120 protein-coding genes (1 of these 120 only partly in view) are annotated in these 110,403 nt (G+C 65.1%); 64 read left to right on the plus strand and 56 right to left on the minus strand.

Annotated elements, in window-relative coordinates; translation table 11 throughout:
* Positions 1 to 91 precede the first annotated feature (91 nt).
* Entirely contained in the window at positions 92 to 586 is a 495-nt protein-coding gene (locus LDN95_RS14270) for a phospholipase domain-containing protein (RefSeq protein WP_226018262.1), read from the plus strand.
* 300 nt (positions 587 to 886) lie between these two features.
* Here the strand turns inward: LDN95_RS14270 and LDN95_RS14275 are convergent, their stop codons facing one another.
* On the minus strand, positions 887 to 1,126 hold the full coding sequence (locus LDN95_RS14275) for a hypothetical protein (protein ID WP_226018263.1): 240 nt from the start codon (positions 1,124 to 1,126) through the stop codon (positions 887 to 889).
* A 124-nt stretch (positions 1,127 to 1,250) separates the two neighbouring features.
* Positions 1,251 to 1,409: a hypothetical protein gene (locus tag LDN95_RS14280; protein WP_226018264.1), complete on the minus strand. Its 159-nt coding sequence runs from the start codon at positions 1,407 to 1,409 to the stop codon at positions 1,251 to 1,253.
* A 321-nt stretch (positions 1,410 to 1,730) separates the two neighbouring features.
* Here LDN95_RS14280 and rfbA point away from each other — a divergent pair, with 321 nt between their 5' ends.
* From rfbA to rfbB, 4 genes are read left to right on the plus strand one after another with little or no spacing between them, the layout of a single operon-like run.
* Positions 1,731 to 2,627, plus strand: coding sequence for a glucose-1-phosphate thymidylyltransferase RfbA (gene rfbA, locus LDN95_RS14285; protein ID WP_226018265.1), 897 nt, complete (start codon positions 1,731 to 1,733; stop codon positions 2,625 to 2,627).
* Entirely contained in the window at positions 2,624 to 3,205 is a 582-nt protein-coding gene (gene rfbC / locus LDN95_RS14290) for a dTDP-4-dehydrorhamnose 3,5-epimerase (protein WP_226018266.1), read from the plus strand. The genes rfbA and rfbC overlap by 4 nt, the downstream gene beginning before the upstream one ends.
* On the plus strand, positions 3,202 to 4,059 hold the full coding sequence (gene rfbD / locus LDN95_RS14295) for a dTDP-4-dehydrorhamnose reductase (RefSeq protein WP_226018267.1): 858 nt from the start codon (positions 3,202 to 3,204) through the stop codon (positions 4,057 to 4,059). The genes rfbC and rfbD overlap by 4 nt, the downstream gene beginning before the upstream one ends.
* Positions 4,052 to 5,113, plus strand: a complete 1,062-nt coding sequence (rfbB, locus tag LDN95_RS14300; RefSeq protein ID WP_226018268.1) for a dTDP-glucose 4,6-dehydratase — start codon at positions 4,052 to 4,054, stop codon at positions 5,111 to 5,113. The genes rfbD and rfbB overlap by 8 nt, the downstream gene beginning before the upstream one ends.
* Positions 5,114 to 5,174: 61 nt before the next feature.
* Here rfbB and LDN95_RS14305 read toward each other — a convergent pair whose 3' ends face one another.
* Positions 5,175 to 5,786, minus strand: a complete 612-nt coding sequence (locus LDN95_RS14305) for a TlpA disulfide reductase family protein (protein WP_226018269.1) — start codon at positions 5,784 to 5,786, stop codon at positions 5,175 to 5,177.
* 25 nt (positions 5,787 to 5,811) lie between these two features.
* Between LDN95_RS14305 and argH the strand changes: the two genes are divergently transcribed.
* Genes argH through LDN95_RS14325 form a run of 4 tightly spaced genes read left to right on the plus strand, consistent with a single transcriptional unit; the run spans position 5,812 to position 9,597 of the window.
* Complete coding sequence (argH, locus tag LDN95_RS14310; protein ID WP_226018381.1) at positions 5,812 to 7,233, plus strand: argininosuccinate lyase; 1,422 nt, start codon at positions 5,812 to 5,814, stop codon at positions 7,231 to 7,233.
* Entirely contained in the window at positions 7,233 to 7,493 is a 261-nt protein-coding gene (locus LDN95_RS14315) for a hypothetical protein (RefSeq protein WP_226018270.1), read from the plus strand. The genes argH and LDN95_RS14315 overlap by 1 nt, the downstream gene beginning before the upstream one ends.
* 26 nt (positions 7,494 to 7,519) lie before the next feature.
* The gene (gene lysA, locus LDN95_RS14320; RefSeq protein ID WP_226018271.1) at positions 7,520 to 8,779 is read left to right on the plus strand and encodes a diaminopimelate decarboxylase; all 1,260 of its coding nucleotides are present in this window, start codon (positions 7,520 to 7,522) and stop codon (positions 8,777 to 8,779) included.
* A gap of 29 nt (positions 8,780 to 8,808) precedes the next feature.
* On the plus strand, positions 8,809 to 9,597 hold the full coding sequence (locus LDN95_RS14325; protein ID WP_226018272.1) for a bifunctional precorrin-2 dehydrogenase/sirohydrochlorin ferrochelatase: 789 nt from the start codon (positions 8,809 to 8,811) through the stop codon (positions 9,595 to 9,597).
* Here LDN95_RS14325 and LDN95_RS14330 read toward each other — a convergent pair.
* The 9 genes from LDN95_RS14330 to pyrE form a co-directional block, all read right to left on the minus strand.
* The gene (locus LDN95_RS14330) at positions 9,572 to 9,973 is read right to left on the minus strand and encodes a PaaI family thioesterase (protein WP_226018273.1); all 402 of its coding nucleotides are present in this window, start codon (positions 9,971 to 9,973) and stop codon (positions 9,572 to 9,574) included. The genes LDN95_RS14325 and LDN95_RS14330 overlap by 26 nt on opposite strands.
* Positions 9,970 to 10,386, minus strand: coding sequence for a PaaI family thioesterase (locus tag LDN95_RS14335; RefSeq protein WP_226018274.1), 417 nt, complete (start codon positions 10,384 to 10,386; stop codon positions 9,970 to 9,972). The genes LDN95_RS14330 and LDN95_RS14335 overlap by 4 nt, the downstream gene beginning before the upstream one ends.
* 131 nt (positions 10,387 to 10,517) lie before the next feature.
* Positions 10,518 to 10,985, minus strand: a complete 468-nt coding sequence (ruvX, locus tag LDN95_RS14340) for a Holliday junction resolvase RuvX (RefSeq protein ID WP_226018275.1) — start codon at positions 10,983 to 10,985, stop codon at positions 10,518 to 10,520.
* Entirely contained in the window at positions 10,982 to 12,073 is a 1,092-nt protein-coding gene (locus LDN95_RS14345) for a DUF3089 domain-containing protein (RefSeq protein WP_370631693.1), read from the minus strand. The genes ruvX and LDN95_RS14345 overlap by 4 nt, the downstream gene beginning before the upstream one ends.
* A gap of 23 nt (positions 12,074 to 12,096) precedes the next feature.
* Complete coding sequence (locus tag LDN95_RS14350; RefSeq protein ID WP_226018276.1) at positions 12,097 to 13,188, minus strand: AI-2E family transporter; 1,092 nt, start codon at positions 13,186 to 13,188, stop codon at positions 12,097 to 12,099.
* Between the two features lie 36 nt (positions 13,189 to 13,224).
* Positions 13,225 to 14,127: a signal peptidase I gene (lepB, locus tag LDN95_RS14355; RefSeq protein ID WP_226018277.1), complete on the minus strand. Its 903-nt coding sequence runs from the start codon at positions 14,125 to 14,127 to the stop codon at positions 13,225 to 13,227.
* A complete protein-coding gene (acpS, locus tag LDN95_RS14360; protein WP_226018278.1) occupies positions 14,124 to 14,540 on the minus strand; it encodes a holo-ACP synthase in 417 nt (138 codons plus the stop codon). Before acpS ends, lepB begins: the two co-directional genes overlap by 4 nt.
* Positions 14,537 to 15,280: a pyridoxine 5'-phosphate synthase gene (locus tag LDN95_RS14365; RefSeq protein ID WP_226018279.1), complete on the minus strand. Its 744-nt coding sequence runs from the start codon at positions 15,278 to 15,280 to the stop codon at positions 14,537 to 14,539. Before LDN95_RS14365 ends, acpS begins: the two co-directional genes overlap by 4 nt.
* A complete protein-coding gene (pyrE, locus tag LDN95_RS14370) occupies positions 15,277 to 15,861 on the minus strand; it encodes an orotate phosphoribosyltransferase (protein ID WP_226018280.1) in 585 nt (194 codons plus the stop codon). The genes LDN95_RS14365 and pyrE overlap by 4 nt, the downstream gene beginning before the upstream one ends.
* Before the next feature lie 358 nt (positions 15,862 to 16,219).
* On the opposite strand from pyrE, the gene coxB reads away from it, so the two are divergent.
* The 3 genes from coxB to LDN95_RS14385 all read left to right on the plus strand — a co-directional run bounded on the left by coxB (position 16,220) and on the right by LDN95_RS14385 (position 19,955).
* Positions 16,220 to 17,116 carry a cytochrome c oxidase subunit II gene (gene coxB, locus LDN95_RS14375; protein ID WP_226018281.1) on the plus strand — a complete coding sequence of 299 codons (897 nt, stop codon included), beginning with the start codon at positions 16,220 to 16,222 and terminating at the stop codon, positions 17,114 to 17,116.
* Between the two features lie 28 nt (positions 17,117 to 17,144).
* Positions 17,145 to 18,833 carry a cytochrome c oxidase subunit I gene (ctaD, locus tag LDN95_RS14380; protein WP_226018282.1) on the plus strand — a complete coding sequence of 563 codons (1,689 nt, stop codon included), beginning with the start codon at positions 17,145 to 17,147 and terminating at the stop codon, positions 18,831 to 18,833.
* 159 nt (positions 18,834 to 18,992) lie between these two features.
* Positions 18,993 to 19,955: an alpha/beta fold hydrolase gene (locus LDN95_RS14385; protein WP_226018283.1), complete on the plus strand. Its 963-nt coding sequence runs from the start codon at positions 18,993 to 18,995 to the stop codon at positions 19,953 to 19,955.
* A gap of 19 nt (positions 19,956 to 19,974) precedes the next feature.
* Here LDN95_RS14385 and LDN95_RS14390 read toward each other — a convergent pair whose 3' ends face one another.
* Complete coding sequence (locus tag LDN95_RS14390; protein WP_226018284.1) at positions 19,975 to 20,493, minus strand: thioredoxin family protein; 519 nt, start codon at positions 20,491 to 20,493, stop codon at positions 19,975 to 19,977.
* A gap of 150 nt (positions 20,494 to 20,643) precedes the next feature.
* Here LDN95_RS14390 and LDN95_RS14395 point away from each other — a divergent pair, with 150 nt between their 5' ends.
* The 13 genes from LDN95_RS14395 (at position 20,644) to LDN95_RS14455 (ending at position 29,573) form a co-directional block, all read left to right on the plus strand.
* On the plus strand, positions 20,644 to 21,561 hold the full coding sequence (locus LDN95_RS14395; protein ID WP_226018285.1) for a heme o synthase: 918 nt from the start codon (positions 20,644 to 20,646) through the stop codon (positions 21,559 to 21,561).
* Entirely contained in the window at positions 21,558 to 21,767 is a 210-nt protein-coding gene (locus LDN95_RS14400; RefSeq protein WP_226018286.1) for a hypothetical protein, read from the plus strand. The genes LDN95_RS14395 and LDN95_RS14400 overlap by 4 nt, the downstream gene beginning before the upstream one ends.
* Positions 21,768 to 21,771: 4 nt before the next feature.
* Positions 21,772 to 22,362: a cytochrome c oxidase assembly protein gene (locus LDN95_RS14405; protein WP_226018287.1), complete on the plus strand. Its 591-nt coding sequence runs from the start codon at positions 21,772 to 21,774 to the stop codon at positions 22,360 to 22,362.
* A 95-nt stretch (positions 22,363 to 22,457) separates the two neighbouring features.
* The gene (locus LDN95_RS14410; RefSeq protein WP_226018288.1) at positions 22,458 to 23,282 is read left to right on the plus strand and encodes a cytochrome c oxidase subunit 3; all 825 of its coding nucleotides are present in this window, start codon (positions 22,458 to 22,460) and stop codon (positions 23,280 to 23,282) included.
* A gap of 92 nt (positions 23,283 to 23,374) precedes the next feature.
* Entirely contained in the window at positions 23,375 to 23,653 is a 279-nt protein-coding gene (locus LDN95_RS14415; RefSeq protein ID WP_226018289.1) for a DUF983 domain-containing protein, read from the plus strand.
* On the plus strand, positions 23,650 to 24,216 hold the full coding sequence (locus LDN95_RS14420; RefSeq protein ID WP_226018290.1) for an SURF1 family protein: 567 nt from the start codon (positions 23,650 to 23,652) through the stop codon (positions 24,214 to 24,216). The genes LDN95_RS14415 and LDN95_RS14420 overlap by 4 nt, the downstream gene beginning before the upstream one ends.
* 109 nt (positions 24,217 to 24,325) lie before the next feature.
* Positions 24,326 to 25,732 carry a threonine synthase gene (gene thrC, locus LDN95_RS14425; RefSeq protein ID WP_226018291.1) on the plus strand — a complete coding sequence of 469 codons (1,407 nt, stop codon included), beginning with the start codon at positions 24,326 to 24,328 and terminating at the stop codon, positions 25,730 to 25,732.
* 10 nt (positions 25,733 to 25,742) lie between these two features.
* Positions 25,743 to 26,648: a class I SAM-dependent methyltransferase gene (locus LDN95_RS14430; protein WP_226018292.1), complete on the plus strand. Its 906-nt coding sequence runs from the start codon at positions 25,743 to 25,745 to the stop codon at positions 26,646 to 26,648.
* Positions 26,649 to 26,744: 96 nt separating this feature from the next.
* Entirely contained in the window at positions 26,745 to 27,119 is a 375-nt protein-coding gene (locus LDN95_RS14435) for a dihydroneopterin aldolase (RefSeq protein WP_226018293.1), read from the plus strand.
* Complete coding sequence (locus tag LDN95_RS14440; protein ID WP_226018294.1) at positions 27,116 to 27,880, plus strand: SDR family oxidoreductase; 765 nt, start codon at positions 27,116 to 27,118, stop codon at positions 27,878 to 27,880. Before LDN95_RS14435 ends, LDN95_RS14440 begins: the two co-directional genes overlap by 4 nt.
* A complete protein-coding gene (gene moaA, locus LDN95_RS14445) occupies positions 27,877 to 28,881 on the plus strand; it encodes a GTP 3',8-cyclase MoaA (protein ID WP_226018295.1) in 1,005 nt (334 codons plus the stop codon). The genes LDN95_RS14440 and moaA overlap by 4 nt, the downstream gene beginning before the upstream one ends.
* 1 nt (position 28,882) lies before the next feature.
* On the plus strand, positions 28,883 to 29,140 hold the full coding sequence (locus LDN95_RS14450; RefSeq protein ID WP_226018296.1) for a MoaD/ThiS family protein: 258 nt from the start codon (positions 28,883 to 28,885) through the stop codon (positions 29,138 to 29,140).
* Positions 29,133 to 29,573 (plus strand): molybdenum cofactor biosynthesis protein MoaE, encoded by a 441-nt coding sequence (locus tag LDN95_RS14455; RefSeq protein WP_226018297.1) that lies wholly within the window; start codon positions 29,133 to 29,135, stop codon positions 29,571 to 29,573. The genes LDN95_RS14450 and LDN95_RS14455 overlap by 8 nt, the downstream gene beginning before the upstream one ends.
* 41 nt (positions 29,574 to 29,614) lie before the next feature.
* Here the strand turns inward: LDN95_RS14455 and LDN95_RS14460 are convergent, their stop codons facing one another.
* Positions 29,615 to 30,244, minus strand: coding sequence for a hypothetical protein (locus tag LDN95_RS14460; protein ID WP_226018298.1), 630 nt, complete (start codon positions 30,242 to 30,244; stop codon positions 29,615 to 29,617).
* 189 nt (positions 30,245 to 30,433) lie between these two features.
* Between LDN95_RS14460 and rplU the strand changes: the two genes are divergently transcribed.
* The 4 genes from rplU to LDN95_RS14480 all read left to right on the plus strand — a co-directional run bounded on the left by rplU (position 30,434) and on the right by LDN95_RS14480 (position 32,581).
* On the plus strand, positions 30,434 to 30,730 hold the full coding sequence (gene rplU / locus LDN95_RS14465) for a 50S ribosomal protein L21 (protein ID WP_226018299.1): 297 nt from the start codon (positions 30,434 to 30,436) through the stop codon (positions 30,728 to 30,730).
* Between the two features lie 24 nt (positions 30,731 to 30,754).
* Positions 30,755 to 31,024, plus strand: a complete 270-nt coding sequence (gene rpmA / locus LDN95_RS14470) for a 50S ribosomal protein L27 (protein WP_226018300.1) — start codon at positions 30,755 to 30,757, stop codon at positions 31,022 to 31,024.
* A 242-nt stretch (positions 31,025 to 31,266) separates the two neighbouring features.
* Positions 31,267 to 31,857, plus strand: a complete 591-nt coding sequence (locus LDN95_RS14475; protein ID WP_226018301.1) for a GNAT family N-acetyltransferase — start codon at positions 31,267 to 31,269, stop codon at positions 31,855 to 31,857.
* Positions 31,858 to 31,978: 121 nt separating this feature from the next.
* Positions 31,979 to 32,581 carry a TetR/AcrR family transcriptional regulator gene (locus LDN95_RS14480; protein WP_226018302.1) on the plus strand — a complete coding sequence of 201 codons (603 nt, stop codon included), beginning with the start codon at positions 31,979 to 31,981 and terminating at the stop codon, positions 32,579 to 32,581.
* Here the strand turns inward: LDN95_RS14480 and LDN95_RS14485 are convergent.
* Positions 32,556 to 33,296, minus strand: coding sequence for a folate-binding protein YgfZ (locus LDN95_RS14485; protein WP_226018303.1), 741 nt, complete (start codon positions 33,294 to 33,296; stop codon positions 32,556 to 32,558). The two genes, LDN95_RS14480 and LDN95_RS14485, sit on opposite strands and share 26 nt — an antisense overlap.
* Positions 33,297 to 33,334: 38 nt before the next feature.
* Between LDN95_RS14485 and pyrC the strand changes: the two genes are divergently transcribed.
* Positions 33,335 to 34,378: a dihydroorotase gene (pyrC, locus tag LDN95_RS14490; protein WP_226018304.1), complete on the plus strand. Its 1,044-nt coding sequence runs from the start codon at positions 33,335 to 33,337 to the stop codon at positions 34,376 to 34,378.
* Positions 34,379 to 34,381: 3 nt separating this feature from the next.
* Here the strand turns inward: pyrC and rarD are convergent, their stop codons facing one another.
* A complete protein-coding gene (gene rarD, locus LDN95_RS14495) occupies positions 34,382 to 35,338 on the minus strand; it encodes an EamA family transporter RarD (protein WP_226018305.1) in 957 nt (318 codons plus the stop codon).
* Between the two features lie 152 nt (positions 35,339 to 35,490).
* Here rarD and LDN95_RS14500 point away from each other — a divergent pair, with 152 nt between their 5' ends.
* Positions 35,491 to 35,970, plus strand: a complete 480-nt coding sequence (locus LDN95_RS14500; protein ID WP_226018306.1) for a glycine zipper 2TM domain-containing protein — start codon at positions 35,491 to 35,493, stop codon at positions 35,968 to 35,970.
* A 164-nt stretch (positions 35,971 to 36,134) separates the two neighbouring features.
* Positions 36,135 to 36,410: a hypothetical protein gene (locus LDN95_RS14505; protein ID WP_226018307.1), complete on the plus strand. Its 276-nt coding sequence runs from the start codon at positions 36,135 to 36,137 to the stop codon at positions 36,408 to 36,410.
* Positions 36,411 to 36,429: 19 nt separating this feature from the next.
* Here the strand turns inward: LDN95_RS14505 and astD are convergent, their stop codons facing one another.
* Both astD and LDN95_RS14515 read right to left on the minus strand, forming a co-directional pair.
* Positions 36,430 to 37,860, minus strand: a complete 1,431-nt coding sequence (gene astD, locus LDN95_RS14510) for a succinylglutamate-semialdehyde dehydrogenase (RefSeq protein WP_226018308.1) — start codon at positions 37,858 to 37,860, stop codon at positions 36,430 to 36,432.
* 81 nt (positions 37,861 to 37,941) lie between these two features.
* Positions 37,942 to 39,345, minus strand: a complete 1,404-nt coding sequence (locus LDN95_RS14515) for a protein adenylyltransferase SelO family protein (protein ID WP_226018309.1) — start codon at positions 39,343 to 39,345, stop codon at positions 37,942 to 37,944.
* Between the two features lie 140 nt (positions 39,346 to 39,485).
* Here LDN95_RS14515 and LDN95_RS14520 point away from each other — a divergent pair, with 140 nt between their 5' ends.
* From LDN95_RS14520 to LDN95_RS14535, 4 genes are all read left to right on the plus strand, one after another.
* Positions 39,486 to 40,364 (plus strand): alpha/beta fold hydrolase, encoded by an 879-nt coding sequence (locus tag LDN95_RS14520; protein ID WP_226018310.1) that lies wholly within the window; start codon positions 39,486 to 39,488, stop codon positions 40,362 to 40,364.
* A gap of 10 nt (positions 40,365 to 40,374) precedes the next feature.
* Positions 40,375 to 41,514, plus strand: a complete 1,140-nt coding sequence (locus tag LDN95_RS14525; RefSeq protein ID WP_226018383.1) for a glycosyltransferase family 4 protein — start codon at positions 40,375 to 40,377, stop codon at positions 41,512 to 41,514.
* Positions 41,515 to 41,687: 173 nt separating this feature from the next.
* Positions 41,688 to 42,443: a tetratricopeptide repeat protein gene (locus LDN95_RS14530; protein ID WP_226018311.1), complete on the plus strand. Its 756-nt coding sequence runs from the start codon at positions 41,688 to 41,690 to the stop codon at positions 42,441 to 42,443.
* 23 nt (positions 42,444 to 42,466) lie between these two features.
* The gene (locus LDN95_RS14535; RefSeq protein ID WP_226018312.1) at positions 42,467 to 43,828 is read left to right on the plus strand and encodes a PQQ-like beta-propeller repeat protein; all 1,362 of its coding nucleotides are present in this window, start codon (positions 42,467 to 42,469) and stop codon (positions 43,826 to 43,828) included.
* A gap of 93 nt (positions 43,829 to 43,921) precedes the next feature.
* Here LDN95_RS14535 and LDN95_RS14540 read toward each other — a convergent pair whose 3' ends face one another.
* Entirely contained in the window at positions 43,922 to 44,374 is a 453-nt protein-coding gene (locus LDN95_RS14540) for a hypothetical protein (RefSeq protein ID WP_226018313.1), read from the minus strand.
* Between the two features lie 89 nt (positions 44,375 to 44,463).
* Complete coding sequence (locus LDN95_RS14545; protein WP_226018314.1) at positions 44,464 to 44,817, minus strand: c-type cytochrome; 354 nt, start codon at positions 44,815 to 44,817, stop codon at positions 44,464 to 44,466.
* A gap of 232 nt (positions 44,818 to 45,049) precedes the next feature.
* Here LDN95_RS14545 and LDN95_RS14550 point away from each other — a divergent pair, with 232 nt between their 5' ends.
* On the plus strand, positions 45,050 to 46,417 hold the full coding sequence (locus tag LDN95_RS14550; protein WP_226018315.1) for an isoprenylcysteine carboxylmethyltransferase family protein: 1,368 nt from the start codon (positions 45,050 to 45,052) through the stop codon (positions 46,415 to 46,417).
* 8 nt (positions 46,418 to 46,425) lie between these two features.
* Here LDN95_RS14550 and LDN95_RS14555 read toward each other — a convergent pair whose 3' ends face one another.
* The 3 genes from LDN95_RS14555 to LDN95_RS14565 form a co-directional block, all read right to left on the minus strand.
* Positions 46,426 to 46,728 carry a putative quinol monooxygenase gene (locus LDN95_RS14555; RefSeq protein WP_226018316.1) on the minus strand — a complete coding sequence of 101 codons (303 nt, stop codon included), beginning with the start codon at positions 46,726 to 46,728 and terminating at the stop codon, positions 46,426 to 46,428.
* 20 nt (positions 46,729 to 46,748) lie between these two features.
* Complete coding sequence (locus LDN95_RS14560) at positions 46,749 to 48,137, minus strand: glutamate--cysteine ligase (protein WP_226018317.1); 1,389 nt, start codon at positions 48,135 to 48,137, stop codon at positions 46,749 to 46,751.
* 83 nt (positions 48,138 to 48,220) lie between these two features.
* Positions 48,221 to 48,967, minus strand: coding sequence for a 16S rRNA (uracil(1498)-N(3))-methyltransferase (locus LDN95_RS14565; protein ID WP_226018318.1), 747 nt, complete (start codon positions 48,965 to 48,967; stop codon positions 48,221 to 48,223).
* 49 nt (positions 48,968 to 49,016) lie between these two features.
* On the opposite strand from LDN95_RS14565, the gene ubiA reads away from it, so the two are divergent.
* Positions 49,017 to 49,928, plus strand: a complete 912-nt coding sequence (ubiA, locus tag LDN95_RS14570; RefSeq protein WP_226018319.1) for a 4-hydroxybenzoate octaprenyltransferase — start codon at positions 49,017 to 49,019, stop codon at positions 49,926 to 49,928.
* A 6-nt stretch (positions 49,929 to 49,934) separates the two neighbouring features.
* Here the strand turns inward: ubiA and LDN95_RS14575 are convergent, their stop codons facing one another.
* The 4 genes from LDN95_RS14575 to LDN95_RS14590 all read right to left on the minus strand — a co-directional run bounded on the left by LDN95_RS14575 (position 49,935) and on the right by LDN95_RS14590 (position 55,613).
* The gene (locus LDN95_RS14575) at positions 49,935 to 53,375 is read right to left on the minus strand and encodes a chromosome segregation SMC family protein (RefSeq protein ID WP_226018384.1); all 3,441 of its coding nucleotides are present in this window, start codon (positions 53,373 to 53,375) and stop codon (positions 49,935 to 49,937) included.
* Between the two features lie 50 nt (positions 53,376 to 53,425).
* Entirely contained in the window at positions 53,426 to 54,184 is a 759-nt protein-coding gene (locus tag LDN95_RS14580; RefSeq protein WP_226018320.1) for a thioredoxin domain-containing protein, read from the minus strand.
* Between the two features lie 98 nt (positions 54,185 to 54,282).
* Positions 54,283 to 55,014, minus strand: a complete 732-nt coding sequence (locus tag LDN95_RS14585) for a thioredoxin domain-containing protein (RefSeq protein WP_226018321.1) — start codon at positions 55,012 to 55,014, stop codon at positions 54,283 to 54,285.
* Positions 55,015 to 55,022: 8 nt separating this feature from the next.
* Positions 55,023 to 55,613, minus strand: a complete 591-nt coding sequence (locus LDN95_RS14590) for a DUF721 domain-containing protein (RefSeq protein WP_370631694.1) — start codon at positions 55,611 to 55,613, stop codon at positions 55,023 to 55,025.
* Positions 55,614 to 55,627: 14 nt separating this feature from the next.
* Between LDN95_RS14590 and LDN95_RS14595 the strand changes: the two genes are divergently transcribed.
* From LDN95_RS14595 to LDN95_RS14610, 4 genes are read left to right on the plus strand one after another with little or no spacing between them, the layout of a single operon-like run.
* Positions 55,628 to 56,797 carry an A/G-specific adenine glycosylase gene (locus LDN95_RS14595; RefSeq protein WP_226018323.1) on the plus strand — a complete coding sequence of 390 codons (1,170 nt, stop codon included), beginning with the start codon at positions 55,628 to 55,630 and terminating at the stop codon, positions 56,795 to 56,797.
* Positions 56,787 to 58,127, plus strand: coding sequence for a serine hydrolase (locus LDN95_RS14600; protein WP_226018324.1), 1,341 nt, complete (start codon positions 56,787 to 56,789; stop codon positions 58,125 to 58,127). Before LDN95_RS14595 ends, LDN95_RS14600 begins: the two co-directional genes overlap by 11 nt.
* Complete coding sequence (gene nudC / locus LDN95_RS14605) at positions 58,124 to 59,008, plus strand: NAD(+) diphosphatase (RefSeq protein ID WP_226018325.1); 885 nt, start codon at positions 58,124 to 58,126, stop codon at positions 59,006 to 59,008. Before LDN95_RS14600 ends, nudC begins: the two co-directional genes overlap by 4 nt.
* On the plus strand, positions 59,005 to 59,718 hold the full coding sequence (locus LDN95_RS14610; protein ID WP_226018326.1) for a DsbA family oxidoreductase: 714 nt from the start codon (positions 59,005 to 59,007) through the stop codon (positions 59,716 to 59,718). The genes nudC and LDN95_RS14610 overlap by 4 nt, the downstream gene beginning before the upstream one ends.
* A 22-nt stretch (positions 59,719 to 59,740) precedes the next feature.
* Here LDN95_RS14610 and LDN95_RS14615 read toward each other — a convergent pair whose 3' ends face one another.
* Positions 59,741 to 60,133, minus strand: a complete 393-nt coding sequence (locus LDN95_RS14615; RefSeq protein WP_226018327.1) for a DUF1489 domain-containing protein — start codon at positions 60,131 to 60,133, stop codon at positions 59,741 to 59,743.
* 13 nt (positions 60,134 to 60,146) lie between these two features.
* Positions 60,147 to 61,628: a magnesium transporter gene (gene mgtE, locus LDN95_RS14620; RefSeq protein ID WP_226018328.1), complete on the minus strand. Its 1,482-nt coding sequence runs from the start codon at positions 61,626 to 61,628 to the stop codon at positions 60,147 to 60,149.
* A 115-nt stretch (positions 61,629 to 61,743) separates the two neighbouring features.
* Here mgtE and LDN95_RS14625 point away from each other — a divergent pair, with 115 nt between their 5' ends.
* The 3 genes from LDN95_RS14625 (at position 61,744) to LDN95_RS14635 (ending at position 64,415) form a co-directional block, all read left to right on the plus strand.
* Positions 61,744 to 62,199, plus strand: coding sequence for a peptidylprolyl isomerase (locus LDN95_RS14625; protein ID WP_226018329.1), 456 nt, complete (start codon positions 61,744 to 61,746; stop codon positions 62,197 to 62,199).
* 82 nt (positions 62,200 to 62,281) lie between these two features.
* Positions 62,282 to 62,731: a GNAT family N-acetyltransferase gene (locus tag LDN95_RS14630; protein ID WP_226018330.1), complete on the plus strand. Its 450-nt coding sequence runs from the start codon at positions 62,282 to 62,284 to the stop codon at positions 62,729 to 62,731.
* Between the two features lie 157 nt (positions 62,732 to 62,888).
* A complete protein-coding gene (locus tag LDN95_RS14635) occupies positions 62,889 to 64,415 on the plus strand; it encodes an acetyl-CoA hydrolase/transferase family protein (RefSeq protein WP_226018331.1) in 1,527 nt (508 codons plus the stop codon).
* Positions 64,416 to 64,423: 8 nt separating this feature from the next.
* Here LDN95_RS14635 and LDN95_RS14640 read toward each other — a convergent pair whose 3' ends face one another.
* From LDN95_RS14640 to LDN95_RS14705, 14 genes are all read right to left on the minus strand, one after another.
* The gene (locus LDN95_RS14640; RefSeq protein ID WP_226018332.1) at positions 64,424 to 64,849 is read right to left on the minus strand and encodes a hypothetical protein; all 426 of its coding nucleotides are present in this window, start codon (positions 64,847 to 64,849) and stop codon (positions 64,424 to 64,426) included.
* Positions 64,846 to 65,727, minus strand: a complete 882-nt coding sequence (locus LDN95_RS14645; RefSeq protein ID WP_226018333.1) for a LysR substrate-binding domain-containing protein — start codon at positions 65,725 to 65,727, stop codon at positions 64,846 to 64,848. Before LDN95_RS14645 ends, LDN95_RS14640 begins: the two co-directional genes overlap by 4 nt.
* 31 nt (positions 65,728 to 65,758) lie before the next feature.
* On the minus strand, positions 65,759 to 66,700 hold the full coding sequence (locus tag LDN95_RS14650) for a hemolysin family protein (RefSeq protein WP_226018334.1): 942 nt from the start codon (positions 66,698 to 66,700) through the stop codon (positions 65,759 to 65,761).
* A 20-nt stretch (positions 66,701 to 66,720) separates the two neighbouring features.
* Complete coding sequence (ybeY, locus tag LDN95_RS14655; protein ID WP_226018335.1) at positions 66,721 to 67,221, minus strand: rRNA maturation RNase YbeY; 501 nt, start codon at positions 67,219 to 67,221, stop codon at positions 66,721 to 66,723.
* A complete protein-coding gene (locus tag LDN95_RS14660) occupies positions 67,218 to 68,312 on the minus strand; it encodes a PhoH family protein (protein ID WP_226018336.1) in 1,095 nt (364 codons plus the stop codon). Before LDN95_RS14660 ends, ybeY begins: the two co-directional genes overlap by 4 nt.
* A gap of 229 nt (positions 68,313 to 68,541) precedes the next feature.
* Positions 68,542 to 68,811 (minus strand): hypothetical protein, encoded by a 270-nt coding sequence (locus tag LDN95_RS14665; RefSeq protein ID WP_226018337.1) that lies wholly within the window; start codon positions 68,809 to 68,811, stop codon positions 68,542 to 68,544.
* A gap of 40 nt (positions 68,812 to 68,851) precedes the next feature.
* Positions 68,852 to 70,177 (minus strand): tRNA (N6-isopentenyl adenosine(37)-C2)-methylthiotransferase MiaB, encoded by a 1,326-nt coding sequence (gene miaB / locus LDN95_RS14670; RefSeq protein WP_226018338.1) that lies wholly within the window; start codon positions 70,175 to 70,177, stop codon positions 68,852 to 68,854.
* Positions 70,178 to 70,257: 80 nt separating this feature from the next.
* Positions 70,258 to 71,142: a 1-acyl-sn-glycerol-3-phosphate acyltransferase gene (locus LDN95_RS14675; RefSeq protein ID WP_226018339.1), complete on the minus strand. Its 885-nt coding sequence runs from the start codon at positions 71,140 to 71,142 to the stop codon at positions 70,258 to 70,260.
* Positions 71,114 to 71,536 (minus strand): Fur family transcriptional regulator, encoded by a 423-nt coding sequence (locus LDN95_RS14680; RefSeq protein WP_226018385.1) that lies wholly within the window; start codon positions 71,534 to 71,536, stop codon positions 71,114 to 71,116. Before LDN95_RS14680 ends, LDN95_RS14675 begins: the two co-directional genes overlap by 29 nt.
* A 191-nt stretch (positions 71,537 to 71,727) precedes the next feature.
* Positions 71,728 to 72,174 (minus strand): MucR family transcriptional regulator, encoded by a 447-nt coding sequence (locus LDN95_RS14685; RefSeq protein WP_226018340.1) that lies wholly within the window; start codon positions 72,172 to 72,174, stop codon positions 71,728 to 71,730.
* 175 nt (positions 72,175 to 72,349) lie between these two features.
* The gene (locus LDN95_RS14690) at positions 72,350 to 72,820 is read right to left on the minus strand and encodes a GNAT family N-acetyltransferase (RefSeq protein ID WP_226018341.1); all 471 of its coding nucleotides are present in this window, start codon (positions 72,818 to 72,820) and stop codon (positions 72,350 to 72,352) included.
* A gap of 17 nt (positions 72,821 to 72,837) precedes the next feature.
* Complete coding sequence (gene tsaB / locus LDN95_RS14695; RefSeq protein WP_226018342.1) at positions 72,838 to 73,512, minus strand: tRNA (adenosine(37)-N6)-threonylcarbamoyltransferase complex dimerization subunit type 1 TsaB; 675 nt, start codon at positions 73,510 to 73,512, stop codon at positions 72,838 to 72,840.
* A 15-nt stretch (positions 73,513 to 73,527) separates the two neighbouring features.
* Positions 73,528 to 74,121, minus strand: coding sequence for a malonic semialdehyde reductase (locus tag LDN95_RS14700; RefSeq protein ID WP_226018343.1), 594 nt, complete (start codon positions 74,119 to 74,121; stop codon positions 73,528 to 73,530).
* Between the two features lie 70 nt (positions 74,122 to 74,191).
* A complete protein-coding gene (locus LDN95_RS14705) occupies positions 74,192 to 74,767 on the minus strand; it encodes a NifU family protein (protein WP_226018344.1) in 576 nt (191 codons plus the stop codon).
* A gap of 147 nt (positions 74,768 to 74,914) precedes the next feature.
* Here LDN95_RS14705 and LDN95_RS14710 point away from each other — a divergent pair, with 147 nt between their 5' ends.
* The 7 genes from LDN95_RS14710 to LDN95_RS14740 all read left to right on the plus strand — a co-directional run bounded on the left by LDN95_RS14710 (position 74,915) and on the right by LDN95_RS14740 (position 85,812).
* On the plus strand, positions 74,915 to 75,520 hold the full coding sequence (locus LDN95_RS14710; RefSeq protein ID WP_226018345.1) for an FKBP-type peptidyl-prolyl cis-trans isomerase: 606 nt from the start codon (positions 74,915 to 74,917) through the stop codon (positions 75,518 to 75,520).
* A gap of 145 nt (positions 75,521 to 75,665) precedes the next feature.
* Positions 75,666 to 78,470 (plus strand): M16 family metallopeptidase, encoded by a 2,805-nt coding sequence (locus LDN95_RS14715; RefSeq protein ID WP_226018346.1) that lies wholly within the window; start codon positions 75,666 to 75,668, stop codon positions 78,468 to 78,470.
* A gap of 114 nt (positions 78,471 to 78,584) precedes the next feature.
* Positions 78,585 to 79,958, plus strand: a complete 1,374-nt coding sequence (locus tag LDN95_RS14720) for a class II 3-deoxy-7-phosphoheptulonate synthase (RefSeq protein ID WP_226018347.1) — start codon at positions 78,585 to 78,587, stop codon at positions 79,956 to 79,958.
* Positions 79,959 to 80,141: 183 nt separating this feature from the next.
* Complete coding sequence (locus LDN95_RS23330; RefSeq protein ID WP_226018348.1) at positions 80,142 to 82,208, plus strand: prolyl oligopeptidase family serine peptidase; 2,067 nt, start codon at positions 80,142 to 80,144, stop codon at positions 82,206 to 82,208.
* Between the two features lie 64 nt (positions 82,209 to 82,272).
* Positions 82,273 to 83,562, plus strand: coding sequence for an amidohydrolase family protein (locus tag LDN95_RS14730; RefSeq protein WP_226018349.1), 1,290 nt, complete (start codon positions 82,273 to 82,275; stop codon positions 83,560 to 83,562).
* A 79-nt stretch (positions 83,563 to 83,641) separates the two neighbouring features.
* A complete protein-coding gene (locus tag LDN95_RS14735) occupies positions 83,642 to 84,220 on the plus strand; it encodes an HD domain-containing protein (RefSeq protein ID WP_226018350.1) in 579 nt (192 codons plus the stop codon).
* A 62-nt stretch (positions 84,221 to 84,282) separates the two neighbouring features.
* The gene (locus tag LDN95_RS14740; RefSeq protein ID WP_226018351.1) at positions 84,283 to 85,812 is read left to right on the plus strand and encodes an amidase; all 1,530 of its coding nucleotides are present in this window, start codon (positions 84,283 to 84,285) and stop codon (positions 85,810 to 85,812) included.
* Positions 85,813 to 85,816: 4 nt separating this feature from the next.
* Here the strand turns inward: LDN95_RS14740 and LDN95_RS14745 are convergent, their stop codons facing one another.
* The 3 genes from LDN95_RS14745 to ligK are packed head-to-tail and all read right to left on the minus strand — an operon-like array spanning position 85,817 to position 88,456.
* On the minus strand, positions 85,817 to 86,704 hold the full coding sequence (locus LDN95_RS14745; protein ID WP_226018352.1) for an amidohydrolase family protein: 888 nt from the start codon (positions 86,702 to 86,704) through the stop codon (positions 85,817 to 85,819).
* Positions 86,701 to 87,789, minus strand: a complete 1,089-nt coding sequence (locus LDN95_RS14750; protein ID WP_305082586.1) for a 4-oxalomesaconate tautomerase — start codon at positions 87,787 to 87,789, stop codon at positions 86,701 to 86,703. The genes LDN95_RS14745 and LDN95_RS14750 overlap by 4 nt, the downstream gene beginning before the upstream one ends.
* Positions 87,782 to 88,456 carry a 4-carboxy-4-hydroxy-2-oxoadipate aldolase/oxaloacetate decarboxylase gene (gene ligK / locus LDN95_RS14755; RefSeq protein WP_226018353.1) on the minus strand — a complete coding sequence of 225 codons (675 nt, stop codon included), beginning with the start codon at positions 88,454 to 88,456 and terminating at the stop codon, positions 87,782 to 87,784. The genes LDN95_RS14750 and ligK overlap by 8 nt, the downstream gene beginning before the upstream one ends.
* Positions 88,457 to 88,590: 134 nt before the next feature.
* Between ligK and LDN95_RS14760 the strand changes: the two genes are divergently transcribed.
* Positions 88,591 to 89,751, plus strand: coding sequence for a LysR substrate-binding domain-containing protein (locus tag LDN95_RS14760; RefSeq protein ID WP_226018354.1), 1,161 nt, complete (start codon positions 88,591 to 88,593; stop codon positions 89,749 to 89,751).
* 2 nt (positions 89,752 to 89,753) lie between these two features.
* On the opposite strand, the gene LDN95_RS14765 is transcribed toward LDN95_RS14760, so the two are convergent.
* Complete coding sequence (locus tag LDN95_RS14765) at positions 89,754 to 90,593, minus strand: class III extradiol dioxygenase family protein (protein WP_226018355.1); 840 nt, start codon at positions 90,591 to 90,593, stop codon at positions 89,754 to 89,756.
* Positions 90,586 to 90,966 (minus strand): protocatechuate 4,5-dioxygenase subunit alpha, encoded by a 381-nt coding sequence (locus tag LDN95_RS14770; RefSeq protein WP_226018356.1) that lies wholly within the window; start codon positions 90,964 to 90,966, stop codon positions 90,586 to 90,588. The genes LDN95_RS14765 and LDN95_RS14770 overlap by 8 nt, the downstream gene beginning before the upstream one ends.
* Positions 90,967 to 91,152: 186 nt before the next feature.
* Between LDN95_RS14770 and LDN95_RS14775 the strand changes: the two genes are divergently transcribed.
* The 5 genes from LDN95_RS14775 to LDN95_RS14795 all read left to right on the plus strand — a co-directional run bounded on the left by LDN95_RS14775 (position 91,153) and on the right by LDN95_RS14795 (position 95,333).
* Positions 91,153 to 91,980, plus strand: a complete 828-nt coding sequence (locus LDN95_RS14775) for an NAD(P)-dependent oxidoreductase (protein WP_226018357.1) — start codon at positions 91,153 to 91,155, stop codon at positions 91,978 to 91,980.
* On the plus strand, positions 91,977 to 93,002 hold the full coding sequence (locus LDN95_RS14780) for an amidohydrolase family protein (protein ID WP_226018358.1): 1,026 nt from the start codon (positions 91,977 to 91,979) through the stop codon (positions 93,000 to 93,002). The genes LDN95_RS14775 and LDN95_RS14780 overlap by 4 nt, the downstream gene beginning before the upstream one ends.
* A complete protein-coding gene (gene ligA / locus LDN95_RS14785) occupies positions 92,999 to 93,466 on the plus strand; it encodes a protocatechuate 4,5-dioxygenase subunit alpha (protein ID WP_226018359.1) in 468 nt (155 codons plus the stop codon). Before LDN95_RS14780 ends, ligA begins: the two co-directional genes overlap by 4 nt.
* 1 nt (position 93,467) lies before the next feature.
* Positions 93,468 to 94,310, plus strand: coding sequence for a class III extradiol dioxygenase subunit beta (locus LDN95_RS14790; RefSeq protein ID WP_226018360.1), 843 nt, complete (start codon positions 93,468 to 93,470; stop codon positions 94,308 to 94,310).
* A gap of 78 nt (positions 94,311 to 94,388) precedes the next feature.
* The gene (locus LDN95_RS14795) at positions 94,389 to 95,333 is read left to right on the plus strand and encodes a Gfo/Idh/MocA family oxidoreductase (RefSeq protein ID WP_226018361.1); all 945 of its coding nucleotides are present in this window, start codon (positions 94,389 to 94,391) and stop codon (positions 95,331 to 95,333) included.
* Between the two features lie 49 nt (positions 95,334 to 95,382).
* On the opposite strand, the gene LDN95_RS14800 is transcribed toward LDN95_RS14795, so the two are convergent.
* Entirely contained in the window at positions 95,383 to 96,258 is an 876-nt protein-coding gene (locus LDN95_RS14800) for a dienelactone hydrolase family protein (RefSeq protein WP_226018362.1), read from the minus strand.
* 362 nt (positions 96,259 to 96,620) lie between these two features.
* Here LDN95_RS14800 and LDN95_RS14805 point away from each other — a divergent pair, with 362 nt between their 5' ends.
* On the plus strand, positions 96,621 to 98,741 hold the full coding sequence (locus LDN95_RS14805) for a PQQ-dependent dehydrogenase, methanol/ethanol family (protein WP_226018363.1): 2,121 nt from the start codon (positions 96,621 to 96,623) through the stop codon (positions 98,739 to 98,741).
* Positions 98,742 to 98,763: 22 nt separating this feature from the next.
* Here the strand turns inward: LDN95_RS14805 and rsmA are convergent, their stop codons facing one another.
* From rsmA to LDN95_RS14825, 4 genes are all read right to left on the minus strand, one after another.
* Complete coding sequence (gene rsmA, locus LDN95_RS14810) at positions 98,764 to 99,585, minus strand: 16S rRNA (adenine(1518)-N(6)/adenine(1519)-N(6))-dimethyltransferase RsmA (RefSeq protein ID WP_226018387.1); 822 nt, start codon at positions 99,583 to 99,585, stop codon at positions 98,764 to 98,766.
* 11 nt (positions 99,586 to 99,596) lie between these two features.
* Positions 99,597 to 100,652, minus strand: coding sequence for a 4-hydroxythreonine-4-phosphate dehydrogenase PdxA (gene pdxA, locus LDN95_RS14815; RefSeq protein ID WP_226018364.1), 1,056 nt, complete (start codon positions 100,650 to 100,652; stop codon positions 99,597 to 99,599).
* Positions 100,653 to 100,698: 46 nt separating this feature from the next.
* The gene (locus LDN95_RS14820) at positions 100,699 to 102,069 is read right to left on the minus strand and encodes a peptidylprolyl isomerase (RefSeq protein ID WP_370631695.1); all 1,371 of its coding nucleotides are present in this window, start codon (positions 102,067 to 102,069) and stop codon (positions 100,699 to 100,701) included.
* 270 nt (positions 102,070 to 102,339) lie between these two features.
* A complete protein-coding gene (locus LDN95_RS14825; RefSeq protein WP_226018366.1) occupies positions 102,340 to 104,697 on the minus strand; it encodes an LPS-assembly protein LptD in 2,358 nt (785 codons plus the stop codon).
* A 109-nt stretch (positions 104,698 to 104,806) separates the two neighbouring features.
* On the opposite strand from LDN95_RS14825, the gene LDN95_RS14830 reads away from it, so the two are divergent.
* From LDN95_RS14830 to LDN95_RS14850, 5 genes are all read left to right on the plus strand, one after another.
* Entirely contained in the window at positions 104,807 to 106,282 is a 1,476-nt protein-coding gene (locus tag LDN95_RS14830) for a leucyl aminopeptidase (RefSeq protein WP_226018367.1), read from the plus strand.
* A gap of 9 nt (positions 106,283 to 106,291) precedes the next feature.
* A complete protein-coding gene (locus tag LDN95_RS14835) occupies positions 106,292 to 106,441 on the plus strand; it encodes a DUF2256 domain-containing protein (protein WP_226018368.1) in 150 nt (49 codons plus the stop codon).
* Positions 106,442 to 106,444: 3 nt separating this feature from the next.
* Positions 106,445 to 106,879: a DNA polymerase III subunit chi gene (locus LDN95_RS14840; protein ID WP_226018369.1), complete on the plus strand. Its 435-nt coding sequence runs from the start codon at positions 106,445 to 106,447 to the stop codon at positions 106,877 to 106,879.
* Between the two features lie 92 nt (positions 106,880 to 106,971).
* Positions 106,972 to 107,394: a nucleoside-diphosphate kinase gene (gene ndk / locus LDN95_RS14845; protein WP_226018370.1), complete on the plus strand. Its 423-nt coding sequence runs from the start codon at positions 106,972 to 106,974 to the stop codon at positions 107,392 to 107,394.
* Positions 107,395 to 107,507: 113 nt separating this feature from the next.
* Positions 107,508 to 107,759, plus strand: a complete 252-nt coding sequence (locus LDN95_RS14850) for a hypothetical protein (RefSeq protein WP_226018371.1) — start codon at positions 107,508 to 107,510, stop codon at positions 107,757 to 107,759.
* Here the strand turns inward: LDN95_RS14850 and LDN95_RS14855 are convergent.
* The 3 genes in view from LDN95_RS14855 to purM are tightly spaced (at most 8 nt apart) and all read right to left on the minus strand, a layout consistent with a single transcriptional unit that may run on beyond the window.
* Positions 107,756 to 108,907, minus strand: a complete 1,152-nt coding sequence (locus tag LDN95_RS14855; protein ID WP_226018372.1) for an MFS transporter — start codon at positions 108,905 to 108,907, stop codon at positions 107,756 to 107,758. The two genes, LDN95_RS14850 and LDN95_RS14855, sit on opposite strands and share 4 nt — an antisense overlap.
* Before the next feature lie 8 nt (positions 108,908 to 108,915).
* Entirely contained in the window at positions 108,916 to 109,860 is a 945-nt protein-coding gene (gene purN, locus LDN95_RS14860; RefSeq protein WP_226018373.1) for a phosphoribosylglycinamide formyltransferase, read from the minus strand.
* Positions 109,853 to 110,403: the final stretch of a phosphoribosylformylglycinamidine cyclo-ligase gene (gene purM / locus LDN95_RS14865; protein WP_226018374.1), read on the minus strand. It continues 556 nt past the right edge of the window; 551 of the gene's 1,107 nt are visible here — the last part of the coding sequence; the start codon falls outside the window, past its right edge; its stop codon occupies positions 109,853 to 109,855. Before purM ends, purN begins: the two co-directional genes overlap by 8 nt.

Consider the following 110,403-nt stretch of genomic DNA (forward strand, 5'->3'; position numbering starts at 1 on the left):
TCGCAATCCCTCCCGGCTATGCTCGCGCCGGGCAATACCAGTCCATGTCACCATTCACTCCATCTCTTCGCAAAGAGGCGTGAATCACAACATGCTGGTATTGCTCAACAACTTTCGGATCAGGTTCTATGACGCGGCGAAACCGGAGCAGGTGCCTGCCCGCTATACTGTCGGCCCGGATCAGCAACTGGCCCATCTTATCGATGGTACTGCGGCGCTGGTTGATCTGTTTGTGCTTGGCCCCAACGGATTTCACCGCCGCTTGACCGGACGCAGCGATCTGTTTTCGGTCAGCGTTGAGGTCGGCGCCGCCGGTGCGTCGTTCCTGCGTTTCGAAAATCTTGGCGATGGGGCGCAAGTAATCGCAATGACCGACCGCGCCTATGGCGCAGCGCCCGCTACGGTCACGCTGGGTGGCCGCGAGGTCCGCAGCGTCCGTCTCGACTTGTCGGGCAGTCATGGCTGGTACGACCGGCAATTCGCGTCTGGCGGTCAGACCTGGCGCATCGCCGGGCATGTCGAGGATGGGAAGGGGTCTTACTCCGATCCCGCAGCGGGTGGTGCAGGGCCGCTTGTGGTGGCCTGATCGGACTGGAATTGCCGGTGCGCCTTGCAGTCAGGCGAAGCGGCAGTTGATCTGTCGGGGTGGCAGCACCGGGATTGCTGGCGTTTGCTGAAATCGGGCGTTGGTGGTGCCATGGGCGCAACGGTGTCGAACAACCAGCCCGTGGTGTCGAACCACCAGCCCGTTGACTGAAGCGCAACCGAGCAAACGCCCTACGTGGATCAAATGAAAAGCCCGGCAACTCCATTCGGAGTGCCGGGCCTTCACAGCTCAAGTGATTTGCCGTAGGTTGCAGGAAAACCCGCAACCATCAACAAGCGATCACTTCGACTTGGTAACTTCCACGATGCCGACGGTGGCAACGGTCAGGCCGCCAGCGACGAGCAGAAGCGGACCAGCTTCAAGAGCGTTGTTCTTGCGCTTCACGGCAGTGGCGTGACGCATGGCAGTCAGCGAGTATGCAGGAGCAACAACCGAAGCACGGGTTGCAGCGCTGGCGACCACCGGGGTGGCCAGAACGGAGGCAGCGGCAAGGACCGTTGCGATGCGCGAAAAGGTCATGTTTCAAACTCCCCTGTCGATCACCATGACCGCCCAGATGCATTGGGGATACCGCATCGCGGCATGATTCGCAAGAATTCTTAGTAAAGTTTCGCGGGCACTCCTTAATAGGGTGATGAAGTCCTTAATGAGTGCCCAGTCTGATCGCGCCTTTTGTTGTTTCAACCCCAACGCTGGCGGCATTCGAACGCCGCTCGGCACCTAATGAAACTGCCGATATCTGCTGCATTTTCCGTTGCAAGCCAACCATCGCCACAATCGCGTCGTCCAGCTGCGGCATCATGAGCGGACAGGGAAATCTCTGCCGCACTGCAGCATTGCTGCGTCGCAAAATGACGCACATTTAGGGATTTCGAAGCTGGCTGCCCCATTGGAGCGCGCTGGTGCCCGACGCGCCTTGCGGCTTCTGAGTTATCTTCAGCGAGATGGTTCAGGATTCGCGGCTTCTGTGGCTTGACCGGCGACCGCAGTGCGGCAACAGCGTGTGCGAGCTCCTTTGCTTGGGCAGCGTTGTGCACCTGCGATGGCCGCGGCTGGTTGGCTGATGGCGGCATGCAGGTCGGGATACCGGCCGGCTTCGGCCGAAACCGAATGGAAAGTAGGGATGTTTGTGACTGCAACACGCAAAGGCATCATTCTGGCGGGCGGTTCGGGAACCCGGCTCTACCCCCTGACCCGCGGCGTCTCGAAACAATTGATGCCGGTATTCGACAAGCCGATGATCTACTATCCGCTCAGTACGCTGATGCTGGCGGGTATTCGCGAAATCCTGATCATCACCACACCCGAAGATTCGGTGCAATTTCGTCGCGTGCTGGGTGACGGTTCGGATTGGGGCCTTTCGCTCAGTTATGCCGAGCAGCCCAGACCCGAAGGGCTGGCGCAGGCCTTTCACATCGGCGCCGACTTCCTTGCCGGCGCGCCAAGCGCCCTGGTGCTGGGCGACAACATCTTCTACGGTCATGGACTGCCCGCGCTGCTGGCCAACGCCAATGCGCGCGCCGAAGGCGCCAGCGTTTTCGCTTACCGTGTCACCAACCCCGAAGCCTATGGTGTTGTCGCTTTCGATGAGGCGGGCCGGGCGATTTCGATCGAGGAAAAGCCGGTCGCGCCCAAATCCAACTATGCGGTCACCGGCCTGTACTTCTATGACGGTACCGTGGTTGATCGCGCACGCGACCTTGCGCCGTCGCCACGCGGCGAACTGGAGATCACCGATCTCAATCGTCTGTACATGGATGATGGTGCGCTGTCGGTCGAGATCATGGGCCGTGGCTTCGCCTGGCTCGATACCGGCACCCATGCATCGCTGATCGATGCGGGGCTTTATGTGCGCATCACCGAAGAGCGGCAGGGGCTGAAAATCTCGTGCCCCGAGGAAATCGCATGGCGGCAGGGTTTCATCACCGATGACCAGTTGCGGGCCATCGCCCAACCCTTGCGCAAGTCGGGCTATGGCGAATACTTGCTGCAAATGCTCGTCCAGAAAGGCCCGCTGTGAACATTATCGAAACGTCGTTGCCGGGCGTGTTGATCCTTGAGCCAAAGGTGTTCGGCGATGAACGCGGCTTCTTTCTGGAAAGCTGGAACGCCGATGTCTTTGCCAGGCTGGGCTTGAACCTGAATTTCGTCCAGGACAATCACAGCCGCTCGCAAAAGGGCGTGTTGCGGGGCATGCATTTCCAGAACCCGGCGCCGCAAGGCAAACTGGTGCGCGTGGTGCGCGGCGCGGTGTTCGATGCGGTGGTCGATCTGCGGCGATCTTCGCCCACGTTCGGCCAGTGGACCGGGGTGACGCTTTCGGCCGAGAACAAGCGCCTGTTCTGGGTGCCCGAAGGCTTCGCGCACGGCTTCCTGACGCTCGAGGACGATACCGACTTCCTCTACAAGTGCACTTCGGCCTATTTGCCGACCAACGAGCACAGTCTGGCCTGGGATGACCCGACGGTGGGCATCGAATGGCCGCTTGACGGGATCGAGCCCAAGCTTTCAGCCAAGGACAGGCAGGGGACGCCGTTTGCCGATGTGGCGGCGTTCGCAGATTCGGCCACGTCCGCAGATTCGGCCACGTCCGCATGAAGGCGATCGTGACGGGCATTTCCGGTCAGGTCGGCAAGGCTTTGCTGGCCGCAGCGCCTGCCGACTGGACGGTCGTCGGCGTGGATCGCGGCGCGTTGAACCTTGCTGACCCTGCGGCGATTGCCCGGCTGGTCGCGGCCGAACGGCCCGATCTGGTGTTCAACCCCGCGGCCTATACCGCCGTCGACCGTGCCGAGAGCGAGCCCGAACTGGCACTGGCGATCAACGGCGCTGCGCCGCTTGCAATTGCCGATGCCTTGGCCAGCCATGGTGGGCGACTGGTGCAGGTTTCCACCGATTTCGTGTTCGATGGCACCGGCGGTCATGGTTATCGTCCCGATGATGCGCGCAACCCGCAATCGGTCTATGGCCGAACCAAGGCTGCGGGTGAGGACGGCGCGGGCGATCGGGCAATCATCGTGCGCACCAGTTGGGTGCATGCGGCCAGAGGCGCCAATTTCGTCCGCACGATGCTGCGCCTGATGCGTGAGCGCGACGAACTGCGCGTCGTCGCCGACCAGATCGGCTCGCCGACCTGGGCCAGCGGGCTTGCCGCAACCTTGTGGGGGCTGGCACTGCAAGGCCAGCCGGGTATCTGGCATCATCGTGACGCCGGGGTGGCCAGTTGGTACGACTTTGCCGTGGCAATCGGCGAAGAAGCGCTGGCGCTGGGCTTGCTCGATAGCGTTCCCCGCATCGTCCCGATCGCGACCACCGATTACCCGACACCGGCAAAGCGCCCTGCGTTCTCCGTGCTTGATGTTACCGCCACGCGCGCTGCGCTGGGCGATACGCACGTCCATTGGCGCACGAACCTCCGCGCCATGCTCATCGAGGAAAAGACTTTTGGCTAATTTGCTTGTCACCGGCGGTGCCGGTTTCATCGGCGGCAATTTCGTCCATTACTGGGCAGAAACGCACCCCGATGACGCCGTTATCGTGCTCGATTCGCTGACTTATGCAGGCAATGCATCGACGATTGCCGGGGTGGAGCAGGCCCAATTGGTGGTCGGCGACATCCGCGACACAACGCTTGTCGAAACGCTGCTGCGCGATCGCGGCATCGCGACGATCGTGCATTTTGCCGCCGAAAGCCATGTCGACCGCTCGATAACCGGGCCGGACGCGTTCATCGAGACGAACATTCTGGGCACCAACAGTCTGCTCAAGGCGGCGCGCAAGGTGTGGCTGGACGAAGGCAGCGGGCGCGAGCACCGCTTCCACCACATCTCGACCGACGAGGTGTTCGGCTCGCTCGGGCCAAGCGATCCGGCGTTCAGTGAAACCACCGCCTATGCGCCCAATTCGCCCTATTCGGCCTCGAAAGCCTCGTCCGATCACCTCGTTCGTGCCTATCACCACACGTACAAGTTGCAGACCACGACGACGAACTGCTCGAACAACTACGGTCCGTATCAGTATCCTGAAAAGCTGATTCCGTTGTTCCTGCTCAACGCGCTGTCGGGCAAGCCGCTGCCGATCTACGGCGACGGCATGAATGTGCGCGACTGGCTGCATGTCGAGGACCACTGCCGCGGGATCGAGGCGACGCTGGCGCGCGGAGTGGTGGGCGAAACCTACAACATCGGCGGGGGCGAGGAACTGCCCAATCTGGCGGTAATCGACCGGATCTGCGCTGAAGTGGATCGCGCTTTTGCCGAGATCGCGGGGCTTGCCGAACGCTACCCCGATGCGCCGGCGGCCAAGGGACGCAAGACGGCCGAGCTCAAGACTTTTGTCGAGGACCGCAAGGGCCATGACCGCCGCTATGCCATCGACGAACGCCGGGCCAAAGCCGAACTGGGCTATGTGCCGCAGCACGATTTTGCCGGTGGTCTTGCCGGGACGCTGCGCTGGTACCTGAACAACGAAGCGTGGTGGCAGCCGCTGCTCGGCCGCAAGGGCTGAGTGGGGCGCGGCGCTCGCAGGGCTCCCCGGCCGCTTTGGCCGGGGGCCGACGCAAGCGCCGTCAGCCGCCCACGACAGCTTTCACCAGCTCATCGGTCTGCGCGCTCGACCAGTCGTGGCCGCCGACCATGCGCCACACTTCCTTGCCGTCCTTGTCATAGAGCACGGTCGTCGGCAGTACGCCGGTGTTGTAGTGCGATGACAGCGCGTTGTCGGGGTCCAGCCAGGGGTGCAGCCGGACAAACTTCTTCTGCGCGAACAAGGCGCTGATCTTGTCCTTCTGGCCCAGATCCTGCGACACGGCGAGCACGGTCAGCTTGCCGTCGTACTTGGCGGCCAGTGCCTCGATCGTCGGCATCTCGATGACGCAGGGGCCGCACCAGGTCGCCCACAAGTTGATCAGCACCGGCTTGCCCTTGAGGTCGGCCAGACGAAGCTTTTGCCCGGCCGGATCGGCGAAGGTCAGGTCGGGCATGGCCGCGCCCTTGGCCGAAGTATCGAGCTTGCCGGTGAACGCTTCACCGGCCGCAGGGTCGGCATTTGCAGCCGCAGCGCCCGATTCGCTGGCGGCGGCTGACGCAGGCGGTTGCGCAGGCGCGGCTCCTTGCCTATCGCACCCCCCGGCCAGCATGGCGAACGGCAGCAGCATCAGGGCGGGTGAACGCAGGGACATGAGCGACAAATCGGGCTCCAACCAGATGTGGGGCGGCCGTTTCGCGGCCGGCCCGTCTTCTATCATGCGCGAGATAAACGCCTCGATTCCCTTCGACAAGGTATTGTGGGGGCAAGACATCGCCGCGTCCAAGGCGCATGTGGCGATGCTGGCGGCGCAGGGCATCGTGGCGCAGGCCGATGCCGAGGCGATTTCCGGCGGGCTCGATCAGGTTGCCGCCGAATACGCCGAAAACGGGGTGCCGGAGGACTGGGATCTCGAGGACATCCACATGACCACCGAAAGCCGGCTGGCCGAGCTGATCGGCCCGGTCGCCGGGCGCCTGCACACCGCGCGCAGCCGCAACGATCAGGTGGCCACCGACTTCCGCCTGTGGGTTCGCGATGCGCTCGACCAGACCGATGCGGGCCTGCGCGCCCTGCAAGTGGCGCTGGTGACGCGGGCGGGCGAGCATGCCGACACCATCATGCCCGGCTTCACCCATCTGCAGACCGCGCAGCCGGTCACGCTGGGCCACCATCTGCTGGCCTATTACGAGATGACCGCGCGCGACCGTTCGCGCATTGCCGATGCGCGGGCGCGGATGAACCAGTGCCCGCTGGGAGCCGCCGCGCTGGCCGGGACCGGCTTTCCGATCGACCGCTTCGCCACGGCGGCCGCGCTCGGCTTTGACCGCCCGACCGACAACAGCCTCGATTCGGTGTCGGACCGTGACTTTGCGCTCGATTTCCTGATGGCTGCGGCGCAGATTTCGCTGCATCTGTCGCGGCTGGCCGAGGAGTTCATCCTGTGGGCGAGCCAGCCGTTCGGCTTCGTCGCGCTGCCCGACAGCCTGTCGACCGGCAGTTCGATCATGCCGCAGAAGAAGAACCCCGATGCCGCCGAACTGGTGCGGGGCCATTCCGGGCGGATCGTCGGTGCGCTGACCAGTCTGATGATCACCATGAAGGGGCTTCCTCTGGCCTATTCCAAGGACATGCAGGACGACAAGCCGCCGGTGTTCGAGGCGGCGAGCCTGCTGGCGCTGTCGATCGCGGCAATGACCGGGATGGTAGCTGAGGCAACCTTCCGCACCCAGCGCATGCGCGCGGCGGCCGAACTGGGTTATGCCACCGCGACCGATCTGGCCGACTGGCTGGTGCGGCAGGCAAACATCCCCTTCCGCGAGGCGCACCACATTACCGGCAGCGCGGTGAAACTGGCGGAAAGCCGGGGCATCGCGCTCGACCAGTTGCCGCTCGCCGACCTGCAGGCGATCGATCCGCGCGTCGACGAGCGTGTCTATGCCGCGCTTTCGGTCGAAGCGTCGGTGGCCGCGCGCGCCAGCCATGGCGGAACCGCACCGGTCGAGGTAAGGAAGCGCGTGGCTGCCGCGCGCGCAGTGCTGGAACTGCCCGCGTTAGGAATGCCAGTGTTAGGAATGCCAGTGTTAGGAATGGAGGCGTGATGAACCGTTCGCGTGCCGTGCTGACCTCGATGATCCTTGTTCTCGGACTTGGAGGACTGAGTGCGTGCGGCAACAAACGCGAACTCAAACCGCTTGCGGGTCGTCCGCTGCCCGATGCGCCCTATGGCCGGGGCAATCAGCCGAGCCCGGACGATCTGCTGAAAACGCCGGTTCAGGCCAAACCTGAACGCAGCGTCGAGTTGCGCAGCCGCTCGCAAGAGCGCGAGGACGACCCCTACGACCTCCCGCCCGAAAACTGATTCCCTGCTTTTTCAAGAGTTTCCCGATGGACCACTTCCACATCCGTGACGGCGTACTGCATGCCGAAGACCTGCCCTTGCCCGCGATTGCCGAGGCAGTGGGCACGCCGGTCTATGTCTATTCGCGCGCCACGCTGACCCGCCACGCCCGCGTGTTCCGCGATGCGCTGGGCGTTTTGCCCGACAAGCGCATCGCCTTTGCGGTCAAGTCCAACCCCAACCTTGCGGTGCTGCGGGTGCTGGCGGCCGAAGGCTATGGCGCCGATGTGGTGTCGGTGGGCGAGATGGAGCGCGCGCTGGCGGCCGGTATTCCCGCCGAAGGCATCGTGTTTTCAGGCGTGGGCAAGACCGCCGCCGAACTTGCCCGTGCGCTGGAAGCCGGGATCGGCCAATTCAACCTCGAAAGCGAGGAAGAGGGGCTGGAACTGGCGGAGATCGCTGTCGGACTGGACAAGATCGCCGCGGTCGCGCTGCGCGTAAACCCCGATGTCGATGCCGGAACGCACGGCAAGATCTCCACCGGCAAGGCCGAGAACAAGTTCGGCGTGCCCTTCGACCGGGCGGCGGCGATCTATGCCCGGCTGGCCAGCACGCCGGGCTTGCAGGTGCGCGGCCTTGCCATCCACATCGGCAGCCAGCTTTCCAGCCTTGCGCCGCTCGAGGCTGCCTTCACCAAGATCGGCGGGCTGATGCGGGCCATCCGCGCAGGGGGCCATGCGGTCACGCACATGGACCTGGGCGGCGGCGTAGGCGTGCCGTACAAGGCGGGCGAGGTATTTCCGCAGCCTGAGGACTATGCCGCGATGGTGGCGCGCGTGACCGCCGACTGGGGCGTGACGCTGATGTTCGAACCCGGCCGGGTGATCACCGGCAATACCGGGGTTCTGGTGACGCAGGTGGTCCGGGTCAAGGAAGGTGTCGGCGCGCCCTGGGTGGTGGTCGATGCGGCGATGAACGACCTTGTCCGCCCGGCGATGTACGATGCATGGCATGATTTCGAGGCGGTGCGGCCGGATGGTGAGACTTTTGTCGCCAACGTCGTGGGGCCGATCTGCGAATCGAGCGACACCTTTGCCATGGGCCGCACGATCGACCGGATGAAGCGCGGCGATCTGGCGGTGTTCCGCACCGCCGGCGCTTATGGCGCGACGATGGCCAACACCTACAACTCGCGCCCGCTGGTGCCCGAAGTGATGGTCGATGGCGAGAAGTGGGCAGTAGTGGCCGACCGCATCGAGCCCGCCACGATCCTTGCCGCCGAACGGGTGCCCGAATGGCTCGCTTGATCGCGGTGGTGATCGGGGACAGTTGAGCGATGCTGCACAGTCTGCCCCTTTTCCATCGTCTCACCGGCCAGCCGGTCATCGTGCTTGGCCATGGCGAGGCGGCTGAGGCCAAGCGGCGGCTGGTACAGCGCGCCGGGGGGCAGGTGGTCGAGGATCTGGCCGAGGGCATCGATACCGGCGCGCGGCTGGCCTTCATCGCGCACGAGGATGAAGGCGCGGCGCGGGCCGATGCCATACGCGCACGCGGCGCCGGATTGCTGGTCAACGTGGTGGACCGTCCCGAACTGTGTGATTTCACCACGCCATCGCTGGTCGATCGTGATCCGGTGATCATCGCGGTCGGCACCGGTGGCGCCTCGGCGGGACTGGCCAAGGCGCTGCGGCTGCGGCTGGAGCGCCTGCTACCGCAAGGTCTGGGCGCTTTGGCCGATGCCCTGTTTCGCGCGCGTGGTGGCATGCGCAGCCGCTGGCCGACCGGTAGCGAACGTCGGCGCGCGCTCGATGCGGCGTTGGACGAAGGCGGGGCGCTCGACCCGTTGCGTGAACAGGCCGGGGATGCGGTGTCCGGCTGGCTGGCGGGCGATGCGGCGGCCGATGCCGGCACATTTGCCATTGCCTTGCGCAGCGCCGATCCCGATGACCTGACCCTGCGTGAGGCGCGCTGGTTGGGGCAGGCCGACGCGGTGGTCGCGGGCCCCGGTGTGCCGGGCGCCATTCTTGCCCGCGCGCGTGCCGATGCGGCGCGGCTCTCGCCCGCCGATCCACTACCCGATCAGGGCATCGTCGTGCGGATCAGCGCGGCCTCAGCAGGAAATTGACCCAGCAACTGGCGATCGGTTTCGACCGGTCGTCCTGCCACGCTTCGGCGCGCACGTTGGCCACGCGGCGCCCGGCGCGCAGCACTTGGCCCGCAGCCTGAATCTGGCGGGGCAGGCCCGCGCGCAGATATTCGATGCTGATGTTGACGGGCTTGATCCGCACTTGCGCGTCCTCAGCCCCCAAGGCGGCATGCAGCGCGGCATAGGCGGCCATCTCGAGCAAACCGCCGATGGCACCGCCATGCAGGTATCCCGGACGCCCCTCGGCGCGATCGGAATAGTCCAGCGCGATCACCGGCGCGCCATCGGCCTCGATCGCTTCGATGCGCATGCCCATCGCGATGGCATAAGGTGGCAGGGTGGGATGGTCGCTCATGGGCGGGCCCCCTCGGTTTCGCCGACGATGATGAAGATCCCGGCCGCATGCGCCACCGGATCGTTGATGTCGCCATCGTGGGCAATGGCGCGAACGAACGCCATCGACTTGCGCAACTGGTAACATTCGCCGCGCGCCACGATGGTCCGGCCGGGCACCGCGGCGCGGACATAGTCGATGCGCAGATCCAGCGTCACTTGCGGACGAAACGCGCCGTGCCGCACCCAGGCAGAGATCGAGGTGGCGTTGTCGAGCAGGCTGATGATCGGGCCCGACGCGATCACGCCGGTTTCGGTGTCGCCGACCAGCTCCTCTTTCCAGGGCAGCGTCAATTCGATCCAGTCGGGGCCGTGATCCTGATAGCCGATGCCCAGAAAGCCGTTGTGCCCGCGCGATCCGATGAATTTTGCCATCCTCGACGGATCGAACTCAGCACCGGACGGTATGCCGGGCGACGACGGTTGGGGAGGTGATGTTTCTACCATGCCTCTGTCCTGCCGGTCCGGGTCGTCACAAGCAACGACAATCTTAATCGGACAGTTAATCAGAACGCCGCCCCGACCAGCGCATCGATCGCCCCTTGCAGGATCAGCGCGGCAGCGTGGGAGTCGATCCGGGTGGCGCGCTTGGCCCGGCTGAAATCCTGCTCGATCATCGCGCGCTCGGCGGCTTGCGTGGTCCAGCGCTCGTCCCACAGCAGGATCGGCAGGCCCAGATCGACCAGATTGCGGGCGAGTGCGCGCGAGGACTGGCTGCGCGGACTCTCGCTGCCATCCATGTTGAGCGGCAGGCCGATAACCAGCGCCTTGACGTCCCGCTCGGCGATGATCGCGGCAAGCTCGGCCTTGTCGGCGGTGAACTTGCGCCGGACGATGGTCTTGCCCGCCGTGGCGAAACGCCAGTCGGGATCGCACAAGGCCACGCCGATGGTCTTGGTGCCGGGGTCAAGGCCCATGAGCATCCCGCCGGATGGCAAGGCTGCGCGCAATTCGGCAACCGACTGGGTGATCATCGCGCACGCTCCCATGCCGCAACGCGCCGCTCGACATCGGCGCGGACATTGGCCCAGAACAGCGGGATGTCATAGACGTGGTAGTTGTTGCCCGGCAGCACGTATTGGCCAAGGCTGGGGGCATCGCCGATCAGCAACAGGCCGGTGGCCGGATCGCAGCGGGCGGGGACCGCGCGGGCGATCATCTTGCGCGATAGCCAGTCATCCCCGGGCACCAGCGTGCCAAGGTTGGCGCTTGCCGGGGCCGCAGGGGCACTGCCGCCGTTGAGCGGATTGGTGCACAAGGTCGCTGCTTCGCGCGCCGTGCTGCCATCCAGCGGCGGGTAGTGGCGGAACGAATCGCGCAGCATCGCCGGATCGGCGGGTTCGGCAAAGCTCATCCAGCTCATCGCGCAGGCCGTCTGGTCGGGTGCGGTGCAGGCGACCAGACCGGTCCGGGGCAGGTCATGGCGCACCGATACCGGCCAGCCGATGATGTAGGCCGCCACGATCCGGCGCGACAGCGGGGTGCCGTTCACCCGCTGCTGGAGCAGGTGGAGCAGGTGCACCGCCCCCTGACTGTGCCCGACCAGCACGATCGGTGCATCCGCCGGAGCCTGTCGGACAAAGGCGTCGAACGCCAGCACCACGTCGCGATAGGCGGCATCCAGCGCCTGCTTCGAATCGGGCTTGTCGGTCAGAAAACTGCCGAATGCGGCCTGACGATAACGCGGCGCCCAGATGCCACCCACGGCGTTGAACGGGCTGGCCATCACCTGCACGAACAGATTGGCGCGGCCCTTCGAATCGGGGTCATCGACGCTTGCGTTCCAGTGGTCGCGCGCCAGCAGGCTGGTGGGGTGGATGAAGAATACCGCAGCGTGACCAGCCGGCTTGCGCGCGATCCCTTCGGGCAGGAAGCGCGCTGGATCGGTCGGCAGATCGGGCCGTGCGATCCATGCCGCCGGTTTGTCATAGGCATCGGCGGCCAGCGGGGGCAGCGCCACGAAATGGCCCTGCGGAACAAAGGCCATGCGCGTAAGGTCCGCCGCCCAGAAGCGCAGTGCCAGCAGCGCTGCCAGCACCACCACGATCAGGATCGCGATCACATAGAGAAAGCGGCGGGCCAGAGTCAGTCCTCTTCGGGCGGAGTTGCGCGCTGTCGATGATTGCGCTCGGCCTGCTTTTCAAGCGCGATCTTGAGCATCGCCACCAGCGGATCGGCCAGAATCAGGCCAAGGATGCCGAACATCACGCCAAATATGAGCTGCGCGCCCAGCACCAGCGCGGGGGCAAGGTCGGCGGCCTTCTTGGCGATCATCGGCACCACGATGTTGCCATCGACCGTCTGCACCACAAGGTAGACCGCGATGCAGTACAGCCCCATGTTGGTGCCGCCCGAAAAGCCGACGAGGATCATCAGCACGCCCGATATGGGCGCTCCGATATTGGGCAGAAACGCGAGCAAGCCGGTCAAAAGGCCCAGCAGCGCGGCCATCGGCACGTTCTGGTACCATAGCAACAGCCACGTCGCGATACCTTCGCTGGCCATGCCGACAAGCCGTCCGAACAGCAGCATGCGCAACGAACGGCCCATGCGATGGGCGGTGCCGTGCCAGCTTTCGCGGATGTCGACGGGCAGCAGCCACGCCAGACCGCGCTGATAAATGTCGGGCTCCAGCACGAAATAGATGCCCAGAATCACGATCAGGAAGGCGGTGGTGAAACCGCCGACGATGCCGCCCAGCGCGCGCGTGACCGGACCCACTCCGCCGATCAGTTGTTCTGCCACCTTCGAGACATCGAACTGTTCGACGAACAGGCCATGCCTGTGCGCCAGATTGAACAGTTGCTGGCTTTGCGACTGGATGATCGCGGGAAGTTGCGCGGCCTGCTGGGCAATCTGATTGCCGCCAAAGATCACCAGCCATACCAGAAACCCGACCGCGCCCAACAGCACGATCACGATTCGCAGCGGGCGGGGGGCCGGTAGCACCCGCGCCAGCAGCCGTTGGCCCCCGTCGATCATCGCGGCAAACACGATCCCGCCGAAGATCACCAGCAGCGGTTGAGCCAGCAGCACCACCAGCGCCATCAGGCCCGCCATGCCGAGCCAGACCGCCGCCTTCTTCGCCTCGCGCTGGACCAGCCCGCTACCGATGTCGGTCGGCCCGGACATCGGCCTTTCCACCGCTGTATCGCCGTCTTCAATCATGGTTCGCATCGGTCTCCTGAATGCTTGCACGCCTTGACTACCGCCTCAGCGGTGATCCGGTCGAGGCGATACGATCGGAGGTCGCAGCTTGTTCCACGCGCGCCCCGACCGCAAGGCCTTGGCCCAGCCGAGCGGGTTCCAGCTTTCGCTGCCGTCGAACGAGAATGTCACGAACTCCGCCCGTCCGCCGACATCGGCCAGCGGCACCGGCCCGCCCAACCCGCGCTCGAACACGGGCGCGCGGCTGTCTGCCGAATGGTCGCGGTTGTCGCCCATCAGGAACACGTAGTCGGGCGGAACCGTGATCTCGGCATAGTTGTCGAGCGGCTGGTCGGTGTGGTCGATGATGCGATAGGTTGCGCCGTTGGGCAGGGTTTCGCGATAGATCGGCAGTTCGCAGAACAGTCGCCCGTTGGCGGCACGAAAACGCAAGCCCGGAAACTCGCCCGGATCGCAAGGCTGGTTGGCATCGACCGGCAGGTCGAGCGGGGCTTCGGCTACTTGCGGCACCGGCTTGCCGTTCAGGATGATGTGCCCGCCGACCACGGCTATGCGATCGCCGGGCAGGGCGACCACGCGTTTGATATAGTCCTCGTCACGGTCGGGCGGCACGACGATCACGATGTCGCCATATTCGGGTGTGCGCGCAAACAGGCGCGTGGTCGACCGCGGCAGCACGTGGAACGAAGCCGAGACCCAGCTCCATCCGTAGGGGTACTTCGAGACGACCAGCCGATCGCCCACCAGCAGGTTCGGCATCATCGAGATCGACGGGATGTAGAACGGCTTGGCCATGAAGCTGTGGAACAAAACCACCACCAGCAGCATCGCCAGCAAGCCGCGCAGTTCGATCAGCCAGTTGGTGCCGGGCGATGGAGGTGCCGGTTCGGGCACCGCTACCGTGTCAGGCCGCCCTGGACCGGGTTCCTGGGCCTGATCGTCGGTCATGTGGCAGGAACTGCCAACGGCCGCGCCTCGATCACCACGAAGGCCTGCGCCCAGGGATGGTCGTCGGTCAGGGTCAGATGGACGATCGCTTCATGCCCGGCGGGCGTAATCGCTGCCAGCCGCGCGGCGGCGCCACCGGTAAGCGCAAGCGTTGGCGCGCCCGAGCGGGCGTTGACGACGCCGATGTCCTTCATGAACACCCCGGCCTTGAAACCGGTGCCCACCGCCTTGGAAAAGGCTTCCTTGGCGGCAAAGCGCTTGGCCAGCGTGCCTGCCTTGGTCAGTGGCCTGCGCGCGGCCTTGGCCTGCTCGACGTCGGTGAACACGCGCTGTTCGAAGCGCTGGCCGAAGCGCTCCAGCGAATGGGCGATCCGCTCGATGTTGCACAAGTCGGAGCCCAGCCCGATGATCATCGGGCCGCGTCCATCAACTCGCGCATCCGCAGCACCGCTGTTTCCAGCCCGCAGAAGATCGCCTCGCCGATCAGGAAGTGGCCGATGTTCAATTCGGCCAGTTGCGGGATCGCCGCGACCGGCTGGACATTGTCATACGTAAGGCCGTGTCCGGCATGTGGCTCGATGCCATTGACGGCTGCCAGCGCGGCCATGTCGGTCAGCCGCTTCAGTTCGCTGGCCACGGCCTCGCCTTGCGCATGCGCATATTCGCCGGTGTGCAGTTCCACCACCGGCGCACCCAGCCTTGCCGCTGCCTCGATCTGGCGCGGTTCGGGTGCGATGAACAGGCTCACCCGGATGCCGGCATCGGCCAGCCGCGCGACGATGGGGGCCAGCCGGTTGTGCTGGCCGGCAGCGTCAAGGCCGCCCTCGGTCGTGCGCTCCTCGCGCCGCTCGGGCACGATGCAGGCAGCGTGCGGCCGATGGCGCAGCGCGAAGGCGACCATCTCGTCGGTCGCCGCCATCTCGAAGTTGAGCGGCAGGTTGGTTGCCGCCTGGATGCGCGCGATATCGTCGTCGCGGATGTGGCGCCGATCCTCGCGCAAGTGCGCCGTGATGCCATCACCGCCGACCCGCGCGACGATTTCCGCCGCGCGCACCGGATCGGGATGCTCGCCGCCGCGGGCATTGCGGATGGTCGCCACGTGGTCGATGTTGACGCCCAGCCGCAAGCGGGCCGGGGTGAACAGCGCGCTCACGCTGCGGCTCGACTGCCCGGCTTGATCGCCGGGATCGCCGCCAGTTCGGGGGGCAGTTCGTCGGACGCATAAGTCGGGAAGTTGAGCGTCACGAGCGGGTGGAACGGCACGCCCAGATCGACCGCACCGGCGGACCGATCGACCAGCGCGGCGCCGGCGATGACCTTGCCGCCCGCTTCCTCGATGGCACGGATCGCCTCGCGGCTCGACAAACCGGTGGTGACCACGTCCTCGACCATCAGCACGCGCTCACCGGGTTGCAGGGTGAAGCCGCGACGCAGTTCGAACGTGCCGGTGGGGCGCTCGACGAACAGCGCCTCAACCCCCAGCGCGCGGCCCATTTCGTGGCCGATGATCACGCCGCCCATTGCGGGCGAGACCACTTTCTGGATCTGCTGGCGCAAGTCACGCGGCAGTTTTGCCGCAAGCGCACCGGCCAGCCGCGAGGCGCGCATCGGGTCCATCAACACCCGCGCGCACTGCAGATAATGGGCGCTGTGCCGCCCCGAAGAGAGCAGGAAATGCCCTTCGAGCAACGCCTGGCTGGCGCGGAATTCGGCAAGGATCTCGTCGTCGTTCATGCCCGCTCCGTCCTGACCCCTGCGAGGGGCTGGTAAAAAAGGCTGCGCCGCGCTACCGGCGACGCTGATGCGGCGGCAAATGGCCCCCATGGCTTCCGGCGGCAAGCCCTTTTCGCAAGGGAAGATGGTCATCACGGTCCATGGGGGGTACGTAAACCGCTGTTGGTGCACGATTGCAGGCTCCGGCAAGGGGCGTAAGTATTGTTGCCTCGGTACAAGGGGCAGCTTGAAAAAACTGTGCGACTGCGCTTGAGCAAGCTGGAACCCACGCGTATAGGCCTGTGGGTTTGAGGGATTTACAAGGGTTTCATCGGGCCGACCGGCACGGTGCAGACGGGGAAGAGCGGAACCTTCGACGATGAGTCAAGCCGACACGAGTCTAGCCGATTTCGTCCGCATTGCGGGCAAATCCATCCGGGCCTTCGGGCTTTCCGCTGCGGTTGCGGCGTTGACCACGGCGAACGCCTTTGCGGCGGACTACGTGCCGATGAAACCCGTCGCGGGTAAAGGGCAGCCGGTTCCGGGAGGCTTCAGCTTCCAGAACCAGTATTCACCCACGGGTGAACAGGCGCTGACCATGTACAATTACGTGCTGATCCCGCTGATCACCGTGATCGTGCTGTTCGTGCTGTTGCTGTTGCTGGTGGTTGCGGCCAGGTTCAACCGCCGGGCCAATCCGGTCGCGTCCAAGACCAGCCATAACACCCTGATCGAAGTGATTTGGACGTTGCTGCCGGTGCTGATCCTCGTGGTCGTCGCGGTACCCTCGATCCGCCTGCTGGCCCAGCAATACAAGCCTGCTCCCAAGGGCGCGCTGACGATCAAGGCCACCGGTTACCAGTGGTACTGGGGCTATACCTATCCCGACAACGGCGGGTTTGAGGTGATCTCGAACATCCTGCCGAGCGCCGAGGCGATCAAGCGCGGCGAATCGCCGCAGTTGGCTGCCGACAACCGCATGGTCGTGCCGGTGGGTGAGCCGATCCGTCTGCAGACCGTCGGTTCGGACGTGATCCACTCGTTCGCGATGCCTTCGCTGTGGTTCAAGCTCGACGCCGTGCCGGGCCGGATCAACGAGAAGGTGCTCTTTGTGAAGGAAGCTGGCGTCTATTACGGGCAGTGCTCGGAACTGTGCGGCGTCCGCCACGGCTACATGCCGATCGTGATCGAGGCGCTGCCGCGCCCGAAGTTCGAAGCCTGGGTAAAGGCGCAGGGCGGTACCGTTGGTGCCCCGGCTGCCGCTCCGGCCGCTTAAGCAATTCAGGAACTAAGGTCAGAACACCATGGCTTCCATCCCAGCCGACCACGAAACGTTCGGAGCGCATCATGACGATGCGCACGACCATGATCACAAGCCGAGCTTCTTCGCTCGCTGGTTCATGTCGACCAACCACAAGGATATCGGTACGCTGTACTTGATCTTCGCGATCTTCGCGGGGGTCATCGGTGGCGCGGTGTCCGGCATCATGCGCGCCGAACTGGCACATCCGGGCATTCAGTATCTCGGCTATTTCGCCAGCCTGCTGGGCGAAAAGAGCCCGACTTTCGACCAGCAACTCCACCTGTGGAACGTGCTGATCACCGCCCATGGCCTGATCATGGTGTTCTTCATGGTCATGCCTGCCATCATCGGCGGGTTCGGCAACTGGTTCGTGCCGATCATGATCGGCGCGCCCGACATGGCCTTCCCGCGGATGAACAACATCTCGTTCTGGCTGACGGTGGCAGGCTTCTGCTCGCTGATGTTCTCGGCGTTCGTGCCGGGCGGCGTGGGCAATGGCGCGGGCACCGGCTGGACGGTCTATGCGCCGCTTTCCACCACGGGCTCGGTCGGTCCGGCGGTCGACTTCGCGATTTTCTCGCTGCACCTTTCGGGTGCCGGTTCGATCCTGGGCGCGGTCAACTTCATCACCACCATCTTCAATATGCGTGCGCCGGGCATGACCCTGCACAAGATGCCGCTGTTCGTGTGGTCGGTGCTTGTGACCGCATTCCTGCTGCTGCTGGCGCTGCCGGTGCTCGCTGCCGCCATCACCATGCTGCTGACCGACCGCAACTTCGGCACGACCTTCTTCGACCCGGCCGGTGGCGGTGACCCCGTGCTGTACCAGCACTTGTTCTGGTTCTTCGGTCACCCCGAAGTTTACATCATGATCCTGCCGGGCTTCGGCATCATCAGCCAGATCATCTCGACCTTCTCGAAGAAGCCGGTGTTCGGTTACCTCGGCATGGCTTACGCGATGGTCGCGATCGGCGTGGTCGGGTTCGTCGTGTGGGCGCACCACATGTACACCACCGGCCTCGACGTGAACACGAAGATGTACTTCACCGCCGCCACCATGGTCATCGCGGTGCCCACCGGCATCAAGATCTTCTCGTGGATCGCGACGATGTGGGGCGGTTCGATCGAGTTCAAGTCGCCGATGGTCTGGGCGATCGGCTTCATCTTCCTGTTCACCGTCGGCGGCGTGACCGGCGTGGTGCTTGCCAACGGCGGCATCGACGACAACCTTCAGGACACCTATTACGTGGTGGCACACTTCCACTACGTGCTGTCTTTGGGCGCAGTGACCTCGCTCTTTGCCGGGTTCTACTACTGGTTCCCCAAGATGAGCGGCCGCTGGCACAGCGAGTTCCTGTCGCACCTGCACTTCTGGGTGTTCTTCGTCGGCGTGAACCTGATCTTCTTCCCGATGCACTTCCTCGGTGCGCAGGGCATGCCGCGTCGCTACCCCGATTATGCTCCGGCCTTCGAACAGTGGAATACGCTGGCGACGCAGGGGTACATGATCATGGCGGCCTCGATGGTGATCTTCTTCGTCAACATCGGCTACGCGCTGGTCGCCGGTCGCAAGGCGGAAGGCAACTACTGGGGCGAAGGTGCCACGACGCTGGAGTGGACGCTGTCCTCGCCTCCGCCGTTCCACCAGTTCGAAACGCTGCCAGTGATCGAGGATGCGCACGCGCACTGAGCGCTGCCAGACCTTCATCCGGCGACGGACTGAAACAGCGACACCCCGGCGGCAACGTCGGGGTGTTCTGCATTCAGGGCATCGCCAGCGCGGTGCTTTTTGGCGTTTCAATCAAACGATTAAATTGGTAGCGTGGTCGCAAAGATTGAGAGGAATGCCATGCCCGAATTTCGCAGCATTGATGCTGGTGCCGTCACCTTGCGCGCCGCGGTCGAGGGAAGCGGGCCGCTGGTCATCCTGGTCCATGGCTTCCCCGAAAGCTGGTATTCTTGGCGCCATCAGTTGGGGCCGATTGCCGCAGCAGGGTTCACCGCCTGTGCCATCGATGTGCGCGGCTATGGCGGCTCCGACAAGCCTGAAGCGGTTTCCGCTTATGGTCTCGAGCAACTGGCGGGCGATCTGGTGGGCGTGGCCGATGCGTTGCAGCCCGATGCACCGGCCATCCTGATCGGGCATGATTGGGGCGCCCCGATCGTGTGGAATTCGGCGTTTACCCGGCCTGACCGGTTCCACGCCGTTGCCGGATTGTCGGTGCCATTCGCCGGTGCGCCGCAGCGTCCGTTCACCGAGGTGTTCCGCGAGCTGTTCACCAGCAAGGGCGCGTTCTTCTATCAGGAATATTTTCAGGTCGAAGGTGTGGCGGAGGCCGAGCTTGAGGCCGATCTGCGCCGCTTCTTGCGCATATTTCTGCATTCAATCTCGGGTGAAGCACCGCCCAACGCGTGGCCGCTGAAGCCCGTCGACAGTCTGCTGCTGACCGGGTTGCCCGAGCCAACCGGCGAATCAGCGTGGTTGAGCGAGGCCGACCTCGACTATTACGTTGGCGAATTCACGCGTTCAGGTCTGCGGGGGCCGCTCAACCGTTATCGCAATCATGAGCGGGACTTTGCCTGGCTACATCCCTTCGCGGCACGCAAACTTGAACAACCCGCGCTGTTCATTGGCGGTTCGGCGGACCCGGCGACAACCTTGTTCGGACAAGTCAGCGACCCGGTGGCGATGATGCGCCATTTCGCCCCCAATGTTGAAGGCACCGTGTTGGAGGGCTGCGGCCACTGGACCCAGCAGGAGCGACCGGAAGAGGTCAACCGCCTGCTGGTAGATTGGCTGGGGCGGCTCTAGCGCCTGACCGAACTCCCGTTCACTTGGCCCATTGCGCGAACCAGTCGGCCAGCGCCTGCGGGGTCATGCTGCGCGCATCGGACAAGGCCGAGACGTGGCCCTTGTTGATCAGACGGTTGGTGCGCGGATCGACAACCAGCACCGAAGGCACACCTTCGAGGCGACCCGTGATGCCATAGCCGCGCTGAATCTGCAGGTTCTTGTCAAACCGGCCCACATCGACCGTCACAAGTTCAAAGCGCTTGTCGAGCCAGCCCTTGAGCGGTTCCTGCTCGACTGTTCCGGCCAGCAGGCGGCAATCGAGGCACCAGTTGCCGCCAAGATCGATCAGCAGCAGCTTGTGGCTGCGCTTGGCGCGGGCCTTGGCCGCTGCCACGACCGCATCGGCATTGGCGGATTCGTCATAGGGAAGCGGTAATGGCTTGGGCAGTTGCTCAAAGCTGGCGATCGGCAAACGCGGCGCAACGGCAGCGGCAACGGGCCATGCAAGGGCAAGCGCCGCCGTGGCGGCAAGGGCTTTGATGAAGGTCTTGCGCATATCTCAATCTCCAGACTTGAGTTTTGGAGTAGCAACTGGCCAACGCCAAGGAAATCCCCTTTTCGCTACCGGCAGTCGCACGTTCGGCGCTGTGTGCGCCAAGCGCCCCTTTCCCTTGGGCCCGGGGCGGCCTATAGGCCCGCAACGATCATGAAACACGCCACCACCCTGCCTTTGCCCGCCGACTGGCGCGACTTCTTTGCGCTGACCAAGCCGCGCGTCATGACTCTGGTCATTTTTACCGGATTGTGCGGCATGTTGGCAGCGCCCGGCACGATCCATCCGGTGCTGGCGTTCACCGCGATCCTGTGCATCGCAGTGGGGGCTGGCGGTTCAGCCGCGCTCAACCAGTGGTGGGAAGCCGATCTTGATCGCGGCATGAAGCGGACCCGCAACCGGCCTTTGCCTGCCGGTCGGATGGACCGCGAATCGGCGCGCGATTTCGGTTTTGCGCTGGCGGGTGCGTCGGTGATGGTGATGGGAGTGGCGATCGGCTGGCTCGCTGCAGCCATTCTTGCGTTCTCGATCTTCTATTATGCCTGGATCTATACTGTCTGGCTGAAGCCGCGCACGCCGCAGAACATCGTTATCGGTGGCGGAGCCGGTGCGTTTCCGCCGCTGATCGGCTGGGTTGCGGTAACGGGGCACATCACATTGATGCCCGTGCTGCTGTTTCTGATCATCTTTTTCTGGACGCCACCGCACTTCTGGGCACTCGCGCTCTATGTCCAGACTGATTACGCCAAAGTCGGCATTCCGATGATGCCCGTCGTGGCCGGCGAACGCTCGACCCGGCGGCAGATACTGATCTACGCGGTTCTGCTGCTGCCCTTGGCAGTCGCGCCTGCGCTGATCGGTGGAACGGGCCGGATTTACGGTTTGTCCGCGCTGGTGCTTAGCCTTGCCTTCCTGGCCTTGGCGGTGCGGGTCGGGCTTCGTCAATCGGTGCCGGGTGATACGATGAAGCCGGAAAAGCGCTTGTTCGCCTTTTCGATTTTGTACCTTTTCGCGCTGTTTGCCATGTTGGTGGTCGATCGGTTCGCGACGTTGCAGGGATGGCAGGCATGACCGATGAAATCAGGGGTGAGGGCACGGCCCAGATCCAGGGTACCGATCTTGCCGCCTTTCGTGCCCGGCAAAAGGCGCGCAACCGTGTGCTCGGCGTAATCCTGATCGCGTTGGCGGTGCTGTTCTTTGCCATCACCATCGTCAAGATCGCGACCCCGCCGCCCAAGCCTTCCGCGCAGGCGGCTGGCGCAGAAATGGCGCATTGACCCGATGGCGACCGCCGCACCAGCCATCGAACGCCGCAATCGCCGAGTGGCGACCATTTTTGGTGGAATTGCGCTTGCCATGCTGGGGCTGGGGTATGCTTCGGTGCCGTTGTACCGGATGTTTTGCCAGGCCACCGGCTTCAACGGTACCACACAGCGCGCCACCGTGGCGCAGGCGGCCACCGTCAAAGCCATCGCGCAGCCGATCCGCATCCGCTTCGATGCCAATACCGCGCCGGGCCTGCCGTGGACCTTTCGCCCCGAAGCGGTGACGCAGGACGGCCATCTGGGTGAACGCAAGATGGCGTTCTTCATCGCGCGCAACAATTCCACCCGGCCGATTACCGGCCGCGCGGTGTTCAACGTTACGCCCGAGCAAACCGGCGCCTATTTCCACAAGATCCAGTGTTTCTGCTTCAACTATCAGAAGCTTGAGCCAGGGCAGGAAGTGCGAATGCCGGTGATCTACTACGTCGATCCGGCACTTGCGCGTGATCCCAATGCCCGCGATACCGAGGAAATCACGCTGTCGTACACCTTCATGGAGGCGGCAGGCAGCAAGGACGGCGGATCGCCCAGCGGCACCGCAAATTGACTGGACCGACGCCGCAACGCCCGATAAAGGCCGGTGGCTATGAGATTGTCCGGCGCCATGCCGGATGCAGGAACTGACCCGGGGGAAGCGCGACCATGGCCGGAGCCAAGAACCACGATTACCACATTCTGCCGCCAGACGTCTGGCCGTTCGTGGGCGCCATGTCGGCGCTGACGATGGCCACCGGCGGCGTGTTCTGGATGCACAAGTATGCAGGCGGCACGGGCATTTTCATGCTTGGCCTGCTGGGCGTGCTGCTCACCATGTTCTCGTGGTGGGGCAAGGTCATCAAGGAAGCGCACGAAGGGCATCACACCCCGGTGGTGCAACTGCACCAGCGCTATGGCATGATCCTGTTCATCGCTTCGGAAGTGATGTTCTTCGTCGGCTGGTTCTGGGCCTTTTTCGATTTCTCGCTGTTTCCTTCGACCATCAACGTCGACGTGATCGGTGGCCAATGGCCGCCCAAGGCGATCGAAGCGGTCATGAACGCGTTCGATCTGCCGCTGCTCAACACGCTGATCCTGCTGTGCTCGGGCACCACGCTGACCTGGGCGCACCACGCGCTGATCCATGGCGACCGTGACGGACTGAAGAAGGGTCTGTGGGCGACGATCGTGCTGGGCCTGCTGTTCAGCTCGGTTCAGGCGTACGAGTACATCCACGCACCGTTCCCCTTCGGCAAGAACACCTATGGTTCGGCCTTCTACATGGCGACCGGGTTCCACGGCTTCCACGTGATCATCGGCACGATCTTTCTGATCGTCTGCCAGATCCGCGCTTACAACAACGATTTCACGCCGCGTCAGCACTTCGGTTTCGAAGCCGCTGCATGGTACTGGCACTTCGTTGACGTGGTGTGGTTGTTCCTGTTCGTCGCCATCTACGTGTGGGGCAATTGGGGCGCTCACATCGAGTGATGACGCCGGGCGCAAGCCAGCATTCGAAAGGGCAGCCGGGCATACCCCGCGCTGCCCTTTTCGGTTTGTGCCCCCGCTGCGGAGCCAAGGGGTTGTGGGCGGCGCCCGCGCAGTTCGCCGAAGCCTGCACCGCCTGCGGGCAGGCCTTCGCCGCGCATGAGGCGACCGGACGTTCGCTCTACCCGGCGCTGCTGCCGGTGATCGTATTGCTGATCGGCGCGGCCTTGTGGCTGGATGACAACGTGGCGCTGCCGGTATGGGCGCTGGTGTTGCTGTGGGGCGCGCTGGTTCCAACCGTTGTTGTCGGCGTGCTGAGGCTGGTCAAGGTCTTGATATTGGCGGCGCGGATTGCGCGGGAGACTGAACAATGAAGCGCTTGCCGATCCTGCCGACCCTGCTGGTGCTGATCGCGGTTGGAGTGATGATCCGCCTCGGCTTCTGGCAGATCGAACGGCTGCACGAGAAGGAAGCGATGCTGGCGCGCTATGCGACGGCGCAGGGCGACAGAGGTGTGCATCGTTGGCCGGATAGCGACCGCGAGCCGCTCGGCTATACCCGGCTGCAACTCGAATGCGTCAAGCCGTCGGGCACGCTGCCGCAGGCCGGGCGCAACGCTGCGGGCCGGTCCGGCTGGGCGCAAGTGGCATCGTGCCAGACGTTCGACGGGGCCAAGGCGCGCGTCGTGCTCGGCTGGTCGGACCGTCCGGTCAGTCTGAGCTGGACCGGTGGCACCGTGACCGGCACCTATCTTCCCCGTGGGGAAGGCATGCTGGTGATCGCCGACCCGCCGCTGGCCGGGTTGCAACCCAATGCGCGACCCGACCCGCACGACATCCCCAACAACCACTTCGCCTATGCGGTGCAGTGGTTCCTGTTCGCGGGGGTGGCGCTGGTCATTTACGGACTGGCGCTGCGCAAGCGGCTGCGGGAGTAACGCGCTTCAGTCCCGTCGGCACGAAGGGGAATTGCGGGCGGCAAGGATTTGGCAGCTACCACCCTCAATCCTTGCCACATCGCCCCCCGGTCGCTAACCGGCGCTGGCCATGAAGTATGTCAGCACACGCGGGCAGGCCCCGTCGCTCGATTTTGAAGGTGTCACGCTCGCGGGCCTCGCCTCGGACGGGGGGCTTTACGTGCCCGAAGTCTGGCCGACGTTCTCGCCGGACGAGATCGCGGCACTGGCCGGGCTGCCCTACCCCGAACTGGCGCAGAAGATCATGCAGCCGTTCGTGGGTGACAGCATTGCGCCCGATCGCCTGCTTGAACTGACGCGGCAGGCTTATGGCCGGTTCGCCCATGCAGGCGTGACCCCGCTCAAGCAACTGGATGAGCGCCAGTGGGTGCTCGAACTGTTCCATGGCCCCACGCTGGCGTTCAAGGACGTGGCGCTGCAACTGCTCGGCCTGCTGTTCGAGGAGTTCCTGAGCCGTCGTGACGATCATTTGACCATCGTCGGCGCGACCAGCGGCGATACCGGCTCGGCGGCGATCGATGCCGTGGCCGGGCGCGCCAAGATCGACATCTTCATGCTGCACCCCTATGGCCGCGTGTCCGACGTGCAGCGCCGCCAGATGACCACGGTGCTGGCGCCCAACGTCCACAACATCGCCATCGACGGCAGCTTCGACGACGCGCAGGCCACGGTGAAGCGCATGTTCAACGACGCCGAAATCACCGGAAAATACGGCATCGCAGCGGTCAATTCGATCAACTGGGCGCGGTTGATGGCGCAAGTGGTCTATTATTTCTACGCCGCGCTGCAACTGGGTGCGCCGCATCGCAAGGTGGCGTTCAGCGTTCCCACCGGCAACTTCGGCGACGTGTTTGCCGGGTATGTTGCGGCGAAGATGGGCTTGCCGATCGAGCGGCTGATCGTGGCCACCAACATCAACGACATCCTGCACCGCGCCTTGTCGACAGGCGACTACTCCGCAGGCACCGTCACGCCGACAGCGGCGCCATCGATGGACATTCAGGTGTCGTCGAACTTCGAACGGCTGCTGTTCGATGCCGGTGGCAAGGACGGCGCAGCGATGGCGCAGCAGATGCGCACGTTCGAGAGCACCAAGGCCTTGCAACTCACCAACACGCAGCGCGAATCGATCGCCACGCTGTTCAGCAGCGAGCGCGCCGATGGCGTGGACATGGCACACGCGATGCGCTGGGCGCACGAAAATGCCGGCGAGGTACTCGATCCGCATACCGCCATCGGGCTGCACGCCGCGCGCGTGGCCAAAGACTTGCCCGCCGATGTGCCGGTGGTGACGCTGGCGACGGCGCACCCGGCCAAGTTCGTCGATGCGGTCGAGCGCGCTACCGGCGTCCGCCCGCCGCTGCCGGTGCGCGTGGGCGACCTGTTCGAGCGTGAGGAAGCCTGCACCCGCCTGTCCGGTGATTACGCGGTCGTGGCCGATTTCGTCACCGCGCGGGCCACCCCGCGCCACGGTTGAGGCGGACGCGATGGCCGATCTTGATCTCCAGCCCAAGCTGATGGTGGGCGAAGGCTGGGGCGATTTCGCGCTGCTCGATTCGGGCCACGGCCGCAAGCTTGAGCGGTATGGCGACTACCGTTTCATCCGCCCCGAACCACAGGCCTTGTGGAGCCCGCGCCAGCCCGACTGGGCGGCGCACGGCGAATTCGTGCCCGGATCGGACGAAGACGGCGGCGGGCGCTGGCTGTTCGGCGGGGGGCAGTTCGACCGCGCCGTCCCCCGCGATGGCTGGCCCATGGCGCGCGATGAAGTGCGCTTTACCGCCAGTTGCACGCCGTTCCGCCATCTTGGTTTCTTTCCCGACATGGCCCCGGTGTGGGACTGGATGGGGTCGCGGCTGGACGGGTTGGACGCCGCACAGACGCTCAACCTGTTCGGCTATACCGGTGTCGGCACGCTGTCGCTGTCTCGTTTTGGCCCGGTGACCCATGTCGATGCGTCGAAAAAGTCGGTGGCACAGGCCCGCGCCAATGCCGCGCTTTCGGGGCTTGAGGCGCGGCCGGTGCGCTGGATCGTCGACGATGCCGCCAAGTTCACCGCCCGCGAAGTGCGGCGCACCAAGCGCTATGACGGCATCATCCTTGATCCGCCCAAGTTCGGGCGCGGCCCTGACGGCGAGGTCTGGCGGCTTGAGGAAAGCCTGCCCGGCCTGATCGGCGACTGCGCGCAACTGCTTGATGGCCAAAGCCGTTTCCTGTTCCTGACCGTCTATGCGGTGCGGATGTCCTCCCTGGCGATCGCCGGACTGCTGGCAGAGGCGCTGGCGCATTTGCCGGGTCGGATCGAACACGGCGATCTTGCCATCCGCGAGCAGGGCGAGGGCGGCCGGGTACTGCCGACCGCGATCTTCGCGCGCTGGTCAGGCGCAACATAAGCCGCGGCAGGGTGGCACGATCGGATCGTGTCACATCGCGCCGCATTGCCCGCAATCACTGGACATTCGCCGCATAGCCTGTCAGACGCCCGGCCCGTGTCAGACAGCCTCATCCTTGAAGTCGCCAATATCCAGACCGATGTCCTGACCGGCATCTATTCGGAAGAAACTGGCCGACCGCAGCCGTTGCGCATCTCGATCCGGGCCGAACTGGCGCCGCAGCCGCGCTACACGCCCGATTGCCCGCTCGCGGCGAGCAAGAACTACATGGATCTGAAATTCGCCGCGGGCGAAGGCTTGCCGCGCGACGTGCATTTCACCCTTATCGAGTCGGTCGCCGATCATATCTGTGAAACGCTTTTCCTGCAGGATGCGCGCCTCACCCGGATCAGCGTGAAGATCGTCAAGCTGGCGATCAGCGAGGGTGACGAGGAGATCGGCATGACCCTTTCGCGCGAGCGTCCGGCATGAGTGAAACACGGCCGCTGGCATTCGTGACCGGCGGCTGGCGCCGCATTGGTGCCGCCATCGCCCGCAAACTGGCGCAAGAAGGCTGGGATCTGGCGTTGCATGCGCACCATGCGCGCAGTTTCGATCAGGGCTTCATCGATGAACTGGCTGTGCTGGGCGCGGTTGTGCACCCGGTGGCAGGCGACCTTGGTGACGGTGGCCTGGCCGCGCGGCTGGTGGCCGATGTGGCCGCCACCGCCGGGCGTCCGCCGGTCTTGCTGGTCAACTGCGCATCCGCCTTCAACGATGACACCATCGGCACCGTTACGCCCGAGGCGCTCGATTGGCATTTGCGAGTGAATCTATCGGCACCGGTGCTGTTGACGCGCGGCTTTGCCGATGCGCTGGGCGAGGCGCAGGGTGCGGTCGTACAGATCCTTGACCAGCGGGTGCAGAACCCGGTCCCGGATCAATTGAGCTACAGCCTGTCCAAGCAGGCGCTTCATGCCGCCGTGCGCACGCTCGCCCGCGCGCTGGCGCCGCGTATCCGGGTGAACGGTGTGGCGCCGGGACTGACCCTGCCGACGACCGATTACGACACGGAACAATGGCATCGGCTGGAGCAGATGATGCCACTGCAGCGCTTGTCCGGGGCCGAGGAAATTGCCGATGCCGTGCGCTTCCTGGCCAGCGCGCCGTCGATCACCGGACAGACTTTGTTCGTGGATGCAGGCGCACACCTTGAATCTTACCCCCGCGACTTCGTATATCTCGGCAGGTGACGGTTCAGGCACCCCTTATCGATCGGTTTGCGCGCGCGATCACCTATCTGCGGCTCTCTGTGACAGACCGTTGCGACTTGCGTTGCACGTATTGCATGCCCGAGCGGATGACCTTTCTGCCGCGCGCCGAAGTGCTGACGCTTGAGGAACTGCACAAGATCGCGCTGGCGTTCATTGCGCGCGGGGTGCGCAAGATCCGGCTCACCGGCGGCGAACCGCTGGTGCGGCGCGACATGCTGCAACTGGTGCAGGCGCTGGGCCGCCAGTTGGGCGACGGGCTCGACGAACTGACGCTGACGACCAACGGCACCCATCTGGCCCAGTTCGCCGATGACCTTGCGGCAGCCGGGGTGCGGCGGGTCAATGTCTCGCTCGACACGCTCGACCGGGCGACCTTTGCCAGCCTTACCCGGCGCGACCAGTTGCCGCAGGTGCTCGAAGGGATCGCGGCGGCCAAAGCGGCGGGACTGAAAGTCAAGCTCAACACCGTCGCGCTCAAAGGCTTGAACGAGGCCGAAATTCCCGAGCTTGTGGCGTGGGCGCACAGCCAGGGGCACAGCGTCACCCTGATCGAGGTCATGCCGCTGGGCGAGGTCGATGGCGACCGCTTCGATCACTATCTGCCGCTTGATGCAGTGCGTCGCGATCTCGAATCACGCTGGACGCTGGTGCCCAACGCTGATCGTAGCGGTGGGCCAGCGCGCTATCTCGATGTGGCCGAAACCGGTGGGAGGCTTGGCTTCATCACGCCCTTGACCGGCAATTTCTGCGAAGGCTGCAATCGCGTGCGGCTGACTGCGACCGGACAATTGTTCATGTGTCTGGGTGGAGAAGCGCAAGTCGACTTGCGCGCGGCGGTGCGTTCGGACGATCCGCAAGCCGCGCTCGATGCCGCGTTCGCCCGCGCGATGGGTGAAAAACCCGAACGCCACAATTTCGTGATCGACCGGGCCGGGGCCGCGCCCGCGTTGGCCCGCCATATGTCCACGACCGGAGGCTGATGTGCCTGAGGCCAATGCGCGACTCGTGTTTCTGGGGCGGCTGGAAGACGTGGCTGGTTGTGCGGAACTGGCGGTCCAGCCGGGCCCGCTGGATCAGGTGCTGGCACGAATCGATCGCGCGCTGGCGGTCGAGCTTTTGGGTGAGCGCATCCGGCTGGCGTTGAACGGGCGGTTGCTGTCTGATGCAGCCAGCATCGAACTGGCCGCAGGCGACGAACTGGCGTTCCTGCCGCCGGTCAGTGGAGGCTGCCGTGGATGAGGTGCGGCTGTTGGCCGATGGCTTTGACCCCGGCTTCGAACTGATCCGCTTTGCCGCCACGCATCCGCGTGCGGGCGGGATCGCCAGCTTTCTGGGGCAAGTGCGCGAGGGCGACGGCGTGGAAGCGCTGGAACTGCGCCACTATCCGCCGATGACGTTGCCGGGCATGCAAGCGCTCGCACGATCGGTGCGCCAGCGCTGGGCGCTTGACGGGCTGATGCTGGTACATCGCTACGGCCTGCTCACGCCCGGCCAGCCGATAGTGCTGGTGGCCGCTGCCGCGCGACATCGGCGCGATGCTTTTGCCGCCGCCGACTATGCGATGGACCACCTCAAGAGCGAGAGCTGGTTCTGGAAGCGCGAACGGACGGCGGACGGATGGCGCTGGATCGAGCCGCGCGAGCAGGACTTCCGCGATAAAGCGCGCTGGTAGGGCTCGCCGGTAAGGCGCGCTCTTTTGCGCCGGGGGACGATTCAGTTCGGCATCATGGCCTGCAGCCCGGCGATTCGCGCATCCTGACGCGCCACAAGCGCACTCACCGTGGCGTGGCGCTCCTTCAGCGCGGCTAGACGCGGATCGGCCACCCGCGCATCGCTGATCGTGGTTTCCACCAGCAACCGGTCAAGATCGGCCAGCGCCACCGTGGCGCGGCTGCGTGCCGATTCGAGGTCGGCCAGCGCGATCTGCGCCACCGCCCAAGCCTCGCTTCCACGCGCTGCATTGCGCGCAGAACCGATTCGCTGCGCCGATACAGCCTCGCGCGCCGCGAATCGGCTGTCGGCTTCCTGAGCCTGCGCGACCAGAGCGTCGGCGCGGGGCAGCGGGTCGGGGCCGGGCGGGGGGAGGGGTGTCGATGTGGAGGACGCCCCGGTTGTCGCGGGCGCGACGGCGAAGCTGCGCTCTGCCGGGCGCCGCGCAAGCGAGGGGAAATCGCCGCGCTGGCTGGCGCAACCGCCCAGCAAGCCAAGAGCGGCGAGCGCCAATGCACTACGAGCGAGCAATGAAGCGGGCGAAAGACTGGACGAAGCGACCATGCCAGTGCCATAGCAGGCTATCCGGTCGCTACCAGTGGCGATGGATGCGATGGAGCGGCCCTGCGGCATTTTCCTTCGGGCTGGCGTTGACAGCTTGGGCCCTTTGGACTATCCGCGCCGCTCTTTCCGGGGTTTCCGCGCTTTTGCGGGTCTTCGGCGTATTGCCCGCTGTCCGCGATTCGCATGTCATGCAAGTTCATGGCATGGTTGTCGGGGTGCTTGGTGGGTCAGGCATTTTGGAACGGATAGCACAAGACCATGTTCGCAATCGTGCGCACGGGCGGCAAGCAGTACCGCGTAGCCGCCGGAGACAAGATCGCCGTCGAAAAGCTGGCTGGTGAAGCCGGTGAGACGATCACCCTTGGCGACATTCTGCTCGCTGGCAAGGATGGCGAAGTGACCGACGCCACTGGCGTGACGGTCTCGGCCCAGATCATCGCCCAGGCGAAGTCGGAAAAGGTCGTGGTGTTCAAGAAGCGCCGCCGCCACAACTATCGTCGCAAGAACGGCCACCGCCAGCAGCTTACCCTGCTGCGCATCGTGTCGGTCGCCTGAGCGCAAGATCCGGAGTAGTCTGAGATGGCACACAAGAAAGCAGGCGGTTCGTCGCGCAACGGTCGCGACTCGCAGTCCAAGCGCCTCGGCGTGAAGAAGTTCGGCGGCCAGGAAGTGGTCGGCGGCAACATCATCATCCGTCAGCGCGGCACCCGCGTTTACCCCGGCGCCAACGTTGGCCTGGGCAAGGATCACACCCTGTTTGCGCTGGGCAACGGCCGCGTGCGTTTCCACGCCGGCAAGCTCGGCCGCAAGTACGTGTCGGTCGACATTCAGGCTGAAGCTGCCGAATAAGCGGATGGTCATGCCAAGGGCCATCCTGACGGGATGGCCCCGCCGAACCTTGCGGTTCGGCTGATTGAGGGAGAGGGGCCCACCCGTCTCCCTTTTTTCGTTTCTCCCTTGCATCCGCAACAGCGCCATTTCGGAACCATCTGTCGCACGATGGGGGCAATCCGGTGGCATTCGCCATATCGTTGTAACGGCTCGCGCTTAGGGCGCAGTCGACCAGCGGGGGCGGACGAGGAGAAACGCGCGTGTTCATTCGCAGCGAACGACTGTTCCTGAGACCCGGCTGGCCCGAAGATTGGGCCGAACTGCATGCCTTGTTCGATGACGAGGCGGTCGTGCGCAATCTTGCGCGCGCGCGCTGGCCTTATCGCCCCGACGATGCCCGCGCGTTCGCCGGTTTGCCGCAGGCTCCGCGCCATCCGCACTTCTTTATCACCCAGCCCGGTGCGCATGGCGCGCGCTTGATCGGCTGCGCGGGCCTGGTCGAACCGGACGTCGGGGCAGAGGCTGGTACGGTCGGCCTTGCCTATTGGATCGGTCAGCCATTCTGGACGCGCGGGTTTGCGACCGAGGCCGTGCGCGCGCTGTTGCCAGTGGCGCGCACGCTGGGCCACCGCCGCGTGGTCGCCAGCGTGTTTGCCGACAATCCCGCCGCCGCCCGCGTGCTGGCCAAAGTCGGCCTGCAACCCGTCGGGGGCGTGCACGCCTGCTTCAATCCGGCGCGCGGGCATGATGCACCAGCACAACTGCACGCCATAGACATTGATCTGGCTGGCAATTGCAACTGTACTGGTGTGGCCCCCGCGGCCAAGTCGGCGCTGATCCGCGCTGCTTGAGCCAAGGGGTGGCGCAACCCTTGTGATAGCGCCGCTGCCGCCGCTTGCGGCAGCGCGCGCGGCGGACTACGGACTCCATGGGAGGTTTGCCGCATCGGCTCGTGCCTCCATGGGGTGTTCGTTGGAAAAGTTGGTTCGCAAGCGTCTCAGCCCTCAGGAAAGCCGCGTCGCCGCGCTCAATGCCGCGCGTGGGCTGCTGATCGAGGCGGGGCCGCAGGCAGTCACGCTCAAGGCCGTGGCAGCGCGCATCGGGCGCACCCATGCCAACTTGCTGCATCATTTCGGGTCGGCTGCGGGCTTGCAGAAGGATCTGGCGCGCCATCTGGCCCAAACGATCTGTACCAATATCCGCGATACGGTGATCGCCAATCGCAGCGGCATCGGTTCGCCACGCGATGTTGTGGATCTGACCTTCGATGCCTTCGACAAAGAAGGCGCAGGCGCGCTCGCCTCATGGATGCTGCTGACAGGGAACGAGGATGCGCTCGATCCGATCGTCGATGCCGTGCACGATCTTGTCGTCGAACTGGACGAATTCGGATCGGATGCGCAACGCAGCAACACCCTCGCGCTCACGCTGATGGCGTTGGGCGATGCGCTGATGGGCGGGCCGTTGAGCCAGGCGCTCGATCTGCCCCGCCATGCAGCGCGCGACCGCGCGGAACGCCTGCTGGTCGAAGGACTTCAGGCGGCCGGGGTTACTCTGCCGCCGAATTGTCCGTAAGCGGCAGCCACGATGGCCGCAGGTCGTCCGGGATCGCTTCAACCCGCAGATGGTCGACGGCTAGATCGAATTCGGGATAGGCCGCACGCTGCCGGGTGAGGTCGGAGCGTTCGAGGGGGACCACGATCAACCGCCGGTTGACCTTTTGCCGCCAGTTCATCCGCGCGGTGTTTTCCTGACCGACATAGCAGCCCTTGGTGAAGCTGACGCCGTTCAGTTCGGCCGCGTTGGCTTCAAGCCACAAGGTCTGGTCGCTGCCGAGTTCGGCTATGCCCTCTGTCACGCCAAGTGACAGGCGATGGGCCCGCCATGCCGCATCGGCCGGGGCATCGTTCGGACCAATCGCCGCCAGTTGGCGCAGGCCTAGCGCAGGCAGGCGCGGATCGGGCGTTCCGGCTCCGTCAAGATTCCAGAACACGCCGAGCGACGGATCGCGGGCGATCGCGATCTTGCGCCGCAGCCGATAGAGCGACAGGCGCCGGACCAGTGCATCGGCGACTGCCGCCTCGCAATCGATCAGCCAGTCGGCGCCATCGCCCCAGACGATGAAGTCGAACAGCGCCTTGCCTTGCGGCGAAAGCAGTCCGGCCCACACCGGCAAGGGCCCGGCCATGTCGCTGGTGACCAGCCCTTGCAGAAAGCTAGCGACCGATTCGGTCGGGTCTTGTGGCGACAGACGGATCACGGCGCGATCGTGCAGGCGGGCGTTGCTCATGCGTGACAGATAGGGTCGATGCCGCCTAAGGGAAAGGGATGACCGACACGCAGACTCTGACGATCCGCCGCCCGGATGACTGGCATGTGCATTTGCGCGATGGCGCGCTGCTGCAAGGTGTGGTGCCCTATACCGCGCGCCAGTTTGCGCGGGCCATCGTGATGCCCAACCTGAACCCGCCGATGACCGACGTCGCGGGCGTTGCGGCCTATCGCGACCGCATTCTGGCGGCATTGCCGGCAGGCAGCGACTTTACCCCGCTGATGACGCTGTACCTGACCGATCATACCGACCCGGACGAAGTCGAGCGCGGGTTTGCCGCCGGGGTGTTCGTGGCGGCAAAGCTTTATCCGGCGCACGCCACCACCGGATCGGCCCATGGCGTGACCAGCGTGGCCAACATCCGCGCGGTGCTGGAACGGATGGAAAAGATCGGCATGCCCTTGCTGATCCATGGCGAAGTGACCGAGGCGCACGTCGATATCTTCGACCGTGAGGCGGTGTTCATTGAGCGCACGCTGATCCCGCTCGTCAGTGACCTGCCCGGATTGAAGATCGTGTTCGAACACATCACCACGCAAGAAGCGGCGCAGTTCGTCGAGGCGGCAGGTTCGACCATCGCGGCGACGGTGACCCCCCAGCACCTCCACATCAATCGCAACGCCATGCTGGTCGGCGGGATTCGTCCGCACGCCTATTGCCTGCCGGTGGCCAAGCGCGAAGTGCATCGTCTGGCGCTGCGCAAGCTGGCCACATCGGGCTTCGAACGGATCTTTCTGGGCACCGACACTGCGCCGCACGCGCAACATCTGAAAGAGGCGGCTTGCGGCTGCGCGGGGCTGTTCAACGCGCCTTTCGCGCTGGAAAGCTATCTCGCGGTGTTCGAGGCCGAGGGCGCGCTGGATCGGTTCGAGGCATTTGCCTCGCGCAATGGCCCGGCGTTCTATGGCCTGCCGGTCAATGAAGGCACAGTAACGTTGACGCGCCGAACGATCGTGGTGCCCGAGGTGATTGACGCCAATGGCACGGCGATCGTGCCGTTCCATGCCGGGGAAACGCTGGCTTGGCGGCTGGAGGACTGACTTTCAGCCCTTCGTGCCGCGCGCCCTTAGCACCATGTCGGCGCTGAACACGCCGATGGCGATCCAGATCAGCACGAAGCAGGCCAGCCTGACTGAATCAAGCGGCTCGTGGTACACGGCGAGGCCGAGCACGAACACGATCGTGGGCGACAGGAACTGGATGAAGCCCAGCGTCGACAGATCGAGAGAGCGTGCCGCCATTGCGAACAACGCCAGCGGCACGGCGGTCAGCACACCTGCGCCGAACAGCAGGGCGGCGGTGCCGGGCCCGTCCAGGATGCTCGATCCCTGTCCTTGGGTGGCAAACCATAGTGCGGCCAAAACGGCCGGGACATACAGCACCAGCGACTCGATTGCCTGACCGGTAACGGCGCCGACCGGCGCCAGTTTCCGGACCAGTCCGTACAGTCCGAAGCTTGTCGCAAGCGACAACGCCACCACCATCATATCGAGCGGGCCGCCCAGCAGCAGCGCTATGCCAAAAGCGGCGATGCCAACCGCGCTCCATTGCAGGCGGTTGAGCGTTTCCTTGAGTACCAGCGTGCCCAGCAGAACGTTGACCAGCGGGTTGATGAAGTAGCCGAGGCTGGCCGCAAGCACATGCCCTGCATTGATCGCGAAAATGTAGATCAGCCAGTTCATGGCCACCAGCACCGCGCTGAGCGACAATTGCACCATCAGACGTGGGGTCCGCAGGGCTGCGCCAAGTTCGTGCCATTGCCCGCGGGCAAACAAAAACAACAAACACAACGGCAACGTGAAGATGATCCGCCAGGCGACCAGTTCAACCGAGGGAACATGGTGCAACTCTCGGAAGTAGAGCGGCAGGAAGCCCCAGATGAGGTAGGTGAGTAACGCCGCGACCAATCCGGTGCGCGTCTTGGCAGCATGATCCATGTCGGCGGCTCTGGCAGGGTGTTTACATAAGGCCAAGCAAGAAAAACGTATTCGGGTCGTCAATTTTGCGCATCGGTTCGTCGCAAATCGTCAATTCTGACACGCCCGTTGCATTCCGTTCAGGTTGACTGGGGTAAACATGAACCGTCGCACGATGAGGCGCCGGAGTGAAGGGCCTGCAGCAAGGCCGCCGGACCCGTGCAGGAGACCGTGACATGAAATTTCCTCGCAACATCATGCTCTCGTTGGCTGTTCTTGGTGTGGTTGCCGGGGCGATCCCGGCGCAGGCCGCCGTTGGCACCGCAACCGCTCCGACCGCTCTGGCCGCGGCCTATGGCGACGACTGGCAGCACGGGCGCGAGCCGTCCTGGAACGATCGCAACTACAATCGCGATGGTTGGGGCCGCGGATACGAGCGCACCGACTGGCGCGACAATCAGCGCCGCGAGGATTGGCGTGACGATCGCCGCCGCGACGATGGCTATCAGGCGTCATCGTGGCGTGGGCGCGACGGTCGCACTTACTGCCGCAAGCCTGACGGCACGACCGGCTTGCTTGTCGGCGGCGCGGCCGGGGCACTGATCGGACGCGGCGTCGCCGGGTCAGGTGACCGCACGCTCGGCGCGATCCTTGGTGCCGCTGGCGGTGCGCTGCTTGGACGGGCGATCGATCGCGATAGCGGGCGCTGCCGTTGAATGCGGGCCTTTGCAGATACCCAGCCCTCGGGTCGCACCTGGGATGGGGAGAAGGGGCGTTCGGTTCAGGCCGGGCGTCCCTTCTTGTTGGTGGAGTACCGTTGGGCGGAAGCAGGCCGCGTCCTTGCAAGGTTACGCGGTCTTAACCATGGTCGGCCCATGTCATGACCATGGTCTGCGCGCGCCTCTTCCCGATGCTTCCGGGCTTCCCGCTGACGGCTCTTGCCCTGTCATTGGGGCTGGCTGGCTGCACCGGCACCGAGCGCCGCACACAAGCCATCCAGGACGACCCGATGATGACCGAGGCGATTGAAGGACAATTGCTGGTCGATCCCGACCTTTCGCAGCAGAACATGCGCAATTATGCGGTGGTGCCGCCCGGACCGGTGGACAAGGCCTTGCCGACCGGCGCCGATCTGGTCCGGCCGCCCGCGCATTGATGCGGGCCGCGTCGCCGGTTCAGGCGTCGCGCAGACCGACACCGATGCTGGCGCGCGGCTGTTCCACCTCTGTAGAGGCGACCGGATAGGCGCAGTAATCCGCAGCGTAATAGGCGCTGGGCCGATGGTTGCCCGACAGCCCGACCCCGCCGAACGGCGCCGCGGACGAGGCCCCGTTGGTTGGCCGGTTCCAGTTGACCACGCCTGCACGAATGTTTGCCCAGAAGCGGTTGTAGTCCTGCGGACTGCCGCCCAGCAGCGATGCGGCCAAGCCGAAACGGGTGGCGTTGGCTTCGGCGATCGCTTCGTCGAACTCGGTGACGCGCACGACCTGCAACAGCGGGCCGAACAGCTCGATGTCGGGCCGGTCCTTCATCTTCGTCACGTCGATGATGGCGGGTGACAGGAATGGCAGGTCTTCGCGCAGGCGGACCAGATGCTTGATCGGACGGCCGCCGTTGGACAGCAGATAGAGGAAGCTTTCGGTCAGGCCATCGGCGGTGCGGTTGTCGATCACCGGACCCATGAACGGCGCGGGTTCATCGAACGGCGCTCCCACGATGATCCGGTCGGCAAGGCGCTTCACCTCGTCGATCACGCCGTCATAGAGCGTGTCCTTGATGATCAGGCGGCGCCCGGCGGTGCAGCGCTGACCGGCGCTGGTGAAAGCGGACTGCACGATCAGCGTGGCGACATCGGTGATCTTGGGCGTATCCCATACCACGATCGGGTTGTTGCCGCCCATTTCCAGCGCCACGATCTTGCCCGGATCGTCGGCCAGACGCCGGTTGATGGCGATGCCGGCATTGGCCGATCCGGTGAACAGCACGCCGTCGATGCCATTGTGCGCGACCAGCGCCTTGCCCTCTTCCGGGCCGCCGATCAGCACTTGCACCACCGCCGCCGAAATCCCCGCGCGGTGAAAACACTGCGCCAGCAGTTCGCCGGTGGCCGGGGTCTTTTCCGAAGGCTTGAATACCACGGCGTTGCCGGCGATCAAGGCCGGGACGATGTGGCCGTTGGGCAAGTGGGCGGGGAAGTTGTAGGGCCCCAGCACCGCCATCACGCCGTGCGGTTTGTGCCGCAGCGCCGCCACTCCCTGCAACGCATTGTCGAGCTTGCGCTGCGACGTGCGGTCGGCATAGGCGCGGATCGAAATCTCGACCTTGTTGATCACGCTTTCGACTTCGGTGCGAGCTTCCCACAGCGGCTTGCCGGTTTCGCGCGCGATCAGCGTGGAGAGCTTGTCCGATTCCTTGCGCACTTCGTTGGCGAAGCGGCGGACCAGTTCGATGCGGGTGGCCAGCGGTTGCGCGGCCCAGCCGGGCCAGGCGCGACGGGCGCGCTCGACGATCTCGTCCACGTTGCCGATCCGGCCACGCCACAATTCGGCACCGGTGGCGGGTTCGAACGAGACGATTTCATCGTCGGCCAATGTCAAAGCTTCCATGTCAGTGCGGTATCCGGACAGCGTCTGGTAACGAAAGAAATCAGCGCAAGCCAGCGCCAAAGCATGCGATCAATATCTCGATCAATCCGTTGTGGTGAGATTTCCGGGCCTGAGTGGTGGTCCCATCGCCTCGCCCAGACGGCGGACGGCGGCGATCTTGGCGTTGAACGCGGACCAGTCGTCCGCCTCGGCGATCGGCGCCCAGATGGCTTCCACCTCGTCGATCAGCATGGCTTGCGGCGCGGGATCGGACCAGTACGGGTGGGCAAGCGCGCCGTCGACAGGGTGATAGCCCGACATTGCGTCGGCCAGCGCACCATTTGTCGCTCGCCCTCCGCGATGGGCGAAGAAGAACGCATCCGGACCCGCCCCGGTCTCGACCATTGCCGCCTCGCACGCCGCGATCAGGGCCGTGTCCGCCTCGCTTCCGCGTGATTTGACGCCGAGCCGCCAGCACCACCGGCGCGCCATCGCCTGCTGATACAGTGCGGGAAAGCGGTTGAGTGCCTCGATCAACGGTGGTGCGTCCTCGATCAGTCGCAGTGCTACTGCCAGTTGTCCGCAGTTCCAGTGCAGCGTCTGCGGCTGGCGGCCAAAGGCATAAAGCCCGTGCTCGTCGAAATAGGCGGCGGTGAAACTGGCGTCCCAGCGCGGCAGCCAGCGCCAGGGGCCGTAATCGAAACTCTCGCCCGACACGTTCATGTTGTCGGTATTGAGCACGCCGTGCACGAAGCCCGCCACCATCCACGATGCCGCAAGGTCCGCCAGCCGCTCGACCACGAGGTTGAGCAGGCGCGTTGCTGGACTGGTCCGGTCTTCGTCCATGGCATCCGGTGCCGCCGATCCCGGGAAGTTTGCGAGGCAATAGGCGACCAGTTGCGCCATCTCGTCGGGCGCTTCGAGCGCCATCAGCCGCTGGAACGTACCGATGCGGATGTGGCCGTGGCTCAACCGCACCAGCACCGCTGAGCGGGTGGGCGAGGGCTCGTCACCGCGATAAAGTGCTTCGCCCGTCTCGATCACGCTGAAACTGCGGCTGGTGTTGACACCCAGCGCTTCGAGCAGTTCGGTGGCCAGAACCTCGCGCACCGCGCCCTTCAACGTCAGTCGGCCGTCGCCCCGGCGGCTCCATGGCGTTTGCCCCGAACCCTTGGTGCCAAGGTCGAGCAGCCGGTCGTCGCCATCGAGCATCTGGGCGAACAAAAAGCCGCGCCCGTCGCCAAGGTCGGGGTTGTAGACCTGAAACTGGTGACCGTGATAGCGCAACGCCAGTGGCTGCGGCAGATTGTCGGGCAGCGGTTCGAACCGTCCGAAGTGGCGCAGCCATGCAGCATCGTCCAGACCGGCCAGACCCACCGTGGCCGCAGCGCGATCGTTGCGAAAGCGCAGGATGGTTTCGGGGAAGTCGGCGGCGCGGACCGGATCGCCAAGCCAGTCGGCCAGCGTGCGGATGCGGGGGGCGGCGCGATAGGTCGGGATCGTCATGCTGCCCTTAGTGGGGGCGCAGGCGGTTGGCCGCAAGCGGCGCCCTTGCGAATCGACGCTTTTGCCCCCAACCCCCAAAGGGCCCGATGCGCCGACCTGGCGTGAGCAGGGAACCGTAGGCAGGGAACTGGGCGACGTTCATGGCGCAATTCGAGACGGGCAGTTGGACCAGCCGCGACGGGCTGACCTTGCGATACCGCGATTATGCGGGCGGTGCGGATGGGGCTGACGCCGCGCAACGGCCTGCGATCCTGTGCCTGCATGGCCTCACGCGGAACGCCCGTGATTTCGAGCAACTGGCCGGGCGGCTGGCGGGGCATTGGCGGGTGATCTGTCCCGACATGCGCGGTCGCGGTGAAAGCGACTATGCCCGCGATCCGATGACCTACAATCCGGCGCAGTACCTTGACGACCTTGAACAGCTTTTGGCCCAACTGGGGCTTGTACGGTTCGTTGCCATCGGCACGTCGTTGGGCGGGTTGCTGACCATGTTGCTGGCTGCCAGTGGGGGCGGGCGGATTGCGGGGGCGGTGCTCAACGACGTGGGGCCGGTGGTCGAGGAAGCCGGCCTTGCGCGCATTCGCGATTACGTAGGCAGCGGGCGCAGCTTCGAAACGTGGATGCATGCGGCGCGCGGCCTGAAGGACACCAATGCCGCGATCTATCCCGACTACACGCTGGAGGACTGGTTGCGCATGGCCAAGCGGCTGATGGTGGTCAACGATGCCGGGCGGATCGTGTTCGACTATGACATGAAGATCGGCGAACCATTCGAAATACCCGGAGGTGCGACCCCTGCGGTCGATCTTTGGCCACTGTTCGATGGGCTTGCCTCGGCGCCGCTGCTGCTGGTGCGGGGCGAAACCTCGGACATCCTGTCTGCCGAAACCGCCGCGATGATGGCGGCGCGCAATCCGGCGATGGCGCATCTGGTGCTGCCGCGTATTGGCCACGCCCCGACGCTGGATGAACCTGCCAGCATCGCCGCTATCGACGCGCTGCTGGCGCAAGTTGGCTGAGGGTACCGGAATGACCCGCCGCTTGCGCGTGCTGCACTTGCATTCGACCTTCAACGCAGGGGGCAAGGAACGGCGCTGCGTCGCGTTGATCAACCGCTTTGGCAGGGACGTGGACCACGCCATCGTCTCGGCAGAGCCGGGGTCGATGGGCGCGATGGCGCTGATCGAGCCGGGCTTGTCGGTGCACGTGCCGTTCGGCTTTCCGGCGCTGGCCGGGCGGTGGGGCGTGCGTCGCCTGCAAACCCTGGCGCGGGCGATGCGCGGGTTCGACCTGATTCTGACCTACAACTGGGGCGCGATGGATGCCTGTATGGCACATGCGCTGTTTGGCCCGGCGCAAGGGCTGGCGCCGCTGATCCATCATGAGGATGGCTTTAACGCGGACGAGGCGAACGGGCTCAAGCGCAGCCGCAACTGGTATCGCCGGTTCGCGCTGGCGCGGGCATCGGCGGTGGTCGTGCCCTCGACGATGCTGGAAGGCATCGCGCTGGATGTTTGGGCGCAACCGCCAGGCAAAGTGCAGCGTATTGCCAACGGCATTCCCACCGCGCGCTATGGCGGCAAGGGCAAGCCCGATGCACTGCCCCGCGTGATCAAGCGGCGCGACGAGAAGTGGCTCGGGACACTAGCCGGCCTTCGCCCGGTCAAGAACCTCCCTCGGCTGGTGCGCGCCTTTGCCGCGATGGACGAACGCTGGCATCTGGTGATCGTGGGCGAGGGGCCGGAACGCGGGGCCATCATGGATGAAGCGATGCGGCTGGATATCGGCCATCGCGTGCTGATGCCCGGCCACATTGCCGATCCGGCGCAGGCGATCGCGCTGTTCGATCTGTTCGCGCTGTCGTCCGACAGCGAGCAGGCGCCGCTGTCGGTGATCGAGGCGATGGCCGCCGGGCTTGCCGTTGCCAGTCCTGCGGTGGGCGATGTGGCGGCGATGGTGGCCGACGCGAACGCCCCGTTCATAACCCCGGCCGGTGACGAAGCGGCGCTGGCGGCCGCGCTGGCGGCGCTTGCCCAAGACGACGGGCTGCGCGCGCGATTGGGCGCGGCCAACCAGACGCGCGCCTGCGCCGAGTTCGACGAGGCGACGATGGTTGCCCGCTACGCCGCTCTTTACGCACGCGTGCTTGGGCGCGAGGCGTTCCCCTGATGCCGTCTCAGCGCCGCACCACTTCACCAATGGTTCATGCCGGGTGCCCGACAGCGGGAAAGATGCGAAATGGCCGGTTGAAATGGCGCGGTTCTCCGCTAAACCGCCCACTATCGCCAGTTTTGACGATAAACCCGTTTTGATCTTGTCCTGTTCCAGCCGAAAGCGCAGTCTTGGCTCTTCTACCGACAAACCCGAAATCGCTCGCTGAGCGCCAGGCCGAACGCAAGATTGCACAGGACAATGTGTTCCTGCGCGAAGTCGATGATGCGCTGCGTGAAGACGATGCTGCCCGGCTGTTGCGCCGCTATGGCCGCCCGGTCGGCGTAGCCGTGGTTGCAGGGCTTGTCTCGCTGGCTGGATGGCTATGGTACGACAACCACCGGGCTTCCGTGGCCGGCGAACATGGCGAACAGTTCGTCGTGGCGCTCGACCAGCTTGAGGGCGGACGCGGCGATCTTGCCGACAAAAGCTTTGCCAAGCTCGCCACCGATGGTGGCCCCGGCTATGGCGCGGCAGCGCGGTTGATGCAGGCCGGACTGGCGTTGCAGGCAGGCAAGCGCGACGATGCGGTCAAGCTCTATGCCGCCGTTGCCACCGACAGCGCTGCGCCCAAGGCCTATCGCGACCTCGCGGTGATCCGCGAAGTCACCGCGCAGTTCGACAACATGCCGCCGCAGCAGGTGATCGACCGGCTCAAGCCGTTTGCCGTGCCGGGCAATCCGTGGTTCGGCAGCGCAGGCGAATTGGTCGCTATCGCGTACCTGAAGCAGGGCAAGGGCGATCTGGCCGGCCCGTTGTTCGCCGCGATCGCCAAAGACAAGGACGTGCCCGATACGCTCCGGCGGCGCTCGCGCCAGCTGGCCGCGCAACAGGGCATCGACGCCATCGAAGACCCGACTGCCGCCGTGCAGTTGAGCGCGCAATAATCACGAGGATGCCGATACCTGCCATGATCCGTGCCATCCCTGTCCGCGGTGTTTCCGCCATTTCCATTCGTTCGCTGGCCGTCGCCGGTTCCGTCGCATTGGCGCTTGCATTGGGCGGATGCGGCGCCACCAAAGGCAAGGTCAAGACTACCCCGACCGTCGGCCAGCGGGTGCCGATCCTGTCGCGGATCGAGGCCGGAACCAAGATCGACGATGCACTGAACGGCATCTCGGTGGTCTTGCCTCCGCCGGTCGCCAATACCGACTGGGCGCAGGCAGGCGGATCGGCGTCCAAGGCATCGGGCCATCTGGCGATCGGCGCCGCACCGCAGAAGGCGTGGAGCGTCGGCATTGCCGGGTCGAGCCCCAAGCAGCGGCTGGCCGCTGCGCCAGTCATCGGGGATGGCCGGTTGTTCGTGATGGATACCGAAGGACTGGTTCACGCCTATTCCGCCGATTCGGGGCATGAGCAATGGACTGCCAGCTTCCGCCTGCCCGATTCCAGCTCGTCGGTGTTCGGCGGTGGTGCTGCATTCGATGATGGCGTGGTCTACATCACGACCGGGCTTGGCGAAGTCGCGGCGCTCGACGCAGCCAGCGGCAAGATCAAGTGGCGGGTCAAGCCATTGGGCCCGCTGCGCGGATCGCCGACGATCGGGTTCGGCGGCGTCTATGTCATGACGCAGGACAACCAGATCGCCGCGCTCAACAGCGCCGATGGCACCTTGCTGTGGAACGAATCCGGCTCGGTCGCGCTTACCGGGGTGTTCGGCGTGGCCGCTCCCGCCGCCGGACAGGGTACGATCGTTGCGGGCTACAGCTCGGGCGAACTGGTGGCGTACCGGTATGAAAACGGTCGCCAACTCTGGTCCGATGCGCTGGCGCGTACCTCGATCGCGACATCGGTTTCGACGCTGACCGACATCGACGCCGATCCGATTATCGAGCGTGGCCGCGTCTATGCGCTGGGTCAGGGTGGTCGCATGGCGGCTTATGAACTGGTCACCGGCCAGCGCATCTGGGAATTGAACCTTGCGGGCATTTCCACCCCGGCGATCTCGGGCGAGTGGATCTTTACGCTGACTGACGAGGCCAAGCTGCTGGCCATCGTCAAGGGCACCGGCAAGGTGAAGTGGATGGTCCAGTTGCCGCACTTCCAAAGCGAGAAGAAGAAGAAGGGCCCGATCTTCTGGACTGGCCCGGTGCTCGCCGGAAACCGCCTGTGGCTGGCCAATTCGCGCGGTGAGATCGCTTCGGCCTCGGTCACCGATGGCAGCCTAAGCCATCTTGGCAAGGTCGGCTCGTCGGTGTCGCTGGCGCCGGTGGTGGCCAATGGCACGCTTTATGTGCTCGACGACGGCGGCAAGATCACCGCATTCCGCTAAACGGCACCGACACATCCCGCCCTGACCGGAGGACCGCTATCGGGTAGCGCCGATAGCGATTTGATCGGCGGGAAAGTCGTGGGGAGCGGACGTTCACCTACGCTTGTTAGCTTGCTCCTGCAAAAAGTGCTGGGCGCAAGGTAGATAGGCTTGGTTGTCCAACAATCCCGTCGAACTGCCAATGACGCTGGCACTTCCGCACTCAGGGCATTTAGCAGTCCAACGCTTCACCCGGTTTTGCTTTTCCGGGGCAGTCCACTCGTCCTTCCATTCAGTCACCTGCTTTGAGCTGAATAGGGCGCAGCAGGAAACGCATCCAGCATACTTGCTATCTTCCACTTCCCGCCGGTTGCCGACGGTGTGGAGCCGAATTTCTGCTATCAGCTCTAGTTCTGTTTTCTGCTTCATGGGTGAAGGGATGCCCGACCAGCGGATCGTCCGCAACTGGGCGTAAGCCGCTTTAGGGGCAATGTCCGCAATGTTGTCGTGTCCGGAAAGTCCGCTTCCAGCGATAAATGGCGGAAAGCTGCCGCGCCTCTCCATCATTCCTTCGCCCCCTTGTAACCGTCACCCCGGGCTTGGCCCGTGGTGACAATCGCTCAGGGAGATTGGTGTCGCTGATGCCGCTCCGATCCCTATTTGGCAGGCAGGCTGGCAAGGTAGGCCGACAGGGCGGCGACATCTTCGTCGCCCATCGTCGCGGCTACGGCGGCCATCTGCTGGGCATTGCCGCCGCTGACTTTGCCGGCGCGGTATAGCTGCAATCGCGCGCTCAGTTCTGCTACTGGCCGACCGGCGAGCGCGGGTGCCGGTACCTTTCCGCGATAATCCGCGCCGTGGCATCCGGCACAGGCATAACCGCCGAACTCGCCCCAGTTCTCGGCCAGTTCCTTGCCCTTGACCGGATCACCTGTGGCCGCAGGCGCCGCCGCAACTGCGAGTAGTAGCGCAGGAATGGCAAACAGACGGCGGCGGGGCGCGAAGGTCATGGCAGGGTATCCTTTGGCATGCCGGAACCTGCTGGACGGACCGAACCTCTCACAGGTGGTGATTGGGACGAAACGAGCCTGGCAGGCATCAGCGGCAGAGAATTGCCACGTACCCGCAGTCCTCGCAACGGTGAACGGCTACAGTTTGATCGGGGCAGGTTGGGGCTTGCCAGCCCCGCGATCTGGCCCCATTCACGTTTTCCTCAACTTTGCGCCTTAGGAATTCCGGGCGATGAAGACCATTCCACCCCGTCCGCAAAGTGACGTATCTGCCGCCGTTGGGCTGGTCGGCCTGATCGGCCTGCTGGTGTGGCTGGCGATCTGTCGGAACTGGGACAGTCTGGCGCCGCTGATCGGTCTGCCAGCGGGCGGCGGTCGGCTCAATGGTGCGGATGCCGCCTTGTTGGCGGTGATCTGGTCGGGCACGCCGATGGTGCTGTGGTCGGTGCTGGTCGACAAAGTGCACTTGCGCGAATCGACCGGGATCGACTGGGCGCAGCCCCGGCCCTTGCCCGAGGTGGTCGACATCTCGATCACCAAGATCGCCGGATTGTGGGCCACCTGGTCGCTGATCGGCTTCATCTATTGCCTTGGCCGCTGGTATTGGCGTGGGCCTTACCTGTTCGCGATGGACGTGCTCGGCACTTCGGCGCCGCTGCTGTACCTTGGCGCCATCCCCTATGTGCTGTGGCTCGACCGCGTGCTGCGCAATCCGCGCGATGGTGCGTGGCATTTCGGCGCGATGCTGATCGGGCGCGAAGCTTATGACCTTGAGCAGGTGTGGAACCACTTGCGCGCCTGGGCGGTGAAGGGCTTTTTCTGCGCCTTCATGTTCTCGATCCTGCCGGGCGGGTTCATCGCAGCGGTGCAGTTCGACTGGGCCAGCGTGCCGCACGATCCGATGCAAGTGGCCAATGCACTGATCAATTTCATGTTCATGATCGACGTGCAGATCGCGATGGTTGGCTACCTGCTGACGGTAAAGCCGCTCGACGCGCAGATCCGCAGCGCCAATCCCTATCTGGCGGGATGGGTGTCGGCGTTGCTGTGCTACCCTCCGTTCATCATGATGGGCGGCGGAGCGGTGCTCGACTACCACCAGAACACCGCCGATTGGTCCTACTGGCTTCAGGGTTATCCGGCGCTGCTGTGGTTGTGGGCGGCGCTGATGGTCACGCTGACCGGAATCTATGCCTGGGCGACGGTGGCGTTCGGCCTGCGCTTTTCCAACCTGACCTATCGCGGCGTGCTGACCAACGGGCCCTACGCATGGACCCGGCACCCTGCCTACATCTCAAAGAACGCGTTCTGGTGGCTGGTAACGCTGCCGTTTCTGGCGACGTCGGGTTCGCTGGTCGATGCCGTGCGCAACACGCTGACCCTGGGTCTGGTCAGCGCGGTCTATTTCTGGCGCGCCAAGACCGAGGAAAAGCATCTGCTGGCCGAGGACGCCAAGTACCGCGAATACCACGCCTGGATGGCGCAGCACGGGTTCATCACGTCGCGGCTGGAGTGGCTTTGGCGATTGGTGGCAAACCGCCGCCGGATCGTCCCGCAGGCCCCGCTTGACGGGTCGCCAGCGGAACAACCGGCAGAGTAAATCGCAAGCTAGACCGCGATACCTTCATCCGTTTCGAAAATGCGGATGTTGCGATCGCTCAAGGTCAGCAGTTCCGAACGCTCGGCTGCCCAGACCTTCATGTGATCGGTGCGGAAATGGGCATCAAGCGCGGCCCGATCGCGCCACTTTTCCGAAATGCGGAACAAGCCCGGATCGAACAGATCCTGCGCATAGGCATATTCGATGCAACCGTCCTCGGCGCGGGTGGCGGTGACGACCTTTTCGGCCAGCGGCCTTGCAGCTTCCACTTGTTCGGGCGGCAGGCGGAAACTTCCCATCACGATGATCATCGACATCCCTCCCGTAAGTATCAGAAACTCTTGGCTTCGTAGACCTTGGACAGATCCTTGCCCCATGCACCGTTGTACAGGTCAAGCAGGGACTCGGACGGGGACTTGCCGCGCGCAACGATCTCGTCGAGCGGCACCAGATAGCCGGTCTCGTTGTCGCCCGCCGCGTTAAGCCGCCCGCGCGCCGACAAGCCTGCGCGCGCGATGTCGAGTACTTGCGCGGCAATATCGCGCAAGGTGCCGCCGCCGCCGTTGAACGAATCGGGCAGCGGCGCGTTCAGGCCAAGCCGGGGCACTTCGGCGCGCAGGCGTTCGCGCCCGTCCATGTCCCAACCCTTGACCAAGTCCCATGCGGCATCGAGCGCGGTCTGGTCATAGAGCAGGCCCACCCACAGCGCTGGCAGGGCGCAAATGCTGCTCCACGGCCCGCCATCGGCGCCGCGCATCTCAAGGAACGACTTGAGCCGCACTTCGGGGAAGGCGGTGGACAGATGGTCGGTCCAGTCCGACGCTACCGGCAGTTCGCCGGGCAGCGCGGGCAGTTCGCCCTTCAGGAAATCGCGGAACGACTGGCCCGAAGCGTCGATGTACTTGCCATCGCGATAGACGAAGTACATCGGCACATCGAGCATGTAGTCGACATACCGATCGTAGCCGAAACCATCTTCGAACACGAAATCCAGCATGCCGGTGCGCGCCGGGTCGGTATCGGTCCAGATGTGGCTGCGATAGGACTGGTAGCCGTTCGGCTGACCTTCCAGAAACGGTGAATTGGCGAACAGCGCGGTCGCCAGCGGCTGCAGGGCCAGGCTGACGCGGAACTTCTGCACCATGTCCGCCTCGCTCGAATAGTCGAGGTTGGTCTGGATCGTGCAGGTGCGCAGCATCATGTCGAGCCCCATCGTGCCAACGCGGGGCATGTGGCGCAGCATGATCTCGTAGCGGCCTTTGGGCATGATCGGCAGCTCGGCGCGGGTCTTGTCGGGCCACAGACCAAGCCCGAGGTAGCCCAGGCCAAGCCGGTCGCCGACGGTCTTGACTTGCGCCAGATGGCGGCCGGTTTCGGCGCAAGTTTCGTGCAGATTTTCGAGCGGCGCACCCGACAGTTCAAGCTGGCCGGCAGGCTCAAGACTGATCGCGCCGTCGCTGCCCGACATGGCGATCACGTTGCCGCCTTCCAGCACCGGCTCCCAGCCGAATTCCTCAAGCCCCAGCAGCAAGTCGCGGATGCCGCCCGGTTCTTCATAGGATGGGGCGCGGTGGTCGGCCTTGCGGTAGACCAGCTTCTCGTGCTCGGTGCCGATCCGCCAGCGTCCGCGCGGCTTTTCTCCCTTCTGCATCGGGGCCACGAGCTCCGCGCGGCTTTCGATGAAGGGTTCGTTGCTATCTGAAACCTGTCGCGTGCTCATGGCCGGGCCCTAGATCGTAAAGCGGTTTCGTTCCAGTGGAATTGTCATGCGGTCGGGTACGTGTGCCGTCAAAGGCGGCTACTTCAGACCCAATCGCCACACAGCGCCATCCACAACCCCAGCGCCGCGATCGACGCCGTTTCACCGCGCAGGATGCGTGGCCCCAGCGCGATGGGCACGGCGGCAGGATGTGCGCGAATCGCGGTGCGCTCGGTATCGTCAAAACCGCCTTCGGGGCCGACCAGCAATGCCGCAGGGCCAGGATGCGCGGTAAAGGCGCGCGGGGCCGGTTCGCCGCCGTTTTCGTCGGCAAAGAACAGCGTGCGGCCTTCGGGCCAGTCGCGCAGCAGGGCGTCGAGCCTGACCGGCTCGGCCAGCGCTGGAAGTGCAGTGCGCGCGCATTGCTCCGCCGCCTCGGTCACAATGGCGCGGGCGCGCTCGGCATTGAGCTTGTCGGCCACGCAGCGTCGGGTCAGCACCGGGCGGATTGCGGCCACGCCCAGTTCGGTCGCCTTTTCCAGCACCAGATCGAAGCGGTCCTTTTTCAGCAGTGCGGGGCACAGCCAAAAGTCTGGCACCGCCTCGCGCCGGCGCAACTGCCGCTCCACTCGCAGCCCCAGATCACGTTTGCCTACCGCCTCGACCGTTGCCAGCCATTCGCCGGTCAGATCATCGCACAGGATCACCGCATCGCCCGTGCCGGTGCGCATGACCTTGCCCAGATAGTGCGCTTGCGGGCCATCCAGCGCCACGCCAGCGCCTTCGGCCAGCGGACCGGGCACGAACAGGCGGGGTGCCGACTTTGGCGGCCAAGCGGGGGTGGCGGGCATAGGTGACAGGCTCTAGCCGATCCGATGGCGCGGCGCTATGCCGCGCACGATGACCGACACGCCACAGATCGTTCCCGACAGCGAACACAAGGGCCTTGTCGCGCGCTTGCCGCTGACCTTGCGCAACTATGCGCTGCTGGCCCGGTTCGACCGCCCGATCGGCTGGTGGTTGCTGTTCTGGCCTTGTGCGTGGGGGCTGTTCCTCGCTGGGGGGATCGATCGTTGGGGCATCCTTGCGTGGATGCTGCTGGGCGCGATCGCCATGCGTGGGGCGGGTTGTGTCTATAACGACATCGTGGACGCTGATCTCGATGCCCGCGTGGCGCGCACCGCCAGCCGCCCGATCGCCAGCGGCGCGGTCAGCAAGAAGGCGGCATGGATCTGGCTGCTGACGCTGGCGGCAGTCGGGCTGATCGTGCTGTTGCAGCTGCGCTGGCAGGCGCAAGTGGTCGCGCTCGGCAGTCTGGCGCTGGTTGCCGCTTATCCGTTCATGAAGCGCATCACCGGCTGGCCACAGGCGTGGCTGGGGCTGGTGTTCACGTGGGGCGCGCCGGTCGGCTGGATCGAGGCGACGGGTTTCGACCGACTCGCGCCGCTCGGCCTGCTCTATGCGGGCTGCTGGGCGTGGTGCATGGGTTATGACACGATCTATGCCCTGCAGGACCGAGAGGATGACGCGCTGGTGGGCATCGGCTCGTCCGCGCTGTCGTTCGGGCGGCACGTGAAGGCCGGCGTGGCGGTGCTTTACGGCTTCGCGCTGGCCTGCTGGGCTGGAGCAGTGTGGCTGGTGCGGCCCGATGCGCTGGCACTGCTGGCGCTGCTGCCGATTACGGCGCACCTTGGCTGGCAGGTGCTGACGCTGAAGGAAGATGGCACCGACCCACTCACCAAGTTCCGCTCCAACCGCTTTGCCGGTGCGCTAATGGCGGCGGCGTGTTTCGTGGTGGGCGGGGCGGGCTGAGCCCGGTCAGCCTGCTGTCGCCAGCAGTGCCTCTGCGCCGCCAAGATCCACGCTGACCAGCCGCGAAACGCCCTTTTCGACCATCGTTACACCGAACAGGCGGTGCATCCGGCTCATCGTCACGGCGTTGTGGGTGACGATCAGGTAGCGAGTCCTGGTTTCGCCGACCATCGCATCGAGCATGTCGCAGAAGCGTTCGACGTTGGCGTCATCCAACGGCGCGTCCACTTCGTCGAGCACGCAGATCGGGGCGGGGTTGGTCAGGAACAGCGCGAAGATCAGCGCCACGGCGGTCAGCGCCTGCTCCCCGCCCGACAGCAGCGTCAGCGATTGCAGCCGCTTGCCCGGCGGCTGGGCAAAGATTTCAAGGCCCGCTTCAAGCGGATCGTCGCTGTCGACCAGCGCCAGATGCGCTTCACCCCCGGCGAACAGGCGGGTGAACAGGCGGCGGAAATGGCCATCGACGGCGTTGAAAGCGGCGCGCAACCGTTCGCGCCCTTCACGGTTGAGGTTGCCGATCGAGCCGCGCAACCGATTGACCGCTTCGGTCAGTTCGGCTTGATCGGCCAGACTTTTGGCCAGCGTCCCTTCCACTTCGGCCAGTTCGTCGGCGGCAACCAGATTGACCGCGCCGATCCGCTCGCGCTCGGCGACCAGTCTGTCATGTTCGGCGGATTCGTGCGCCGCGCTGCCGACTTCTGCGGCGGTAAAGCCAAGCCGGCCGGGCAGCAACGGCGGCGGACACTGAAAGCGCTCGCCCGCCATCACAGCCATTTCCTGACGGCGCTGATCCTCTGCTTCGGCTCGGGCGGCGGCACCAGCGCGCGCTTCGCGCGCGCTGGCAAGGCGTTCGGCGGCGTGGGCAAGGCCCGCCTCGGCAGCCCGCGCGGCAGCTTCGGCGCCTGCCATCGTGGCGTCAGCGGTGGCCAGATCGCGGCCGATCCTCTCGCGGATGGCGCGTGCTTCGGAAAGCTCGGTGCGCAAGCCCTCGGGTTTGGCGGCGATCACCGCGCGTTCTTCGTCCAGTTCTGCGGCGCGGTTGGCCATCTCGGCGAGCCGTCGGGCCGCCTCCCCAGCGCGCGATTGCCAACTGCGGATATCGCTTTTCAGCGAAGCGAGCCGCTCGCGCCCGACCGCGATCGTCTGGTCCTGCGCCGCCAGCATGGCGATGGCCGATTGGTGCGTGCTGCGCGCGGCAGCGTTGTGGGCGCGCGTGGCTTCGCCTTGCGCGCGACCGATCGCCGGATCGGGCAGTGCGGCGCGGCGTTCCTCGGCCTCACGCAGTTCTGCGGTCGCAACGTCACGCTGCTCGGCAAGATCGGCACTGGCCCGCGCCAGTTCGGCCTCGCGCGACTGCCGCCGGGTAAGGGCGGCCTGGGCGGCATCGAGCGAGCGCAGCGCGGTGCGTTCGGCTTCGGCAGCGCTGGCCAGCGCACGCTCCGCTTCGGCCAGCTCGGCCTGCACGCGCGCCAGTCCGGTGCGGGCGGCCTCGTCTGCCGCTTGTGCTGCGGCCATGGTGGCGCGGCGGGGCGGCAACAGCGCTTCGAGTTCGGTCAGGCGGTTCTCAGCCTCAAGCATGGCCGCTTCGGCGGCACCCTCACCGCGCGCGACGAACCCATCCCAGCGGCGCAAGTGTCCAGCCGGTGTTACCAGCCATTCGCCGGGCTCCAGCGCTTGCCCGCTGTCCTCTGCCGCAACTCGCACCAGCGCCAGCCGCGCGGTCAGTTCTGGCGCGCAAGCGCTGACATGATGCGCCAGCGAATCGGCGAGCGGGGCAGGCGCCGTGGCGCCGGTCCAGAAGCGCCCCTCAACGCCATCGGGCAGGGGACCGACCGGTGCTGCCGCATCGCGCCCCAGCACGGCGGCAAGCGCCCGTTCCCAGCCCGGGGCGATGCGGGTGCTGGCGATGGCGCCTGGGCGCTGGCCCTTTGCCGCCGCGGCCCGCTCGCGCGCGGCCTTGTCGCGGGCAAGCGCCTCGGCCTCACGCTCCACACCGGCAAGGTCGGCGCGGGCTGTGGCGAGCGTGTTGGCGGCGCTGTCGCGCGCGCGGGTCAGTTCCTCGCGCTCTACGGTCAGGGCATCGCGCGAGGATTGCGCAGCGGCGAGCGCCTGCGCGGCTGCGGTTTGGGCAGCTTGGGCAGCAGCGATCTGCACCGTCGGGTCGGGTTCGCGGCCAAGCGCTGCGGTCTGCCCGGCAAGGCGCTGGGTGTCGGCCTCGAACCGGGCGACGCGGTTGCGTGCAGCGGCGACGGCCGCTTCGGCCACACGCCATTCGGCGTCGGCTCCGGCCTGTTCGGCCACCTTTTGCGCCAGTGCCAGTTCGGCAGCGCGCGCTGCCTGATCGGCGGCGTCTTGGGCGGTGACGAGCGCGGGACGGCGGGCTGCCGCCTCTGCCAGCGCCTGCTCGGCGCTGCCCAGATCACCTTCCAGCCGGGCGAGCGCGCTGGCCGCATCGGTCGTCAGCCGGTCGGCCTGTGCGCGGTCGGCGGCGATGCGCTGCACTTGCCGGTCGATGTCCGCGAGGCGCTGTTCTGCCCCTTCGAGTTGCGCGGTCAGCCCGGCCAGCCGCTGGTCGAGTGCGGCGGCATCCTGCCTGCGATCGAATTGCACTTCGCGCGCTTCGCTCAGCGCCGCTTGCGCGTGATGCTGCGCCGCTTGAGCGGCGTTTGCGGCGCCTTGAGCTTCGGTCACGGCGGCTTCGGCTGCCTGCGCCTCGGCGCGAGCGGCATCGGCGGCGGCGGCGGCATCGCGCCAGCGGGCAAAGATCAGTCGCGCCTCGGCGACCTTGATCTTGTCTGCCACGGCGCGATAGCGTTCGGCCGCGCGCGCCTGACGGCGCAGAGTGGTGATCTGGCTTTCCAGCCCGCCCAGCAGGTCGACCAGCCGCGCAAGGTTGGCCTCGGTGGCGCGCAGGCGATTTTCGGCATCGCGACGCCGCACATGCAACCCGGCGATGCCCGCCGCTTCTTCGAGCATCATCCGCCGTTCAGCGGGCTTGGCGGCGATGACCGCAGCAATGCGGCCTTGGCTGACCAGTGCCGGGCTGTGCGCCCCGGTGGCAGCATCGGCAAAGACCAGCGCCACGTCGCGCGCGCGCACATCCTTGCCGTTGAGGCGATAGGCGCTGCCCGCGCCGCGCTCGATCCGGCGGACGACTTCCAGTTCACCGGCCCATGGTCCTTGCGGGTCGGTCTCGCAGGTCAGCGTGACTTCGGCAAAGGCGCGCGCCGGGCGGCTGGCGGTGCCGGCAAAGATCACGTCCTCCATCCCGCCGCCGCGCAAGGATCGCGCCGAGCTTTCGCCCATGACCCAGCGGATCGCTTCGAGCAGGTTGGACTTGCCGCAGCCGTTGGGGCCGACCACGCCGGTCAGGCCCGGCGCGATGTGCAGTTCGGCGGGTTCGACAAAGCTTTTGAAGCCCGACAGCTTGAGCCGTCGGAACTGCATCGCCACCCTGTCGCCACCCCCCTCGGTCATGGCGCCTCAGCCCGGCTGGATCAGCGCGCGCCCGCGCGCTTGAGGATCGGCTCGAGCTGTTCCCAGGTTGCCACGTCAAGGTTGCGGCCGTTGAGGATGAACGAGGGCGTGCCGGTGATCTGGTACTGGTCGGTAGCCTTCTGCACGCCTTCGGCCAGCGTCGTGGCGGTCTTGGTGTTGGCCAGGCACTGCAGCGCCTGATCCTTGGCCACCCCGCGCGCGGCGAAGAAATCGACCAGCCCGCCCCTTGCACCGATCACCGGGAACAGCTTGTCCTCGGACAGGGTGGCGATCGACGGATCCTTGCCCAGCGCTTCGAGACCGGCGAAGATATCCTTCTGGTTCGCATAGACCTGTTCGGTCAGCCCATAGAAGGCGTCGGGGCTGCTGCACCGCGTCAGCATGGCCATCGTGGTGTCGTACTTGTCGCGCACGAAGTTACGGAATTCGAGGCTGACGCGCCCGCTGGCGACATAAGTGTCGCGCAACGTCGGCAGGCCCTTTTCCGAAAACTCGGCACAGTGCGGACAGGTGAGCGAACCGTATTCGATCAGCTTGAGCGGGGCGTTGGGATTACCCATCAGGTAACCGCCCTCGGGCGTCTGTGTGACCACGTCTGCCCAGGCCTTGCCCGCAGGCGGAGCGACGGCGGCCAGCGGCGCAGCATCGGCGACGGAAGCGGCGTCATCCTTCTTGCCGCAGGCGCCAAGGCCCAGCGAGAGCGTGAACGCAAGAGGCAGGGCAAGCAGCAGCGCAAGGCGGTTACGGGCGCGGGTCATCGTCGGTCGGGCTTTCCGTTTGCTGGCCGGTCATGAAGGCGACCGGATAAGACTGGGAACAGGGTTTGGTATAATGGGATCGTGGACCGGAGCTACGCTCAGTGCAGGCGCGCTTCAAGCTGTGGCTTGAGCCCGGCCCAATTGGCGGTTCCGGCCAGCGGCACGCCGTTGAGCACGAAGGCCGGGGTGCCGCGCACGAAATCCTTTTCGACCGCGTCCTGCGTGTGCCGGGTGGCGCGTTCAGCCAGCGCCCGATCGGCGAGACAGCGGTCGAGTTCGGGGCGGCCGTAACCGCGTGCCTCCATCAGGTCATACAGCTTCAGGTCGCTGGCGATGGCGCGCATGCGCGTGGCGAAGTCGGGGTTGGACCAGCGCGCCTTCTGCGCTTCGTTCATGGACATCGCCGGGGCGGTCCATTCGTCCTGTCGGCGCAGCAACATCAGGTGGTTGCCCAGAAATTTCTCGGGCGGGCCGCATTCGGCGAGCAAGGTGGCGACAACGTCGATCGCGTTGCGCAGGAACGGTCGCACCTCAAGCGCGCCCTTGCCGGTATCGATCATGCCGACCTTGAGCGGAACTTCGGATTCCTTGTCGAATTCGGCGCAGTGCGGGCAGGTGTAGCTGATGTAAGTGATCAGCCGGACCGGTGCGGCAGGGTTGCCAAGGATATAGCTGTCCTGCGGGGTCCGCGTGACTTTGGCGCCCCACCCGCCGCTGGCGACGACGCGCGCTGCGGGCTTGGGCGCCAGGGGCTTGCGCGCCGGGGCTGCCGCGGTGAGCAGGCCGACGCCAGCCAATGCGGCGATGATCGTGGTCAAGACCTTCAACACGCGGTGCCTCACTTGCTTTTGTCCCTGTTTTTGCCTGTCGCCGCTGCGGCGGCTTGCGCATTCACTTCGCCCAAGCTGCGCGCCAGCGATTCGAGCACGGTGCGTAGCTCGGGATCGCCGATATCGCGCAAGCTGTCGCCCAGTTCCATCGGGATCGGCTTGAGCGAAGGCGGTGCGGCGCGGGTAGTCTCAAGCGCGGCTGTGCCTGCCGGTGCCTGAACGGCGCCTTGCCGCAGCTTGACGCGGGCCACTGCGCGATAGCCGAAGAAGCGGTTAACCCGTTCGATGATCTCGGGCACTACGTGGCTGATCAAGGGAGCATGGGCCGGCGTCACTACAAGTTGCAGGATGCCTTCCGACTTTTCACCGGGGGGGAAGCGGATCGATTCGGGGGTGCAGTGCCGGGCATGGCGGGCGCCCACGATCTCGGGCCAGCGGGTGACCACGCTTGACTGCACGAAGCCGAACCGGCGGAAGGCGGTACGCCCGATCTGCGGCATCAGGTCGGCAATGGCCTTCGCCTCACCGCCCCGTGGCCGTTCCCAGACGCGCCCTGCCGCCGGACCCTTGCGTTCACGTTCCATATGGCTGCGTCCCATGCCATAGCGACGTCATGCAGACCAGTGGCAACCCCGTCCAAAACCCCGCCTTTTCCGCTTTGCCTGAAGAGCGAGACATCGCGGCGGCGCTGCTGGCGTGGTACGATGTCAACGCGCGCAGCCTGCCATGGCGCTGCCCGCCGGGAACCAGGGCGGGATCTTCGGCCAATGCGCCTTTGCCCGATCCCTATCGCGTTTGGCTGTCCGAAGTGATGCTGCAACAGACCACCGTTGCGGCGGTCGGACCCTATTTTGCGCGCTTTACCGAACGCTGGCCGACTGTAGCGGATCTGGCCGCTGCCGACGACGCCGATGTCATGGCGGCATGGGCCGGGCTTGGCTATTATGCGCGCGCGCGCAACCTGCTGGCTTGCGCGCGCGAAGTGGCTCGGCTCGGAGCCTTTCCCGATACCGAGGAGGAGTTGCGCAACCTGCCCGGCCTTGGCGCCTATACCGCCGCGGCGGTGGCGGCGATCGCGTTCGGCCGCCGCGCGGTGGTGGTCGATGCCAATGTCGAGCGGGTGGTGGCGCGGCTGTTCGCCATCGACACGCCGCTGCCCGGTGCGCGGCCTGCCTTGCGCGCGGCGACCGACAGCATAACCCCCGACCAGCGCGCGGGAGACTTCGCACAGGCGATGATGGACCTTGGCGCCAGCCTGTGCAGCGTCAAGGCTCCGCGCTGCCTGCTCTGTCCGTTGCGCCCTGCATGTCGTGCAGCGGCGCAAGGCAATCCCGAGCGCTTGCCGGTCAAGGCCGTGAAAAAGGCCAAGCCGGTGCGACAGGGCCGCGCTTTCTGGATCGAGCGTGATGGGGCGGTGCTGCTCGTCACGCGCGCGGGAAAGGGCATGCTGGGTGGCATGCGCGCGCTGCCCGACGATGGCTGGATCGCGCGCGCCGATGGGCACGGCCTCCCGCCAGCGCCCGGCAACTGGACGGCAGGCGGCGTCGTGAGGCACAGTTTCACCCATTTCGATCTCGAATTGCAATTGATGCTTGGCGATTGGCCCGAAACGATTACTTTGCCGCCGGAACTGGAGGCGGCGGGAGAATTCTGGCCGCTCGACCGGATCGAACAGGCCGGTTTGCCTACGGTCTTTGCCAAGGCGGCGCGATTGGCGCTGGCCGGGCAGGATGGTGAGGACAAAAACCGGCCAACGGGCGAAACTTTGGCGGATGGGTGTTGAAACGGTGATGAACGAGCAGGATTTCCACGCGTTTTCGCGGCGTTCGTTTTTGCGTGGCGCAGCTCTGGCGGGGGCTGGTCTGGGCGCAGGTGCGGTGTTTCCGCGCGCGGCATGGGCAGCGCTGCCGCCGGGCGAAGCGGCCTATCCCGCGCTGACCGCGCTGGTCGAAGGCTATGTCGCCAAGGGCACGTTGCCCGGCGTGGTCGCGCTGGTCGGGCGCGGGCAGGACGTGCCGCTGGCAATCGCGCGCGGCGTGCTGACCAAGGGTGAAACTCTGCCTGCCACCATCGACAGTCTTTACCGCGTCTATTCGATGACCAAACCGGTCACCGGCATGGCCGCGATGATCCTGATCGATGAAGGCAAGCTTCGGCTGGACCAGCCACTGGCTGATATCCTGCCGAAGTACGCCAAGATGCAGGTTCAGGTGACGCCCGATGGCTCGATCACCGATTTGCGGCCGGCCAAGGGCCCGATCACCATCCGGCACTTGCTGACGCATACCGCCGGGCTAGGCTACACGATCATGCAAAAGGGGCCGATCAAGGACGCCTATGAGGCGGCAGGATTGGTCCCGGCACAAGTCAGCCACAGTGCCATCCCGGGTCTGTCGGTGCCGCACCCGCTGCCCAGCCTCGCCGAATTTGCCGACAAGCTGGCCGAACAGCCGCTGTTGTATGATCCGGGCACGGTTTGGTCCTATTCGGTCAGCCTCGATCTGCTGGGCCGGGTGATCGAGGTGGTGTCGGGCAAGCCGTTCGACGCCTTCCTGCAAGAGCGGCTGTTCGATCCGTGTGGAATGACCAGCACCGGCTTCCAGGTACCCGCTTCGCAGGCAGAGCGGCTGACCACCAACTATGGCATTGTCAACGGCGCGCTGGTGCCGATCGATCCGGCGGCAAAGTCGATCTATCTCGATAAGCCCGCCTACCCCTATGGCGGCGCCGGTATCGTCACTTCGCCGCGCGATTATGACCGCTTTCTGGCCATGCTGCTGGGCAACGGTGCACTCAACGGTCGGCGCGTGATGAACGAGGCTGCGGTACGTCTGGGGACGAGCGACCTGTTGCCCGAGGGCACCGATACAACCCGCATCTGGGGTCCGAAAACAGGCTTTGGTGCGGGCGGACGCGTTGGTCTGGGCGAAGATGCGGGTACTTACGGCTGGTCGGGCGCGGCGGGCACGGTCGGCTTCATCAACTATCGCACGTCGCTGCGCGCGGGCATCTATGTGCAGTACATGCCCTCGGGCGCGTTGCCGGTGCAAAGCGATTTCACCAAGGCGCTGCTGGCCGATGTGACCAAGACGGGGATCAAGAAGGCAGCATGACCGCCACGACCATCGCCTTTGCAGGCTCGCCGATCGACCGGGCCGACCATATCCGGGGCGATGCCGTGAAGCTTGCCGCCCTGACCGACTGGCGGGCGCGGTTGCTCAAGCTTGACGGGCTGGCCCCGGTCATCTCGCCCGAAGGCGGCCTCGAATGGGGCTCGCTGGCCGAAGCCCATCCGGACGCCGAACTGGTGTTTCTGGGGCTGGATGCGGCAGGCAAGGCGTGCTTTGCCGGGGTTTCTCCGGCGCTGGTGGGCAGTGTCGCACCGCCCGATCCGCGCCTGTGGCAGGTGATGGGCCTGCTGCCCCCTGCCGATCTGGCGACCTATGGCGGGGCCAAGGCTCTGGTCGACTGGCATGCGCGGCACCGCTTCTGCGCACGCTGCGGCAGCGCCACGGTGATCGCCAAGGGCGGTTGGCAGCGTTCGTGCACCAGCACCACCTGCAAGGCCGAACATTTCCCGCGCGTCGATCCGGTCACGATCATGACGGTCGAGCATGAGGGCAACCTCCTGCTCGGTCGCCAGCCGCGCTTCCCGCCGCGCCGCTTTTCAGCGCTGGCCGGGTTCGTCGAACCGGGCGAATCGATCGAAGAAGCGGTGGCGCGCGAAGTGCATGAAGAGGCGGGGGTACGGGTGCGCGACGTGACTTATGTCGCCAGCCAGCCCTGGCCGTTCCCGTCCTCGCTGATGATCGCCTGCCACGCCCATGCCGACGACCCTACGCTGACCATCGACACGACCGAACTGGACGATGCGCGCTGGTTCAGCCGCGAGGAAGTGGTCTATGCCATGTCCGGCGCGGAGGATGGCGGTTTTATCGCCCCGCCGCCCTTCGCGGTGGCGCATCACCTGCTGAAATGGTGGATCGAGCAATGACCGAAGTGGCCGCCAGCGAAGCTGCAAACGTGACCATCGACATCTGGTCCGACGTGATGTGCCCATGGTGCGTCATCGGTACGCGCCAGCTTGAAACGGCACTTGCTGCGCTTGATGGCGAGATTGCGGCCACCATCCGCTTCCACCCGTTCGAACTGAACCCCGACATGCCGCCCGAGGGTGAGGACCAGCGCGCCCATATTATGCGCAAGTATGGCCGTTCGTCCGAACAGGCCGCCGACGGGCGCGAGAAGCTGCGCCAGATCGCGGCGCAGGCGGGCTATTCGTTCGATTACACCGGAACAGGTGAGCCGCCCGCCGCGATGATGTGGAACACGCGCGCCGCGCACAAGCTGCTGGTCCATGCGCTGCGCGATCTGGGTGCGCAGGCGCAAGTGCGCTTGAAGCACGCGCTGTTCGACGCGCATTTCCAGCAGCGGCGCAACGTTTCCGATCCCGAAGTGCTGCTCGACGTGGCCGAACAGGCGGGGCTTGACCGCGCCAAGGCTGCCGCGGCACTGGCCGACGACGAACTGACCGCGATCGTCGAGGCGGGGGAACGGCAGGCGTGGGACTGGAATATCACCGGGGTTCCGGCGATGGTCATCAACGGCAAGTTCCTGATCCCCGGCGCGCAAGACCCGGCGACGTACGCCGGCGCGTTGCGCAAAGTGGTGGCAAGGGAGCGGGAACTGGCCGCACGCGGCTGAGTTCACGGCCGATCGGTGCGGGTCAGACCAACCCCAGTTTCGCCAGTTCGCTGGCCATGTCCGATGGCAGCAGCTGGGCTTCCTCGCCCGAGGCAAGGTCGGCCGGGCAATCTGCCTCTTCCAGATAGCGCCAGCCTTGATGCGCCCGCTTCGGGCGCGGGTAGACGTCGATCAGCCGGGTGGCGATGACGATCTCGGTCCGCCCATCGGGCGCTTCTTCAAAGCCCAGTATCTCGCTGCGCGCGACCAACTGGTGCTTCAGGATCCAGTAGACCGATCCGCCGATCATCTCGTCCGCGCGCTTGGGCCGGTTGCGCGTGGTCAGCCGCGCAACATCGCCCCGGCTGCGGAACCAGCCATGCACTTCCTCAAGCGATTGTGCGCCATAGGCGACCTTGGTCATGCTCAGCGGCATCGGTTACGCGCCCTCAGACCAATCCGGTGACCACGGCCAGGCCGAGGAACGAGAAGAAGCCCATCACGTCGGTCGCCATCGTCACGAAGACTGCCGAGGACACCGCCGGATCGACATTGAGACGGTCGAGCGTGACCGGGACCATGATCCCGGCAAGCCCGGCCACCAGATTGTTGATGATCATCGCCGCGCCGATCACCATACCCAGATGCGGATTGCCGAACAGCAGCGCCGTGCCGGTGCCGATCATCAGGCCCAGCGACAGCCCGTTGGCAATCGCGATGCGCAATTCGCGCAGGACCATCCGCACGGTGTTGGAACTGGTCAACTGGTTGGTGGCGATGGCGCGCACGACGACGGCCAGCGTCTGGGTTCCGGCATTGCCGCCCATGCCCGACACGATCGGCATCAGCACCGCCAGCAGCGCCAATCTGGCGATCGCGCCCTGGAACATGCCGACCACCGAGGACGCGATGATCGCGGTGCCAAGGTTGACCACCAGCCACGACAGGCGCGTGCGCACCGTCAGCAGGATCGGCTCGTTGATGTCGCCTTCGCCCGCGCCCGACAGGCGCAGGATGTCTTCGCTCGCCTCTTCCTGAATGATGTGGACCACGTCGTCGACGGTGATCTGACCGACCAGCCGTCCCGATTCGTCGACCACCGCCGCCGAGATCAGCGCGTACTTCTGGAAGCGCAGCGCGACCTCTTCCTGATCCATCGTCACCGGGATCAGCGTCTGGTCGCGCTTCATCACATCGGCCAGAGCCACGCCGGGAGGCGCGCGCAGCAGCCACGACAACTGGCAGGTGCCGACCGGATGGTGCAGGTGATTGACCACGAACACTTCCCAGAACTCGGTGGCAAGGTCGTCGTCGTCGCGGCGCAGATAATCGAGCAGGTCGCCGACCGACAGGTGTTCGGGCACCGCGATGAAATCGCGGCTCATCAGGCGCCCGGCGGTCTCTTCGGGATAGGCCAGCGCGCTCTCGATGGCGGCGCGGTCCTCGGGCTCCATTTCGGCGAGGACGGCCTGCTGGTCCTCCTCGTCCAGATCCTCGATCAGGGCGACGGCGTCGTCCGTCTCCATCTGCTCGGCAAGGTCGGCGACTTCATCGGGATCGAGTTCTTCGACCAGCTCGTCGCGAACCCAGTCGTTCATTTCGGCGAGCACTTCGCTGCCGAGCAGGTCGTTGATCGCACGCGCGAGATCGGCGCGATAGGTGCCGCCGATCAGCTCGAACAAGTCGGCGATGTCTGCCGGGTGCAGCGGCTCGACCAGATCGTAGACGGTGTCGCGGTCGTCGGCGTCCAGCGCGTCGCACACCTTGCGGATGAACGCGGGCTTCAGCGTGTTGAATTCGTCGAATTCTTCAGGGTCATCGCCGGTCCCGCCGGTGGCCTGAACGGGCAGGAGCGCTTCGGTCACAGCCTCATCGCCGCCGGTCGTGCCGTCGGCGCGGATGATCTCGTCAGGGTAGGCCGGGCGCTCCATGGGGTGCGGGATAGGGGGACAGGCGCGGCAAAAGCAACCTCCTTGGGCACCCTCGGTCGACTTTATTGGGGAAGCGCTTATATCGGGGCGAAACAGCAAGGATGGACCTGCCCAAATGTCTGAAGAAAAACTGGTGTTCTCGCTCGATTCGGGCGACGTGGTGATCAAGCTGCGCCCCGATCTGGCCCCCGGCCATGTCGAGCGTATCAAGGAACTGGCCAACGAAGGCTTTTACGATGGCGTGACCTTCCATCGCGTGATTCCCGGCTTCATGGCGCAGGGCGGCTGCCCCAACGGCACTGGCATGGGTGGTTCGTCCAAGCCCGACCTGAAGGCTGAATTCAATGCTGAGCCGCACGTGCGCGGCGTGTGCTCGATGGCGCGTACCAGTGCGCCGAACTCGGCCAACAGCCAGTTCTTCATCGTGTTTGACGATGCCCGCTTCCTCGACAAGCAGTACACCGTGTGGGGCCAGGTCGAAAGCGGCATGGAGCACGTGGACGCGCTGCCCAAGGGCGAACCGCCGCGCGCTCCCGGCGTGATCCGCAAGGCGAGCGTGGTCGCAGCCTGACGATATCCAGCCGCCCTGTCCTGCGGGCGGGGCGGCTGACCCTTGTTTCTCGAGTCTCTTCCTTCCACTGCGGGAGGTGCCCTTGCCCAGACACCTTGAATTGCTTTCGGTAACGCCAGCCGACCGCGCGGCGTGGGAGCCATTGTGGCAAGGCTATCAGCAGTTTTATCAGGTCAGCATTGCACCCGAAGTCACCGAAGTGACCTGGCAGCGCCTGCTCGATCCGGCCGAGCCGATGAAGGCGGTGCTGGCATGGCAGGGCGGCGAGGCGCTCGGACTCGTCCACACGGTGCGCCATCGTTCGACCTGGACCACCGGCAACTATTGCTATCTGCAGGATCTGTTCGTCGCGCCGGCCGCACGCGGGCTCGGCCTTGGCCGTGCGCTGATCGAACATGTCTACGCGACGGCAGCCGCCGATGGCTGCTCGCGCGTTTATTGGCTGACACATGAAACCAACAAGACCGCGATGGAACTCTATGACCGGGTGGCCGACCGGTCTGGTTTCGTGCAGTACCGTAAGGTTCTTTAGGTCGTGAGCGATGGCCCCTCAGCTTGCCGATTGCAGCGCGGCTTGCGCCAGATTGTCCATATTCGACTAGGGTATAGCTTGCGACCATAGGACGGCGAGCGCACGAGGCTGGCCGATCTTTCCCCCCAGGATCTCCATCACAAGGTGCCCGATCCCCATGCCTGCTCCCGCCACGCCCAGCCGTATAGCCCACGCCGCTTTTGCCGCCAAAGTGATGGACGCCGATGCCGCCGCCGCGCTGATCGCACCCGGCATGGCTGTGGGGATGAGCGGGTTCACCGGTGCCGGTTATCCCAAGGCGGTACCACAGGCGCTGGCGCGGCGGATCGAGGCGGCGCACGCACGCGGCGATGCCTTTGCCATCAAGGTGTGGACCGGGGCTTCGACCGGTCCGGAACTCGATGGCGCGCTGGCCCGCGCGCACGGCATCGATTTTCGCCTGCCGTACAATTCTGATCCCATCGCGCGCGAACAGATCAACGCCGGGACGATGGAATACGTCGACATGCACTTGTCGCAAGTGGCGCCGATGTGCTGGCAGGGCTACCTCGGCCCGCTGGATGTGGCGCTGGTCGAAGTCAGCGCGATCTTGCCCGATGGCTCTGTGGTGCCGTCATCGTCGGTGGGCAACAACAAGACCTGGCTCGACCGCGCGGACCACGTGATCCTTGAGGTCAACCGCTGGCAGAATGCGGCGCTCGAAGGGATGCACGACATCTATTACGGCACCGCTTTGCCACCCTATCGCGTGCCGATCCCGCTGGTGCGTCCGCAAGACCGTATCGGCCAGCCGACTTTTCGCGTCGATCCGGCCAAGGTCGTGGCCGTGGTCGAGACCGACACGCCCGATCGCAACGCGCCGTTCAAGGAGCCCGATGCGGCGGCGCACGGCATTGCCGGGCATCTGATCGAATTCCTCCGCCACGAAGTTGCGATGGGGCGCCTGCCGCAAGGCTTGCTGCCGTTGCAATCGGGCGTGGGCAACATCGCCAACGCGGTGCTGCACGGGCTGATGGACGCGCCGTTCGATCCGATGACCGCCTATACCGAGGTATTGCAGGACGGGATGCTCGAACTGCTTGAGGCGGGCAAGCTGTCGATGGCTTCGGCTACCGCGTTCTCGCTCAGCCCCGATGCGGCGGAGCGGCTGAACGGCGATCTGCACCGGTTTCGCGACCGGATCATCCTGCGCCCGCAGGAAATCAGCAATCACCCCGAACTTGTGCGGCGGTTGGGCTGCATCGCGATGAACGGCATGATCGAGGCCGACATCTATGGCAACGTCAACTCGACCCACCTGATGGGCTCGCGTATTCAGAACGGCATCGGTGGCTCGGGCGACTTTGCCCGCAATGCTTCGATCTCGATCTTCATGGCGCCATCAACGGCCAAGGGCGGGGCGATCTCGACGATTGTGCCGCAAGTCAGCCACGTCGATCATATCAATCAGGACGTGGCGGTGATCGTGACCGAACAGGGGCTGGCCGATTTGCGCGGGCTTGCGCCAAAGCAGCGGGCCGAACAGGTCATCGCGCATTGCGTCCACCCGGCGTTCCGCGACCAGTTGAGCGACTATTACGCCCGCGCGTTGCGCGAATCATGGGGGCGTCACACCCCGGTGCTGCTTGACGAGGCACTGTCGTGGCACCGCCGGTTTGTGCAAACCGGCTCGATGCGGGGGTGATTTCGCGCCTAGCGGCGCAGCAGCATCCGCGTTTCGGTCAGTTCGATCACCGGAACTTCCCACGGGTGCGCAGCCATCAGCGCCGCAAGCGCAGCCTCCACCACATCGGCGGGCGCCGCCGGGTCGATCCACGTGGTCAGCGTGACCGTGGGCGAAACGCTGGTTTCGCCTGCCGCTCCCAGGGTCGGCTGCGCCGCGTCGGTCGGAGCGAAGGTTTCCCAGCCCAGCCCGATCTCGGCCACACCATCATAGATGCCGAAATCGCCCAGCGCTGGTTGTTCGCGGATGATGCGGTGCATCTCTGCCAGCACGGGGTCTTGTTGCAGGGCCTTTCGGTCACCCGCCAGCAGGGCTTGCAGGCTCGATTCCCCAACCGGAACATAGATGCGCAGGCGGGTTACCGCGCGCGATGGCCAGCCGAGCACGCCGGTCATAGCCCGGCCTTGATCATCCAATCGTGGAACAGGCGGACCGGACGGCTTTGCAGCGCGCGCGGGCGGCAGATGAACCAGTACGAATAGGGACTGTCGACGTTGATGTCATAGACCCGCGCCAGCCGCGAATCGTGACTGCGCACATAGTGGTCATCGTGCATGATCGCGATGCCCAGCCCTTGTGCGGCTGCTTCGAGAATGAGCTGGCCCGAATCGAAATGGTCGATCGCCGCCGGTTCGAGCGCTTCGAGGTGGAGAGTCCGCTTCCACGCCTCAAAGCTCATCGGCAGGTCGTTGTGGATCAGGAAAGTCTGCTTGTTGAGCTTGGCGATATCGGGCCGGTCACCCAGTTCGGCCGCCATTTCCTTGCTGGCGATGGCGTAGACGCGGTTGTGGTCCAGCCGAACCGCATGAAGCGAACCTTCCGGGCCTTCGGACAGGACGATCGCGGCATCGATGGTATCGCCCAGCTTGGTTTCGGCGGCGGCCGAACTGTCGATGTCGATATGCAGTTGCGGGTGCAGCCTGCGCAATTCACCCAGACGCGGGAACAGGCGCTGGCTGCCGAACAGCGGCAATACACCCAGCCGCAGCCGCATGACCTTGCCGGTATCGATAAGACGGTCGATGCGATCGGCCATTTCGTCGATCAGCGGGGCGACCGCGTCGTAAAGTTGCTGTCCGTCCTCGGTCAGCTTGAGCGCCTGATGCTTGCGTTCGAACAGCGGCTTGCTGACGAATTCTTCAAGCGCCGCCAACCGTCGTGACAGTGCCGAAGGGCTCAGCGCCAGTTCGGCAGCCGCCGTCTTGGCCGATCCGGCGCGGACAACGCGAATGAACGCTTCGAGCGAGCGCAGCGGGGGCAGGCGGCGGATCATGCCGGTCTCATGCCACTAAGAGCGGCTTGCGTCACTCGTCTTCGTCCGCTTCGGGGCTGCGCGGCGCGTGCAGGCGCAAGCGGGTAAGGTGGCGTTCGTCGCCGCCGGTCACTTCGATCCGCCAGCCGCTGGGGTGTTGCAGCACGCGGCCGACCGGGGGGACTTCGCCCGCCAGCACAACCGTCAACCCGCCCAGCGTGTCGACGTCCTCCTCAACTTCGGCAAGGCGCGGATCAATGCGCTCGGCCACTTCGTCGAGTTCCACTCGCGCATCGGCGTCCCAGGTGTCCGGCGACAGCCGTTCGAGCAGTTCCTCGGGCGCGTCGTCGTGTTCATCCTCGATATGGCCGACGATCTGTTCGACCAGATCCTCGATCGTGATGATCCCGTCGGTTCCGGAGTATTCGTCGATGACGATGGCCAGATGCGTGCGGCTGGCGCGCATATCGCCCAGCACATCGAGCGCGCGGCGCGCCTGTGGCACGAACAGCGGCTGACGAAGCAGCGCGATCCAGTCGTCAGGCGCCGCTTCGCCCTTCAAGGCCATGGCCGCCACGATCGGGAAAACGTCCTTGATGTGCGCCATGCCGATCACTTCATCGAGCGATTCATGATAGACTGGCAGGCGGCTGTGACCATGCTCGGCAAACGCCTCGACCAGTTCGGCAAAGCTGGCCGAAGCCGGAACGCCCACGATCTTGCCGCGTGGCACGGCGATGTCATCGGCATCGTTGTCGCTGAAACCGAGCAGGTTCTTGAGCATCTGCCGTTCAAGCGGCAGCAGGTCGCCATCACCGGCGGCGCTGTCAACCGGGTCGCCCTCGTGCTCCTCGATCGCTTCTTCGATCTGCGAGCGCAAGGACTGGTCGTGATCCGGCCCCCGGAAAAACGCCTTGATCGCGCGCCACAACGCGCGGCTACTGTCTCCTTCGCCGGTGCGACTTTCGCCGCCCGACCCGTTGCCCTCGGGCACTGATCTTCCCTCCTGAACTGTCAGATTTCCGCATATGGGTCGGCGATGCCCATCAGTGCAAGCGCCTTCCGCTCCAATTGCTCCATTTCTTCGGCGTCAGCCTCGCCGGTTTCGTGATCGTAACCTGCCAGATGAAGCAAGCCATGGATCACCAGATGCGCGGTATGGTGCTCCACCGTGATGCCCTTGTCGGCCGCTTCGCGCGAACAGACGCCATGCGCCAGGATCAGGTCGCCCAGCATGCCGGGAGCCGCCACATTGGCGGCAGCCAGCAGCACATCCTCGCGCGAGAGCATGGGGAACGACAGCACGTTGGTCGGTTTGTCCTTGGCCCGCCACTGCTTGTTCAGCGCATGGACTTCCTCGTCATCGGCCATGACGAGGCTGACCAGCAGGTTGTCATGCGCCATTTCAGGCACAACGGCGGCCACTGCCTCGGCGGCGCGGTTGGCCAGCGCCTCCCAATCGGTGGCGGTGCCCCACACCGGATCGATGTCGATTTCCAGCGTCGCGGCGATCAAGCCTCGTTCCCTTCGTAGGCTTCGACAATGCGACCGACAATCGGGTGGCGCACCACGTCATCGCGGGTGAAGCGGACCGTGCCGATGCCATCGACCCCTTCGAGCCGCTTGACCGCATCGTTCAGCCCGCTGGCGGCCGGACCGCCGGGCAGGTCGACCTGCTTGGGGTCGCCGCACACTACCATCCGGCTGTTCTGGCCAAAGCGGGTGAGGAACATCTTCATTTGCGCTGGCGTGGTGTTCTGGGCCTCGTCCAGAATGACGAAGGCATCGGCCAGCGTGCGTCCGCGCATGAAGGCGATGGGCGCGATCTCGATCTCACCGCTGGCCATGCGCCGTTCCACCTGCTCGGGCGGCATGCAATCGTACAGCGCGTCATAAAGCGGGCGCAGGTAGGGATCGACCTTTTCCTTCATGTCGCCGGGCAGGAAGCCGAGCCGCTCCCCCGCCTCGACCGCCGGGCGCGACAGGATGAGGCGCTGCACACTGCCGTTGATAAGTTGCGCCACCGCCTGCGCGACCGCAAGATAGGTCTTGCCGGTGCCTGCCGGCCCAAGCGCGAAGATCACGTCGTTGGCGATCAGTGCCCGCATATAGGCGATCTGCGTGTTCGAGCGGGGTATGATCGTTTTCTTGCGGGTGCGGATCATGATCGGCGGAGCGCCCTCGGGCGCGCCGGTGATGATCCCTTCCAGCGTGGGTTCGTTCGACATCGCGATCAGCGCATCGATGGCGCCTGCATCCAGCTCGTGCCCGGTCAACAAGCGCTGGTGCATGCCCTTCAGCACATCGCGGGTACGCGCCACGGCATCGTCGGGCCCTTCGATCACCGCCTTGTTGCCGCGCGCCGAGATGTAGACGCCCAGTCGGTTCTCGATCAGCACCAGATTCTGGTCGAACTGGCCGAACAACGATCCCAGCATGGTCTGCTCGTCGAACTCGACCTCGATCCGTGCCCGGCGTTGCTGCTGATCGGCGCGGTGGCCGCCCGCATGCGCCACCCCGTAATGACCCGGACTGCGTTCGCTGCCAAAGGCCGAACCACCGTCGCGATGCGCCTCACCATGGGCGCGAGAGAATTTGCGGGCCATGCGTCTCCTTGTTGGATGGGCGCTGTGTCACTGCCGCCCACGCCTAGATTATGCCGCGATGTGGCAGGCGCAAGACAGGCGGACAGGAAATCGCTTGCAAGGGTGGCGATATGCACAGTCCTGCGATGTGTCGCGCGATCGCGACAATCCTGACATCAAGCTGAGCGTGCGGTTGCATCCCGGTTCAGCCTCGCTCTGCCATCACGGCGTCGTGCCGATTATCGGTACGCTACGGAGAAACCCGATGCGCAAGCTCATCCTCGCCGCTCTTGCCGCCATTGCCATCGTGCCGGCGGCTGCTTCTGCCCAACCCGCCGACGTCCGCCACGATCGCGTCGAACTTCGCCATGATCGTGTCGAATTGCGCCGTGACATCCGCCACGGCAACTATGTTGCAGCCCAGCGCGACCGGCACGGGTTGCGCCGCGATCGCCATGCGTTCCACCACGATCGCCGCGAATGGCGCCATGACCGCCGCTTCCACCGCAACCATCGCCATCACTGGTAAGGTTGGCGGTTGATCGAGCCGGGGCCGGATTTCAGGCGGAAACCAGCGTTCCTGCCAGCGAATTCGGCCCGGCCTCGATCAGGTCGACCGTCACCAGATCGCCGACCGCGGCCTCGCCGATGAAGTGCACCGACTGCAGCCAGGGCGATTTGCCCAGCCACTGGCCCTCGCGTTTACCCCGCCGTTCGACCAGCACGCTGCAACGCCGCCCGACCGAGCTGTGGTTGAAAGCCAACTGGTCGCGATTGAGCGCGGCCTGAAGCCGCTGCAAGCGTTCGTCCATGACCTCTGCCGGAACATGCCCGTCCATCGTCGCTGCCGGTGTGCCGGGGCGCGGCGAATACTTGAAGCTGAACGCCAGCGCATAGCCAACCGCATCGATGATGCGCAGCGTGTCGCCAAATTCCGCCTCTGTTTCCCCGGGGAAACCAACGATGAAATCGCCCGAAATCGCGATGTCGGGCCGGACCGCACGCACCCGTTCCAGCAGCCGCAAATAGCTGTCGGCGGTGTGGCTGCGATTCATCGCCTTCAACACCCGGTCGTTGCCCGATTGCACCGGCAGGTGCAGGAACGGCATGAGCTTGGGATTGCTGCCGTGCGCCTCGATAAGTGCGTCGGTCATATCCGCCGGGTGACTGGTGGTGTAGCGGATGCGGGCAAGTTCGGGGAACTTCGCCAGTTCCTCGGCCAGTTCGGCAAGCCCTGCCTTGCGGCCGCGCGCATCCTCGCCCGCCCAGGCGTTGACATTCTGACCCAGCAAGGTGATCTCGCGCGCGCCGCCTTCGACCAGCGCCTGCGCCTCATCCACCAGATCGGCGAAAGGGCGGCTGATCTCGGCCCCGCGCGTATAGGGCACCACGCAATAGGTGCAGAATTTGTCGCACCCTTCCTGCACCGTCAGAAACGCGCTGGGGCCTGACTTCCGGCGTCTTGGCAGGGCGGCGAACTTGGCCTCGGCCGGCATGTCGGTTTCGGTGGAGCGGGTTCCGGCGGCGGCTTGTGCAACCATTTCGGGCAGGCGGTGATAGGCTTGCGGCCCGACCACGACCTTGACCGACGGGGCGCGGACCATGATTTCCTCGCCCTCGGCCTGCGCGACGCACCCGGCAACGGCAATCAGCGGGCTGGTGCCATCGTCCCGGCGCAACCGGCCGATGTCGGAATAGACCTTTTCTGTGGCTTTTTCGCGGATGTGGCAGGTGTTTAGCACCACCAGATCGGCATCACCGCGCTCATCGGCAGCGGTCATGCCTTGCGCGGTCAGCAATTCGGCCATCCGCTCGCCGTCATAGACGTTCATCTGGCAGCCGAAGCTTTTGACGTGAAATGTGCGCGGTGGGGGTGTCGATGCCATAATCAGCGCCCCTTAGGCCAGAATCGCGGGCGTTAGAAGGGGTGGCGGATGTCGACCGACGCGCCGCCTTCCATCGCGGTTCAGGCCGCCTGCTCTCCCGGTGCTGCATAGCGGACAGGCGCCACATCATGGGCAAATGGACGCAACGGCGCGCCCAGCCGGGCTTCCAGCGCCGGAACGATGCGCGCGCGCGCTTCTGCGGCGATCGCCTTGCGGCCCTTGAAATCGCGCGGGTCGAACGGGTCGAGGTAGAACACGTCGAGTCGGAACGAGCCGCGGCGCGAAAGGATACGCTTGGCGTTGTCGACGCCGCCTTCGGTGCCGATCCAGCCGATCCATTCGCCGATGTCGCCGCCATAATCGAGCGCAACCGGCTGCACCAGCACGCCGGCGGGGGGCGGTTCCAGCACGCGCAGCATCGAGGTCTTGAACGGCAGCAAGGACTTGCCATCGGTGGTCGTGCCTTCGGGAAACACGGTGATCGACCAGTTGTCGGCCAGCGCTTCCTTGAGCCGGTTGATCTGGTCGGCCACGCCCAGCCGGTCCTCGCGGCTGACGAACACGGTACGGTTGATCCGTGCAAGCCACCCGACCATCGGCGCTGTGGCGAGTTCGGCCTTGGCCACGAAGGCCGTGCCGCTGGCGCCGCCAAGTGCCAGAATATCCAGCCATGACAGATGGTTGGCGATGAAGAATACGTCCCGCTTCAACGGCGTACCATGAATCTTCAGCCGTGCGCCGCACAGTCTTGCGGCAATCCGCAGGAACAGCTTGGGGAACGGCGAGCCATAGTGGACGGTGCGGTAGGCATAGTGCAGCGGCACGCAGACCAGCAGTGCCAGCGCCAGCCCGACGGCGCGGAGCCCGATGCGCAGCCAGCCCATCCAGGTCGTTGGCTCGCCGCGCTCCGGTCCGACCCTGCGTCGGCGCCGCGCCTTAAGCTTCACGATCAAGCTTGACGCCATAAAGCTCCATCCTGTGGTCAACCAGCCGGTAGCCCAGCTTCTCGGCGATCTGGCGCTGCAGCGCCTCAAGCTCGGGATCGACAAATTCGATGACCCTTCCGGTCTCGACGTCGATCAGGTGGTCATGGTGCGCCTCGGGCGTCGCCTCATAGCGCGCGCGGCCATCGCCAAAGTCATGGCGGTCCAGAATGCCCGCTTCCTCGAACAGCCGAACGGTGCGGTAGACCGTCGCGATGGAGATGCGGGGGTCGCGCTCCACCGCGCGGGCGTGCAGTCGCTCGACGTCAGGATGGTCGCTGCTTTCGGACAGCACGCGCGCGATCACGCGGCGCTGTTCGGTTATGCGCAAGCCACGCTGGGCGCAAAGGGCTTCAATGTCGATTGGTTGATGCACGAAATAGGAGACCCACGAAAAAGGCCCGCCGATCATAGAGCGGCGGGCCAATTCTTCAACTGCGGATGCCGTCGGGCGGCAAAAATGCCGTGGTCCGACGGTGGAGATGCGATGCGCCCGGCGTTATGGGCATTGATATTTCAGCCCAATTTTACGGCAGCCAGGACGCCGTATTGGGGTCTGTTGCCGTGTCAGGCAGCAGTTGCCTTGGCACGGCCGCGCTTGGCGGGTTCCGGCTTGCGGCCAAGGCCGATCTTCTTGGCCAGCTCGCGGCGCTTTTCGGCATAGGCCGGCGCAACCATCGGATAGTCGGCGGGGAGGTTCCAGCGCGCGCGATACTGATCGGGGGTCAGGTTGTAGCGCGTCGCCAGATGGCGCTTGAGCATCTTCAGCTTCTTGCCGTCTTCAAGGCAAACGATGTGATCGTTCTTGATCGACGAGCGAATGGAAACGGCCGGTTCCGGCGCAGGCTCTTCAGCCTTCTTCGCAGGATTGAGGCCGGCCAAAGCCGAGTAGACGTTGGAAATCAGCGTGGGCAGATCAGCGACAGATACGCTGTTGTTGCTGACATGTGCAGCCACGATATCGGACGTAAGCGTGATGATGGTTTCACGCAGATCATTTTCAATTTCAGACATTGCGAAGCGACCTTCTTTGGTTTGTGATATTTTTGGATTTTGGCCTTGTCAGCGCATCGAATCTCGCATCCTGGCTCCTTCTTATAAGCAATCGGCATGAATTTACAACCACTGCCAATCAATGCGAAGTCACGCGTGACCGAAATTTCATTTTTCTTTGTGAAACAATGGATTTTTAAGCAATAATCAGTTCCTGACTGATCGCGTCAAGCCTCTCGCCAGCAGGTGTGCGATAGTAGCGCGGACGAATACCAACTGCCTCGAAACCATGCGCAGCATAAAGCACCCCGGCCGGATTGCTGCGGCGCATCTCAAGGAACAGTCGGCGAATGCCACGTGCACGGGCTTCTTCGATGAAACGTCGCAGCAAGGTGTGGCCCAGTCCTTTGTGGCGATGATCGGGAGCAATCGCGAAAAGCAGCAATTCCTCCTCGTCCAGAACACTGCGCGACAAGAAAAAACCTGCTGTTTCGTCGTGTTCTTTTGGACGCGGATTGCCATCGGGTGCAATCAGGCCCAGATGAGTTCCTGAAAGTAAAAGGGAATCAGATACTTGTCGCCGGTTCCATGCTTCGCCGAACTCAGGTGGAAACGCCTGTTCCATGACGGACATTACCCGGTCGACATCATCTTGCGGAAGGAACATCGCGGCGGCGCTATTGATCAGCCGACCATACCGGCGTCGTGCGCCGATGTGGGGGTGGCCTTTGCCGGGAGGCGCGCATCGGGCGGGCGTCCGTACAGCGGTACGGGATCGGGGCGCAACGCGTCGGCGGGCAGGCGGTCGAAGGCGCGGGCATCCGGCCACAGTGACAATGCCAGCGGTGGCCTGGCGCCGTGTGCGGCGTCATACGACTGCGCCGCAAGCGCCATGGCCTGACTGCCAGCGCAGATGGGTGCTTGTGCGCGGTTCGTGACTTCTGCCGGCAGCAGGGACGCGAGCGCGGCAGCAGGACGGCCGTCGGCGGCAAAGGGTTGGAAGAACCATTCGCCATGCCCGCCGGTCAACACCACATCGATCGGCTGGCCGGGATGGCTTGCCGCAGCCATCGCGGCGATCAGCGCGGCGCTGTCATAGCCATGCGCCGTGGCATTCCAGGCCAGCGCCAGTGCGCGCGCAGCCGCCAGGCCCACGCGAATTCCGGTGAAGCTGCCGGGCCCGCTGTCGACGGCAATGCGTTCGGCGCGGCCATTGTCGGGCAGCGCGGCGATCATGGGCATCAACTGTTCGGCGTGGCCGCGGCCCAGCATGCGCAAGTCGCCCGCCAGTAACGTGCCATCATCGAAAAGGGCTACCGAGCACGCTTCTGTGGCGCAGTCGATGACGAGGGTGCGCACCTGTGCTTCTGCGCTTCAGGCCACGTGGTTGAAGACGGCGAAGTCTGGGCGCGGGCTGCGCGGAAAGATCGTCGACGGGTCGCCATAGCCCAACGTCGAGATGAAATTGGAGCGCACGCGCGGCGTTTCGGCGAAGAAGGCGGCGTCAACCGCCGCATTGTCGAAGCCCGACATCGGCCCGGTATCGAGGCCCAGCGCGCGCGCCGCCAGAATGAAGTAAGCACCCTGCAGCGTCGAATTGCGCATTGCGGAGACTTCGCGCGCGGCGCTGTCGCCCGCAAACCAGCTTTTCGCGTCGGCATGAGGGAACAGCCAGGGCAACTGTTCATGGAAATCGAGATCCATGCCGATGATCACCGTGACCGGCGCATTGCGGATCTTGTCAGGATTGGTGCCCCCGGCGCAGGCCGCCAGCTTTTCCTTGGCCGCGTCGGACGTGCACCAGATCAGTCGTGCCGGCATCTGGTTGGCCGAAGTCGGCCCCATCTTGAGAAGATCCCAGATGGCGTGGAGTTGCTGCTCGCTGACCGGCTGGTCGAGATACCCGTTATAGGTCCGCGCGCTCAGGAACAATTGTTCAAGCGCGGCAGTATCGAGCGGCTGGTTCACGGTGACTTCATCCTACTGGCTTGGCGGCCCCGATGGCGTTGCGCGGCCAAATCGGGTTTGCCCAAGCAGATCAGGCGGCGCGGACTTCGCTTACCTCGGGAACGTAATGGCGCAGCAGCGATTCGATGCCGTTCTTCAACGTGGCGGTGGAAGAAGGGCAGCCGGAGCATGCGCCCTGCATCTTGAGATAGACCACCCCATCACGGAAGCCGCGGTAGGTGATGTCCCCACCATCGTTGGCCACGGCCGGGCGGACGCGCGTTTCGATCAGTTCCTTGATCTGATCGATGATCTCGGCATGGGCCGGGTCGTCGCCAAGAGCATCGTCATCTTCGCCCGGAACCGCGAAGTCGGCAACGCCACCGTGGAACAGCGGAGCCTGCGCCACGAAATGATCAAGCAACAGCGACAGTACTTGCGGTTTGGCATCGCTCCATTGGGCGCCGGGCGCGATGGTGACGGCCACGAAATCGCGCCCGAACAATACGCCCGTTACGTCGCCGAGCGTGAACAACGCTTCGGCCAATGGAGAGGCTGCCGCTTCGGTTTCCGAGGTGAATTCGCGCGTGCCCTGCGGCATCACGATCTCGCCGGGGAGGAACTTGAGCGTTGCCGGGTTCGGGGTCGTCTCGGTTTCAATAAACATACCTATCCATGTATAGCGGCGTGACGCATGGTCAAGGGTGCGGTGCGGCCAATCCTTGCGAATATTGATGCATTTGTAACCTTTCGGCGTGTTCTGCGTGCGCATTCCGGCTGGCGGTCCTGCGCTGCGCCGCCTATGGCGCCCGCCATGATCAGCATCGCCCCCCGAATCATCGCCCGTCTCGCCACCTCTGCTGCCGTTCTGGCCTTGCTGTGCGGGGCTCTGCCTGCGGCTGCAGCGCCAGCGGCCGCGCCAAGCGCCGACCCGGTGATCAAGTTGCCGCTCCAGCCGACCGTCCCCGCCGCGCAGCGCACCTGTACCGCCCGGACCGCCTCGGGCCTCGGCTATGTCGCGCTCAAGGCGGGCGAGGGCGCAAAGCCGACCGCAAGCGATGTCGTGCTGGTCAATTACATCGGCTATATTGCCGCTACCGGGCAAGTGTTCGACCAGAACATGCAGACGCCGTTCCCAGTGGGTAATGTGATCCCCGGCTTTACCGAAGGCCTGCAGTTGATGGCGCGCGGCGGCGTCCAGCGTCTGTGTATCCCCGCAGCGCTTGGTTATGGCGCCAAGGGTGCGGGCGCGGACATTCCGCCCAATGCCGATCTGGTGTTCCAGGTCGAACTGCTCGACTTCAAGACCCAGGCCGAAATCGCCGAGATGCGCCGCCAGCAGGAAGCGGCTCAGGCCGCCGCCGCTGCACCGGCTGCTACTCCGGCGCCCCCTGCTGGTGCAACGCCCCCGCATCCTTGAGGTAATTCTGACCAAATGGGCTTGAACTGGGCCGGTCAATTCACTGGTCCTTCAGGATTGAGCGCCCTATAGCTTGGGAATGCAGCGACTTTCCCGGCCCTTGCGGCGCTCCGGTCTTTTCCTTTCGCTTCTGCTTGCCACGACGGTGCCATTCGGTGCCGTCGCTGGTGCAGCGCCCGACCCGGCGCAGTGGCTTTATGCCGGTTCTGACGTGCCGCACGACGCGGCGTGGATGTTCGGCATCCTGCCCAACGGATTGCGCTATGCGGTGCGCCACAACGGGGTGCCGCCGGGGCAGGTTTCGATCCGGGTGCTGGTCGATGCCGGCTCGTTGTACGAAACCGACGCGCAGCGCGGCTATGCTCACCTGATCGAACACCTTACGTTTCGGGATTCGAAGTACCTCAAGGCGGGGGAGGCGATCCCCACCTGGCAAAAGCTTGGCGCCACATTCGGTAGCGATACCAACGCCGAAACGAGCTATACTCAGACCGTTTACAAGCTCGACATTCCCGAGGCTTCGGCGCCCAAGCTGGATGAGACGTTCCGTCTGCTGTCGGGCATGATCACCGCGCCGATCTTCACGCCCGTCGGGGTCAAGACCGAAGTGCCGATCGTGCTGGCTGAAAAGCGCGAACGCGATGGGCCGCAGCGCCGAGTGCTGGACGATACCTTCGGGCTGTTCTTTCAGGGCCAACCTTTGGCGGCGCGCTCGCCGATCGGGACCGAGGAAACGCTCAACGCCGCCACGTCCGAAAGCATCAAGGCTTTCCACGACAAGTGGTACCGGCCTGACAATACCGTGATCGTGGTCGCAGGCGATGTCGATCCACAGGTGCTTGTGGCGCGGATCAAGCAATGGTTCGGCCCATGGAGCGGCAAGGGCAAGAAGCCGCCGCAGCCCGACTTCGGCCATCCCGCCGCGCCTGCCGGGGCCGACCCGGCCAACCCGGTCGGCGATGCGCGGGTGGTGGTGGAGGCCGGCCTGCCACGCCTGCTCAACTATGCGGTGCTGCGGCCCTGGGCCAAGGTCAATGACACCATCGTCTACAACCAGGGGCTGATGATCGACCGGCTGGCGCTGGCGCTGATCAACCGTAGACTTGAAGCGCGCGCGCGCGGCAATGCCAGCTTCCTTGCCGCCTCGGTCGAGCAGCGCAAGATCATGCGCTCTGCCGACGCCACGCTGATCACCGTCAACCCGCTGTCGGCCGACTGGAAAAGCGCGTTGCGCGACGTGCGCGCGGTGATCGCGGATGCACTCGCCACGCCGCCTTCGGAAGAGGAAGTCGCGCGCGAGGTTGCCGAGTTCGACGTGGCGTACAAGGTGCCGGTCGAAACGCAGGAGACGCAGGCAGGATCGAAGCTTGCCGACGACATCACCGATGCCATCGATATCCGCGAAACCGTGGCCAATCCCGACACCGTCTATGCCATCTTCAAACGGTCGGTGCCGTTGTTCACGCCCGCAGCGGTACTCAAGCATACCCGCGACTTGTTCAAGGGTACGGTCGTGCGCGGCCTGCTGATCACGCCCAACGCGGCCGACGGCACCGCGCAGGACGTGCGCGAAGCGCTTGCCGCGCCGGTGAGTGCCGCCGCCAACACCCGGCTGGCGGCAAGCACCATCAAGTTTTCGGACCTGCCGCCGATCGGCACGCCCGGTGCGGTCAAGGCGGCCGAGCCGACCGGACTGCTCGGGATCGAGCGGGTCGAACTGGCCAACGGCGTGCATGCGCTGTTGTGGCCCAACGACGCCGAGCCCGGTCGCATCATCGTGCGCGTGCGGTTCGGCGGTGGTTACGCGGCGATCGACCCCAAGGACGCGGTCTATGGACCGATCGGCCAGAACGCGCTGATGGACAGCGGCATCGGCAAACTGGGGCGCGAAGACCTTGACCGGCTTGCCACAGGACGCAAGCTCAGCCTTGATTTCGATATCGACGACACGACGTTCGTGATGGCCGCCGATACCCGTCCGGCCGACCTGGCCGACCAGCTTTACCTGTTCGCCGCCAAGCTTGGCCAGCCGCGCTGGGACGCCAACCCTGTGCTGCGGGTCAAGGCCGCCGCCGCGCTGCAATACGACAGCACCAACGGTTCGCCGATGTCGGTATTGCAACGCGATCTTGGCTGGCTGTTGAAGGACGGCGATGCGCGCTATGCCACGCCCAACCCGGCCGAACTGTCCAAGGTGACGGCTGAGGGCTTCCGCCGGGTGTGGGAACCGCTGTTGCAGCAAGGGCCGATCGAGGTCGACCTGTTCGGTGACTTCAAGCGCGAGGACGCTTTGGCCGCGCTGCAGCGTACGTTCGGTGCGCTTCCGCCCGTCAAGGCTCCGCCCACCCCGGCGCTCGCGCCGCGCATCCCTGAGCACAATGACGAGCCTCTGCAATTGACCCATCGCGGCGATCCGGGCAGCGCGGCGGCGCTCGTGGCCTGGCCGACAGGCGGCGGGCGCGGCGGCATCCACGAAAGCCGCCAGCTCGATCTGCTGGCCCAGATCTTCAACATCCGCCTGTTCGACGCGATGCGCGAAAAGATCGGCGCGAGCTATTCGCCGCAAGTCTATTCAAGCTGGCCGCTCGATCTCCCTTCTGGCGGCTATGTCGCAGCTACGGTGCAGTTGCGCCCGCAGGACTTGCCCGCCTTCTTTGCCGCCGCCGACAAGATCGCCGCCGATCTGGCCGCCTCGCCGGTCAGTGCCGACGAGATCGCGCGCGTCACCGAACCGACCAAGCAGGCGATCACCCGCGCCAGCACCGGCAACGGGTTCTACATGTACCAGTTGACCGGCGGGGCGCTTGAACCCGGCAAGTTCGACGATATCCGCTCGATCCTGATCGATTCCAGCCAGACCACGCCCGAACGGCTGCAAGCGCTGGCCAAGCGCTATCTGCTGGCCAACAAGACATGGAAGGTGGAGGTCGTGCCCGAGAAGCGTCCATAAGCGCAAACGGCCTTGCGCGGTCATCGCCGCAGGCGATCACCGTGACCGCAAGCCATCCTTTGCAAAACCTTTTCCACAGGGCTATGGCCGCGCGTCCTGAAAGGAAGAGGAATCGTGGCACAGAACTGGAATGCGCATAGCTGGCGCGGGTTTGAGGCAAAGCATTTGCCGGTATACCCCGACGCGGACAAGTTGAACCAGGTCGAACAGACCCTGACCAACTTTCCGCCGCTGGTGTTTGCGGGCGAAGCGCGCGCGCTCAAGACCGATCTTGCCAACGTGGCGGCGGGCAATGCTTTCCTGCTGCAAGGCGGCGATTGCGCCGAAAGCTTTGCCGAGTTCCATCCCAACAACATCCGCGACACGTTCCGCGTGTTGTTGCAGATGGCGGTGGTGCTGACGTTCGGCAGCAAGCAGCCGGTGGTCAAGGTCGGTCGCATGGCCGGCCAGTTCGCCAAGCCGCGTTCGTCGCCGGTCGAGAAGATCGGCGATGTCGAACTGCCGAGCTATCTGGGCGACAACATCAACGGCATCGACTTCACGCCGGAATCGCGCATCCCCGATCCTGAGCGGATGCTGCGTGCCTATAGCCAGGCGGCGGCGACGCTGAACCTGCTGCGCGCGTTCGCGACGGGCGGCTATGCCAACTTGCGTCAGGTCCACCAGTGGACGCTGGAGCACATCGGCAAAAGCCCGTGGGCGGCCAAGTTCGCGGAAACTGCGGACAAGATCGGCGAAGCGCTCGACTTCATGGAGGCTTGCGGGGTCAACCCGTCGACCGTGCCGCAGTTGCAGGGCACCAGCTTCTATACCAGCCATGAAGCACTGCTGCTGCCTTATGAAGAGGCGATGACGCGGCAGGATTCGCTGACCGGTCAGTGGTACGACACCAGCGCACACATGCTGTGGATCGGCGATCGCACCCGCTTCGAAGGATCGGCGCATGTCGAGTTCCTGCGCGGCGTGGGCAACCCGATCGGCGTCAAGTGCGGTCCCTCGCTCTCGCCCGATCTGCTGCTGCGCCTGCTCGACACGCTCAATCCCGCGCGTGAAGCCGGACGCATCACGCTGATCGCACGCTTCGGGCACGACAAGGTGGAAGCCGGCCTGCCGCCGCTGGTGCGCGCAGTGACGCGCGAAGGGCACCCGGTGGTGTGGTCGAGCGACCCGATGCACGGCAACGTGATCAAGGCCGACAACGGCTACAAGACGCGTCCCTTCGACCGCATTCTGGCCGAAGTGAAGAGCTTCTTCGCCGTGCATCGCGCCGAAGGCACCCACGCGGGCGGCATCCATATCGAGATGACCGGCCGCGACGTGACCGAATGCACCGGCGGCGCCGTTGCGATCACGCAGGAAGGGTTGGCCGATCGGTATCACACCCATTGCGACCCGCGCCTGAACGCGGCGCAGTCGATCGAACTCGCCTTCCTGCTGGCCGAAGCCATCAACCAGGAACGCGCCGAGGTGAAGGCCGAAGCGGCCTGACGTGTTGATATGGCGGATATGGGCGCTGGCCGATATCCGCCATACTTCGGCTCTCGATGCTGCCATTGGCTTGCAGCGTTGGCGCGTGCAGCCAATCTGGTGCAATTCATTCAAATACCTGGTTGCCTTACGCTTTTACCGCCAATAGCCTGACCTGAGGGCGGTTTTTGGGGCAGGGGCTTCGTGTTTGACAAAGTGCGGGTTTGGGCTGCGTTGCTGGTCGGCTGCGCGGTATTGGTGAACCCCGCTGCGGGATTGGCGGTGCCTGTTGGCACGGCACCGGCACCACAGGCACCGGCACCACAGGCACCGGCACCACAGGCACCGGCACCACAGGCACCGGCGACCTTGGCACCCGTCGGCCAGCCAGCCGCGCCGGTGGCCGTACCCGCCCGCATCGATACCGGCGTACTGGCCGAACGGCCGTTTCTGCACAGTCCGCGTCTGTCGCCCGATGGCTTGCACTTTGCCGGTTACTTCACCAAGGCGGGGCGCGAAGTGCTGGGGGTTTACGATCCGGACACCGGCAAGGTTCGCACGTTCGATCTGGGCGACAAGTTCGATTTCAACTGGTTCAAGTGGGCGGGCAACAACCGGCTGTTGATCAGCGTCGGCAGCACGGTCGACTGGGACGGTGACGATGCCTGGCAGACCCGGCTGATCACCTACGACATCACCACCGGCAAGCAGCAGTTCATCGGCGGCCACACCGAAGGGCTGAAGGGCGATGACGTGTTGTGGATCGATCCTGCGGGCCAGTCGATCCTGTTGGCGTTCCAGCAGACGATCTTTGATTATCCCAGCGTGTCCTCGATCGATCTTGCCACCAACAAGGCGCATCAGGTCGTCGCGCAGCGCCCCTTCTTGTGGGACTGGTATGCCGATGACAAGGGCGTGGTGCGCGCCGGGTTCATGTTCAACGACGCCGGCTGGAAGATGCTGTACCGGACCAAGGACGGCGAAAGCTTCCGCACTGTGGTCAAGGCCGGCAAGGACGATGACGACGCGGGCTTCGATGCCTTTCGCATCTATCAGGGCAGCGACGACGGCTATCGCCTGATGCTCAATGAGGCGACCGGACGCTATGCGCTCTACCGCTTCAATTTCGCCACCCGCAAGCGCGGCGATCTGGTGTTCGAGGCACCGGGCGTGGATGTCGGCGATTTCGATACGCAGGTCGACGGGGCAAACCTTTATGCCGCGTGGTACACCGACGATCGGGCGCACACCCACTGGTTCGACGCCGAACTGGGCAAAGTGCAGGATGCGGTGGACAAGGCGGTCGCATCGTCGATCGGCACCCGGTCGGTCCAGATCGTCAGCTACTCGCGCGATCGTGCGCGGCTGCTCATCTGGCTGGGCGGAACGAACGATCCGGGCAAGTATTACCTGTTCGATCAGGCCGAAGGGGCGATGCACCTGCTGGCCAGGGTCAATGAAAAGCTTGACCCCCGGTCGCTCGCGACATCGACTTACACGCATTACAAGGCGCGCGACGGGCTGGACATTCCAGCCTATCTCACTTTGCCGCCGGGCCGCGCGGCCAAGAACCTGCCGCTGATCATCATGCCCCACGGCGGGCCCTATGACGTGCGCGACGAAGGGGACTTCGACACCGAGGTCCAGTTCCTCGCAAACCGGGGCTATGCCGTGCTCCAGCCCGAATTCCGCGGATCGGGCGGCTATGGCAAATCGTTCTATGAAAAGGGCGAGGGCCAATGGGGCCGCGCCATGCAGGACGACCTTGACGATGGCATGGACTGGCTGGCGAAGCAGGGCACCATCGACCCCAGGCGTACCTGCCTGATCGGCAGCTCCTATGGCGGCTATGCCGCGCTGTGGGGCGCGGTGCGCAACCCCGAACGCTATCGCTGCGCGGCGAGCTTTGCCGGCATTTCCGACCTCAAGCGCCAGTTGAAGTTCCAGATCGAGTTCAAGGTTTCCAGGCGCTATCGCAAGGATTGGCAGAAGACCGTGCAGGGCGACGACAAGTTCGACCTGACCAGCGTCTCGCCACTGTTCACCATCGACCGGCTCAAGACCCCGGTGCTGCTGGTGCACGGCGATATCGACCAGCGCGTGCCCTACAAGCAGTCCAAGCTTTATGCCGATGCGCTGAAGGCGGCGGGCAAGCCTTATGAATTCGTCACGCTGAAGGGGGAGGGCCACGGCTTTTCCACCAAGGCCAGCATGCAGACCTGGCTGGACAAGCTCGACACCTTTTTGGGTAAGTACAACCCGGCGCAGTAGATCGGCGGGAAAAGGTGGCGCTTCTCCTCTCGCACCCTGAGCGGACTTGCGGCACAGTGCGGTGATGCGCAAATTCACCGCCACCCCGCTCGCCCTTATCCTCACCCTGACCATCGGCACGGCGGCTCATGCTGAAACCGTGTTCGTCCGCGCCGGGCGATTGATCGATCCCGAATCCGGCACGGTACTGGCCAAGCGCCTGTTGCGGGTTGAGGATGGGCGTGTTGCGGCGATCACGGCCGATACCGGCGCAGCGCTGCCTGCGGGCGCCAGCGTGATCGACTGGACCGCCTTTACCGTTCTGCCCGGCCTGATCGACTGCCATGTCCATCTGGCGGATACCGAACAGAGCAACAACCCCGCCGAACCGCTGCTGCACGCGCCGATGGAGATCGCCTATATCGGCGCGCGCCACGCCCGCGAAACGCTGCTGGCGGGCTTCACCACGGTGCACGATGTCGGCTCGTTCCGGGCCTTTGCCGATGTGGAACTGCGCAACGCCATCGACCGGGGCGACGTGATCGGCCCGCGTATGCAGGCGGTCGGCGCCTACATCACCGTGCCGGGCGGAGGGGGTGAGGTCACCGGCTTTTCGCCCGATGTGCAGATCCCGCAGGACATGCGCGCGGGCGTCGTCACCGATGCGGCCGATGCGCGGGCCAAGGCCAATTTCCTGTTCCAGCACGGCGCGGATTCGCTCAAGCTTATCGCCACCGGGGCGGTGCTGGCCAGCGGCACCGAGGCGGGCCAGCAGGAACTGACCGAGGATGAAATGCGCGCGACGGTCGAAGTGGCCGCCGCGCGCCATTCGTGGGTCACCGCGCACGCCCATGGCGCGGCGGGGATCAAGGCTGCCATCCGCGCGGGCGTTCGCGCGATCGAACATGCCAGCCTCATCGACGACGAAGGCATTGCGCTGGCCAAGGCCAAGGGCGTCTGGCTCGACATGGACGTCTACAATGGCGACTACATCGACGAAGTCGGGCGCCGCGATCACTGGCCCGAAAACTATCTGCGCAAGAATACCGAGACCACGCAGGCGCAGCGCGATGCCTTTGCCAAGGCGGTGAAGGCGGGGGTCAGGCTGTCGTACGGCACCGACGCCGGGGTCTATCCCAACGGCCTGAACGCGCGCCAGTTCAAGTACATGGTACGCTTTGGCATGACACCGCTGCAGGCCATCCAGTCGGCCACCATCGTCTCGGCCGAACTGCTGGGGTGGAGCAAGGACGTCGGCAGCCTGTCCCCCGGCCACTATGCCGACATGGTGGCGGTGAAGGGCGACCCACTGGCCGATATCACCGTACTCGAACACGTCGATCATGTCGCCAAGGCGGGCGTGGTCGTCAAATAGCGCACATTGCGGGCGGGGCTTTCAAGCGGCGTTCGGGTGCGATAGTCTGCCGGAAACCAAAAGAATCCGGGAGAGAACCATGCTGGAAGACACCGCCCAGTTTCACACGATGACCGAAGGCACACAGGCCGACTGGGACATCATCATGACGCATCTGACGCCGCACGCGCGCAACGGCGGGGTTCGGGTGCTCGAACACTTGCGCCTGCTCGAAGGGGATTGCGGCGGCTTTGCGGTCGACCGGCTGACCCATTGCCTGCAGACTGCCACCCGCGCCCACCGCGACGGGCGGAGCGAGGACTATGTGGTGATGGCGTTGATCCACGACATCGGCGACGTGCTGGGCGCCTATAACCACCCCGACATTGCCGCTGCCATCCTCAAGCCCTTCGTCAGCGAGGAACTGCTGTGGATCGTGCAGCACCACGGCATTTTTCAGGGCTACAACTTCTTCCACTTCCTTGGCCTTGATCGCAACATGCGCGACCAGTTCCAGAACCACGAACACTACGCAGCCACGGTCGAATTCATCGACAAGTATGACTGCCCGGCGTTCGACCCCGCCTATGACACGCTGCCGCTCGAATTCTTCGAACCCATGGTCATGCGCCTGTTCGAAAAGCCGAAGACGAGCATCTACAAGAAGGCGATGGGGTGAGGGGGCACCCTTGTTGAAGCTTGGCGCTTGTCACGGGAGCAGCGACGCGGCGTAATGCGCGAATGAACCCCACCCTGCGCCTGACCCGTCGTTCCGCTTTGGCACTGGCCGCCTCGTCCGCAGCCATCCTGGCGGAGGCGCGTGTGCGGGCGGCGACAGCCACGGTGCCATTGACCGCCATGTCTGCGCATGATCTGGCTGCAGCTATCGCCGCGCGCAAGGTATCGGCGGTTGAGGTGATGGGCGCTTACCTCGACCGGATCGGGCGGCTCAACCCCCGCGTGAATGCCATCGTCGGCCTGCAGGATCGCGAGGGGCTTTTGCTTCAGGCGGCAAAGGCCGATGCGGCGGTGAAGGCGGGCGCTGCATTGGGACCGCTATACGGGCTGCCCCATGCGGTGAAGGATCTGGCGGCGGTGGCCGGTTTGCCCTTCACGATGGGATCGCCGATCTTGCGCGATCAGGTTGCACGAACCGATGGGCTGATGGTCGAGCGGCTGCGCAAGGCGGGCGTGATCTTCATCGGCAAGACCAACACCCCCGAATTCGGCCTTGGCAGCCACACTTTCAACCCGGTCTGGGGCGTCACGCGCAACCCCTACGACGTGTCGCGCGCGGCAGGAGGCAGCAGCGGTGGCGCTGCCGTGGGCTTGTCGCTTGACATGCTGCCGCTGGCCGATGGCAGCGATTACGGTGGCTCGCTGCGCAACCCGGCCGGGTGGAACAACGTGTTCGGCTTCCGCCCGAGCTATGGCCGCGTCCCAACCGACGGGCCGGAGGATTGGTTGCCCTCGATGGGCGTGGTCGGACCGATGGCGCGTTCGGTCGCCGATCTGGCGCTGCTGCTGTCGGTGCAGGCGGGGTTCGACGCGCGCAAGCCGCTGATGCTCGAGGGAACCGGCGATGCCTTCCGCGCCATCCGGCCCGAAGCGATGAAGGGCAAGCGCATCGGCTGGGCGGGCGACCTTGGGGGCGCAATTCCCTATGAGCCCGGCGTACTGGACACCTGTCGCAAGGCGCTGGCGCGGTTCGAGGCAATGGGCGCGGTGGTCGAGGATGCCGTGCCTGATCATCCGGTCGAACCGGCATGGCAGAGCTTCGTGCACTTGCGCCAGTGGCAGCAAGGTGGCGGTTTGCTTGGCTTTTACCGCGATCCGGCGCGCAAGGCGCTGCTGAAGGAAGCGGCGGTCTGGGAAGTCGAAGGTGGTCTTGCGCTATCGGCGTTTGACGTGACCGCGCATTCGGTGGTGCGCAGCGCGTGGAGCAGGGCGGTCCATGCCCTGTTCCGGCGGTTCGATTACTGGGTCATGCCGACGTCGCAACTGTTCCCGTTTCCAGCCGACTGGGTCTATCCCAAGGAAATCGGCGGGCGGCAGATGCGGACTTATCACGAATGGATGCAGGCTACCTGCCTTGTCACGCTGTCGGGATGCCCGTCGATCGCGGTGCCCGCCGGGTTCGGGCCGGGTGGCCTGCCGATAGGGTTGCAGATCGTTGCACCGGTCCATGCCGATGCGGCCTGCCTTTCCGCCGCCGCGGCATGGGAGGCCGCAGCGGGGGATATCATCGCGCGCAGGCCGGTGCTGGCCTGACTGCTCAATCCGCCCAATAGAGCTTGAGCGGGTTGTCGATCAGCAGCTTGCGTTGCAGTTCCTCGGTGGGGGCGATACGCGGGATCATGTCGACCAGATGGCCGTCGTCGGGAATCTCTGTGTCCATGTTGGGGTGCGGCCAGTCGGTGCCCCACAGCACGCGGTCCTGATAGTCGGCTACCAGCGGCGCAACGGCGTGGGCGAAATCGTTCCACGGATCGCCCGCGCCGCCTTCCTTGATCGCATCGAGCCGGTCTGGGCAGGTCGCCTTGAACCAGATGTCGTCGCGGCTGTTCAGAAAGCCGCGAAACGCCTTCATGTCGGCACCGTCCGGCCCTTGGCGCACATCGGGGCGGCCCATGTGGTCGATCACCAGCGGTACGGGGATGGCATCCATGAACGGGCGCAATTCCTCAAGAATGTCCGCCTCGAAATAGATCACCACGTGCCAGCCCTTGGGCAGGCGGTTGGCGACCTCAAGGAACTTGTCCTTGGGCGCATCGTCGACCAGTCGCTTGAGGAAGTTGAAGCGGATGCCGCGAATGCCGCCCGCGTGGAGCGCATGGAGCTCCGCCTCGGAAATCGCCGGATCGACCACGGCCACGCCGCGCGCCTTGCCTTCGCTCTTGGCGATGGCATCCAGCGTGGCGGCGTTGTCGGTGCCATGGCAACTGGCCTGCACGATCACGTTGCGGGCAAAGCCCAGATGGTCGCGCAGCGCGAACAGCATGTCCGGCCCGGCGTCTTGCGGCAGATACTTGGCCTTGGCGCTGAACGGGAACTGGGCCATCGGGCCGAACACGTGGCAATGGGCGTCGATCGCGCCGGCAGGCGGGGTATAGCGCGGCTTGCTGGGGGCTGAATGCCAACTGACGATGCGGTTCGTGCTCATCCGAATACAACTCCATCCATCAGCTTGCGCGCAGTACGCAGCAAGGCAGCGGTGCGCACCGCGCCGATTTCGTCCACTTCGAGCACGCAGCTCATTTCGCCGGTCGGGTGTTCGACCGACAGGAGTTTGCGGCTGCCTGCGGGGATTGCGGCGACTTGCGCAGCGGGCGAATCTTCGAGCAGGCAGGCGGTGGCCACGCTGACCGCACCCAGCACGCCGATGGTGGCATGGGCGCGGTGGGGGATGAAACTGCGCACGGTCACTGCGCCGCCGTTGCGCGGCGGGGCGACCAGCATCATCTTGGGGACGGACTTGGCGGCAACGTCGCCCAGGTTCATCCGCTCGCCCACTGCCAGCCGGATCGCCTCGATCCGCGCCTTCAGATCGGTGGCGTTGTCCAGCCAGTCGCGGTCCTCGTATCCGGTGATGCCAAGGTCGGCGGCCTTCATCACCACGCAGGGCATGCCGTTGTCGATCAGCGTCACGGCCACGCCGTTGACCACATCGACCACGTTGCCGGTCGGCAACAGCGCACCGCAGCTTGACCCGGCAGTATCGCGAAACTCCAGCGGGACCGGGGCATGGGTGCCGGGCACGCCGTCGATGGCGGCCTGTCCGGCATAGGTTACCTTGCCGCCCGGCGTCTGCACCGTGGCGACGGCGACCTGCCCGGTATTTTCCATGAAGATGGCGACGCGGGTTTCATCGCCCGTTGCGGCCACCAGTCCGCGCTCGATGGCGAAAGGGCCGACGCCTGCCAGGATGTTGCCGCAGTTCTGCGCGTCGGTGACGATGGCCTGATCGACGAACACTTGCAGGAACAGGTAATCGACGTCGATGCCCTCGCGCGCCGACTTGCTGATGACCGCGACCTTGCTGGTCAGCGGGTCGGCCGCGCCAAGGCCGTCGATCTGCAAGGGGTCGGGGCTGCCCATCACCGCGAGCAGGAATGCATCGCGCGTGGCGGTGTCGGCGGGCAGGTCCGCTTTCAGGAAGTAGCCGCCCTTCGAGGTGCCGCCGCGCATCCACATGCACGGCGCGGACAAGCCGGTAAGGCGCCCAGCCGCAGATGTGGCCTCAGACATACTTCAGCCCCTCTTTCTCGAGCCGCTCGCGCATCTTGTACATGTCGAGCCCGAGCACACCGGCGGCCAGCTTTGCCCGCTTCTCGCCCTCGTTGGCTTCGCGTGCCTGTGCCGCTTTCAGAACTTCTGCTGCCTTTTCGCGAGGCACGACGCAGACGCCATCGTCATCGGCCACGATCACGTCGCCCGGATTGACCAGCGCGTTGGCGCACACGACCGGCACGTTGACCGAACCCAGCGTGTTCTTGACGGTGCCCTGAGCATAGATCGCCTTGGACCAGACCGGGAATTCCATCTCGGTCAGGTCGCGCACATCGCGCACGCCCGCATCGATCACCAGCCCGCGACAGCCGCGCGCCTGCGCGCTGGTGGCCAGAAGATCGCCAAAGTAGCCATCCTCGCAAGGCGAAGTCGGGGCGAGCAGCAGGATGTCGCCCGCCTGCAACTGTTCGATCGCCACGTGCACCATCCAGTTGTCGCCCGGCGCGGCGCTGATCGTCACCGCGCTGCCGGCGATCCGTGCGCCGCGATAGATCGGACGCATGTAGCTGGCGAGCAGGCCGGTGCGGCCTTGCGCTTCGTGCACGGTGGCGACGCCGCAGGCGGCCAGCCCGTCGATAACCTCGGGGGCAGCGCGTTCGATGTTCTGGACGACGATTCCGCTCATGACCACAATCTCCCTCAGCCCGCAGACCGGCTTCAATTCGGGCGATGCGCCGGGGCGGGCGGGGAGGGAATACAAAACCCTGCGCGGGCGATAAGTTCTTGCTAAATGCCATAGGCCACGCAATCACGCTCAGCGTGAAGCTATGGGACTTCAATTTGCGCCACTTGCGCGCCATCGCCCTGATCGCCGAGTTCGGCAGCATGAGCCGCGCCGCCCAAGGGGTGAACCTGACCCAACCGGCGATAACGCAGGCTCTGGCGCGGACTGAGGCCATTCTTGGCACCACGCTGTTCGAGCGGCGCCACGATGGCATGGTTCCCACGCCTGCAGCCGACCTGCTGGTGCCGCGGATCGTAGCCGCGCTGGAGCATATCGGCAGCCACCGCGTGACGATGGCGCGGCTGCGCGCACTGCTGGCTCTGGCCGATGCGGGCAGCTACCAGGGGGCGAGCCTTGAGACCGGCCTTTCGATCCCGTCATTGCACCGGGCGATCAAGGACTTGTCGGTATCCTTGCGGCGGCCATTGGCGGTGCGGCGCAGCAACGCGGTGTTCCTGACCGACGGCGGCATGATCGTGGCGCGCGGTTTCCGGCTGGCGCGGATCGAGCTTGAGGCGGGGCTGGCCGAGCTTGAGGCGCTGCGCGGCAACGAAGTGCGGCGGATCGTGATCGGCGCCATGCCCTTGTCACGCGCGCGGGTGCTGCCTGCGGCGGTGGCGCGGTTCCTGCAGCGCCATCCGCTGGTGCGCATCGCCATTGCCGAAGGATCGCGCGCCGAACTGGTCGAGCCGCTGCGCAACGGCACGCTCGACCTGATGGTGGGTGCCTTGCGTCAGCCCTTGCTGGAAGGCGACCTTGAGCAGCAGGCACTGTTTGCCGATGAACCTGTCATCGTGGCGCGCGCGGGGCACCCGTTGTGCGCCAAGGCGCTTGGCAGGGCTGGCGATCTCGCCGAATTGGCGCGCTATGCCTGGGTCATGCCGGGGCCGGGTGCCCCCTTGCGCGACATGTGGGTGGCGATGTTCGAAGAAGCGGGCATGGACCCGCCGCCGGTGCGGGTCGAATCGGGCTCGGTCATGACCATCCGCCAGTTGCTGATCGCCAGCGATTTCCTGACTTTGCTGTCGCGCGACCAGATCGCTGTCGAGTTGCAGGCGGATTGGCTGGCCGTGGTGGATGACCTGCCCGCCCGCTTTCGCCGGGAGATCGGTGTCACCACCCGCGCCAGTTGGCGGCCGACCAGCGTGCAAGCCGAATTTCTGGCCGACTTGCGCGCGGTCGCCGCCGGAGAGTGACTTCAGGCCGGCTCAAGCAGCAGTGTAGCCGCTGCGGTGTTCGAGATCGGGATGTGGTAGTTGCGATGGATCTCGTGTGCGCCCGGCCCAAGCGCCCCGCGCGCCGCGATCCAGTTGAGGATCTCCACGCCCTGCGTGCCCGACAGGCGGACGATGTCGTGGATCGAATGGGCGGTCAGCGCGTCGGGATCGCGCGACAGGTTGTCGAGGCAGAAGCGGTCGTAGTCGGGGTTCATGAACCCGGCGCGGGCGCCGTCCAACTGATGCGACAGACCGCCCGTGCCGATCACGACGATGCGTTCGTCGCCCTGCCAACCCGCCAGTGCACGATGGACGCTGCGCCCCAGCGCAAGGCAGCGTTTGGCGCTGGGCAAAGGATGCTGCACGGTATTGATGGCGATCGGCACGATCCTGACCGGCCATTCCTCTACCCCCGGCCACGCCAGCTCGAACGGGATCGACAGGGCGTGGTCGACTGTCATCTTCTGGCAGGTGGTCACGTCGAATTCATCGTGCACCAGTTGTTCGATGATATGCCAACTCAGCGCGGCGTGCCCGGCGAAGCTCTTGTACAACGGCAGGCCCCAGCCTTCGTCGGCGTTGTCATAGCGATCGGCTGCGCCGACCGCAAAAGTGGGCAGCTTGTCGAGGAAGAAGTTGAGCCCGTGGTCGTTGTTGAACACGACCGCGACATCGGGCTTTACCTCGGCCAACCATTCGTGGACGCGTGGGAAACCGTCGAAAAACGGCTTCCAATACGGCTCCTGCTGGTCACCGCGATGGATCGCCCCGCCGATCGCGGGAACGTGGCTGGTGAAATAGGCACCGACGATTTCAGCCATGGTTGAGGCCCTTTCCCTGATCGAGCAGCATCTGCTTGAATTCGGCAACGCTCATCCCGGTTTGCAACGCGCCGACGTCCTGCACGTTGAGGCCGAAGATCCCGGCGAGCTTGGCGAGGTAATAGATGTTGCCGCCCGCCGCGATCATGCCCAGCACGTCGCGCTGCTGAACCGCCAAGCGTTGTTCGGGCGTCAGGGCGAAGCGTGCGAGATAGGCGTCTTCATCTGCCCGGAATGCGGCGCGGTTGGCCGCATCGTTGAACGAATAGCACATCGCGTTCAGGGCAAAGCCGCGCTGTGCCGCGTCGCCGTCGAACAAGGTTGTGCCGGGGATTGGTTCGGCATCGCGGCCGTTGTCATTCACAGATGCCATCGCGCATCGCTCCCGTTGGCCCGAACCTTGTGCCGGGCCTGTGCCAGCGGGCCTGCATCGCCAGCGCATGTCGGTGCTTGATCCAGGTCAAACCGGCGCACGTTCGAACATGACTTAGCCAAACCTTATGCCCCTTCTGTGATTTCCGATTGGTCGGCCAGAGGGGGCGGGGGCAGGGCTGATCGCATGGTAGAGGCAATTTCCCTGATCGGCTTTGGCGAGGCCGGATCGACATTCGCGCGCGCGGCGGGCTGGGAAGCAGCGGCGCATGCCTATGACGTGAACCCGGCGCGGCGGGCGGCAATGGAGGAAGCGGGCGTGCTTGCCTGCGCTACCGCCGATTGTGCGTTGAGCGCTGCCGGACTGGTGCTGTCATTGGTGACGGCGGACGCGGCGTTGCCCGCCGCGCAGGACTACGCCGCGCTGCTCGCACCCGGCGCAATATGGTGCGACATGAATTCGGTTGCCCCGCAGACCAAGCGCGCAGCGGCAGCGGCGATCGAGGCCGCTGGCGGACGCTATGTTGACGTGGCGGTGCTCGCTCCGGTCAATCCTGCGCGGCTGAACGTGCCGTTGCTGCTATCAGGCACTGCCGCTGCGGAGGCGGAAGCCTTGTTGCGCAATGCGGGTTTCACCAACGTGCGGGTCGTGGGCGACGAGATCGGCCGGGCCAGCGCGATCAAGATGATCCGTTCAATCATGGTCAAGGGCATCGAGGCGCTGACCGCAGAGATGATGCTGGGCGCGCATGCGGCAGGCGTAGTCGACGAAGTGCTCGCCTCGCTCGATGCCAGCGAGCGCAAGGATGGCTGGGCCGATCGTGCCGCCTACAACATCGAACGCATGACCACGCATGGCGCGCGCCGCGCGGCCGAAATGGCGGAGTCCGCCAAGACGCTTGAAGCGCTGGGGATCGAGCCGGTGATGACGCGCGGTACCGTCCAGCGCCAACATGAACTGGCGGGCCGGAAATTTCCGCTCGAAGCGGCTGAAAAGGGTGAGATCGACGCATGACCATGATCATCGACTGCCATGGCCACTACACCGTGCTGCCAAAGGCGCATGACGAATGGCGCGAGGCGCAGAAGGCCGCGTTCAAGGCCGGAGAGCCCGCGCCCGCCTATCCCGACATCTCGGACGACGTGATCCGCGAGACGATCGAGGCCAACCAGTTGCGCCTGCTCAAGGAGCGCGGCGCCGACATGACGATCTTTTCGCCACGCGCCAGTGCGATGGCGCCGCACGTCGGCGACCAGAGCGTGGCTGTGCCCTGGGCGCAGGCCTGCAACAATCTGATCGCGCGCGTGGTCGATCTTTTCCCGGAAACGTTTGTTGGCGTATGCATGCTGCCGCAATCGCCCGAGGCGGATCTGACCAGTTCGGTCGCCGAGCTGGAGCGCTGCGTCACCGAACTGGGCTTCATCGGCTGCAACCTCAACCCCGATCCGGGTGGCGGGCGCTTTACCCATCCGCCGCTGACCGATCCGTACTGGTTCCCGATCTATGAAAAGATGGTGGAGCTTGACGTTCCGGCGATGATCCACGTGTCGGGTAGTTGCAACCCGGCGATGCATGCCACTGGCGGATACTACATCGCGGCCGACACCATCGCCTTCATGCAACTGCTCGAAGGCGATCTGTTCAGCCGCTTTCCGACCTTGCGCTTCATCATTCCGCATGGTGGCGGCGCGGTTCCCTATCACTGGGGGCGGTATCGCGGCCTTGCCGACATGCTGAAGAAGCCGGACCTGTCGGGCCACCTGATGAACAACGTGTTCTTCGATACTTGCGTCTATCACCAGCCGGGCATCAATCTGCTGGCCGACGTCATCGACAACAAGAACATCCTGTTCGGCAGCGAGATGGTCGGCGCGGTTCGCGGGATCGACCCCACCACCGGCCACTATTTCGACGATACCAAGCGCTATGTCGATGCGCTGGATATCAGCGATGCCGAGCGCCACGCGATCTTCGAGGGTAACGCGCGCCGCGTGTTCCCGCGCCTTGACGCCAAGCTGAAGGAGAGGGGCCTGTGAGCAACAACGACGCGACGCAAGGCAAGAAGCCCGCGCTGAACATCCACGAATATCTCGCCGAACTCGACGATATTCCCGGCACTCGCATCTATACGGCGGCGCGCGCGCGCAAGGGCTACTGGATCAACCAGTTCGCCATGAGCCTGATGAAGGCCGAGAACCGCGCACGGTTCAAAGCGGACGAACGCGCGTATCTGGACGAATGGAACATCTCCGAAGCGGCCAAGGAAGCCCTGCTGGCGCGCGACTACAATCGCCTGCTCGACCTTGGCGGGAACGTGTACTTCCTGTCGAAGCTGTTTTCGTCCGATGGCCTGCCGTTTGCCGAGGCGGTCAGCACGATGACCGACATGACCTGGCCTGAATACCGCCAGATGATGCTGGATGGCGGTCGCTCGGCAGAAGGCAACCGGTCGATCAAGGCCAATCTTGCGGCTGCGGCTGCCAACAAGGGAGCCAACTGACATGGCGCGCATTACCGCAGGGGTGGGTTCGAGCCACGTGCCATTGCTGGGCGTTGCGGTCGATCAGGGCAAGTCGGACGACGACTATTTCGGTCCGATCTTCAAGGGCTATGAATGGACGCGCAAGTGGGAGGCGAACACGCAACCCGACGTGGTCATTCTGGTCTATAACGATCACGCATCGGCCTTCGACGCCAACATCATCCCGACCTTTGCGATCGGCTGCGGCGACCATTACAAGTCGGCCGACGAAGGCTGGGGGCCGCGCGCAGTGCCCGATGTCGAAGGCCATGCCGACCTTGCCTGGCACATCGCGCAAAGCCTGATCCTCGACGAATTCGATATGACCATCATCAACGAGATGGATGTCGATCACGGGCTGACCGTGCCGCTGTCGATGATGTTCGGCCAACCCGCCAAGTGGCCGGTCAAGGTCGTGCCTCTGGCGGTCAACGTGGTGACCTATCCGGTCCCGTCGGGCAACCGCTGCTGGGCGCTGGGCGAGGCGATCAAGCGCGCCGTCGAAAGCTTCCCCGAAGATCTCAACGTGCAGATCTGGGGCACCGGCGGCATGAGCCACCAGTTGCAGGGGCCGCGCGCCGGGCTGCTCAACCGCGAATGGGACAACAAGTTCCTCGACGCGTTGATCGGCGACAGCGATGCCGCGCGCTGGATTCCGCATATCGAATATCTGCGCGAAACCGGCAGCGAAGGCATCGAGATGGTGATGTGGCTGATCATGCGCGGTGCGCTTGGTCGCGAAACCCGGCTGCTCCACCGTCATTACCACATTCCCTGCTCCAACACGGCGATCGGGCACATCGTGCTTGAGCCGGTTGACTGACACCGACCCCTTCCACCCTGCCGGGCGGTGCCCTGAACAGCACCACCCGGTCCTTTTTGCGAAAAAGGACAATATCCCATGCGTATCGCCCTCGCTGGCGCTGGCGCCTTTGGCGAAAAGCACCTTGATGGACTGAAGAACATCGCTGGGGTCGAGATCGTCTCGATCATCAGCCGCACCGGTGAACAGGCCGCCGCCGTTGCCGCAAAGTACGGCGCAAAGCACAGTTCGACCGAACTCGACGATGCGCTGGCCCGCGATGACGTGGATGCCGTGATCCTGTGCACCCCCACCCAGATGCACGCGGCACAAGCCATCGCCTGCATGAAGGCGGGCAAGCACGTGCAAGTGGAAATCCCGCTGGCCGATAGCTGGGCCGATGCGCAGGAAGTGCTGCGCGTCCAGCAGGAGACCGGGCTGGTGGCGATGGTCGGGCACACCCGCCGCTTCAACCCCAGCCATCAGTATGTGCACAACAAGATCACGGCTGGCGAACTGAACCTCCAGCAGATGGACGTGCAGACCTACTTCTTCCGCCGCCGCAACATCAACGCCAAGGGCGAGGCGCGGAGCTGGACCGACCACCTGCTGTGGCACCATGCCGCGCACACGGTCGATCTGTTTGCCTATCAGGCAGGCAAGATCGTCAAGGCCAACGCGGTGGAAGGGCCGATCCATCCCGAACTGGGCATCGCCATGGACATGTCGATCCAGCTCAAGAGCGAGAGCGGCGCGATCTGCACGCTGTCGCTGTCGTTCAACAACGACGGGCCGCTGGGCACGTTCTTCCGTTACATCGGCGATACCGGGACTTACATCGCGCGTTATGACGATCTGGTCGACGGACGCGAGCAGCCGATCGACGTGTCGCAAGTCGATGTCAGCATGAACGGGATCGAGTTGCAGGATCGCGAGTTCATCGCCGCGATCCGTGAAGGCCGCGAGCCCAACAGCTCGGTCGCGCAAGTGCTCGACTGTTACCGCGTGCTGGGCGAACTCGAAGTCCAGTTGGCGCAGGGCTGATTGTCAAACCTGAAGGCAGGGGCGCAACAGGCCCCTGCCTTCGCTTGTATCAAAGGGACTTGGCGTAGAGCGCCAGCATCCGCGCCCAGGCCCGTTCCGCCTGAACCTGATCGTAGATCGGAGCGTCGATGGTGCACCACCCGTGTTGCGCAGGATAAACCTCGATCTCGGCGGGGCGACCGGCAGCGGCGGCCGCCGCACGCAGACGCGCCTTGTCATCGGGCGCGCGGGCATCGTCGTTCTGGGCAATCGCGAACAGGAACGCGGCCTTGGTACCACCCAGCAACTGCACCGGGCTGTCGGGGCCATCGCCAACCAGTCCGCCGCCATGGAACGAGGCTGCGGCACCGACCCGGTCGGGAGCGGCAAAGGCAGTGCGCACCGTGAACGGCCCGCCCATGCAATAGCCGTTGGTGCCGATCTTGCGGTGCGTGTCGACTTCGGACTGCTTGTCCAGCCAGCCGACGAATGCGCCGGCGTCGCGCACCGTGCCGGCAGGCGTGATCGTGGCGATCAGCGGCTTGAGCTTGGTCTGCCCTTCGGGTGTCTGCCATTGGGTCAGCGTTTCCAGGATCGGGGCCTTGCTGCCGCGATAATACTGGTTGACCACCAGCACGGCATAACCAGCCGCCGCCAGCCGCGTGCCCATCGTGCGGTAGGCGCCGCGCAAGCCCGCGATATCGGGCCACAGGATCACGCCGGGATGCTTGCCGGTGGCAGGCGCGACGAAGTACGCGTCGCATGTGCCGTCGGGCGTGGTTATGGTCACTTCGCGGGCTTTGGTGGGCAGCGCACCCGCATCGGGAGCGGGCTGGGCGATGCATCCGGGCGTTACCGCCAGAGCCGCCGCACCTGCACCCAGCGCGGTGAAATCGCGACGGCTGAAGAAGGCGGCGTTGTCGCGTTCGGTAAGATCGTCACACATGGCAGGCGGCTCCGCTGGGAGTATCGAGGGGCTGAAATCGGGCTGCTCGGGCGGCCGGATTCGCGCCGGATTACGATACCGCGTGGCGGAAGCTGCGCAATGGAGCAATCTGCTCGGCCGTTGCCCCTGATCGCAGCTTGCCTAGATCGCGCGCACGATTTAATCGAACGATGAAATGCGTGTGCCAAGTCGTTCGAAATGACCGGCTGGACGGCCACAGAGTGATACGTCCTTTGACAAACAACGTTCATCGGGCACGATAGCAGAGCAAGAACCGGCCGAAGCGTCGGAAAAGACAAGGGTGTGGGATGATGCAAAGCAAGCCGATTTCATTCGTTGCAACCATTTCAGCATTGGCGCTGGTGTGTACTCAGGCCTTCGGCGGCGCCGCGATCGCCGCTGGCCCGGCCAAGCGCAAGGCAGCGCCCGCTGTCGTTTCCGGCGTTACCGGCGCCTTGCTGGCAAACGTCCCAGATGGCGAATGGCTCAGCTATGGACGCGACCATTGGGAACAGCGCTTCTCGCCCTTGACCGGGGTGAACGATGGCAACGTCGCCAATCTGGGCCTTGCGTGGTCGGCTGACATCGATTCGGCACGCGGGCAGGAAGCGACGCCGCTGGTGCATGACGGCGTGCTTTATGTCTCGACCGCCTGGTCGATGGTCAAAGCCTATGACGCCACCACCGGCAAGCCCAAGTGGGCGTTCGACCCCAAGGTGCCGCGCGAAACGCTGATCCGTGCCTGCTGCGATGCAGTCAACCGCGGCGTCGCGCTGTATGGCAACAAGCTCTATGTCGCCACGCTCGACGGGCGGCTTGTCGCGCTTGACAAGGATACCGGCAAGCTGGTGTGGAGCCGCGTGGTGGTGCCCAACCAGCAGGACTACACGATCACCGGCGCGCCGCGCATCGTCAAAGGCCGCATCATCCTCGGCTCGGCAGGCGCGGAGTACAAGGCGCGCGGCTATATCGCGGCCTATGATCCGGCAACCGGCAAGGAAGTGTGGAAGTTCCACACCGTCCCCGGCAACCCCAAGGCCGGGTTCGAAAACAAGGCGCTCGCCGCAGCGGCCAAGACCTGGGCCGGCAAGTGGTGGGAACTGGGCGGTGGCGGCACCGTGTGGGATTCGATCACCTATGACCCGACCACCAACCTCGTCCTGTTCGGCACCGGCAATGCCGAGCCGTGGAACCCGAACGGTGCGGGCCGCGCGGGTGACAGCCTCTATACCTCGTCGATTGTGGCGGTGAACGCCGATACCGGGGCCTATGTCTGGCATTTCCAGGAAACCCCGGAAGACCGCTGGGACTTCGATTCGGCGCAGCAGATCACAATTGCCGACGTGGTGATCGACGGGGTGAAGCGCCATGTGGCGATGCATGCGCCCAAGAATGGCCATGTGTTCCTGCTCGATGCCAAGACCGGCAAGTTCATCTCGGCCAAGGCGTGGGTGCCGGTCAACTGGGCCACGGGGATCGATCCGGCCACCGGGCGGGTAACGATCAACCCCGACGCCCGCTATGAAAAGACCGGCAAGCCGTTCGTCAGCGTCCCCGGCGCGGTCGGTGCGCATAGCTGGCAGCCGCAAAGCTACAGCCCCAAGACCGGGCTGCTCTATATCCCCACCAACCTTGCCGCGTTCCCCTATGTCGCAGCGCAGAACTGGAAGCCGACCGACATCGGTTTCCAGACCGGCCTCAACGGCTATGCCACCGCAATGCCCGCCGATCTGAAGGTGCAGCAGGGTGCGAAGGCCGCAAGCACTGGCGAACTGGTCGCATGGGATGTCGCGCGTCAGCAGGCAGCGTGGCGGGTCGCCCTGCCTGCGCCGTCTAATGGCGGCGTGCTGTCGACCGCGGGCAACCTTGTGTTTCAGGGTACTGCCGGGGGCCAGTTCGTGGCCTATACCGCTGACAAGGGCCAGCAACTGTGGTCGTTCCCGACCCAGACCGGGGTGATCGCCGCGCCGATGACCTATGCGATCAAGGGCGAACAATACGTCGCCATTCTGGTCGGCTGGGGCGGGGTGTGGGACGTCGCCACCGGCGTGCTGGCCAACAAGGGCGGCGCTGCGCGCAACATCAGCCGCCTGCTGGTGTTCAAGCTGGGGGCCAAGGGCCAACTGCCGCCTGCACCGCCGTCGAACCAGATGGTGCTCGATCCGCCGCCCTCGTTCGGTACGGCGACGCAGATCACCCACGGTGGCCAGCTTTATGGCCGCTATTGCAACGTATGCCATGGTGACGCGGCGGTGGCCGGCGGGCTCAACCCCGATCTGCGCCATTCGGGCGTGATTTCCTCGGCCGATGCGCTCAAGCTGGTGGTACTGGGTGGCCAGTTGCACCAGCAGGGCATGGTCTCGTTCAAGTCGGCGCTGAATGCCGACGATGCCGAGGCGATCCGCGCCTATCTGGTCAGCCGCGCCAATGAGGACAAGGCGCTGGAGGCACAGGCCGCGGGCGGCGCCGCGAAGGGCCGCTGATCGCCTACGCCGGGGTGTTGGTTCAGGTTGACAGCACCCCGGCAATCGCCACGAAGTCGGCGACCGTCAGCGTTTCGGCCCGTCGAGCGGCGTCGATGCCCAGCGTTTCCAACGCTGCCAGCGCGCCGGGCAGGCCCTTGAGCGACTGGCGCAGCATCTTGCGGCGTTGACCGAAGGCGGCTTCGGTCACCCGTTCCAGCATCCGGGCCGAAACACCGGGGGGCATGGTGGCGGGTTCGACATGGATCACCGCCGACATGACCTTTGGCGGCGGCGTGAACGCGCTGCGGTGCACTTTCATCGCGATGCGGGGTGTGGCGCGCCACTGCGCCAGCACCGCCAGCCGGCCATAGGCGTCGCTGCCCGCCTGCGCGACGATGCGCTCGGCCACTTCCTGCTGGAACATCAACGTCAACGAGCGCCAGCGCGGCGGCCAGTCCTGCCCCGACAACCAGCCGGTGAACAGCGCCGTACCGACATTGTAGGGCAAGTTGGCGACGACGTGCCAAGGCTCGTCGAACAGCGTTTCGGGCGCGACCTTCAGGGCATCCCCCTCGATTACGCGTAACCGGCCGGGAAAGGCCTCTGCCAGTTCGGCCAGCGCGGGCAGGCAGCGCCGGTCCATCTCGATCGCGGTCACTCGTGCGCCCGCGCGCAGCAACGCCCGCGTCAGCCCGCCGGGCCCGGGGCCGACTTCGAGCACCGACGCATCCTTGAGCGAACCGGGTATCGCAGCGATGCGGGTGAGCAACTGTTCGTCGAACAGGAAGTTCTGGCCCAGCGCCTTCGATGCGGCGAGGCCATGCTTGGCGACCACCTCGCGCAGCGGCGGCAGCGGGATCAGCGGCTGCGTGCTCATGCCGTGGCATCCGGCATGGTGCCCGGCAGGGGATTGGCGGCGCGCCTTGCGGCACATTCGCCCGCCATGCGGATGGCCGCGATCGTGGCGCCCGGACGCGCGGTGCCGGTTCCGGCAATGTTGAAGGCAGTGCCATGATCGGGCGAAGTGCGGATGATCGGCAGTCCCAACGTGACGTTGACGCCTTCATCAAAATCGAGCGCCTTGATCGGGATCAGTGCTTGATCGTGGTACATGCAGATTGCCACGTCATAGGTCGCGCGCGCCTGAACGTGGAACATCGTGTCGGCAGGCAATGGACCGGTGGCGTCTATCCCGGCAGCGCGCAGCGCGGCAACGGCGGGCACGATGACGTCGCCATCCTCATGCCCCATGCGCCCCTCTTCACCGGCATGAGGGTTGAGCCCGGCCACGGCCAGACGCGGGTTGGCGACACCGAAATCGCGCTGCAGCGCCGCCGCCGTGATCGCGGCGCGGTTCTCGATCAGCGCCGCCGTCAACAGCCCGGCAACGCTGTGCAGAGCGACGTGGACCGTTACCGGCACGACACGCAACGAAGGGCCTGCAAGCATCATCACCGCGTTTTCGGGCGCGATACCGCAAGCATGGGCGACGAACTCGGTCTGTCCGGGGTGGCTGAAGCCGACGCGGGCAAGGCGGCTCTTGGCAACGGGCCCAGTGACAAGCGCCGATGCCGCACCATTGCGCACCAGCCCGGTCGCCAGTTCGAGTGCGCGCAACGCCATCGCGGCGCCCGCATCGTCGGGCTCGCCGGGGGTATAGGCCAGGTCACCCAAGTCAATCACAGGCAGCGCAGTCTCGAACACAGCGGCAGCCTCGTCCGGCGCGGCGATTGCGACGATCGGGATGTGCAATCCGCGCGCCATCGCCGCCGCTGCCAGCACCGCACGGCTGCCGACCACAAAGAACGGGGGCAGATCGGCCGAGGCGCTGAGCGCCCACGCGGCCAGCGCCATTTCCGGGCCGATGCCCGCCGGGTCGCCCATGCTGATGGCGATGGGCGGCAGGGGCTGCTGAGGTGACGTGGTCATGCCGATAGGCCTAACCCGTCCGGCCCGCGAAAGCGAGCGGCGCGGGTCAGTTGTATTCGATCACCGCATCGCGACGCAGGTCGCGCAGGTAGGTCTGCGCGCGCTTGTTCACGCGATCGTCCTCCATCTGCGACTGCAACTGGTCGAAGCTTGGGCCCGAAGCGACCTTGGGATCATCGCGGCCGCACAGCAGCAGCACGCGCACGCCATCCTCGATCGAACCGAACGGCGGCGTTGCCTCGCCCACCGACAGCTTGAGCACGCTTTCCTGCAATGCGGCGGGCAGGTCGCGCGCGCGGATCTGGTCATTGGCGACGATCGAAGCGCCCAGCGTGGCGGCGGCGCTTTCGGCTTGGCCGCAACCCTTGATCGCCTTGATCGCCTTGGCGAATTCGGCGGCCTTGGCAGTGGCGTCCTTTTCGGGCGCGCCCTTGGGGAAAGCGATCGAGATCTGCTTGAGGCTGAGCACCGCATCGCGCGGATCGGCGGTCAGCACCTGCCGCTTGTCGATCACGTACATGATCGAATAGCCACCGTTGAGTTCGATCGGACCGGCTAGTTGCCCCGGCCCCATGCCGTTTGCGGCCGCAGCCAGTTCGGTCGGCAACTGGCCCAACCGGATCCAGCCCAGATCGCCGCCGACCGCAGCGGTCGACGCTTCGGAAAACTGACGGGCATAGGCGACAAAGCTGCCGCCCTGCTTCAACTGGTCGACGATTTTCTGGGCGTTGCCCTTTACCTGCGGCTTGGTTTCATCGGTGGCGGCAAGGAAGATTTCGCCGATCCGGTATTCCTCGGTGCCTTTGGCCGCCTTGAGCCGGTCCATCATTTCGCGCACTTCACCGTCGGAAACGTTGATGAACGGCTGGACGTTGCGGCGCAACAGGCGCTGCCACGACAGTTCGCCCTTGATCTGACGCTTGAGCGAGGCGCCCGACGATCCCACCGAAATCAGGTACTTGTCGAGTGCAGCGGGGTTCTGGCCGAAGTTTTGCTGGGCGACGCGGTTGTAGCTTTCGGTGACTTCGTCCTCGGAAATGTCGATATCGGCCGCCTTGGCTTCCTGAATCTCCAACGTTTCGTCGATCAGGTTGCGCAGCACCTGCAACCGCAGCCGCTCCATTTCCTCTTGCCCGACCTTGCCGCCGTTGGCGTTGACGATCAGCGCCAGCCGCTGTTCGATGTCGGTACCGGTCACGATCTCGCCATTGACGACGGCGGTGGCGCGGCGGACGTTGGGATCGTTCTTGCCGAACAGCTTGGGATTGGCCGGAAGGTTCAACTGGCCTTGCGCCGGAGGGGCCACCGCATCGGCATCATCGACTGGCGCGGCCGACAATTGCTGCTGAGCCAGCGCGGTCGATGCCAGCGGCCCGGCCACGGTCGCCACGAGCCCTGCAACCAGGCCCAGCGCCATCGCGGGGCGAGCCAGGGGAAAAATCACACGCAAACCGGGCATCTTGGCCATCAGAACATCCTGTCGGGGCGGGGGAGAATTCCCGCACGGTCATCGCCATCATCGGACGCCGGCATGGATCCGGCGCCCTTAACCAAGGCTGAGTGGCTGCGGGCTTAGCCCGATTGTTTGGCGCTGGGAAGTTGGTGCGCCGAAAATCCGGCCTTTTCCCGACACTATCCCCGTCGCAAGACGGACTGTCGCCCCTGCCGAAATCATTGCGCGCCTATCCTACTTTGTGCCGATGTTGCGGAAGGCGATGCTGAGCAGGTAGGCGTTGCCCTTGTACGCATCGCCCGTGGTCACGTAATCGCGCCGCCAGGTCAGCGACAGATCGAAGCAGTCGTCGGTATAGGCAAAACCCAGCCGGTGGCGCAGCATCTGGAAGCCGTTGGACAAGTTGGTCGGGTCGGCCGACCGCGGCGTCAGGTTGGTTACGCCCGACCCGAATACCGACCAGTACCGGGCAAAGGCCACCCGCGCCGAAAAACGCAGTTCCTGCCGGTCGCGCAGATCCTCGAAGGTGGTGTCGATATCGCGGCTGAGACGCATATAGCCGATTTCGGCATACGTACGGTGGTTGCCGATCGTGGCGTCCACTTCGTTGCGGCGCAGCTTGAAGGTGTCCTTGTCGAGCCGGAACCGGTGGGTGAATTTGACCACGTCGCCAAAGCGCAGCTCGGTACGCCCGACGATATCCGACGAACGGTTGGACAGGCCGGTGCCAGCGGGGATCAGTCCGTTCTGGCTCGACAGCCGGCGCGATTGGCCGACCGTGGTCGATACGCGCCAGCCCGGCCGGTCGAGCCGCCAGTCGAAGCCGTAGGTGAAGCGCAAGCCGTCCTCGTACCGGTCATAGCCGGGGAAGCGGTTGAGCGTGAACAAGTTGGCGGTTTCAAGCTCGGTCGAGCGCGAATCCTCGTTGGGGATATCAAGATTGCGCACATGGGGTGTCGCCACGATCTGCACATGCGGGGTGAACACTTGCGTGCCGCCGAACAATTCCCCGATCAACGGCCACTTCACGTCGATAGCGGCGGTCGCGATGCCGCGAGCCTGCCAGCCCGGCGTGCCGCGATAGATGTCGGTGGTGGTCAGCGCGTTCTGCGCGCTGTGATACAGATCGCCCCGGAGCAGCGCGGTAAAGGTCACTTCCTGACCCCACGGCGTCAACTGATGGAGATCCCACTGCGCCCGGCCAAAGCCGCGCTGGGTGTCTTGCCCGGCGGTTCGGGTCAGCGCGAGGGTGTTCAACTCCAGCTCAAGCTTGCCGTCGATGCCGGGAATTTCGGTGCGGCGGCGGTATTCGAGCGAGGGCAGCGCGATCGGCACGAGCCCCTGTCGGTCCCCTACGCGAAGGGTCTGGACCGCCCAGCCAGCAAGGCTGAAATAGCTGTCGTTGTCGATCCGTTCGAGGTTGAGCGACGAGCGCAGCCGGTCGTCGCGGCTGATGTCATAGCGGCGCAGGAAGGTGCGGTCGGATGCCACCCGGCCATAACCGGTCAGGCTCCAGTTCTCGTCGAACTGAAACCGGCCGTTGGCCTCGAAATAGCCGCGAAACGCGCTGCTGCCGGTGGTAGAGGTCAGGCCGGTGGCCACATCGATCTTGCGGCTTTGGGTGACATAGCCGGTCACCTCGAAAGCACCGTTCTTGGCCAGCTGGCGATAATGTGCCTGCAGCATCGGCAGTGCCTTGGTGAACACCGTGCCGGTGAGCGCCAGATCCTTGTTGTCGGCCAGGCGCAGGTAATACGTGTCGCTGACCTCGACGCCATTGTTCGAGCCAAGCCGGAAGCTGGGGATCAGCAAGCCCGATTCGGCCCGGAAATCAGCGGTATGGCCAAGCCCCGGCAGAGGTAGCAGGTCAATCCCGAACACGCGAAGCTTGGCGCCGTAGTAGCGTACCCGCTTGTCCGACGCGCGATAAGTCACGCGAACGGCGGTGATTTCCCAGCTCGGCCGTTTGGGGCAGCCCGAATCATCCTCGACGGCGCACCCGGTATAGACGCCGTTGTGCAGCACCATGTCGCCCCGCGCGTCGCGGGTGGCCGACCGCGCCGCTAGCCGTCCGCCTTCGCGCAATGCCAGCAGCAGGTCTTCGGTCGCGCCGGCCTTCAACTCGTCGGTCAGTTCGAGCTTGTCGGTATAGAGCACGTTGCCATCGGCATCGACCAGACGGATGTTGCCCTGCGCCTCGATCGCGCCGGTGGTGCGGTTCCAGGTGACCGCATCGGCGCGCACGCTCTGGTCGGCACGGCGCATGATCACGTTGCCGTTGGCGGTGACGATCTGCGCCTTGTCGTCATAGAGCAGGCTGTCTGCCTCGAACCGGACCTGCTCGGTTGCATCCGTATTGGTGGCAACCGTGGACGGTGTCAGCTGGACGGGCCCAGTCTTGGCAGGCCCAGTCTTGGCAGGCGCAGTCTGGACAGGCGCTATCTGGGCAAGCGCCGCTTGGGACAGCGCGAGTCCCGAAAAGGCAATGGTGCCGCACAGCAGCCGCCAGCGGGAGAAATGTCCCGGCGTAAGGCGGGCGTACCGCAAGCATTGGTCAAAGGCTTGCGGCTGGGGCCGCTGATCGGATCGCATGCGCTTGCCTATCGCACCAGCGCGCCCTAACTGCAAACCAACATTTTTCGCGCTGTCAGACTGCTGCCGATCGACTTGCAGCAAGCGCGTTTCCGACAGGAGCCCACTGATGAACATCGTTTTCCGTGAAGCAGGCGAAGCCGTTCCGCGCTTGCAGGCCCGTCTGGTAGCCGAAGGCGCGCTGCCGCAAGACCTTGACCTCGCCTTGCGCGAAGGGGCGAGCGCCTCGCGGTTCACGGGCAAGCCCGGACAGGTGTTCGAGGGCTTTCAGTACCACGACGGCAGCATCGGCGGCGGGTTGAAGCGCATCGCGCTGGCGGGAATCGGCGATCCTGCGGCCACTGGCACCGCGCGCCGGGCCACGTTGGAACGCGCCGGTGGCGCGCTGACAGCGAAGTACCTGACATCGGGCGAAGCGGTGCTGGCGATCGACTTTGCCGGAGCGGCTTTGTCGGCGCAGGATGCGGCTGCGGTGTTGCTGGGCGCAAGGCTGCGCGGCTGGCGCTACGATGTCTATCGCACCAAGCTGACCGATGAGCAGAAGCCTTCACTCACCGAAATCGCAGTGTTCAACGCGCCCGCCGGCACCGAAGCGGTGTGGGCGGTCGAAGTCGCGGTGGCGCAAGGCGTCGAGTTCACCCGCGAACTGGTCACCGAACCTGCCAACGTGATTTACCCGGAAAGCTTCGTGGCGCGGGTTGAGGCGCGTTTTGCGGGCCTTGGCGTCGATATCGTGGTGCTCGACAAGGCGCAGTTGACCGAACTTGGCATGGGCGCGCTGCTCGGCGTGGCGCAAGGGTCGGTGCGGGAACCGCGTGTGCTGGCACTGCGCTGGAAGGGCAAGGCGGGCGCACGGCCGACTGCGTTTGTCGGCAAGGGCGTGACTTTCGACACCGGCGGCATCTCGATCAAGCCCGCTGGCGGCATGGAGGACATGAAGTGGGACATGGGCGGCGCTGCCGCCGTGGCCGGGGCGATGCTGACGCTCGCCCTGCGCCGGGCCGAGGCTGACGTGATCGGCGTGGTCGGGCTGGTCGAGAACATGCCCGACGGCAATGCCCAGCGCCCCGGTGACGTCGTCACCTCGCTGTCGGGCCAGACCATCGAGGTGATCAACACCGATGCCGAAGGACGGCTGGTGCTGTGCGACGTGCTGACCTGGGTGCAGCGCGAATATGCGCCCGCCACAATCGTCGATCTGGCTACGCTGACCGGCGCGATCATCGTGTCGCTGGGCCATGAACACGCCGGCATGTTCACCAACGACGATCTGCTGGCCAGCCAGCTCGATGCGGCGGGCAAGGCCAGCGGTGATGCGCTGTGGCGCTTCCCGCTGGGCGCGGCCTACGACAAGCTGATCGATTCGCCGATTGCCGACATGAAGAACGTGGGCCCCCGCTATGGCGGCTCGATCACGGCGGCGCAGTTCCTGCAGCGTTACATCGACAAGGGCGTGGCCTGGGCCCACCTCGACATCGCGGGCACCGTGTGGATCGACAAGCCCGGCGCCACCCACGACAAGGGCGCGACCGGCTTCGGCGTGCGCCTGCTCGACGCCTATGTCCGCGACGTGCTGGAGGGATAAGGGTTCCTCATGCCCAAAATGCGGCGCAAGTCCGATCTGCCGACCAAGACTTGCGCCGCTTGCGGCTTGCCGTTCACCTGGCGCAAGAAGTGGGAGCGCGACTGGGACAACGTGAAGTTCTGTTCCGACCGCTGCCGCTCAGGAAAAGCGAAAGCCTGAACCATGCGCGTCGATTTCTATCAGTTGACCCGCGATCCTGCCGAACTGGTGCTGCCGCTGATCGCGCGCAACACCATGACCGCCAACGAGCGGTTGCTGGTGGTGTCGGACGATGCCGCGCAACTGGCGCGCATCAGCGATGCCTTGTGGACGCGCCTGCCCGAAAGCTTTCTGGCGCATGGACTCGCCGGGGGTGAGCACGACACCCGCCAGCCGATCCTGTTGTCCGCCATACCCGAGCCAGCCAACGGCGCCCGCTTCATCGCGTTGGCCGATGGCGTGTGGCGCGAAAGCGAAGGCACCACCCGCGCCTTCCTGCTGTTCCCCCCCGACCGCATCGACGACGCCCGCGCCTGCTGGCGCATGCTGGGCCAGCGCGAAGGCGTGGAACGCAAATACTGGAAGCAGGACGGGGGCAAGTGGCGCGAAGGGCCGTAGGGCAAGCCTGACTTGCTCAGAACCTTGCGGCAGCGCGCGATCCCGGCTAGGGGCGCGCCCAACGAGACAACCCCCTTCGCAAGGAACATCCCATGGCGGTTACCCGCACCTTTTCGATCATCAAGCCCGACGCCACGCGCCGCAACCTGACTGGCGCGGTCACCAAGTTCCTTGAAGAAGCAGGCCTTCGCGTGGTCGCTTCCAAGCGCCTGCAACTGAGCCGCGAACAGGCCGAAGGCTTCTATGCCGTTCACAAGGAACGCCCCTTCTTCAACGACCTGGTGTCGTTCATGATCTCGGGCCCGGTGGTCGTGCAGGTGCTGGAAGGCGAAGACGCCGTGAAGCGCAACCGCGACATCATGGGCGCCACCAACCCCGCCAACGCCGAGCCGGGCACGATCCGCAAGGAACTGGCCGAATCGATCGAGGCCAACTCGGTCCACGGTTCGGATTCGGAAGAGAACGCCGCCATCGAAATCGCCTATTTCTTCAAGCCCGAAGAAATCGTCGGCTGATCGCGACCGCGTTCTCGCGCAAGTGACCAAGGGGTCGGGGGCATGCAGCCTCCGACCCCTTTTTCTTGGCGGTCAGCTGGGCTAGGCTCCGGCAAAATTCGGAGAGCGATGCGATGATGGGAATGGGCGAGGGCGCGTGCCCTTTCGAATTCAACTTCGATGAAAAGACCTTCAAGCCGGGCGACACGGTCAGCTACCGCGTGACCGGCGATTCGCTGTATGAGGGCATGCCGTTCGCGGGCGAACTGCTTGAAGTGCATGACGATCACGTCGTTATCGCGGGTGATCCCAACGATGCCAGTGTGCGCTATCGTGCCACGCGCGAAGCGCGGCCGGTGGTGCAGGTCAGCGAAGTTCTGGCCTAAGCCTGAACTGTCTGGCTGCGCCCGTACCAGCGGCTCAGCATCAGCGCCATCGTCAGCACCGCGGCCAGTCCGGCGAGGATCGGCAGGCGGAATGTGCCACCGGCCTGCAACACGCCAGCGGCGAGCAGGCAGGCCGCCGAACAGCCCAGATCCCAGCCGCCCTCGGTCGCCATGTTGAAGCGCAGCACGCAGGGCGAGCGGCGCGCCATGCCGTAAAGCGGCGTGAGCATGGCGGTGGCGGCCATCGGCGTCACCAATGCTCCCAGTGCGGTCGCGCCCACCGCCAGCCATGGGCTGCCATAGGCAGCACCCTTTAGCACCAGCGCGAGGGCCGCCGCGCCATAGGCCAGCGCCAAGGAGTGCTGCGGCCGACCGCCGTCGATGAGCTTGCCCACCAGCACGCTGCCCGCCGCAGCGGCGAGCCCCGCCACCGCGATCGCGCCGCCAAAGCTGTCGAAATGCTCGCCCAACGAGGCAAACAGCGCCAGATTCCACAGCACGACCGAGCAGCCCGCATGGAACCCTTCGTTGAGGTAGAGGGTGCGGGCAAAGTGCATGGCCTTGTGATCGAGCGTCGCGCGCGCCGGGACCGATGGGTTGGGCGCGGTCAACAGCGGGACAGCGGCCAACGCCTGAATCCCAGCGATCACGCCGAACCCGATCGCGGCGCCCGCCCGCGCAAGCAAAAGTCCACCGACGATCGGGGCGACCACGCCGACGATCGCTGCGGTCGCCTGCTGGATGCTCACCTGCCGCCCGCCTTGCGAACTGTCACCAAGGCTTGAGACGAAGGCGTGATAGCCGGTCCAGTACAGCACGCTGCCGAACCCGGAGACGAGCAGGAAAACCGCCAACAGTGGTCCGATGCCGTCGACGTGCGGCAGGATCAGGAAGCTGATCGTGCGAATGGCGATGCCGGTCAGCACCACGCTGCGCAGGCCCGCCGCCTTTGCCAGCGGCAGCACGGCGCCGCGCAAGGCAAAGCGCGACAGCAGGATCACCGCGAAGCTGGCCAGCGCGGCCGGATAGCTCATGCCCCGGCTGACGAGAAATCCGGCGATGAAGATGCCACCGCTGGCTTCGACAAAGGATTGCAGGCCAGTGTGAAAATAGACCGGGCGAAGGCGGTCGGCAGTCGCATGGGGCATCGGTTGGGTCAGAAATCCAGTATTGCGGCAAGGCGACGCGGGGCAATGGCGGCCCAACTGCGTTGCAACCAGGCGGCCAGATCATCCCAGTCGTTGCGTCCCAGATCAAGCCTGATTGCGATCCAGCCATCACCGAAATAAGCGGGCCGATAAAAGCGCTCCGGGTCGCTTTCGATCAGTTGTTCCTGCTCGTCCACGCCGCTGATCTTGACCAGCAGCGCCACGCGCCCATCGCCATGGTGATCGACCGAGACATAGGCAAATTTCTTGCCCTTGATGATGCCGAAGCAGGGCATGCCGTGGCTGACGACTTCGTCGGCCTCGGGCAGGGCCAGCGCGTGATTGCGCACTTGCTCCACGAGATGCTCGGGCGAAGTCTCGCGCGTGACCAGTTCGGCAAGGCAGCGTGGATAAAGCTGGTGTTCGGCGAACAGCACCCGGCTGGCGAGGCTCTCGGCCGTGTCACCGGGCGCGATGGCCACGGCGATCTGGCCCAGCAACGGTCCGGCATCGAGATCGACGGTCACCAGATGGACGCTGCACCCGCCGTGGCTGTCCCCGGCCTCGATCGCCCGCTGGTGGGTGTGCAACCCCGGATAGGCGGGCAGCAGCGAGGGGTGGATGTTGACCATGCGCCCTTCCCAGCGCCCGACGAATTCGGGGCTGAGGATGCGCATGTACCCGGCCAGCGCGATGAATTGCGCCCCTGCGGCCAGTACTTGCGCTTCCATCGCAGTGTCGTGCTCGGCGCGCGACAGGCCTTTGTGTGGCAGGGCAAAGGTCGGCACGCCCTCGGCCGCAGCCAGCGCAAGGCCGCCGGCCTCGGGGTTATTCGAGGCGACGAGCACGATTTCGTACGGGCAATCGGCCAGTCGACTGGCATAGTGCAAGGCGGCCATGTTGGTCCCGCTGCCGCCGATGAACACGGCAACAGGGATGCGCGGCTTAGCCAATGTGGACCGCTTCCCAGGCTTCACGCGCCGACCATGCATCGGCGCTGCCGAACACGGTGCAGCCCTTGTCGCCCGCCACGATGTCACCGATGCGCGCCACGCTTTCGCCCGCCGCGGTCAGGTCTGCCACCAGCGCGTCGGCCTGATCGGGCGAAACCGCCAGCACCATGCCGATGCCGCAGTTGAAAGTGCGTGCCATCTCGCCCGGCTCGATGTTGCCCTGCGCCTGCAGGAAGGCCATCAGCTTGGGCTGCTCCCAGCTATCGGCGTCGATCCGGGCATGCAGGCCCTTTGGCAGCACGCGCGGCACGTTTTCGAGCAGGCCACCGCCGGTGATGTGCGCCAGCGCGTTGATCCGCCCGGACCGGATGAAGGGCAGCAGCGCCTTCACATAGATTCGCGTCGGTTCGATCAGATGGTCGATCAGCAGCCGTTCGTTGTCGAACAGCGCGGGCCGATCCAGCTTCCAGCCCTTGTCCGCCGCCAGCCGACGGACCAGCGAATACCCGTTGGAGTGGACACCCGACGACGCAAGGCCGAGCA

It is taken from the genome of Novosphingobium sp. FKTRR1, from assembly GCF_020404405.1.
Taxonomy (GTDB): Bacteria; Pseudomonadota; Alphaproteobacteria; order Sphingomonadales; family Sphingomonadaceae; genus Novosphingobium.

Excerpts from the sequence above, each read along its gene's own strand:
- pyrE (WP_226018280.1), bottom strand. The coding sequence starts at position 15,861 with ATGAACGACGACGAGATCCTTGCCGAATTCCGCGCCAGCCAGGCGTTG.
- LDN95_RS14735 (WP_226018350.1), top strand. The coding sequence starts at position 83,642 with ATGCTGGAAGACACCGCCCAGTTTCACACGATGACCGAAGGCACACAG.
- LDN95_RS14505 (WP_226018307.1), top strand. The coding sequence starts at position 36,135 with ATGACCATGGTCTGCGCGCGCCTCTTCCCGATGCTTCCGGGCTTCCCG.
- LDN95_RS14280 (WP_226018264.1), bottom strand. The coding sequence starts at position 1,409 with ATGATGCCGCAGCTGGACGACGCGATTGTGGCGATGGTTGGCTTGCAA.
- LDN95_RS14835 (WP_226018368.1), top strand. The coding sequence starts at position 106,292 with ATGCCCAAAATGCGGCGCAAGTCCGATCTGCCGACCAAGACTTGCGCC.
- mgtE (WP_226018328.1), bottom strand. The coding sequence starts at position 61,628 with ATGGAGCGCCCGGCCTACCCTGACGAGATCATCCGCGCCGACGGCACG.
- LDN95_RS14460 (WP_226018298.1), bottom strand. The coding sequence starts at position 30,244 with ATGCCGCAGGGCCGCTCCATCGCATCCATCGCCACTGGTAGCGACCGG.
- LDN95_RS14430 (WP_226018292.1), top strand. The coding sequence starts at position 25,743 with ATGGCCGATCTTGATCTCCAGCCCAAGCTGATGGTGGGCGAAGGCTGG.
- LDN95_RS14580 (WP_226018320.1), bottom strand. The coding sequence starts at position 54,184 with ATGACCCGCGCCCGTAACCGCCTTGCGCTGCTGCTTGCCCTGCCTCTT.
- lepB (WP_226018277.1), bottom strand. The coding sequence starts at position 14,127 with ATGACCGACGATCAGGCCCAGGAACCCGGTCCAGGGCGGCCTGACACG.
- LDN95_RS14765 (WP_226018355.1), bottom strand. The coding sequence starts at position 90,593 with ATGGCTGAAATCGTCGGTGCCTATTTCACCAGCCACGTTCCCGCGATC.
- LDN95_RS14565 (WP_226018318.1), bottom strand. The coding sequence starts at position 48,967 with ATGCCCGCCACCCCCGCTTGGCCGCCAAAGTCGGCACCCCGCCTGTTC.
- LDN95_RS14595 (WP_226018323.1), top strand. The coding sequence starts at position 55,628 with ATGCAGACCAGTGGCAACCCCGTCCAAAACCCCGCCTTTTCCGCTTTG.
- astD (WP_226018308.1), bottom strand. The coding sequence starts at position 37,860 with ATGGAAGCTTTGACATTGGCCGACGATGAAATCGTCTCGTTCGAACCC.
- LDN95_RS14615 (WP_226018327.1), bottom strand. The coding sequence starts at position 60,133 with ATGCCGCTGAGCATGACCAAGGTCGCCTATGGCGCACAATCGCTTGAG.
- LDN95_RS14400 (WP_226018286.1), top strand. The coding sequence starts at position 21,558 with ATGACCGATGAAATCAGGGGTGAGGGCACGGCCCAGATCCAGGGTACC.
- LDN95_RS14820 (WP_370631695.1), bottom strand. The coding sequence starts at position 102,069 with ATGGCGCTGGGCCTGGTTGCAGGGCTCGTGGCGACCGTGGCCGGGCCG.
- LDN95_RS14800 (WP_226018362.1), bottom strand. The coding sequence starts at position 96,258 with ATGTGTGACGATCTTACCGAACGCGACAACGCCGCCTTCTTCAGCCGT.
- LDN95_RS14275 (WP_226018263.1), bottom strand. The coding sequence starts at position 1,126 with ATGACCTTTTCGCGCATCGCAACGGTCCTTGCCGCTGCCTCCGTTCTG.
- rpmA (WP_226018300.1), top strand. The coding sequence starts at position 30,755 with ATGGCACACAAGAAAGCAGGCGGTTCGTCGCGCAACGGTCGCGACTCG.
- LDN95_RS14690 (WP_226018341.1), bottom strand. The coding sequence starts at position 72,820 with ATGTTCCTTCCGCAAGATGATGTCGACCGGGTAATGTCCGTCATGGAA.
- LDN95_RS14855 (WP_226018372.1), bottom strand. The coding sequence starts at position 108,907 with ATGCCCCATGCGACTGCCGACCGCCTTCGCCCGGTCTATTTTCACACT.
- LDN95_RS14795 (WP_226018361.1), top strand. The coding sequence starts at position 94,389 with ATGCGTATCGCCCTCGCTGGCGCTGGCGCCTTTGGCGAAAAGCACCTT.
- LDN95_RS14550 (WP_226018315.1), top strand. The coding sequence starts at position 45,050 with ATGAAGACCATTCCACCCCGTCCGCAAAGTGACGTATCTGCCGCCGTT.
- ctaD (WP_226018282.1), top strand. The coding sequence starts at position 17,145 with ATGGCTTCCATCCCAGCCGACCACGAAACGTTCGGAGCGCATCATGAC.
- thrC (WP_226018291.1), top strand. The coding sequence starts at position 24,326 with ATGAAGTATGTCAGCACACGCGGGCAGGCCCCGTCGCTCGATTTTGAA.
- LDN95_RS14590 (WP_370631694.1), bottom strand. The coding sequence starts at position 55,613 with ATGGGACGCAGCCATATGGAACGTGAACGCAAGGGTCCGGCGGCAGGG.
- LDN95_RS14545 (WP_226018314.1), bottom strand. The coding sequence starts at position 44,817 with ATGACCTTCGCGCCCCGCCGCCGTCTGTTTGCCATTCCTGCGCTACTA.
- coxB (WP_226018281.1), top strand. The coding sequence starts at position 16,220 with ATGAGTCAAGCCGACACGAGTCTAGCCGATTTCGTCCGCATTGCGGGC.
- LDN95_RS14780 (WP_226018358.1), top strand. The coding sequence starts at position 91,977 with ATGACCATGATCATCGACTGCCATGGCCACTACACCGTGCTGCCAAAG.
- LDN95_RS14645 (WP_226018333.1), bottom strand. The coding sequence starts at position 65,727 with ATGATCCGCCGCCTGCCCCCGCTGCGCTCGCTCGAAGCGTTCATTCGC.
- acpS (WP_226018278.1), bottom strand. The coding sequence starts at position 14,540 with ATGATCATCGGGCTGGGCTCCGACTTGTGCAACATCGAGCGGATCGCC.
- LDN95_RS14840 (WP_226018369.1), top strand. The coding sequence starts at position 106,445 with ATGCGCGTCGATTTCTATCAGTTGACCCGCGATCCTGCCGAACTGGTG.
- ligK (WP_226018353.1), bottom strand. The coding sequence starts at position 88,456 with ATGAGCGGAATCGTCGTCCAGAACATCGAACGCGCTGCCCCCGAGGTT.
- LDN95_RS14830 (WP_226018367.1), top strand. The coding sequence starts at position 104,807 with ATGAACATCGTTTTCCGTGAAGCAGGCGAAGCCGTTCCGCGCTTGCAG.
- LDN95_RS14740 (WP_226018351.1), top strand. The coding sequence starts at position 84,283 with ATGAACCCCACCCTGCGCCTGACCCGTCGTTCCGCTTTGGCACTGGCC.
- LDN95_RS14270 (WP_226018262.1), top strand. The coding sequence starts at position 92 with ATGCTGGTATTGCTCAACAACTTTCGGATCAGGTTCTATGACGCGGCG.
- LDN95_RS14350 (WP_226018276.1), bottom strand. The coding sequence starts at position 13,188 with ATGCGAACCATGATTGAAGACGGCGATACAGCGGTGGAAAGGCCGATG.
- LDN95_RS14640 (WP_226018332.1), bottom strand. The coding sequence starts at position 64,849 with ATGACCGGCGTGCTCGGCTGGCCATCGCGCGCGGTAACCCGCCTGCGC.
- LDN95_RS14405 (WP_226018287.1), top strand. The coding sequence starts at position 21,772 with ATGGCGACCGCCGCACCAGCCATCGAACGCCGCAATCGCCGAGTGGCG.
- LDN95_RS14515 (WP_226018309.1), bottom strand. The coding sequence starts at position 39,345 with ATGACGATCCCGACCTATCGCGCCGCCCCCCGCATCCGCACGCTGGCC.
- LDN95_RS14790 (WP_226018360.1), top strand. The coding sequence starts at position 93,468 with ATGGCGCGCATTACCGCAGGGGTGGGTTCGAGCCACGTGCCATTGCTG.
- LDN95_RS14325 (WP_226018272.1), top strand. The coding sequence starts at position 8,809 with ATGCTGCACAGTCTGCCCCTTTTCCATCGTCTCACCGGCCAGCCGGTC.
- LDN95_RS14555 (WP_226018316.1), bottom strand. The coding sequence starts at position 46,728 with ATGATCATCGTGATGGGAAGTTTCCGCCTGCCGCCCGAACAAGTGGAA.
- LDN95_RS14625 (WP_226018329.1), top strand. The coding sequence starts at position 61,744 with ATGTCTGAAGAAAAACTGGTGTTCTCGCTCGATTCGGGCGACGTGGTG.
- LDN95_RS14745 (WP_226018352.1), bottom strand. The coding sequence starts at position 86,704 with ATGAGCACGAACCGCATCGTCAGTTGGCATTCAGCCCCCAGCAAGCCG.
- LDN95_RS14500 (WP_226018306.1), top strand. The coding sequence starts at position 35,491 with ATGAAATTTCCTCGCAACATCATGCTCTCGTTGGCTGTTCTTGGTGTG.
- LDN95_RS14825 (WP_226018366.1), bottom strand. The coding sequence starts at position 104,697 with ATGCGATCCGATCAGCGGCCCCAGCCGCAAGCCTTTGACCAATGCTTG.
- LDN95_RS14850 (WP_226018371.1), top strand. The coding sequence starts at position 107,508 with ATGATGGGAATGGGCGAGGGCGCGTGCCCTTTCGAATTCAACTTCGAT.
- ndk (WP_226018370.1), top strand. The coding sequence starts at position 106,972 with ATGGCGGTTACCCGCACCTTTTCGATCATCAAGCCCGACGCCACGCGC.
- LDN95_RS14770 (WP_226018356.1), bottom strand. The coding sequence starts at position 90,966 with ATGGCATCTGTGAATGACAACGGCCGCGATGCCGAACCAATCCCCGGC.
- ubiA (WP_226018319.1), top strand. The coding sequence starts at position 49,017 with ATGACCGACACGCCACAGATCGTTCCCGACAGCGAACACAAGGGCCTT.
- LDN95_RS14420 (WP_226018290.1), top strand. The coding sequence starts at position 23,650 with ATGAAGCGCTTGCCGATCCTGCCGACCCTGCTGGTGCTGATCGCGGTT.
- LDN95_RS14305 (WP_226018269.1), bottom strand. The coding sequence starts at position 5,786 with ATGTCCCTGCGTTCACCCGCCCTGATGCTGCTGCCGTTCGCCATGCTG.
- LDN95_RS14575 (WP_226018384.1), bottom strand. The coding sequence starts at position 53,375 with ATGCAGTTCCGACGGCTCAAGCTGTCGGGCTTCAAAAGCTTTGTCGAA.
- LDN95_RS14775 (WP_226018357.1), top strand. The coding sequence starts at position 91,153 with ATGGTAGAGGCAATTTCCCTGATCGGCTTTGGCGAGGCCGGATCGACA.
- lysA (WP_226018271.1), top strand. The coding sequence starts at position 7,520 with ATGGACCACTTCCACATCCGTGACGGCGTACTGCATGCCGAAGACCTG.
- rplU (WP_226018299.1), top strand. The coding sequence starts at position 30,434 with ATGTTCGCAATCGTGCGCACGGGCGGCAAGCAGTACCGCGTAGCCGCC.
- LDN95_RS14660 (WP_226018336.1), bottom strand. The coding sequence starts at position 68,312 with ATGGCCCGCAAATTCTCTCGCGCCCATGGTGAGGCGCATCGCGACGGT.
- LDN95_RS14730 (WP_226018349.1), top strand. The coding sequence starts at position 82,273 with ATGCGCAAATTCACCGCCACCCCGCTCGCCCTTATCCTCACCCTGACC.
- LDN95_RS14520 (WP_226018310.1), top strand. The coding sequence starts at position 39,486 with ATGGCGCAATTCGAGACGGGCAGTTGGACCAGCCGCGACGGGCTGACC.
- pyrC (WP_226018304.1), top strand. The coding sequence starts at position 33,335 with ATGACCGACACGCAGACTCTGACGATCCGCCGCCCGGATGACTGGCAT.
- LDN95_RS14535 (WP_226018312.1), top strand. The coding sequence starts at position 42,467 with ATGATCCGTGCCATCCCTGTCCGCGGTGTTTCCGCCATTTCCATTCGT.
- rfbD (WP_226018267.1), top strand. The coding sequence starts at position 3,202 with ATGAAGGCGATCGTGACGGGCATTTCCGGTCAGGTCGGCAAGGCTTTG.
- LDN95_RS14600 (WP_226018324.1), top strand. The coding sequence starts at position 56,787 with ATGGGTGTTGAAACGGTGATGAACGAGCAGGATTTCCACGCGTTTTCG.
- LDN95_RS14685 (WP_226018340.1), bottom strand. The coding sequence starts at position 72,174 with ATGTCTGAAATTGAAAATGATCTGCGTGAAACCATCATCACGCTTACG.
- LDN95_RS14525 (WP_226018383.1), top strand. The coding sequence starts at position 40,375 with ATGACCCGCCGCTTGCGCGTGCTGCACTTGCATTCGACCTTCAACGCA.
- LDN95_RS14710 (WP_226018345.1), top strand. The coding sequence starts at position 74,915 with ATGATCAGCATCGCCCCCCGAATCATCGCCCGTCTCGCCACCTCTGCT.
- LDN95_RS14395 (WP_226018285.1), top strand. The coding sequence starts at position 20,644 with ATGAAACACGCCACCACCCTGCCTTTGCCCGCCGACTGGCGCGACTTC.
- miaB (WP_226018338.1), bottom strand. The coding sequence starts at position 70,177 with ATGGCATCGACACCCCCACCGCGCACATTTCACGTCAAAAGCTTCGGC.
- pdxA (WP_226018364.1), bottom strand. The coding sequence starts at position 100,652 with ATGACCACGTCACCTCAGCAGCCCCTGCCGCCCATCGCCATCAGCATG.
- rfbA (WP_226018265.1), top strand. The coding sequence starts at position 1,731 with ATGTTTGTGACTGCAACACGCAAAGGCATCATTCTGGCGGGCGGTTCG.
- nudC (WP_226018325.1), top strand. The coding sequence starts at position 58,124 with ATGACCGCCACGACCATCGCCTTTGCAGGCTCGCCGATCGACCGGGCC.
- LDN95_RS14385 (WP_226018283.1), top strand. The coding sequence starts at position 18,993 with ATGCCCGAATTTCGCAGCATTGATGCTGGTGCCGTCACCTTGCGCGCC.
- LDN95_RS14610 (WP_226018326.1), top strand. The coding sequence starts at position 59,005 with ATGACCGAAGTGGCCGCCAGCGAAGCTGCAAACGTGACCATCGACATC.
- ruvX (WP_226018275.1), bottom strand. The coding sequence starts at position 10,985 with ATGATCACCCAGTCGGTTGCCGAATTGCGCGCAGCCTTGCCATCCGGC.
- LDN95_RS14675 (WP_226018339.1), bottom strand. The coding sequence starts at position 71,142 with ATGGCGTCAAGCTTGATCGTGAAGCTTAAGGCGCGGCGCCGACGCAGG.
- LDN95_RS14665 (WP_226018337.1), bottom strand. The coding sequence starts at position 68,811 with ATGGCGATGGTTGCGGTGGAAGCGGCGGTCATGGCGCCATTCGCGGCG.
- LDN95_RS14335 (WP_226018274.1), bottom strand. The coding sequence starts at position 10,386 with ATGGCAAAATTCATCGGATCGCGCGGGCACAACGGCTTTCTGGGCATC.
- argH (WP_226018381.1), top strand. The coding sequence starts at position 5,812 with ATGTGGGGCGGCCGTTTCGCGGCCGGCCCGTCTTCTATCATGCGCGAG.
- LDN95_RS14410 (WP_226018288.1), top strand. The coding sequence starts at position 22,458 with ATGGCCGGAGCCAAGAACCACGATTACCACATTCTGCCGCCAGACGTC.
- LDN95_RS14705 (WP_226018344.1), bottom strand. The coding sequence starts at position 74,767 with ATGTTTATTGAAACCGAGACGACCCCGAACCCGGCAACGCTCAAGTTC.
- LDN95_RS14560 (WP_226018317.1), bottom strand. The coding sequence starts at position 48,137 with ATGAGCACGCGACAGGTTTCAGATAGCAACGAACCCTTCATCGAAAGC.
- LDN95_RS14540 (WP_226018313.1), bottom strand. The coding sequence starts at position 44,374 with ATGATGGAGAGGCGCGGCAGCTTTCCGCCATTTATCGCTGGAAGCGGA.
- LDN95_RS14440 (WP_226018294.1), top strand. The coding sequence starts at position 27,116 with ATGAGTGAAACACGGCCGCTGGCATTCGTGACCGGCGGCTGGCGCCGC.
- LDN95_RS14330 (WP_226018273.1), bottom strand. The coding sequence starts at position 9,973 with ATGAGCGACCATCCCACCCTGCCACCTTATGCCATCGCGATGGGCATG.
- LDN95_RS14635 (WP_226018331.1), top strand. The coding sequence starts at position 62,889 with ATGCCTGCTCCCGCCACGCCCAGCCGTATAGCCCACGCCGCTTTTGCC.
- LDN95_RS14390 (WP_226018284.1), bottom strand. The coding sequence starts at position 20,493 with ATGCGCAAGACCTTCATCAAAGCCCTTGCCGCCACGGCGGCGCTTGCC.
- LDN95_RS14485 (WP_226018303.1), bottom strand. The coding sequence starts at position 33,296 with ATGAGCAACGCCCGCCTGCACGATCGCGCCGTGATCCGTCTGTCGCCA.
- LDN95_RS14750 (WP_305082586.1), bottom strand. The coding sequence starts at position 87,789 with ATGTCTGAGGCCACATCTGCGGCTGGGCGCCTTACCGGCTTGTCCGCG.
- LDN95_RS14315 (WP_226018270.1), top strand. The coding sequence starts at position 7,233 with ATGAACCGTTCGCGTGCCGTGCTGACCTCGATGATCCTTGTTCTCGGA.